100 protein-coding genes, 1 tRNA gene and 2 rRNA genes (2 of these 103 cut by a window edge) are annotated in these 115,343 nt (G+C 38.5%); 65 read left to right on the top strand and 38 right to left on the bottom strand.

Annotated elements, in window-relative coordinates:
• Positions 1-600, bottom strand: partial view of an esterase/lipase family protein gene (locus tag EHQ16_RS01645; protein WP_135636971.1) — the 5' portion only. Its footprint begins 330 nt before the window's first position; 600 of the gene's 930 nt are visible here — the first part of the coding sequence; the start codon lies at positions 598-600; its stop codon lies off the left edge, out of view.
• Positions 601-772: 172 nt separating this feature from the next.
• On the opposite strand from EHQ16_RS01645, the gene EHQ16_RS01640 reads away from it, so the two are divergent.
• Together EHQ16_RS01640 and EHQ16_RS01635 are read left to right on the top strand one after the other, a co-directional pair.
• Positions 773-1,486 carry a TetR/AcrR family transcriptional regulator gene (locus EHQ16_RS01640; protein ID WP_135636973.1) on the top strand — a complete coding sequence of 238 codons (714 nt, stop codon included), beginning with the start codon at positions 773-775 and terminating at the stop codon, positions 1,484-1,486.
• A 44-nt stretch (positions 1,487-1,530) separates the two neighbouring features.
• A complete protein-coding gene (locus EHQ16_RS01635) occupies positions 1,531-3,168 on the top strand; it encodes a TPM domain-containing protein (RefSeq protein ID WP_135636976.1) in 1,638 nt (545 codons plus the stop codon).
• Positions 3,169-3,175: 7 nt separating this feature from the next.
• Here EHQ16_RS01635 and EHQ16_RS01630 read toward each other — a convergent pair whose 3' ends face one another.
• Together EHQ16_RS01630 and EHQ16_RS01625 are read right to left on the bottom strand one after the other, a co-directional pair.
• Positions 3,176-3,643: a GNAT family N-acetyltransferase gene (locus tag EHQ16_RS01630; RefSeq protein WP_135636978.1), complete on the bottom strand. Its 468-nt coding sequence runs from the start codon at positions 3,641-3,643 to the stop codon at positions 3,176-3,178.
• Complete coding sequence (locus EHQ16_RS01625) at positions 3,644-5,044, bottom strand: glycine--tRNA ligase (RefSeq protein WP_167482621.1); 1,401 nt, start codon at positions 5,042-5,044, stop codon at positions 3,644-3,646.
• 63 nt (positions 5,045-5,107) lie between these two features.
• On the opposite strand from EHQ16_RS01625, the gene EHQ16_RS01620 reads away from it, so the two are divergent.
• From EHQ16_RS01620 to EHQ16_RS01610, 3 genes are read left to right on the top strand one after another with little or no spacing between them, the layout of a single operon-like run.
• A complete protein-coding gene (locus EHQ16_RS01620) occupies positions 5,108-6,916 on the top strand; it encodes an energy transducer TonB (protein WP_135636981.1) in 1,809 nt (602 codons plus the stop codon).
• Positions 6,913-7,671, top strand: coding sequence for a PrsW family glutamic-type intramembrane protease (locus EHQ16_RS01615; RefSeq protein ID WP_135636983.1), 759 nt, complete (start codon positions 6,913-6,915; stop codon positions 7,669-7,671). Before EHQ16_RS01620 ends, EHQ16_RS01615 begins: the two co-directional genes overlap by 4 nt.
• Positions 7,668-8,078: a hypothetical protein gene (locus EHQ16_RS01610; RefSeq protein WP_135636985.1), complete on the top strand. Its 411-nt coding sequence runs from the start codon at positions 7,668-7,670 to the stop codon at positions 8,076-8,078. Before EHQ16_RS01615 ends, EHQ16_RS01610 begins: the two co-directional genes overlap by 4 nt.
• Before the next feature lies 1 nt (position 8,079).
• Here the strand turns inward: EHQ16_RS01610 and EHQ16_RS01605 are convergent, their stop codons facing one another.
• A complete protein-coding gene (locus tag EHQ16_RS01605; RefSeq protein WP_135636987.1) occupies positions 8,080-8,544 on the bottom strand; it encodes a GyrI-like domain-containing protein in 465 nt (154 codons plus the stop codon).
• A 91-nt stretch (positions 8,545-8,635) separates the two neighbouring features.
• Here EHQ16_RS01605 and rrf (EHQ16_RS01600) point away from each other — a divergent pair.
• Positions 8,636-8,752, top strand: a 5S ribosomal RNA gene (gene rrf / locus EHQ16_RS01600).
• A 618-nt stretch (positions 8,753-9,370) separates the two neighbouring features.
• Positions 9,371-10,009: a hypothetical protein gene (locus EHQ16_RS01595; protein ID WP_244241874.1), complete on the top strand. Its 639-nt coding sequence runs from the start codon at positions 9,371-9,373 to the stop codon at positions 10,007-10,009.
• A 52-nt stretch (positions 10,010-10,061) separates the two neighbouring features.
• On the opposite strand, the gene EHQ16_RS01590 is transcribed toward EHQ16_RS01595, so the two are convergent.
• Positions 10,062-10,541 carry a VOC family protein gene (locus tag EHQ16_RS01590; protein ID WP_135638810.1) on the bottom strand — a complete coding sequence of 160 codons (480 nt, stop codon included), beginning with the start codon at positions 10,539-10,541 and terminating at the stop codon, positions 10,062-10,064.
• 246 nt (positions 10,542-10,787) lie between these two features.
• Between EHQ16_RS01590 and EHQ16_RS01585 the strand changes: the two genes are divergently transcribed.
• Positions 10,788-12,356, top strand: a complete 1,569-nt coding sequence (locus EHQ16_RS01585; RefSeq protein WP_135633339.1) for a hypothetical protein — start codon at positions 10,788-10,790, stop codon at positions 12,354-12,356.
• A 66-nt stretch (positions 12,357-12,422) separates the two neighbouring features.
• On the opposite strand, the gene EHQ16_RS01580 is transcribed toward EHQ16_RS01585, so the two are convergent.
• Complete coding sequence (locus EHQ16_RS01580) at positions 12,423-13,052, bottom strand: TetR/AcrR family transcriptional regulator (protein ID WP_135633337.1); 630 nt, start codon at positions 13,050-13,052, stop codon at positions 12,423-12,425.
• 189 nt (positions 13,053-13,241) lie between these two features.
• Here EHQ16_RS01580 and EHQ16_RS01575 point away from each other — a divergent pair, with 189 nt between their 5' ends.
• The 5 genes from EHQ16_RS01575 (at position 13,242) to rrf (EHQ16_RS01555) (ending at position 18,463) form a co-directional block, all read left to right on the top strand.
• Positions 13,242-14,762, top strand: coding sequence for a phytoene desaturase family protein (locus EHQ16_RS01575; protein ID WP_135633335.1), 1,521 nt, complete (start codon positions 13,242-13,244; stop codon positions 14,760-14,762).
• Between the two features lie 62 nt (positions 14,763-14,824).
• Complete coding sequence (locus EHQ16_RS01570; RefSeq protein WP_135633333.1) at positions 14,825-16,009, top strand: FAD-binding oxidoreductase; 1,185 nt, start codon at positions 14,825-14,827, stop codon at positions 16,007-16,009.
• Positions 16,010-16,156: 147 nt separating this feature from the next.
• Positions 16,157-17,194 (top strand): hypothetical protein, encoded by a 1,038-nt coding sequence (locus EHQ16_RS01565; RefSeq protein WP_208742220.1) that lies wholly within the window; start codon positions 16,157-16,159, stop codon positions 17,192-17,194.
• A 148-nt stretch (positions 17,195-17,342) separates the two neighbouring features.
• Positions 17,343-18,290, top strand: a complete 948-nt coding sequence (locus EHQ16_RS01560) for a hypothetical protein (protein WP_135633332.1) — start codon at positions 17,343-17,345, stop codon at positions 18,288-18,290.
• Positions 18,291-18,346: 56 nt separating this feature from the next.
• Positions 18,347-18,463, top strand: a 5S ribosomal RNA gene (gene rrf, locus EHQ16_RS01555).
• A gap of 469 nt (positions 18,464-18,932) precedes the next feature.
• Here rrf (EHQ16_RS01555) and EHQ16_RS01550 read toward each other — a convergent pair.
• Positions 18,933-19,289 (bottom strand): YnfA family protein, encoded by a 357-nt coding sequence (locus tag EHQ16_RS01550; RefSeq protein WP_135636989.1) that lies wholly within the window; start codon positions 19,287-19,289, stop codon positions 18,933-18,935.
• A 375-nt stretch (positions 19,290-19,664) separates the two neighbouring features.
• On the opposite strand from EHQ16_RS01550, the gene EHQ16_RS01545 reads away from it, so the two are divergent.
• From EHQ16_RS01545 to EHQ16_RS01510, 8 genes are all read left to right on the top strand, one after another.
• Positions 19,665-21,623 (top strand): PAS domain-containing hybrid sensor histidine kinase/response regulator, encoded by a 1,959-nt coding sequence (locus EHQ16_RS01545; RefSeq protein ID WP_135636990.1) that lies wholly within the window; start codon positions 19,665-19,667, stop codon positions 21,621-21,623.
• 50 nt (positions 21,624-21,673) lie between these two features.
• Entirely contained in the window at positions 21,674-22,921 is a 1,248-nt protein-coding gene (locus EHQ16_RS01540) for an Nramp family divalent metal transporter (protein WP_135636992.1), read from the top strand.
• A gap of 3 nt (positions 22,922-22,924) precedes the next feature.
• Positions 22,925-24,301, top strand: a complete 1,377-nt coding sequence (locus tag EHQ16_RS01535; protein WP_208742219.1) for a Na+/H+ antiporter NhaC family protein — start codon at positions 22,925-22,927, stop codon at positions 24,299-24,301.
• Positions 24,302-24,395: 94 nt separating this feature from the next.
• On the top strand, positions 24,396-25,214 hold the full coding sequence (locus tag EHQ16_RS01530) for an RNA polymerase subunit sigma-70 (RefSeq protein WP_135636994.1): 819 nt from the start codon (positions 24,396-24,398) through the stop codon (positions 25,212-25,214).
• 63 nt (positions 25,215-25,277) lie between these two features.
• Entirely contained in the window at positions 25,278-25,619 is a 342-nt protein-coding gene (locus tag EHQ16_RS01525) for an STAS domain-containing protein (RefSeq protein ID WP_002989181.1), read from the top strand.
• A gap of 21 nt (positions 25,620-25,640) precedes the next feature.
• On the top strand, positions 25,641-28,676 hold the full coding sequence (locus EHQ16_RS01520) for an LIC_11026 family protein (RefSeq protein ID WP_135636996.1): 3,036 nt from the start codon (positions 25,641-25,643) through the stop codon (positions 28,674-28,676).
• Between the two features lie 7 nt (positions 28,677-28,683).
• Positions 28,684-29,271 carry a DUF1318 domain-containing protein gene (locus EHQ16_RS01515; RefSeq protein ID WP_135636998.1) on the top strand — a complete coding sequence of 196 codons (588 nt, stop codon included), beginning with the start codon at positions 28,684-28,686 and terminating at the stop codon, positions 29,269-29,271.
• Positions 29,268-37,211, top strand: a complete 7,944-nt coding sequence (locus EHQ16_RS01510) for a biopolymer transporter TolR (RefSeq protein ID WP_425269924.1) — start codon at positions 29,268-29,270, stop codon at positions 37,209-37,211. Before EHQ16_RS01515 ends, EHQ16_RS01510 begins: the two co-directional genes overlap by 4 nt.
• On the opposite strand, the gene EHQ16_RS01505 is transcribed toward EHQ16_RS01510, so the two are convergent.
• Complete coding sequence (locus EHQ16_RS01505) at positions 37,208-38,293, bottom strand: aminopeptidase (protein ID WP_135637000.1); 1,086 nt, start codon at positions 38,291-38,293, stop codon at positions 37,208-37,210. The genes EHQ16_RS01510 and EHQ16_RS01505 overlap by 4 nt on opposite strands.
• Positions 38,294-38,296: 3 nt before the next feature.
• On the opposite strand from EHQ16_RS01505, the gene EHQ16_RS01500 reads away from it, so the two are divergent.
• The 4 genes from EHQ16_RS01500 to purM are packed head-to-tail and all read left to right on the top strand — an operon-like array spanning position 38,297 to position 42,559.
• Entirely contained in the window at positions 38,297-39,424 is a 1,128-nt protein-coding gene (locus EHQ16_RS01500; protein WP_135600079.1) for a S1C family serine protease, read from the top strand.
• A gap of 5 nt (positions 39,425-39,429) precedes the next feature.
• Positions 39,430-40,731 (top strand): pyridoxal phosphate-dependent aminotransferase, encoded by a 1,302-nt coding sequence (locus EHQ16_RS01495; RefSeq protein ID WP_135637003.1) that lies wholly within the window; start codon positions 39,430-39,432, stop codon positions 40,729-40,731.
• The gene (gene murI / locus EHQ16_RS01490) at positions 40,732-41,541 is read left to right on the top strand and encodes a glutamate racemase (RefSeq protein ID WP_135637005.1); all 810 of its coding nucleotides are present in this window, start codon (positions 40,732-40,734) and stop codon (positions 41,539-41,541) included. It abuts the gene before it with no gap.
• A complete protein-coding gene (purM, locus tag EHQ16_RS01485; protein WP_135637007.1) occupies positions 41,534-42,559 on the top strand; it encodes a phosphoribosylformylglycinamidine cyclo-ligase in 1,026 nt (341 codons plus the stop codon). Before murI ends, purM begins: the two co-directional genes overlap by 8 nt.
• On the opposite strand, the gene EHQ16_RS01480 is transcribed toward purM, so the two are convergent.
• The 10 genes from EHQ16_RS01480 to EHQ16_RS01435 all read right to left on the bottom strand — a co-directional run bounded on the left by EHQ16_RS01480 (position 42,560) and on the right by EHQ16_RS01435 (position 54,639).
• Positions 42,560-44,980, bottom strand: coding sequence for a PAS domain-containing protein (locus EHQ16_RS01480; protein WP_244241873.1), 2,421 nt, complete (start codon positions 44,978-44,980; stop codon positions 42,560-42,562).
• A 52-nt stretch (positions 44,981-45,032) separates the two neighbouring features.
• On the bottom strand, positions 45,033-45,413 hold the full coding sequence (locus EHQ16_RS01475) for a response regulator (protein ID WP_135637011.1): 381 nt from the start codon (positions 45,411-45,413) through the stop codon (positions 45,033-45,035).
• A 12-nt stretch (positions 45,414-45,425) separates the two neighbouring features.
• Positions 45,426-45,785 (bottom strand): response regulator, encoded by a 360-nt coding sequence (locus EHQ16_RS01470; protein WP_135637013.1) that lies wholly within the window; start codon positions 45,783-45,785, stop codon positions 45,426-45,428.
• Between the two features lie 2 nt (positions 45,786-45,787).
• Complete coding sequence (locus EHQ16_RS01465; protein ID WP_135637015.1) at positions 45,788-47,044, bottom strand: hybrid sensor histidine kinase/response regulator; 1,257 nt, start codon at positions 47,042-47,044, stop codon at positions 45,788-45,790.
• Positions 47,041-48,084 (bottom strand): protein-glutamate methylesterase/protein-glutamine glutaminase, encoded by a 1,044-nt coding sequence (locus tag EHQ16_RS01460; protein WP_135637017.1) that lies wholly within the window; start codon positions 48,082-48,084, stop codon positions 47,041-47,043. The genes EHQ16_RS01465 and EHQ16_RS01460 overlap by 4 nt, the downstream gene beginning before the upstream one ends.
• The gene (locus EHQ16_RS01455) at positions 48,081-49,961 is read right to left on the bottom strand and encodes a chemotaxis protein CheA (RefSeq protein WP_135637019.1); all 1,881 of its coding nucleotides are present in this window, start codon (positions 49,959-49,961) and stop codon (positions 48,081-48,083) included. The genes EHQ16_RS01460 and EHQ16_RS01455 overlap by 4 nt, the downstream gene beginning before the upstream one ends.
• 3 nt (positions 49,962-49,964) lie before the next feature.
• Entirely contained in the window at positions 49,965-50,468 is a 504-nt protein-coding gene (locus EHQ16_RS01450; protein ID WP_135637021.1) for a chemotaxis protein CheW, read from the bottom strand.
• A gap of 9 nt (positions 50,469-50,477) precedes the next feature.
• Complete coding sequence (locus tag EHQ16_RS01445) at positions 50,478-52,226, bottom strand: HAMP domain-containing methyl-accepting chemotaxis protein (RefSeq protein WP_135637023.1); 1,749 nt, start codon at positions 52,224-52,226, stop codon at positions 50,478-50,480.
• A 99-nt stretch (positions 52,227-52,325) separates the two neighbouring features.
• Positions 52,326-53,654, bottom strand: a complete 1,329-nt coding sequence (locus EHQ16_RS01440; protein WP_135637025.1) for a hypothetical protein — start codon at positions 53,652-53,654, stop codon at positions 52,326-52,328.
• On the bottom strand, positions 53,614-54,639 hold the full coding sequence (locus EHQ16_RS01435; RefSeq protein ID WP_135637027.1) for a hypothetical protein: 1,026 nt from the start codon (positions 54,637-54,639) through the stop codon (positions 53,614-53,616). Before EHQ16_RS01435 ends, EHQ16_RS01440 begins: the two co-directional genes overlap by 41 nt.
• 19 nt (positions 54,640-54,658) lie before the next feature.
• Here EHQ16_RS01435 and EHQ16_RS01430 point away from each other — a divergent pair, with 19 nt between their 5' ends.
• The 8 genes from EHQ16_RS01430 (at position 54,659) to EHQ16_RS01395 (ending at position 62,257) form a co-directional block, all read left to right on the top strand.
• Positions 54,659-55,000 (top strand): hypothetical protein, encoded by a 342-nt coding sequence (locus EHQ16_RS01430; RefSeq protein WP_135637029.1) that lies wholly within the window; start codon positions 54,659-54,661, stop codon positions 54,998-55,000.
• Positions 55,001-56,368 carry a PP2C family protein-serine/threonine phosphatase gene (locus EHQ16_RS01425; RefSeq protein ID WP_135637031.1) on the top strand — a complete coding sequence of 456 codons (1,368 nt, stop codon included), beginning with the start codon at positions 55,001-55,003 and terminating at the stop codon, positions 56,366-56,368. It begins immediately after the preceding gene.
• Between the two features lie 5 nt (positions 56,369-56,373).
• The gene (locus EHQ16_RS01420) at positions 56,374-57,150 is read left to right on the top strand and encodes an enoyl-CoA hydratase-related protein (protein WP_425269949.1); all 777 of its coding nucleotides are present in this window, start codon (positions 56,374-56,376) and stop codon (positions 57,148-57,150) included.
• A gap of 3 nt (positions 57,151-57,153) precedes the next feature.
• Complete coding sequence (locus EHQ16_RS01415) at positions 57,154-57,618, top strand: DUF192 domain-containing protein (protein ID WP_135637035.1); 465 nt, start codon at positions 57,154-57,156, stop codon at positions 57,616-57,618.
• A gap of 51 nt (positions 57,619-57,669) precedes the next feature.
• The gene (locus tag EHQ16_RS01410; RefSeq protein WP_135637037.1) at positions 57,670-60,183 is read left to right on the top strand and encodes a glycogen/starch/alpha-glucan phosphorylase; all 2,514 of its coding nucleotides are present in this window, start codon (positions 57,670-57,672) and stop codon (positions 60,181-60,183) included.
• Positions 60,184-60,232: 49 nt separating this feature from the next.
• Positions 60,233-60,703, top strand: a complete 471-nt coding sequence (locus EHQ16_RS01405) for a response regulator (protein ID WP_135637039.1) — start codon at positions 60,233-60,235, stop codon at positions 60,701-60,703.
• 112 nt (positions 60,704-60,815) lie between these two features.
• On the top strand, positions 60,816-61,763 hold the full coding sequence (locus EHQ16_RS01400; RefSeq protein ID WP_244241872.1) for a HEAT repeat domain-containing protein: 948 nt from the start codon (positions 60,816-60,818) through the stop codon (positions 61,761-61,763).
• The gene (locus EHQ16_RS01395; RefSeq protein ID WP_135637042.1) at positions 61,760-62,257 is read left to right on the top strand and encodes an LIC_11959 family protein; all 498 of its coding nucleotides are present in this window, start codon (positions 61,760-61,762) and stop codon (positions 62,255-62,257) included. The genes EHQ16_RS01400 and EHQ16_RS01395 overlap by 4 nt, the downstream gene beginning before the upstream one ends.
• Here the strand turns inward: EHQ16_RS01395 and EHQ16_RS01390 are convergent.
• On the bottom strand, positions 62,254-63,819 hold the full coding sequence (locus tag EHQ16_RS01390) for a hypothetical protein (protein ID WP_135637044.1): 1,566 nt from the start codon (positions 63,817-63,819) through the stop codon (positions 62,254-62,256). The genes EHQ16_RS01395 and EHQ16_RS01390 overlap by 4 nt on opposite strands.
• Positions 63,820-64,121: 302 nt before the next feature.
• On the opposite strand from EHQ16_RS01390, the gene EHQ16_RS01385 reads away from it, so the two are divergent.
• The 4 genes from EHQ16_RS01385 to EHQ16_RS01370 are packed head-to-tail and all read left to right on the top strand — an operon-like array spanning position 64,122 to position 67,698.
• A complete protein-coding gene (locus EHQ16_RS01385; protein WP_135637046.1) occupies positions 64,122-64,337 on the top strand; it encodes an LIC12298 family protein in 216 nt (71 codons plus the stop codon).
• 56 nt (positions 64,338-64,393) lie between these two features.
• Positions 64,394-65,143, top strand: a complete 750-nt coding sequence (locus EHQ16_RS01380; protein WP_135637048.1) for an ABC transporter permease — start codon at positions 64,394-64,396, stop codon at positions 65,141-65,143.
• Between the two features lie 5 nt (positions 65,144-65,148).
• Positions 65,149-66,348 carry an ABC transporter ATP-binding protein gene (locus EHQ16_RS01375; protein ID WP_135637050.1) on the top strand — a complete coding sequence of 400 codons (1,200 nt, stop codon included), beginning with the start codon at positions 65,149-65,151 and terminating at the stop codon, positions 66,346-66,348.
• Between the two features lie 45 nt (positions 66,349-66,393).
• Positions 66,394-67,698, top strand: coding sequence for a UDP-glucose dehydrogenase family protein (locus tag EHQ16_RS01370; protein WP_135637052.1), 1,305 nt, complete (start codon positions 66,394-66,396; stop codon positions 67,696-67,698).
• Between the two features lie 44 nt (positions 67,699-67,742).
• Here EHQ16_RS01370 and EHQ16_RS01365 read toward each other — a convergent pair whose 3' ends face one another.
• The gene (locus EHQ16_RS01365) at positions 67,743-68,564 is read right to left on the bottom strand and encodes a tetratricopeptide repeat protein (RefSeq protein ID WP_135637055.1); all 822 of its coding nucleotides are present in this window, start codon (positions 68,562-68,564) and stop codon (positions 67,743-67,745) included.
• A gap of 97 nt (positions 68,565-68,661) precedes the next feature.
• On the opposite strand from EHQ16_RS01365, the gene hisE reads away from it, so the two are divergent.
• Positions 68,662-68,940 (top strand): phosphoribosyl-ATP diphosphatase, encoded by a 279-nt coding sequence (gene hisE / locus EHQ16_RS01360; protein ID WP_135637057.1) that lies wholly within the window; start codon positions 68,662-68,664, stop codon positions 68,938-68,940.
• A gap of 27 nt (positions 68,941-68,967) precedes the next feature.
• Positions 68,968-70,056, top strand: coding sequence for a tetraacyldisaccharide 4'-kinase (lpxK, locus tag EHQ16_RS01355; RefSeq protein WP_135637059.1), 1,089 nt, complete (start codon positions 68,968-68,970; stop codon positions 70,054-70,056).
• Here lpxK and mnmC1 read toward each other — a convergent pair.
• Together mnmC1 and mnmC2 are read right to left on the bottom strand one after the other, a co-directional pair.
• Entirely contained in the window at positions 69,995-71,185 is a 1,191-nt protein-coding gene (mnmC1, locus tag EHQ16_RS01350) for an FAD-dependent 5-carboxymethylaminomethyl-2-thiouridine(34) oxidoreductase MnmC1 (RefSeq protein WP_135637061.1), read from the bottom strand. The two genes, lpxK and mnmC1, sit on opposite strands and share 62 nt — an antisense overlap.
• Positions 71,186-71,192: 7 nt before the next feature.
• Entirely contained in the window at positions 71,193-71,936 is a 744-nt protein-coding gene (gene mnmC2, locus EHQ16_RS01345) for a tRNA (5-methylaminomethyl-2-thiouridine)(34)-methyltransferase MnmC2 (protein WP_135637063.1), read from the bottom strand.
• 621 nt (positions 71,937-72,557) lie between these two features.
• Between mnmC2 and EHQ16_RS01340 the strand changes: the two genes are divergently transcribed.
• From EHQ16_RS01340 to EHQ16_RS01300, 9 genes are all read left to right on the top strand, one after another.
• Entirely contained in the window at positions 72,558-73,898 is a 1,341-nt protein-coding gene (locus EHQ16_RS01340) for an AAA family ATPase (RefSeq protein WP_135637065.1), read from the top strand.
• Positions 73,899-73,933: 35 nt separating this feature from the next.
• The gene (locus EHQ16_RS01335) at positions 73,934-74,857 is read left to right on the top strand and encodes a MinD/ParA family protein (protein ID WP_135600110.1); all 924 of its coding nucleotides are present in this window, start codon (positions 73,934-73,936) and stop codon (positions 74,855-74,857) included.
• The gene (locus EHQ16_RS01330; protein ID WP_135637067.1) at positions 74,858-75,331 is read left to right on the top strand and encodes a hypothetical protein; all 474 of its coding nucleotides are present in this window, start codon (positions 74,858-74,860) and stop codon (positions 75,329-75,331) included.
• A 101-nt stretch (positions 75,332-75,432) separates the two neighbouring features.
• A complete protein-coding gene (gene whiG / locus EHQ16_RS01325; protein ID WP_004785020.1) occupies positions 75,433-76,233 on the top strand; it encodes an RNA polymerase sigma factor WhiG in 801 nt (266 codons plus the stop codon).
• A gap of 6 nt (positions 76,234-76,239) precedes the next feature.
• Positions 76,240-78,231, top strand: a complete 1,992-nt coding sequence (locus tag EHQ16_RS01320; RefSeq protein WP_135637069.1) for a FapA family protein — start codon at positions 76,240-76,242, stop codon at positions 78,229-78,231.
• An 11-nt stretch (positions 78,232-78,242) separates the two neighbouring features.
• A complete protein-coding gene (locus EHQ16_RS01315; RefSeq protein ID WP_135637071.1) occupies positions 78,243-78,533 on the top strand; it encodes a hypothetical protein in 291 nt (96 codons plus the stop codon).
• Between the two features lie 47 nt (positions 78,534-78,580).
• Positions 78,581-79,456 carry a hypothetical protein gene (locus tag EHQ16_RS01310; protein ID WP_135637073.1) on the top strand — a complete coding sequence of 292 codons (876 nt, stop codon included), beginning with the start codon at positions 78,581-78,583 and terminating at the stop codon, positions 79,454-79,456.
• 12 nt (positions 79,457-79,468) lie between these two features.
• Entirely contained in the window at positions 79,469-79,753 is a 285-nt protein-coding gene (locus tag EHQ16_RS01305; RefSeq protein ID WP_135586983.1) for a DUF370 domain-containing protein, read from the top strand.
• Positions 79,750-80,313, top strand: a complete 564-nt coding sequence (locus EHQ16_RS01300) for a guanylate kinase (protein WP_135637075.1) — start codon at positions 79,750-79,752, stop codon at positions 80,311-80,313. Before EHQ16_RS01305 ends, EHQ16_RS01300 begins: the two co-directional genes overlap by 4 nt.
• Before the next feature lie 9 nt (positions 80,314-80,322).
• Here the strand turns inward: EHQ16_RS01300 and EHQ16_RS01295 are convergent, their stop codons facing one another.
• On the bottom strand, positions 80,323-80,973 hold the full coding sequence (locus EHQ16_RS01295; RefSeq protein WP_100791410.1) for a periplasmic-type flagellar collar protein FlbB: 651 nt from the start codon (positions 80,971-80,973) through the stop codon (positions 80,323-80,325).
• A complete protein-coding gene (gene fliJ, locus EHQ16_RS01290) occupies positions 80,973-81,572 on the bottom strand; it encodes a flagellar export protein FliJ (RefSeq protein WP_135637077.1) in 600 nt (199 codons plus the stop codon). Before fliJ ends, EHQ16_RS01295 begins: the two co-directional genes overlap by 1 nt.
• Before the next feature lie 82 nt (positions 81,573-81,654).
• Between fliJ and EHQ16_RS01285 the strand changes: the two genes are divergently transcribed.
• Entirely contained in the window at positions 81,655-84,801 is a 3,147-nt protein-coding gene (locus EHQ16_RS01285) for a SpoIIE family protein phosphatase (protein WP_135637079.1), read from the top strand.
• A 102-nt stretch (positions 84,802-84,903) separates the two neighbouring features.
• Here the strand turns inward: EHQ16_RS01285 and EHQ16_RS01280 are convergent, their stop codons facing one another.
• The 5 genes from EHQ16_RS01280 to murA form a co-directional block, all read right to left on the bottom strand.
• Positions 84,904-86,268, bottom strand: coding sequence for a FliI/YscN family ATPase (locus EHQ16_RS01280; protein WP_135637082.1), 1,365 nt, complete (start codon positions 86,266-86,268; stop codon positions 84,904-84,906).
• Positions 86,269-86,401: 133 nt separating this feature from the next.
• On the bottom strand, positions 86,402-87,181 hold the full coding sequence (locus EHQ16_RS01275; RefSeq protein ID WP_135637083.1) for a hypothetical protein: 780 nt from the start codon (positions 87,179-87,181) through the stop codon (positions 86,402-86,404).
• Between the two features lie 137 nt (positions 87,182-87,318).
• Positions 87,319-87,633 carry an LIC10235 family protein gene (locus EHQ16_RS01270; RefSeq protein WP_002973161.1) on the bottom strand — a complete coding sequence of 105 codons (315 nt, stop codon included), beginning with the start codon at positions 87,631-87,633 and terminating at the stop codon, positions 87,319-87,321.
• Positions 87,634-87,806: 173 nt separating this feature from the next.
• On the bottom strand, positions 87,807-88,484 hold the full coding sequence (locus EHQ16_RS01265) for a 4Fe-4S dicluster domain-containing protein (protein WP_135637362.1): 678 nt from the start codon (positions 88,482-88,484) through the stop codon (positions 87,807-87,809).
• A gap of 7 nt (positions 88,485-88,491) precedes the next feature.
• On the bottom strand, positions 88,492-89,796 hold the full coding sequence (gene murA / locus EHQ16_RS01260; protein ID WP_135637085.1) for a UDP-N-acetylglucosamine 1-carboxyvinyltransferase: 1,305 nt from the start codon (positions 89,794-89,796) through the stop codon (positions 88,492-88,494).
• 44 nt (positions 89,797-89,840) lie between these two features.
• On the opposite strand from murA, the gene EHQ16_RS01255 reads away from it, so the two are divergent.
• Positions 89,841-90,986: a hypothetical protein gene (locus EHQ16_RS01255; protein ID WP_135637087.1), complete on the top strand. Its 1,146-nt coding sequence runs from the start codon at positions 89,841-89,843 to the stop codon at positions 90,984-90,986.
• A gap of 6 nt (positions 90,987-90,992) precedes the next feature.
• On the opposite strand, the gene EHQ16_RS01250 is transcribed toward EHQ16_RS01255, so the two are convergent.
• Complete coding sequence (locus EHQ16_RS01250; protein ID WP_135637089.1) at positions 90,993-92,759, bottom strand: glycoside hydrolase family 3 protein; 1,767 nt, start codon at positions 92,757-92,759, stop codon at positions 90,993-90,995.
• Between the two features lie 89 nt (positions 92,760-92,848).
• Here EHQ16_RS01250 and EHQ16_RS01245 point away from each other — a divergent pair, with 89 nt between their 5' ends.
• The 3 genes from EHQ16_RS01245 to EHQ16_RS01235 all read left to right on the top strand — a co-directional run bounded on the left by EHQ16_RS01245 (position 92,849) and on the right by EHQ16_RS01235 (position 94,571).
• Positions 92,849-94,018: a DUF3095 domain-containing protein gene (locus EHQ16_RS01245; RefSeq protein WP_135637091.1), complete on the top strand. Its 1,170-nt coding sequence runs from the start codon at positions 92,849-92,851 to the stop codon at positions 94,016-94,018.
• A gap of 80 nt (positions 94,019-94,098) precedes the next feature.
• On the top strand, positions 94,099-94,350 hold the full coding sequence (locus EHQ16_RS01240) for a DUF6364 family protein (RefSeq protein ID WP_135637093.1): 252 nt from the start codon (positions 94,099-94,101) through the stop codon (positions 94,348-94,350).
• Entirely contained in the window at positions 94,347-94,571 is a 225-nt protein-coding gene (locus EHQ16_RS01235) for a PIN domain-containing protein (RefSeq protein ID WP_244241871.1), read from the top strand. Before EHQ16_RS01240 ends, EHQ16_RS01235 begins: the two co-directional genes overlap by 4 nt.
• Positions 94,572-94,621: 50 nt before the next feature.
• Here EHQ16_RS01235 and EHQ16_RS01230 read toward each other — a convergent pair whose 3' ends face one another.
• Positions 94,622-97,381, bottom strand: coding sequence for a hypothetical protein (locus EHQ16_RS01230; RefSeq protein ID WP_135637364.1), 2,760 nt, complete (start codon positions 97,379-97,381; stop codon positions 94,622-94,624).
• Positions 97,382-97,679: 298 nt separating this feature from the next.
• Here EHQ16_RS01230 and EHQ16_RS01225 point away from each other — a divergent pair, with 298 nt between their 5' ends.
• The 4 genes from EHQ16_RS01225 to EHQ16_RS01210 all read left to right on the top strand — a co-directional run bounded on the left by EHQ16_RS01225 (position 97,680) and on the right by EHQ16_RS01210 (position 101,089).
• Positions 97,680-98,384: an OmpA family protein gene (locus EHQ16_RS01225; protein WP_135637095.1), complete on the top strand. Its 705-nt coding sequence runs from the start codon at positions 97,680-97,682 to the stop codon at positions 98,382-98,384.
• A 73-nt stretch (positions 98,385-98,457) separates the two neighbouring features.
• Entirely contained in the window at positions 98,458-99,597 is a 1,140-nt protein-coding gene (locus EHQ16_RS01220; RefSeq protein ID WP_244241870.1) for a hypothetical protein, read from the top strand.
• A 120-nt stretch (positions 99,598-99,717) separates the two neighbouring features.
• The gene (locus EHQ16_RS01215; RefSeq protein ID WP_135637368.1) at positions 99,718-100,377 is read left to right on the top strand and encodes an arylesterase; all 660 of its coding nucleotides are present in this window, start codon (positions 99,718-99,720) and stop codon (positions 100,375-100,377) included.
• A gap of 16 nt (positions 100,378-100,393) precedes the next feature.
• Positions 100,394-101,089, top strand: coding sequence for a TenA family protein (locus EHQ16_RS01210; RefSeq protein WP_135637097.1), 696 nt, complete (start codon positions 100,394-100,396; stop codon positions 101,087-101,089).
• A gap of 129 nt (positions 101,090-101,218) precedes the next feature.
• Here the strand turns inward: EHQ16_RS01210 and lsa25.6 are convergent, their stop codons facing one another.
• Both lsa25.6 and EHQ16_RS01200 read right to left on the bottom strand, forming a co-directional pair.
• The gene (gene lsa25.6, locus EHQ16_RS01205; protein ID WP_135637099.1) at positions 101,219-101,860 is read right to left on the bottom strand and encodes an Lsa25.6 family adhesin; all 642 of its coding nucleotides are present in this window, start codon (positions 101,858-101,860) and stop codon (positions 101,219-101,221) included.
• 95 nt (positions 101,861-101,955) lie between these two features.
• Entirely contained in the window at positions 101,956-102,663 is a 708-nt protein-coding gene (locus EHQ16_RS01200; protein ID WP_135637101.1) for a hypothetical protein, read from the bottom strand.
• A 604-nt stretch (positions 102,664-103,267) separates the two neighbouring features.
• Here EHQ16_RS01200 and EHQ16_RS01195 point away from each other — a divergent pair.
• From EHQ16_RS01195 to bla, 5 genes are all read left to right on the top strand, one after another.
• Positions 103,268-103,339: transfer RNA gene (locus EHQ16_RS01195), tRNA-Gly, on the top strand.
• A 62-nt stretch (positions 103,340-103,401) separates the two neighbouring features.
• Positions 103,402-104,748, top strand: a complete 1,347-nt coding sequence (gene tig / locus EHQ16_RS01190) for a trigger factor (protein ID WP_135637103.1) — start codon at positions 103,402-103,404, stop codon at positions 104,746-104,748.
• A gap of 3 nt (positions 104,749-104,751) precedes the next feature.
• Entirely contained in the window at positions 104,752-105,354 is a 603-nt protein-coding gene (locus EHQ16_RS01185) for an ATP-dependent Clp protease proteolytic subunit (protein WP_135600131.1), read from the top strand.
• A gap of 17 nt (positions 105,355-105,371) precedes the next feature.
• The gene (gene clpX, locus EHQ16_RS01180; protein ID WP_135637105.1) at positions 105,372-106,652 is read left to right on the top strand and encodes an ATP-dependent Clp protease ATP-binding subunit ClpX; all 1,281 of its coding nucleotides are present in this window, start codon (positions 105,372-105,374) and stop codon (positions 106,650-106,652) included.
• Between the two features lie 104 nt (positions 106,653-106,756).
• Complete coding sequence (gene bla, locus EHQ16_RS01175) at positions 106,757-107,602, top strand: subclass B1 metallo-beta-lactamase (RefSeq protein WP_244241868.1); 846 nt, start codon at positions 106,757-106,759, stop codon at positions 107,600-107,602.
• On the opposite strand, the gene rktP is transcribed toward bla, so the two are convergent.
• The 3 genes from rktP to EHQ16_RS01160 all read right to left on the bottom strand — a co-directional run bounded on the left by rktP (position 107,579) and on the right by EHQ16_RS01160 (position 109,729).
• The gene (rktP, locus tag EHQ16_RS01170; RefSeq protein WP_135637107.1) at positions 107,579-108,673 is read right to left on the bottom strand and encodes an Arg-Lys translocation region protein phosphatase RktP; all 1,095 of its coding nucleotides are present in this window, start codon (positions 108,671-108,673) and stop codon (positions 107,579-107,581) included. The two genes, bla and rktP, sit on opposite strands and share 24 nt — an antisense overlap.
• Positions 108,670-109,386, bottom strand: a complete 717-nt coding sequence (tatC, locus tag EHQ16_RS01165) for a twin-arginine translocase subunit TatC (RefSeq protein WP_135637109.1) — start codon at positions 109,384-109,386, stop codon at positions 108,670-108,672. Before tatC ends, rktP begins: the two co-directional genes overlap by 4 nt.
• A 73-nt stretch (positions 109,387-109,459) precedes the next feature.
• A complete protein-coding gene (locus EHQ16_RS01160) occupies positions 109,460-109,729 on the bottom strand; it encodes a Sec-independent protein translocase subunit TatA/TatB (protein ID WP_135637111.1) in 270 nt (89 codons plus the stop codon).
• 23 nt (positions 109,730-109,752) lie between these two features.
• Here EHQ16_RS01160 and EHQ16_RS01155 point away from each other — a divergent pair, with 23 nt between their 5' ends.
• Positions 109,753-111,654, top strand: a complete 1,902-nt coding sequence (locus EHQ16_RS01155) for a PAS domain S-box protein (protein ID WP_135637113.1) — start codon at positions 109,753-109,755, stop codon at positions 111,652-111,654.
• Here the strand turns inward: EHQ16_RS01155 and EHQ16_RS01150 are convergent.
• Positions 111,634-112,659, bottom strand: coding sequence for an alpha/beta hydrolase (locus EHQ16_RS01150; RefSeq protein WP_135637115.1), 1,026 nt, complete (start codon positions 112,657-112,659; stop codon positions 111,634-111,636). The two genes, EHQ16_RS01155 and EHQ16_RS01150, sit on opposite strands and share 21 nt — an antisense overlap.
• 10 nt (positions 112,660-112,669) lie before the next feature.
• Here EHQ16_RS01150 and EHQ16_RS01145 point away from each other — a divergent pair, with 10 nt between their 5' ends.
• Entirely contained in the window at positions 112,670-113,107 is a 438-nt protein-coding gene (locus EHQ16_RS01145) for a copper chaperone PCu(A)C (RefSeq protein WP_244241867.1), read from the top strand.
• The gene (locus EHQ16_RS01140; protein WP_135637119.1) at positions 113,104-113,673 is read left to right on the top strand and encodes an SCO family protein; all 570 of its coding nucleotides are present in this window, start codon (positions 113,104-113,106) and stop codon (positions 113,671-113,673) included. The genes EHQ16_RS01145 and EHQ16_RS01140 overlap by 4 nt, the downstream gene beginning before the upstream one ends.
• Here EHQ16_RS01140 and EHQ16_RS01135 read toward each other — a convergent pair.
• A protein-coding gene (locus EHQ16_RS01135; protein ID WP_135637121.1) for a M3 family metallopeptidase crosses the window boundary here: on the bottom strand, positions 113,644-115,343 show its 3' portion. The gene runs 247 nt beyond the window's last position; 1,700 of the gene's 1,947 nt are visible here — the last part of the coding sequence; the start codon falls outside the window, past its right edge; the stop codon is at positions 113,644-113,646. The genes EHQ16_RS01140 and EHQ16_RS01135 overlap by 30 nt on opposite strands.

The raw sequence follows: 115,343 nt of genomic DNA, 5'->3' as shown, positions 1-115,343 counted from the left end.
GTTAAAAGAAGCGAGTCCTTCTTTTGATAAAGAGGAAAGTGCAGCCAGAGCATTTTGTTGGTTGGTTCCACCGTAAACAAGTTTCACAAGAGACTCAACAATACTTGCTACGAACGGTTGGATCCAACTAGGAAGAACGTTTTTTACGATGTCTGCAATGGGTGATCCATAGTGCGGAGTGTTAAGAGTTGTCAGAGTTGCTGTGCGACCAGAAAGTCCTAGGTTAGACACTGCGTAACGGCTATCGAGTCCACCTTGAGAGTGACCGAGAATGTGGAATTTTCCAGTGTAGTTTGTCGCAGCGGCGTAAGTAAGGATAGCTGCTTTTAGTTCCCCAGCACGCACTTCATTGGAGTTTGCTGCAGTTTTGCCAGGAGCAAATACAGTAGCCCCTTGGCTTCTGAGGTAATCGTCTGTTCCACCCCAATAGTTTACGATGCTAATGATTCCACCGGAGTTTTCGCCCCAACCAAAAAGACCATGAGAAAGGATGATGGGATAAGTACCTGCAAGCGGTTTGGAAGAAGAACCGGAGCTAGCGAGAATGGGAGTCGCGAGCGCAAATGTAAAAAGAATGGCTAAAAGACCTTTACGGATCATATATATTTCACCTCTGAATTTTCTAAGATAAAACTGTGTCAATTTGCCTTATTTAGGGCAAGGATATTTTTTCTGGGAGATTGAAAAAAAATCCTAAGTTTTGTAACAATTGAACGTGTTCAAAAATGGTTTGCTTTCATGCCATCAACTGTTTCCTTGTATACTGAAGGTTATGCCCCATTCCGTTCCCAAAAAAATCTCTCACAAAACATCGAGTAAACGAGAACTCACGAAAGAAAGAATTTATAATTCTGCCATCACATTATTTCAGAAAGAGGGGTATGAGTCTGCAACGATGCGTCGCATTGCTAAAGAAGCTAGAGTATCTTTAGGGCTTACGTATTATCATTTCAAAACAAAGGAAGAGATTGTTTTGCATTTTTATAGGGAATCACAAATTGAAGTCAAACAACTGACATCTCAATTCTTCAAGTCTACTAGGGATTTTAAAACAAGACTTAAATACATCATCTTAACTCAGTTAGAAAGTTTTTCTGAGTATAAAATGTTTTTACAGGTATTGGCAAGGCATGCAGGAGATCCAAGTCATTCTCTTTCCCCATTCAGTCCAGAGACAATTCTCATTCGAGAAGAAGCAGTGGGTATCATCCGCGAAGCACTAGAAACATCGAATTTAAAAATTAGAGATGATCTTGCAGAAATTTTACCAGAGTTACTTTGGTTGGAACAAATGGGTTTAATTTACTTTTGGCTTTCCGATTCTTCGAAGTTTTATAACAACACAAAACACTTAATGAATGATTCTTTAGAATTAACATTCAAACTGATCAAACTTTCTAATTTTCCTTTGTTCAAAAACGTGATGGGCCCTATCTTTCGGATGTATCGATTGGTAAAAACAAATCCATTGATCCAAAAACGATAAAACTATACTTGCCATCGTGCAGATCTCTATGTAAAATCTGTCGCATGAAACTATCCCGAAAGAATTGGTTCCGCTTTGGTTTGTTCATTAGTGTTTTGGTTCAAACCTGGGTACTTCCCCTTACGGCAAGAGAGGTGCGAATCCTCACAAGCCCCTTAACGGATGAAGTTGGAATTTTGCCTTTGGAGAAACAAAATCAAGTTACAAACATTCTTTCTGCCATTGAAACCAAAACATCGGCCCAAGTATACGTTTACATCATTCCAAGTTTGGAAGGGGAAAATATAAATTCTTATTCATTCGCTGTGGCAGAAAAATCGAAATTAGGACAAAAGGATAAGGACAACGGGGTTCTCGTCCTATTATCAACAGGGGATCGTAAGGTTCGAATTGAAGTAGGTTACGGTTTAGAAGAAACATTAACCGATGTTTTGTGTAATCGAATCATTCGTAATATCATGATTCCTGAATTTAAAAAAGGAGATATGGTTTTGGGTTTAGTGAGTGGAGTTCTTGCAATAGAATCCATTCTTTATGGAGATATTGATTCCAATCCGGCTCTGAATACGAATGATTCTGATGGGGTAGGTATGGCATTATCTAACGATTCTACACCTCGAAATTTTGCTTATACACTTGGGATTTTACTCCTAACTGGGATCATTTATTATGTTTTAAAAGAAAACGGAACCTTTAAAGGGAAGAAGTGGTTGGAAGTATTGTATGGATTTGTTGTTTTATTTGGTCTTGGTTATTTTTTTCCCGATGCCTTATTTTATCTTTTTTGCTTAGGAATTGTAGTCGGGAATTTGTATCTACTTTATGGATTATGGTCTCCGCTCTCGTACTTATATTCTATTCTTTCTATCGCATTTTGGATTCCCTTTTTATATTTTACCTTTAAGATAGATGGGGAAGCTCTGTCTTGGGTGGTTGGAACTCTCGGTTTGATTTTACTAGTATTTAAGATCACGTTAGATGATGTTATCAAAGAAAAGTTTAATCAAATCGCCAAAGGTTTTGGAATGAGTTCCAAAGGATTGTTTTTGCATATCCTTTCGTTTTTAACGTTTTCGTTTTCTATTTTCTCTTTTATGAATGGAGAAAATTTGGTTTATATCCTCTTTTACCAAGGCCTGATTCTATTGACCATTTATGGATTGGGGTTTAGATCCTTTAGTTTCAAACCAATTCACTTTTTTTTAACACTCATCCTTTGGTTGTCATTTCTTTGTGGACTTATCTTTTATTTACCAAGTTCAGAAGAAAGTTCACCCAGATACAATTTAGAAACTATGGTTCTCTGGTTCCAATGGTTCAATTGTTTGGTGAGTGGTTATATCTTAGCAAAAGCCATCGAAGTGGATTCGTGGAAATATAGATTACTCAAATATGTTTTGATTTCCTTGGTTTGGACTCTCGGATTTTCCATACATAACCTTCTAGGATTCTCTGAAAATAGATTTGTTTTTACTTTTTTATTCTCCTATGTATCCTTACTCATCCTTCATTTTCTTTATATCATTGCCAATGAATCTGGAAGTGGGTCTTATTCTTCGTATTCTTCTAGCAGTAGTTCGAGTTCCTATTCCTCATCCAGTTATAGTAGTTCCTCTAGTTCTAGTTCGTCAGGCGGCGGCGGTGGTAGTTTTGGGGGAGGGGGAAGTTCGGGAAGCTGGTGAAAAAATTTTATTCCACTCGTTTGCGGTAACGAATGTAAAATCTTTCGAATTTAGAATTGTCCCAGAACTTTACCGCTTCTTCGTTTTGTAAAATGGCCCGAAGTTCGATCGCAGGAATGGATTTTTCTTTGCACCATAGGTCTACATCTTTCAGAAGTTCGGACATATATCCTTTTTTCTTTTTTCCCAGTTTGGTAACGGCAAGATCGATAAATAGGCTTCTTTCTTCTTCGAGATGGGGTTTTTCTTCTACTCGACCAATGAGTAAGGAGACAAGTTCCTCTTCTACAAAATACCCACGCATATACACTTTTCCAGTTCCAATGAGTTTGAAATAGATGTCAGTGAATTTGGTTGCGGCGCGGGGTCGGATGCGAAACAAACCATCTAACTCGAGTTCGTTTACTTTTCGGTAAAACTGGTTTACGAGTTCGATGGTTTGGTTTCTGTCAGATTCTGTTAAATCCCGAATCACCTATACCATTCTGTTTATGAGGTAAGATTTGATTTCAGAGACGGCAATCCTTTCTTGTTTCATTGAATCTCTTTCACGAATGGTGACGGTTCCATCACTCATGGTATCATAATCTACAGTGATGCAGAAAGGAGTTCCGATTTCATCATGCCGGCGGTATCTTTTTCCAATGGCTCCACTTTCATCGTAGTCTACATACCAATGGTTGCGAAGGTCAGCATAAATTTCTTTGGCTTTGGCATCGAGCCCGTCTTTTTTCATCAGAGGGAAAATAGCCACTTTCATGGGGCTCACTCGTTTTCCAAATCGTAAGACAGTGCGAATGTCGTCTTTTTCTAATTTTTCTTCCTCATAAGCATCACAAAGCACAGCAAGGAAAAGTCGGTTCAGACCGAGTGCAGGTTCTACAACATAAGGAAGGTATTTTTTCTTATTTTCTAAATCATGGTATTTTAAGTCTTCTGAAGAAAACTTTTCATGTTGGGTGAGGTCATAATCTGTCCTTGAGGCCACACCCCAAAGTTCTCCCCAACCAAACGGATATTTGTATTCGATATCACTTGTGGAATCGCTATAAAAAGAAAGTTCTTCTTTTTCATGTTCTCTCACACGAAGGTTTTCTTTTTTTAGACCCACTACATTGACAAGCCAGTCCATACAGTAGTCCACCCAATACTTAAACCATTCTTTTTGAGTGCCTGGTTCGCAGAAAAACTCCATCTCCATCTGTTCGAACTCGCGCGTACGAAAGATAAACTGGCGGGCCATGATTTCGTTTCGAAAAGACTTTCCAATTTGTGCAATTCCGAAGGGAACTTTTTTTCGCGCAATTTGGGTTACGTTTTTGAAATTGATAAAGATCCCTTGAGCCGTTTCTGGGCGAAGGTAAATGTCTGTGGCACCTTCTTCGGACGCACCGTGAGAAGTTTTGAACATCAAATTGAATTGGCGGGCATCAGTAAAACTACCCACAGTTCCGCAAGTAGGGCAGGCATATCCTTTGTCTCGAATGGTGTTTGTTAGTTCCTCTAAACTTTTTCCAGTGGCAGCACCTTCGCCTTCCTTATCTTCCAAAAATTTATCCACTCGCACACGAGTTTTACATTTTTTGCAATCCATCAGGGGATCATTAAAGTTGGAAATATGGCCAGAAGCCTCCCAAACCCGTGGGTGGAGGAGGATGGAGGAATCAAGACCCAAAACATCGTCCCGTCTGTGAACAAAGTATTCCCACCAAAGTCGTTTTAGATTGTTTAATACTTCAATTCCATTCGGACCATAGTCAAAGGTATTGGAAAGGCCTCCGTAAATTTCGGAACCTGGGAAAACAAATCCCCTTCTTTTGGAGACTGCGACTATGGGTTTGAGCGACTGTTCTTCTTTCTCTTTCGGCTGTGCCATATCCGCCAAATTTTTTGTTTTCCATGAAAATTCAAAGTATTTTCCTTGAGATAAGACTAAAGAATGGATTCGGCAAATTCAAAACTACTCTCTCCCTGGGCTAAAAAATCCTTAACCTTCTTCCTTTGGATGTCCCCCATGTTTTCTCTCGGGCCTTTTTTGGCTTTGGGTGTCCTGTTTGCTTTCCCAAATGAGTTCCGACTCCGCCTTCGGGCCTTAGCGGTGGTCGCTGTTTATATCCTTTCATGGATTGTTTTTTATCCTATCGAACTTGTACACAGGTCGGGACTTGAATGGGAAGCTGTGATCAACGAATTCCTCGCGAAGGAATCTAGAAGTTTTCAGTTAAAGTTTGGATTTGTTGTGATTTGTTTTCTTTTACTTCTCGCAAACTACATTCATAGCCATAAGAGAAATAAAAAAAGGGAATCCATAAGAACTGCCAGGTTACAAACGGAACATCCTTATGGAAAGATCCGCACAGAGATGCGGATTCGTGATGCCAAATTTGATACCTTACTGCTCATTCTTTTTCTGGCCCTCCTTCTCAATTTTGGATTCCAATACATTTCAGAAAAATTACATCCAGCCAAATCAATGTCTCCGCTAGCACCACTTGCGGATGTGTATCAATTTGTATTTAATTATTCAATTTCTCTTTGTATCCTGTTATTTAGTTTCAATCGGAATAAAATTCCTTCTTTGATTGTAAAACCTTATTTGCGTTATATGGAAGGGATTCGCATCCGAGAAAGATGGAAAGCTGCAGTAGTTTCTAAGTCCCGATTTCCTTTTCGTTTAGAACTCATCGTTAAAGAAAAAGCAAAATTCCGAGATCATATCCTTCCTGGATTTGGACATATTTATGTTTATGAATACTGGCGTGGTTTCCCTATATTATTTTTGACATTACTTTTGTTTTTGTTTTCAGCCGTTTGGGTATTTTCTTATTTAAGCCCTATATTCGGGATTCAGTTTTTGGCCGGTTTTGGATTAAAACCTGGAGTTCCCGATAAAGATTTTTTTATCTCTTCGCAAAATATTGCTTATGCGGTATTTTCTGTTTCGGCTCTCATCGGAATTTATTTATATTCCTCATACCTTTTGGAAAAATCTTTTAGTTTGGAAAACTTAGGAGTTAAGGAAGACAAAGTAGGGGAGTCCGAACCATTTTTCAAACCAGGACTACGAAAAGGGTTCCGAAATGTATTACCACTTTCCTTACTCTTCCATTTGATTTTGATTTCTCTTGTTTTTCTGATCCCGATCACTCTGCAACGTGGCAAAAAAAAAGAACAATCAGCACAAAAGAATGATCACTTCCGTCCAGAAAAAATGGAATTCTATTTTATCGATCCCAATGTCCCTGATGACACCAAAGGTCTGAACGGTGGGGTTGTGACCGGGAATGAAACAGAAAACAAAGAAAAGGGCGAAAAAATCTCCAACGAAAAAGTCGCAGACAATGGCCCAGTCAAAGGTTATATCAAAAAGATCCGAGGGAAAAAAGTTCCACCAACTTACTCGAACTATATCTCCGCTAAAATGCGAATCCCTGAAAGTTATATGGATTACTGGGCCAAAGCTCCCCACCCTTATTCATCTGTAGTTGCTTATACCATCACCCAAGATGGGGATGTGATTGATGTGGAACTGGTAGAAGGATCAGACTACCCTGACCAAGATCTTCGCACCTTACAACTAGTTGAAAGTTTAGGACCACTCATGCCACCACCAGGCACAAAAAACGACATCCGTGTGACGGAACTATTTTGGAATGGACCAATTGATCCTGAATTTGTTCCAACCCCTCTTCAAAAAGAAATGATCAACTTATTCGACGGCCGTTATATGGAAGAGTTACCAGAATGAAAGAAATTGGATTTTTTGATTATTTTGTTGGGTCTTTAACAGTTCTTCCTTGGGCTATTGTGATTTGGAAGGCCTACCAACCCAAAAAAGGTTGGCAGGAAGTTTTAGGAATCTTACTCGCATTGTTTTTTGGTTGGTTGTCGACAGACCTCATCTTAAGACTTCACCCCATCCTTTGGCCAGAAGCGGACTTCACTCCAAAGAAAAAAGTAAGTATGCTCACCCAAACAGCGCATTTAGCTTTTATCCAAGCAGGAATCACGGAAGAAACATTCAAAATATTTTTTATTATGATTCTGTCTTTTGTGTTGGGTTATGATAAAAAAACAAAAACATTCTCGCCCAACGTGGTTTTGTTCGGATCTTTTGTGGCTATGGGTTTTTCTTTTATCGAAAACACTCACTACATCGCAAGGGAACCTGAGGAAAAAAAGTTAGATTTATTTTTTGCTCGAACCATTCATTCATCTAACATACATTTACTCATCAATCTTTGTTTTGCATTTTTCCTATTAAAGAGCAATCAACAATCAGAATTTGCAGGCAAACGATTATATATAATATTTGGATTTATACTTTCCGTTTTACAACATGGGGTTGTGGATTTTCTTTTAATCCCAGGTTCCACCATAGGTTTATGGATTGCTACATCGTTATTCGTTGGGATTTGGGTTTGGGTTGTGAATGACTGGAGGACTTTTGTGGTGGAAGAGAAAAATTTAGTGATAGCGGAAAGTGATTTTACAACAGAATGAAGTACATTTTATTTTTTTTATATAATTTTGGTTTTGTTTTATCAATATATGCAGCCAATCCAAATCAAACAAAATCGGAATCAACTCAGTGTTCCTATTTCCGTACTGGTATCTTTGAGAATGTATGTAAATCAGGTCATACATCAAAATTTAAACGGTATAGTAACTACCAGATCCAAGAATACAATTCGATGTTTTTGAAAGAAAAAATTGTTTGGACAGGTCCCTGTTCTTACAAGGTAACATTACTGGAAACTAACGATCCTGAAATGATCGATTACGTAGGAAATTCAATTAAAGTAAAAATGGTGAAAATCGAAAAATCAGGTTACCAAACGATAGAAGAAGGTAGCTCCGGAAATATTTCAACATGTAGGGAAACGAAAGTTGGCGAAATCCAGAAGTAACTTATTTCGTAGATAAGAATACTCGAATCCCTGCTTCTGAGTATTCTTCCCAATCCATTTGGTAAGTTCTAATTTTAGGAATTTCTGGATGGTTCCAAATCTCTGCCCAAAATTTAGGAACTACTTCTTCGGGAGCCCCTGGTTGGATATGAAAATAACGACCGTTTTGTGTTCCCACATGAACCATCTCCATACCGGGAAGTAGTTTTGTTTTTGAATCCACTGCATAACCTAACAAAAAATCATAAGCCCCTGTTTCATCTGAGGCATAATTAAAATATACCGCGAAGAGTGGATCGAACTTTCGTAACAACTCCATTTGTTTCGGAAAGTCTTCCTTGTAAAACCTAGAGTAGACTTTTGGAATGTGAATGTCAGCCTCTCCAGGGGCATTGGAAGTCCGGATACGAAGCCCCATTACCGAGAAACTAGCTGTTTTTACCAATGGTTCCGTCACTTCAGGCATAAAGAAAAAGTTTCAGTTTGTGAAAAAAACGCAACCTTTTCTTATAGAATGGTTTGACAAACCGGAGGTTCCCGTACATATGGTAAATACTCCTGGTGATTATGGAGAGAAGGTAATACCCGTTCCCATTCCGAACACGGAAGTCAAGCTTCTCATCGCCGATGGTACTATTGGGTTCGCTCAATGGGAGAGTAGGACATTGCCGGGTTAGCACTAATAACTCAATAAAAAAAGGCCAACCGAGAGGTTGGCTTTTTTTATGTAGAAAAAAAAATCCATTGAACGAACCCAATAGTACCGCTAGTAACCAGTCGTTCGCGAAATGACAGACTTGCGACCCATAGGGAGCAAGGCTCGGACGCTCGCCCGCGGAGCGGAAAAGCGAGTGGGGGGGAAGTAGGACATTGCCTTTGTTAGTCATTATTGTTTATTATGGCGTTCACGAAAGTGAACGCTTTTTTTATTTTTGGACGCGCGGTTTTTGCCGGCTGCCGTCCGCGACTATTCGCTAGGCAAACAAAGTTTGCTCCGCGAATGTCGCCTGCTCGCTCCCTATGGGTCACTGCGCAGCTTTGCCGGGTTAAACTTTTTCTCTTTTATCTACCTTCAGTTTCTAATAAAAATAATTCTACTCTGAGTAACGGATCGTTCGTGAAATGAGTGAGGCTTCGTAAGAAGCCGAAGCCTGCCAGGATTTTTCATTTGAAAAATAGGAAGTTTTTAGGAGGATTAAGTAAGGCTAATGATTTTTTACACGGTCGTAGGAATGGCAAATGGTATGAGCCATTTTTAGAACTTATTAATGAATCTATTAATAGTAATTTTTATGATTTTACCTTTGTTAAACTGTGCTTTAACTATTATATCTCCTGGCTTAAACTCAAATTTCAAACTGAACAAAACAACGGGCATAAGATTTCAAGAAGCGGCATTTTATGGATCGTCCTATTATGATCAATCAGCCTACTTTCTCGAATTTGAAAATTTGAAGGAAATCGTCAAAGATCCTAATAATGCAACTTTTAATAAAAATGATATGATTTATATAAATCAATTCAATCAAAATGATATAAACTTATTGTATGAGATTTGTTTTGATAAGGATAAAAATATAAATATTATGACTGATATAGAAAACTATAAATTTAAACTTAATGGCGATAATTCACAATCGATAGTCTCATACTTTTATCCATATTCTTATTTTAAACGAGATAATTATATCAAAAGACATAGGCCTTATTATATTAATGATGTTCATCCTAAGAAAGAAAATTTATTAAAAACAGGAAATGATTTCTATATGTGTATCAGAAACATAGTTTCCTTTAATACAAACGCCCAAAAGAAATCAAATTATTTCGAAATAACTACGCCTAGAAATCTACTCATTAATTTTACTTATGATTTTGATCATAAATTCATATACTATACAAATGAAGAAATGGAATTTTCGGCAAAATAGAATTATACTTTTATAAAAAAGGATAATTCTTGTGAAATGATAACAATCTTTCTCATTTGTTTTCTAAAATATCAGTCGCTGTTTGGGTGCCAATTTGTTCGGCGAGTCCGATAAGAAGTCCTTCCACTCCACGGATATAACAGAGTCGGTAGACATTTCCAAATTGAACCACTTCTCCGACGAGTTCTGCGCCAAATTTTGTTAGGCGAGATAACAATTCTTCAAGATTGTCCACTCTGAACATAATGCGGAGGTAACCAAGAGAGTTAACGGGGGCAGTTCTGTGGTCGGAGATTGTTTTAGGAGACAGGAATTGCGAGAGCTCTAGCCGGGTATGTCCGTCGGGAGTCACCATCATCGCAATCTCCACTTTTTGGTGTCCAAGTCCTGTGACCTTTCCTGCCCATTCCCCCGCGACGACCATTCTTCCTTCTAAACTAAGACCAACTTCTTCGAAAAATGAAATTACCTGATCTAGTGATTCAACGACAATTCCGACATTGTGCATTTCTAATAGTTTACTTTTGCCCATGACCTTCTTTTGGAATGAACTTAAAATAGATCAAGTTGATTTGTCATAGTTATGGTTTAAAAGAGATCTCTTGAGGAATTGTTTACTAAACAAAAAGTGGTTTTTTCTTGGTAACAAAAAAGATTTTATCGATGATCTCAATTAATTTATATAACTTCTTTTTTAAGTAGAAAGTAATCGACCTAAATTGACACTTTGACTAGTTTTTGTTCCCAAGAATAAACCTGATTTAAATACTGAGGAAATATGAAGTATCAGTTTTCGGATATAATTAATCCCAATTTATGGAAAAAGAAGTTTTTATTATTTATCTTATTGTTGGTGATTCTTCCTAGCATATTAAACAATAATCCTTCAAGAGATGTTTATTTATACGATGAGACTTTTTACTTAGAGAGTGGGGACACTTTATCTGGATTTCAAGATGCGGCATCTTATTCTTTTTATTATAAGATATTGTCCAAAATTTGGAAAAATCCTGTTGAGAGATATTTTTCCAATTATTTATTGTTAGTGTTTGGTTTGTGTTTTATATTAATTTCTATTGCAAAGAGTTCTCGGGAATTATTGATTCATACTTCTTTCTTATCTTTGGTAATAGTAAGTCAATTAATTGTTTCGGCAATGCCTTTCATTACAATTTTTTCATCAATATTAATTATCTTAGCAATTTATACGTATTATCAAAGAAATTTCACTGCGTTTATATTTGTTTCGTTTGTTTTGGCTTATGCAAGGGTTGAGTTCTTTTCGTTTTTTATATTAAGTATCATTTTTGTGTTTCTTTATTTTTTGAAAAAAAACAAGAAAAGACTTATTTTACCAACTTCCATCTACCTAATCGGTTTCTGCATTGCAATTTTAAGAAATCCATCTTCTCAAGAAAGAGCGTATATTGCTTTTTGCCAGCATTATGCTTTTTCAAAATTTCAAAGGGGTTTGTATTTTGATGATCCTTGGACAACTTGTGATGGTTTACTTCTGCAGGATTTTGGTCATTCGGGGACTTTGTCGAAAGTCTTATTTGGAAATATACCTGCTTTTCTGGAACATGCCTTCCTGAATATAGGTTTGTTGTTAGAGGTAATTGCAAAAAATATTAATCTCCCAATAGTCTTTGTATTAATAGTTCTAGTGATGATTTTTTTGGCGGAAATGTATCGACTTGCCGTTAGTATTCGGCGACGACGATTGAGTTTGTTTTTGGATTCCGTTTTCTTATGGGTACTTTTTGGTTTTTCTATTGTCGGATCTATTCTCTATTATCCGCGAGATCATTATATACTTCAAATCCTTGTTGTTTTACTGTTTAGTGCCAAAAGGGGAATGCATTTTTTAAAGGTTTCATTTGTTAGAAAGAAGATTCGGCAATATAAAATATACTTATTAACATTTGGATTTATCATCTTCATGATGCTAATTAGTTTGTACTTTAAAAATCAAAAGAAGATGACTATCTCTGGTCTTGAAAAGGAATGTAGTGTCCTTCGTTTGGTTGAAACAATCAAATATTTGAATCTCAATGAAAACAATATTCTTAGTCCCGACGGAAGTTTCTGTGTATATTTGGGGAAAAAGAATTGTGAGAATGTTTATTCTTATGAAAAAAATAAGAACTTTCAAGAATTCATAAAAGAACGAAAGGTAAATATTATCATATTGACTGAGTATTACGAAAAAAATACAATCTATCGTGATGACAGTGAATTCAGAAAGTTCATAGAAAGTAACTACAAATTAAACGAGAATATTTCTTTTGAAGAAGTATCATTATACACATGTAAAGCGAGAAAAATACTTCTTAAAAAGGAATGATGCAAAAATAGTTTTTAATTGTTGGAAAATAAGGCTGAGCAAATACCTTTTATGATTGTAACCCTCTCACCCCAACTCCACCGACGAACTAACAGTTGTTTTGAACAATTGAATGACATCCATTCCCTCTGGAAGGACTAAATGTCCTTCAATAGCGAGAGAGGCAATGCCATGTACAGTGGCCCAAGCACCAAGGGCTCTTGCATGGGCTAAATTTTTACTCACACGTTCGTTGGCAAAGGCAGCGTAAAGCAAACGAAACGGACGCTGTGAACTTACCCATATTTCACGATCTGGGCTTTCCAAACTTATTTTTTTTTCTAAATCAATTTGGTTCATCATCAAACGGTATAAGTTTGGATTTGCAATTGCAAACTGGATGTATTCCACGCCGTAGTTGTAGGCCAAAATTCGGCCTCGGGCTTTCGGCTGGATCTTTTGTACCTTTAACATGTTGGTTGCCAATTCATCATAACCAGAGGCGGCAACAGCCTGAAGTAATTCCTGTTTCCCCTTAAAATGAGCATAAGGAGCCATATGTGTGACACCGATTGCTGAAGCTATGGAGCGCAGTGAAAGGGCATCAGTGCCTTGGTTCTGTAATAGTCCACGGGCAGCCGCGATGAGTGCAGGACGGAGATCCCCATGGTGATAGGGGGTTTGTGGTTTGTTTTCTTTTTGTTTCTTTCCGGCCATTAACAACCGAATAGGCCTCGAAGCAAAACAGGTAAAGCCTTTTCGAAGCCTTTCAAAGAGATTGCGGTAGAGAACTTTTTTCTCTCAAAAACTAATTTTTTTTTCAAAAGGGAGGCGAAAAATCATTGCAATCTTTACACTGTAAAGATTGGGTATCTCTCAGAAGGATTACCTTGGGGGAAAAATAAAATGTCTCACTATGACACAGTCGTAATTGGTGCCGGTAACGCTGGTTTGATGGCAGCCACTCGTTTGCAACGTGAGGGTTCAAAAACCTTGTTGCTCGAGAGGCATAATGTCCCTGGAGGTTGTGCTACTTCTTTTGTCCGAGGTGATTTTGAATTTGAAGTCGCCCTCCACCAACTCAGTGGTGTCGGAACAGAATCCAATCCATTCATTATGCGCAGTGTTTTTGAAGAACTTGGTGTTTTAGATAAAATCGAACTTGTACAAGAACAAGAACTCTATCGGATTATCATTCCAGGAAAGTTGGATGTCACTTTACCGGCCGATTGGATTGAATTGCAGAATCATCTTAAAAGTTTGTTTCCCGAAGAAGGAGAATCCATTGAACGGTTCTTTAAACTTAGCGAAGCCGTAGTCAACGAGTATTATTTTGTTTTGCCGCGAGTTAGGTTGTCCAATGATGAAGAAAAAATTAGAACCAAATGTCCGAATTTTTCAGCTTACGGCCTTCGTTCTACCACTGATGTTTTGAATGAGTTTTTTTCTAATGAGGATTTAATTAATGTAATTACACCTTATTGGAGTTATGTTGGTATCCCCACAACAGATTTGGTATTTTCAGAATTTATCGGCATGTTATATTTTTACTGTGTGTATAAACCTTGGCATATCAAAGGTGGGTCTCAAATGCTTTCAAGTTCTCTTCTTTCCTCTTTCGAGGAAGCAGGTGGAGAAGTAAGATTTCATTGTGCGGCAGAAAAAATTCTCACTGAAAATGGTGCCGTACGTGGGGTTCTTCTCGAAACAGGAGAAACTGTAACTTGTGAAGCAGTTGTATCGAATGCAAGTCCTCTTATCACTTACCATGAGATGTTAGATCTAGAAACACCTCCTCCTTCAATCCTTAAAGATTTTAAGTCAAGACGGATGGGTGTTTCCGCTGTTTGTCTTTATTTAGGTTTGGATTGTTCTCCTGAAGAGTTAGGATTCACTACGGCCTCAACCTTCGTAATGACAACTTCAAATGCTGAAGTCACAGAAGATCGTATGTACACTTTGGATGCTCCCGATTGGGGGATGGTGACTTGTTATAATTTCATTGATGAAGAGTTAGCTCCTAAAGGAAAGGCGGTTGTCACACTTGTTGCATTACAATACGGAGAGGCCTGGAAAAATGTCCCCCCAGAAAAATATATATCCACAAAATATGAGTTTGGTGATAAATTAATAGATCTCGTTGAACGTGCTTATCCTAAAATCAGAAAACACATTGAAAAGGCCGAAGTTGCCACACCGATGACGATGATGCGTTATTTAAACACTCCCGGAGGTGCCATTTATGGATTCAAACAGACGTTACAAGATGGTTCCCTTATGCGAGAATCAATAGACGCCATTGATGGACTTTATTCTTCCAGTAGTTGGACAAGTATGGGTGGGTTCCAACCAACTTATTTGAATGGATATTTTACCGCACGGAAAATTATGAAACAACTACGTCGTAAAACCAAATCTACTGTTTAGGTTATGTGGTAATTTATTCATTAGTATAGAACAATGAATCTCTGATTTATAGGAAACAAGATATGTTAGACAATAATCAAAAATTAGAAACAAATATTTTAAACTCTGTTGTTGGCTTCCAGGAAGCAGTTTTAAAAAAAGAAGAACTAGAAAAAAATGGTTCTAATTTTATAGAAGGGAAAGGTTTGGTTCGCGAAACGATTCGTAGCCTCCACCCAAAACGAATTCGATTGCGTGTTGAAAATATTCGAATTGATACACCATCTACAAAAACCTTAGAAATGGTTTCAGTAGATGCTAGAAATTTACCTCCCTTTCAAGCGGGGCAGTATATCAATTTATTTGTTTCTCTTCAAGGAGTTTTGACAGCGAGACCTTACTCGATTTCTTCCTCACCAAAAGATTTAAAATCTTATGAGTTAACCATCAAACGCGCAGAAGGTGGATTTGTGAGTCCCTATTTGTTAGATGATGTAAAGGTCGGACAAGAATTTGAATCCACGGGACCTATGGGTTCCTTTCATCACAATCCCCTATTTCATGGTTTGGATTTGGTGTTTCTTGCTGGCGGATCAGGAATTGCTCCTGCCATAAGTATGTTGAAATCGTTTTTGGCATCAAAAGAACTGTTTCGTTTCCATATCATTTATTCTAATAGTTATGAGAACGATGTGATTTTTATTGATGAACTTCGAAACTTAGCAGCGGCTCATAAAAACTTTATTTTGACCGAGTTCCTTTCTCGTGAGGTAAGTTCTGAATACAAAGGTTATCGTGGTCGATTGGATTTTTCCACATTGCAAACTTTACTATCTGAACCATCATCTAAGATGTATTATGTTTGTGGACCCACTCCTTTCAACGAACATTGTGCTAAACTTCTATCCGAACTAGGTGTCAAATCTGGACGTATTTTAATCGAAAGTAATGGGCCACCACCAAAGCCGGAAAAAATGGATGGTTGGCCGAATTCACTCCTGCCTACAAAGGAAGTGAATGTCAAAGTTGGAAACCAAAAGCCTTTCAAAGTAAAAGTAGGGGAACCTCTTCTGAATAGTTTGGAACGAAATGGATATTTTACTGAGAACGCATGTCGCTCCGGCGAATGTAGTTTATGTCGTGTGAAACTAAAATCAGGAGAAGTATTCAGTCCCCCAGAAGCCAAAATTAGAAAGTCTGATAAAAAATTTGGCTGGATCCATTCCTGTGTGGCCTTCCCGATCACGGATGTCGAAATCCAATTATAAACTAAGACAGAAAAATTGGAGCGTTGATTGATCCAGAATTTTGTTTTCGTTTTTCACCGACTTTGATAAAAGAGAATAAAAAAATCTTTTATCAAAGTGCGAATGATCACAACCTGACGAAAATCTTAATTAGTATAGAAGTATTTCGTGATACGTTATTTTATTTTTTTTCTATTTTTGTTTTCGCTGGGTTCGTTGTCTGCACAGGAAACAAAGGAAGGGTCTAGTGACACAGATTCTAACGCTGATTCAAAGAAAGGCCCTTACAAGTATATTTCCATCAATCCTGGTGTGACCTTAGAAAGTGTATCCTTGTCCATCCAAGGTAGGAATCGGGACGCACAGATGGTTCAGGATGATCCTGGTCGTGTTTCTTGGTTATTAGATGTTAAATCCCCTGAAATTCAGTTCACAAAATATTTTGGAATGAATTTACTTTTACATAATTCAAGTTTTTATTTAAATCGACAATCGATACCTAAGGTATTTTCAAAAAATCAAACTCCTGAGGTTGCTTCTTCAGAGTCTGAGTCTGGATCTTCAGGTTCTAACAATAATTCTTTAAAACCAAATCGTACAAAGGTAACGGAAGATGTCGATACTAGTATCGAAGGAACCTATTCCATGTTAGTTCCTATATTTTATCTTGGAAACCCTGACACATTTCGTTTTGGTTTCGGTTTTGGCCCTGCTCATGTTAAGTTAAGAGGAAATGTCGATTTTAAGGATCCAGCTTCCAATATGTTAATCGCATATTCAGGATCCAGTCGGGATGCTTTTTTAAACAATTTACGTGGATACCAATTTGTTTCAGGAAATATCAATCCGGAAACAGATCCCACTCTTACTTATCTAATCGCAAATCTTTCAACAGGAAATAATTTAGAATTAGTAGGGTATTATTTAGCAAGCCAAGGATTACTTCGTCCTGATTTGACGGCTGCTACAGCCTATATGAGTGGGAGATTTAATGCGGTAGAAGCTCTCGCTGTTAGTAGTCTTATGAGAAACCAAGTGGGTGTCAATTCTGTAGCAAAGTTTGCCTTTATGATGTATTTGGAGTCACCGCCTTTTCTTGGTATGCGAGGGAGAGTATCCTTCGGTGGCCCCATCGTGAAAGAAAATGGATACACTTATGAATTAAGAACATTCCATTTTGCTTTATATATGCCCTTAGAATTCTAAGTTTCGACATATGTTTGTTCATGTGAATCCCATAATATTTTTCAGGGATTTGGATATAGATTCACTTTAAAAAAGAACATTACTAGTTAAATTTTTCTTGAGTCAGTCCTCTGTCAGTTGTTATTGACTGGTAGAGGTAATACAAATAATGAAACGGAATCTCGTTTTTTTTCTGGTGGTCATATCTTTATTTACCGGATCTGTTTATGCACAAGGTAAAGTAGAAGGGAATACAGTTCGATTTAAGGGTGCTTTGTTTTTTGGTGGCCTTCGTCCTGACTTAGAAAAGAGAAATTTTTATAGCGACATTGTTGGTTTGGAATACAACCAAGATTGGCAAAACAATCGTGGGATGTCACTCATCAACGATTTAGGTTTTGATTACTTCCATTCTCTAAATGCCGGTGTTTTAAGTAATGTATTTTTAGGATTACATCTAAACAGATTTGGTCGTGGTTATGAGTGGAATTCTTATTATGCCAGTGGTTTAGGAATCAAAGAAGCAGACTATCGTTTGTTATATTCTGATATCAATCTTGGAATCACACTCACTCCTGTTTCCAATTTTCGAATTTTACCTAAATACGTAATTCGAAGTATGAGCCAGTCTCTAGACGGAACTTATCTGGGATTAGGTGCACCAAGTTATTATGGACAAGATACAAAAACAACAACAGGAACCTCTGGTTTGATTGGTGTAGGATTTGAATTTGACTTAAACGATCGTGCCACTCTATTTGCTGACTTACTTCTTTTCGGACCCTTCCTATTCAATTCTTCTGGAACATATAATTCAGAACAGTTTAGAATTTATAATGGTGGCGCTATGTTAAATTATGCTAACGGCGGTTATACCTTCTATTCCGAAAAATTTAGTTTTGGGGCTAGTATCGTAGTTGTACCAAAACTTCGTTTATTTGCTACTTTTGAAAGTGAACGTATGACAGCAAAGTCTAGAAGTCCAATCGCGATTAGTGTCAGCGATAACGGCCTCGATCGAGTAGGAACATTGATGGAATTTGTTACCGCAACTGCGGAACACAATATCCTCGTTTCCGGTTTAAAATTTGGAGTCACATACGATTTAAATCTGTAAATTTTCTTTTAAATGTACTTGCAAAACCCGTGCACCTGGAAGTAATGGTAAATACTCCTGGTGATTATGGAGAGAAGGTAATACCCGTTCCCATTCCGAACACGGAAGTCAAGCTTCTCATCGCCGATGGTACTATTGGGTTCGCTCAATGGGAGAGTAGGACATTGCCGGGTTAGCACTAATAACTCAATAAAAAAAGGCCAACCGAGAGGTTGGCTTTTTTTATGTAGAAAAAAAAATCCATTGAACGAACCTAATAGTACCGCTAGTAACCAGTCGTTCGCGAAATGACAGACTTGCGACCCATAGGGAGCAAGGCTCGGACGCTCGCCCGCGGAGCGGAAAAGCGAGTGGGGGCGGAAGTAGGACATTGCCTTTGTTAGTCATTATTGTTGATTAAGGCGTTCATGAAAGTGAGCGCTTTTTTTATTTTTGGACGCGCGGTTTTTGCCGGCTGCCGTCCGCGACTATTCGCTAGGCAAACAAAGTTTGCTCCGCGAATGTCGCCTGCTCGCTCCCTATGGGTCACTGCGCAGCTTTGCCGGGTTAAACTTTTCCTATTTTTAAAATAATAAATAAAACCATTCGTTTACGAAAAATCAATCTACCGATAGTAACCAATCTATAGAGAAAAACAGAACTTTATCGTGGTGCGAAGAATATAATCATTACACCGATCAAGGCAATGCTTGCTCCGATAATGTCGAAGCGATTGGGAACGAACTGGTCAAATTTCCATGCCCACGCTAACGACATCACGATAAAGATCCCACCATATGTTGCATAAGTTCGAGCAAAATTTGTTGGTTGGTATGTTGCGACTACACCGTAAAAACCTAAAATTATGAATCCGAGAATTCCAATAAATATTGATTTGTTTTCGCGAATCCAAAGCCAAATGAGATAACCACCTCCAATTTCGCAAAGTCCAGCCAAAAAGAAGACTAGGGTAGGGTTTATGTATACGGAAAAAAAATCGGAATTTAGGAATTTAAACATAATGGTTTTTTAATAATAAAACTTCAAATTAGTATGCAAGTTGTTTCTATTTTCATTAATTCAGTTTTTATAACCCCTTGGAATGGTTTTGTATTTCTATAAGTTAGTATCATCTTTCTTTTGATTTAGCTAATCAGAAAGAAGTCACGATCCTGTTCTGTCGATTGTTCTGGTAAATTAGGATCTAAGGTAAAATTTGAACATTTTCACCTAACATCGTTTTGAAACCATCGATGAGCTTTCAAATTATGGGTAGAATTCCTAAAGGGTTGTCCTGAAAAGGAAATTCAGATTCAAAAATAGATGGTTTTGAATTTATATTTGCCCCAGTTATCGCTTGCAGTTTTTTCGAAATGACTCTGTCATTGAAGCCAGATGGAAAACCTGATTCCTAGTGAAGTTTACTCTTCTCTCATCCTGCAATACCTCTACGATGCGGTCATTGTTACGGATTTGGAATTTCGGATCACCAGTTGGAATTTGGCTGCGGAAAGAATTTACGGATTTACTGCCGAGGAAGTTATCGGTAAATCCACTCTCCAAATTTTAAAAACAGAACAAAATGACACTACAAGAGAGAGTCGTATTTCCGAATTACAAACAAAAGGAATATGGCAGGGCGAAATATTCCAATACGATAAAGGATCTAAAAAACTAAAAATCCGATCTGCTGCGAGTTTTCTCAAAGATAAATCTGGCCAAACCATTGGTGTGATCGCCATCAACCGAGACATTACCGACGAAAACAAAACGCAAGAAGAACTAGAAGATAGTGAAGAACGTTTTAAAATGAGTTTTGATAATGCCGGGATCGGAGTTTGTTTTTTAGATTTAAATGGAAAATTCATTAAGGTAAATAAAAAACTAGAATCCATGTTAGGTTATAGTGAGGCCGAACTCATTGGTAAAAAATCTAATGAGTTTTCCTATGAAGAAGACAAACCGCTATTTGATTCTTTTCGTGATGCTGCTTTAGGTGGTGCCAAAGAAAGTGTTATTTATGAAAAAAGATTTTTTTCAAAAGATAAAAATATCGTTTGGGTAGAAATTTCAAATACCCTTGTGAAAGATCGTAATGGGAATCCATCTTATTTTGTGGTTCATTTAAACAATATCACTGATAGGAAAAATGCAGAGTTTCATTTACTCAATGCTAAAAAAGATGCAGAGAGAGCCAACGAAGCAAAATCAGAATTTGTCGCCAATATGAGTCATGAAATCAGAACTCCTCTCAATGGAGTCATTGGTTTTAACGAATTATTACTCACTACAAACTTAGATCCTGATCAAAAGGAATATGTTAGAAACGCAATTAGTAGTGCTCACGGCCTTCTCGGTATCATCAATGATGTATTAGATATTTCCAAAATTGAGGCCGGAAAACTCGTGCTCAACGAAGCCACATCTAATTTAAAACAAATCATCAGTGATTCCTTAGGTGTTTTAAAATGGAAGGCTATCGAAAAAGGAATCTACTTGCGACTCGAAGCAGATTCAAATGTTCCTGAAATTATTTATATAGATGCGACAAGACTCCGACAAATTTTAATCAACTTACTAGGAAATGCAGTAAAATTCACAGAAGAAGGTGGAGTCGTACTTAAGGTAATCGCAACACCTGCTTCCGATCAAAAAACAAAATTAGAATTTAGCATTACCGATACGGGAATTGGAATCCCGGAGGAACATAAATCACATCTTTTCCAATCGTTTTGGCAAGGGGAGTCCAATTCCAAACGTCGTTATGGTGGGACTGGACTTGGTCTTAGGATCACAAAATCTTTGTTAGATTTGATGGGAGGTCAAATTGAAGTTCATTCTGAATCTGGGGTTGGAACCGAATTCCGATTTGTCATTGAATGTAATTCTGCCGATCAATCAACAAGCCAACTTTCCCAAGATTCAAACGATTACCAAAAGGAATTGGTAAACCATTTTGACCAATCGACTTTAAGTCACATTTCACCAAATATTTTGTTAGTGGAAGACAATGAAATGAATCGCAACCTCCTAAAGAGGATGATTCAAAAATACATACCAAACTCTAAGATCAAAGAAGCCGTGGATGGATTGGAAGCGGTTCGTTTTTTTCATGAATCCACTCCCGATTTAGTATTTATGGATGTTCAGATGCCCAATATGGATGGGTTGGAAGCGGCCACTGAAATTCGGAAACAACCTAGAGGGATTTCAGTTCCCATCATTGCCCTTACCGCAGGTGCTTTATATGAGGAACGTAAAAAATGTTTTGAAGTAGGGATGGATCAGTTTTTGACCAAACCGATCGATATTTTAGCTCTCAATCAAATTCTATTTCATTATTTGAACCATTAATCTTTCGAATAGAGTAGCAAAAACTTATCCAACCGGCCATTTTGTCCAAAATGAGACGATTTCCTTTTTTAGCTTATCTTGGTCCTGGCCTTCTTTATGCCGGAGCGGCCGTTGGTGTTTCCCATCTTGTACAATCGACTCGGGCTGGGGCCGTTTACGGATACGGTTTACTCTTTGTTGTACTTTTTGCCAATTTGATCAAATATCCTTTTTTTGTTGTGGGCACTAAGTATACAATCATTACCGGTAAATCTCTGTTAGATGGTTATGAGGCGCTGGGCCGATTGCCCATTTGGATATTTTTCTTCATTTCGGTTGGAACCATGTGTATCATTGTTGCTACGGTAACACTTGTCACTTCTGGGTTATTTTCCAATCTCCTTGGCATTTCCATGGAACCATGGTTACTTTGTGCGATCATTTTAATTTTTTGTTTCCTCTTACTTGCTATCGGTAAGTTTGCAGCCCTTGATGGACTGATGAAATGGATCGTGGTTTTACTTACTGTATCTACAATAGTAGCCATGGTTCTCTCCTTTTATGCAGGGATTCCCAAATTAGAAACTGCTGGAAAAACCTTTTCCATTGGAGATTTAGGGGATGTTGCTTTTCTCATTGCTCTTATGGGTTGGATGCCCATTCCGATCGAAGCTGCTGTATGGCAATCGGATTGGACACTCGCTAAAAAAACTCCAGATGGGAAACTTCCTCCCATGAAGTATGCGATGATTGACTTTAACATCGGTTATATTGGAACTACTTTGCTTGCTGTTTGTTTTTTGGCTTTAGGTGCCAATATGATGTACAACACCGGTGCCGAGTTCTCTTCTCAGGCAGTTAGTTTCGCCTCTGAACTTGTTAGGCTTTATACTTCTGCCATTGGCTCCTGGTCATATCCCATCATTCTCATTGCAGCATTTTTTACTATGTTTTCAACCACACTTACTTGTTTTGATGCCTACCCTCGCGTGGTATCCAATGCAAGTCGCCGGTTGTTCAAACCACTAGAAAAAATTCCTACTGAAAAACTATATTGGTACTGGATCATTCTTGTGGGAGTGGGATCCATTTTGATTTTATTATTTTTTAGGACGAATATGAAAAGCCTGGTGGATTTTGCGACTACAGTGTCGTTTTTGAATGCACCTGTACTTGCTCTCATCCATCATTTGATTTTATTTGGAAAAGAAATTCCGAGAGACCAAAGACCAAAACCTTGGATGAATTTACTTTCTTGGTTTGGTATTTTGTTCCTTTTTGGATTTTCTATCTATTATATCAATATTACCTTTTTCTAAAATATGGAGAGAGAAAAATCACACTCCATATTTTTCTCTCTTTCTCCACTTTTGTATCTAATCCTTACGATTCTTTTTTTTAGATTTGTTTGGGTAGTCACTTACCCGCATCCAATGGCTTTGTTTGTTTCTGGAGTGATTTCTTTTTTACAAAGAAGAAATAGAAAGTTTGTATTTCTAAAGTCTTCTTTTCGTAAAAATTTTGTTTCGGTTCTTCCTGCCATGGAGATTCTTTTTTTTGTAGGGATGCTCATTGCCTCTTGGGCTTATTCTGGAGTTCTCTCCACTATGATCCAAATTGGAATTTTATTTTTACAACCAGACTATTTTTTGCCTTCGCTTGCCATTGTGTCTGCTATCGCAGCAATGGTTTCTGGTTCTTCTTGGACCACTGCAGGTACGTTAGGTGTCGCTCTTATGGGTGTGGCAGAGGTAATTTCATTTCCACAAACCATGGCCGCCGGTGCCATTGTGAGTGGATGTTATTTTGGTGATAAACTTTCTCCACTTTCTGATACAACGAACCTTGCATCTAGTTTGACCCATGTTCCCATTTGGAAACATATCCGGCATATGTTAAAAACAACATGTATCAGTTTTGGGCTTGCGATTATAGGATTTTATTTTTTAAACCTTTGTGTTTGGGATTCTACGCAAACAACAAATATTACCTTACAGTCCGAATCCTTTGGTGATATCTCTTTGTCTGGTGTTTCTTGGGCCAAACTCATTCCTGTAGTTCTTGTTTTTGGTTCTTCCCTTTTTCGAATGCACATTCGCATTTCTTTGTTACTTGGGATAGTTTCTTCCATTGTATTGAACCTAAATGAATTTGGATTTCCCTGGGAAATTGTAAAAACCTTGGTATATGGATTTGAGTCTCATTCAGGAAACGAAGTTTTTGATCGGTTTTTAAGTGGTGGTGGAGTTGTTGCCATTTTGCCCACAGAAATTTTGATCCTCGCCGCTGTTTGGTTTGGCGCTGTTGTAGAAGGATATGGGTATTTAAACGAAATTTTGATTCAAATTAAAATTTGGGCAAAAGACCAGTGGGATATTTTACTTTCTACTATGGGAACTTCTTTTCTTTTGAATTTGGTCACAGCAGACCAGTATTTATCCTTGGTGATCCCTGCACGTGCTTTTAGAAGCCTTGCGGAAGAAAAAGGAATCCCTGAAAAAGACATCTCACGTTCTTTAGAAGATTCTGGAACCATCACATCCCCTCTCATTCCTTGGAATAGTTGTGGGGCGTTTATGTCTACTTCCCTTGGTGTTTCGGTGTTCTCTTTTTTTCCGTTTGTTTTCTTTAATCTAATTCATGTTTTGTTAGCCGTATCACTCTTGCTTGTTGCAAAAAATAAATCTAAAAGTTCATAGTTAAACAGAGCCGGTTCACATATAAGAAAAACGATTCTAACTATAACAAATATTACAGTATCTTTTGTTTCTGGATGATTTATACATTCCATCCATGTTACCAAAAATACTAGATGAAAAAATTCTCCCTCTCATTCAAGAAGCTAGAAATAGTAACGATCCGAACAGTTTGAAAGAAATGTTACCCATTTGGATGGTGGATCGGTTGGCTAAAAAAAGAAAAATCACTGATGATGAGAGTTCCGAGATGGTTCTAGTCATTTTAGAAGTTTTTCCTAAGATGTGGATCCTTAGTTTAAGTTACCATATAACAAATGTTCTTGGATTTTTTGTAACCTATGCCTTCAATCAATATAGAAATCGTTTCCGTCACGGACAAATTCCAGAATCAGGAGAACTCTATTTACAATTATGGAACTATGATTCACCTGCAAACGAGGAGATCCCAAAAGAACTTTTGGAAGAAACCAGTCCGCTCAAATCAGAATTAGAAAAATTACCAACAGTCACTGCACTAGTTTTGTCCTTACAGTTTGACCTACCGATGAAACAAAACCTAAAGCAACTCCTTCTCTGGAAGTTACGCGAAACAGGTCAAGATATTGACGACTTCTATCGGGAATGGGAAGAAAAACGATTTCGCCAACGCCAACTTTTATCCCGGCTTTCCGGTATGATTACTAGATATACTAGAAAGTTATACGAGACAACGGATCCGAATCGTAGGAAGTGGTATCTCAAACAAAAGAAACTCTGGATTTCTCGCAGGTCTCGGGCCATCGATCGAAGTTTTTTTTCGGAACGTGAAATCGCGAAAGCATTAGGCATTTCCAGAAAGGCCGTTCGCAATCATTTGTCACAGGGAAAACATGAACTTCGTAAGGTCGGCAAAGATTTATTGCACTATGCATAAAAATTTGCTTTACATTCAGCAAAATCGAAGGATGTTAATGGCAACACCACCTTCCGAAGGGTTATGAAAATCAAAGTTACTAGTAAAAACGACGTGCACATCATTAAAATTGAAGGTGCCATCAAAGCCGGAAATGAGTTCGAGCTATCTGAAAAGATTGAACAGTACATCAAAAAAGGCCAAGTCCCTAAATTCATCATTGATTTGAAAAAGGTTCCCTTCATCAACTCAGCTGGTTTAGGAACGTTTCTCAATATCTACAAACATATTGATGGCCTGAATGGTAGACTTGTATTTGCGAACTTAAATTCCGATATCGAGAACCTCATGGAAATCACAAAGCTTTCCAGCGTTTTCGAGATTTATAAAACTCTGGAAGAGGCTGAAGACTCCTTCGAATATTAATCGCACGAGGCGATTCTAAAAATGAATCCAATCCTGAAGGTAAGTTTAGGGATCGCCAAAACAAAAACCTTTCGTGGACTTCTTGTCCTTTTTCTCCTCTATAAATCTGTTTTTAATGCCTTCACCGCTGACTTAATTGTTCCTAAATTAGTTTCTCATTTTACGGCGGGAAGGATGGAGGGGAGTTTTGGAACTTTTTCTCTTTTTTTTGGGATCGAAATCAATGACTTTCGAATTTACCCAGGGGCTCCTTTTGACAAAACCCCGCTCGCAGAAGCAGAGCAGATTCGACTTCGTTACAACCTCCCTCTTCTCCTTTTAGGAAAAATCAAAATTTCAGAGATTGGACTTACGGGTGCAAAAATCCAAATTGAAGAAAGTTTAGGGAAGTGGAACTTTGTTGCCCTGACCAAACCTTCCTCGCAACCCAAAGAACCAGAACCTATCCCGGAAGAAAAACCACCACTCACGGAAATCAACACATATCTGCCGTTACAGGCGAGTGCATACATACATTTCAATTCTGTAGATTTCCAATTAAAAAGAGACACTGGGTCACTTCATTCTTTTTCCATCCAAGACTTATCTTTGGAAACGGAATTGGAAACCAACCGGTTTACATCCATCCCTCTGGATTTATCAGCGGTAAACCAAATAGATCATGTCCTACTTTCACTCAATTCAGCTCGTCCCATCCCTTTGGATTTAGATTCCAAAGACTTACGTTTGCAACAAACCATTCCTATGTCGTTACGATTTGAATGGGATAGAACCGTATCTCCCGAGATGTTTCTTTTTACCACTGACATAGGTAAAGATGATATCCTTTTGGAGGTAAAAGGGAAGCCAGTTCAATTGGGCTTACGCCTGTTATCTGACATCCACTATGACAACAAGTTGGACAAAATTGGCATCAACCAATTTGATTTAAGAGTCCTCGGGCAGTCTTGGTTGAATTTGACTGGTTCCATTCTTGAACTTTCTAGTGAGAAACCTAAAGTAAACATCGTGGTTGAAAAGTCAGAGATGCAGCTGACTTCACTCCAAAGATCACTAGACCAACTCCAAGGGATTGTTCCTGAAATGAAGTTGTCTGGAGACTTATCATTAGAAGGAACTGGCATTCATGGGAACTTTGAAAATGCAGAGGCCAAATTAAAAGTAAAAGCTTCGCAGTTGTATTTGAAGATGGGAAAATCAAAAGCACATTCCATTCCTTCGGCACTCATTGATCTTTCTTCTGAAATAAGTCTCAGTGATACAAAAATACTAACAGCAGAAAAACCAATTCCTTATCTTAAATCTTTAAAGGTTACACCATCACATTTGGAATATAATGGTGCTTCTTTGGCCTTTCAAGGGGAATATTTAGAAACCAAGGGATTGGACTTTCATGTAAACGTAGACAAGTTCCAGTTAGGTGACTATGTTTCTGGACTTGGTGGAAAGTTGCAGATGAATCTGGAAGTTATAGGGGAAACTTTTGCATCTTTAAGTATTCACTCTAATGCGAAAATTGATGGATTCCGTTATCAATTGGATAGGTCTAGGTCTCCATCCTCACTACTTGGGCTTTCTTTAGATTCTGTTTTATTCTTTGATCGTCCCTTTGGTCTTTCCGAAATCAAAATTTCTAATTTGAAGTTAGATCAAAAAACTATGACAGGGAATAAAGCATTGGAGTTGGACTTAAAGGGTGATTTACGACCAGGTGCCAATCTATCTGCCAACTTGCAACCATTAGGTTTGAATGTTTACACTCCAAACCTTCTCCTTGTATTACCCTTGGTTCTAAAAGAAAAGATTTCACCCATCCAGAATCTTTTAGGCAATCAACCCAAGTTGAAATTGAATGCTAAGTATCTAACATCTGGTAGTTCCAAACAATTCAAAGCAGACTTGGGTGCAGAACTTCCAGGATTGGAAATCAAAGACCTAAAATTATCAGCCGATTTATCTTTATCTGGTGCCAATACAGATGAAATCATAATTCGAACTTTGAAGATGAATGCTTTCGGGGGGATATTCCATTTGTCGACCAATGGTAAGTTGGCAAAAACGGGAAAACCAAAACCACCACTCGGCCCTTATTTTGGTAACTTAGATTTAGAATTTGGTCTCACTTCGGCCACCAAACAATACTTAGCAAAAGGTCTCAGTTTTCAAGGTGACCTGGGTCTAAACTTAAAGATTCGGGACTATGACATTGGTGGTGAGTTTCATTCCAAGGTTCCTTTGATATCGTATAACAATCAAAAATGTCCTGGGGAACAGTGCCAAGCTTACCTTTTAGAAGAGGTAATAGCAAAAATTCCGATCCAACACAATTTAGCCCGCAGTCATGAAGATAGTTTGATTGTCGGTGATAAGTCTATATTCATAAAAAATTACGGACGTAATCATCCTCCTAACCTAACAATTGGGCAGGTGCTCGGAACTCATCCAAGTATCCCTAATTTACCTTTTGAATATGTTAAAAAACAAAAAGATACACCAGGCCTAACTGCATTTATCGAGTATAAAGAGAATTATGCTAATATTGAATCCTTACGTTCTTATTCATTGGATGGGTTGGTTTTAGGAAAAAACTTAGTTTTTAATTTGGGAAATTTAGATCCAAAATCAATGGAGTTTCGCGGTAATTTTCTCATCCGAGATATTGATTTGAAACAACTTATGGCTCCAAAGGTTCGGGACAAAATTGACGATGGAAAATTGAAAGCAGATCTTAATATTTCTGTTAGAGATTTAAGTGAACCTGTTGCCAATTTGGATTTGTTCTTTTCTATCTTTCAGATCGGCCGCGATTTTGGGAAAAGTGCGTTAAACGTTATTTCTCCACAAAACTTTCTCATCGATCGTATTACAGATAGTTATTCGATTAATAAAATCGATGTATCCCTTTCTAAGGGACTTGTTTATGCAGATGTGTATTTTAACCGCTCTTTGTTATCTCTGTTAATCAATCTTGAAGATGGTAAAATTTCTCAACAAAGAATGCCACTTGCAAATTTTTTGAAACGAGCACAGAGCGAAATCCAAACATACCAAGAGTGAGGTATTTATGAAACGATTGATTCTTGTATTTTTGTTACTAGGATGTAAATCCTTCTTAAACTTAAAAGTTCCCCCGATTACCATCACCAATGCACAAACTGCTGCAGAAAAACAGATGGTCGGAGAAGATCGGGAACTTGAAAAAGAAGGATGGATGATTGCCTCGATCCAATCTTCTTCCAATGGTAAATCCAATCGTGAAAGGTTAAGTTCAGAAGATTCTGATCCCGAAATCAAAGCTCATAGGGTTCGATTGAATTATCTGATGCCTGAGTTAAAAAAGTACAAAATGCACGGAATGGTAGGAGAAACGCCTATTGGATTAGTTAAATTAAATCCACTTGCATCAGGATTACCCACTTATAATCAATATGAACTTCCTGCAAAACGGAAACGTGTAGAGGATGTCGTTGTTTTTCTAAATGAATCCAGAAAAATCATTTGGGAAAAGGAAGTTTCCAACCAGAAGAAAAAAGGTAAAAAAGAAGAGGAACTTGTAAAATACAAACAATCCTTAGTTGAAGAATACTATAAATCCGTTTCTGCTGGAGAATATTTTGAAACAAATGCTGGCAGATGGGAGAAATTCCAATGAAACCCATGATACGGTTTTCATTTTTTTTGGTTCTGTTTGTTCCCTTTTTTTTCTCTAATTGTGTTTTATTTCAAAAAAATGTTAAGATGACAAATGTCGACTTTGACTATTCGGCAATTTCTAAAAATTATTTTTCTCCTACACAATCAAAACCATTCCCTTTGACGGTCCAACGAGGGAATAATTTATACAGTTCCACAACAAAAGATGGTAGGTATTTATTTTACGCAACCGACCAAAAAGGAAATTTTGATATTTGGTTCCGTGATTTACAAAGTTCAGTTGTTGTTCCCGTAACCAATCACCCGTTTTCTGAAACTAAGCCTTCCATTTCACCTAACGGTAAGTATTTGGTTTTTGTTTCGGAAGAGTTTGATTCTGAAGGAGATCTGATCCTTTTGCCAATGGATACGGAGGAGTGGACTCGCGAATTATTGAAAGGGAATCGTTTTATTGATGATAGTTTCATTAACTTAACGAACAAACCAGACAAAAAAGGAGAATACACAAAAGGGATCATTGATACGGATCCAGTATGGTCTCCCGATGGCACCACAATCTATTTTATATCAGATCGATTCACACCTGGTTTACCAAATCTATGTGAAATGAAATTGGAGAATCCCAGCCAAATTACCGCAATCACTTCAAAAGGTGCTACTTCGCCTTTTGTTTCTTCAGATGGAAACTTTGTTTATTTTATTTCTTATTTTGAAGATCCAAAAGGTGAAGTTTATCATATTAACTTAAAAACTTCTGAGATCCAAAGGATTACAAAAAATGATTATTTGGATTTTTCTCCCACCGTTGATTCAAAATCAAAAAATTTATATTATGCCTCGATTCGGAAGGATACTAACAAAAACGGAAAGTTAGATGAGAGAGATCATAGTATCCTTGTGATGATGAACTTAACAACAGGTGAAGAACGAATTTTATCCTCTGGAGAAACTTCCAACTTCGATGTCCGTTATTCACATTTTAACGGAGGTTCTATCCTCTTTTCAGCTTCTTATTTTAACGCTATTAATATATATTTTATCCCTGAAAACGGCGCAATCCCCAAACAAACAAACATTCGGGAACAATATCAATATGCTAAAACTTTTTCGAGCGGTCAAAGTTTAGAATCATACTTTTTGGCATTAGATTCGGTAGAGTTATTTTATTCAGATGATCCGTTGTTTCCCGTTTATTCAGCAAGGGTTGCCGTACTAAAATATTTATCTCTCATCAGAGTGGGAAAACGTGAAGAGGCAAAGTTGTTTTTGGAAACTTACCGTCATAAGGCCGGGGTAGAGAGGAATTTATTTGCATTAACGCTAGTTCGATGGGAGGAAGCCAAACAAACTGGGAAAAAGTTTGATTTTGCTTCGGAGATACATTCCCATCCTTCTTCGAAGTGGACAAAGGATGCAGAGGCCATGTTGTATCATTTGTATGCAGATGAATTGGAATCTGAAAAAAAAATAACTCCTGCTTTTGAGTCTTTGAAATTCGTTTATGATAAATTTCCAGATTATCACCAAATTGATGAAGTCAAGCGACGATTAGGTGGATATGAATTTAAACCAAATTCCATGGTATTGTCCCAGTTGTACCAAGAAATGATTTTAGGATGGGAGAAGGAAAAAACACGGTATTTGTCTAGTCCTTCGATTCCTTTCTCGAATGATCAAAAAAGAGATCTTCGTTATCTTCTGGAAGATGTAGTTCAAAAAATCTCAGAAAATAGAAATAGTGAATCACTAACTTCGCATGTAAATACATTGTTGGCCGATGCAGAAGTGAACAAAATTCCGCAATATGTAATCACTTTAAAATATCTAAAAGCAAAAGCATTGTCTGACGTTCGTAAGTTTAATGAGTCAAATGAAGTTTTGGATTCGATCATTCCTATTCCAATTCAAATTGATTTGGAACCACCGGGAAAACCATCTGTTTTCGAAATACCAACTTATATTGCTGCGTATAAGAGTCCAATTTTGCTTCGAGCAAATTTGCTCAAATATTATAACCAAAAAGCAACAGGAAATACTTCGGATGCTCTACGTAACTTAAAAATATATTTAGAGTTTTATGATCCTATTTTAGGTGTCGATTTAGGTGCCGAAGACATCCAAAGTGCATTTTTTTATTTTGAAAACAAGGCTGTAGAGTTTGAGAGGATAGGTGATTTGCTTCAGTCTTCCTTTCATTATTTTTTCAATAATCAAAATATGTTTTTGGTAAAAACTAGAAATCTTTATTTGGATTCTTTATATAAAGAATATGCCATTTATTACCAAAGGAAGATGGTTGATACAATCTTTCTTTACGGAAAAAAAATCAGAGAGGAAGAAGAAAGAGCCTTATTAAGCCAACTTAATATTTTGAGTAAGGATAAGTTGAATGTCGTTGGAAATTTATCCGGTATCACCTCTCTTGTTACAGATAACGAACTCCTCCGTGGTGTTGTTGATATTAAAGATTTCGAAAAAATTGAAGTATTATCAGAAAAAGCTCTGAGTTGGACAGAGTTGTATTATAAACAAGCAGTCCCTCGTGCACGACCATATTTGGATCTTGCCACACTTTATGGATATTCGTATTATTTAATCAATAAATACGTAACTTTTGAATCTTATTATTATTCCACAGGTACAATGACAGATGTTCGTAAGGCTGAAATTTTAGAAAATTTCAAACGGGCCGAATTGGAACTTCGATGGATCATATATGCTGATCCCACACATTACGATGCTTATCAATTACTTGGTTGGTTGTATCAGTATGTTGATTTGATTAAAATGCAAAAGAACCCTAAATCGGGCGAGATCGATTCTGAAGTTTATGAAACACTTTATAAAAAATATTTCCCTGATAAAAATTTAGAAGCAAATATTGAACTTTATAACCAAATTCTTGTGTTTTTGGGAGAGGATTATGGAGATCGAAAAGTTGTCTCCGATTTGAATCTTAATTTAGGGAATAATTATTTTTTACTCAGTAATTTTCCTAAAGCAAATGAAAGTTATCGCAAAGTAGAAGATGTATCTTTATATCTTTCAGTAAAAAACCAATTTGAAGGTTATAAACAAGAAGCAATCTATCGTTTTAATTATGGAAAATCTTTAATTTATCAAGGTCAGTATAAAAAAGCATCAGAACAGTTTGCAAAATCCATTGATATCTATTTTAAAAATGAATATTACCAATCAGTAAACTCTTATGCATCGGAACCAAATTCAATGACTTTGGGACAGTTGAATGCAATACGATCCAAGTTGGCGTTGTTATTTTCCTTAAAAGGACTCTCTGAATTGGAGTTTGGAAATTTTGAAGAGGCTATCGCGTCCTTTCAAACGGGAATTGCTTACAACAAAGATGTAAAATTTATTAGTCCGGTTAATCTAGCAAATTATCTGGCAATCGCTTTTCAGAAAAGTGGGCGTTTTCGCGATTCCTATCAGATGTTGAATCTTGCGGAACAGGAATACAACTCCAATCGACCATCATTATTACAGAGATTCCGTAAATGGACTTTCTGGGATGTAGTTTTTGGAGATGATTTACGAGTGATTGGTGATGGTCGGTTTCCTGGAGAGTTCCCGAATGATTTTAAATATCTTCTAACACTTGGTATCCGAATTGAAAATCATATTGAACAGGAAGAGTATTCTGCTGCTTTATCTGAGATCAAAACAAGAAACGAACTCATTGCCTCTAAAGATCTAGATAATACAATTATCGGAAAAAATATTTTGGCTAAGTCTAGACAAGTGGAAGCACAGATTTACCAAAGAAGTCAGCTACAATTGGAAGCTGTCCAACATTACAATGAATTGGCGGAACTTCTTTTTGAGAATCCTTCAAATAAAGGTTTTGAGAAATTATTTCAGAACTATGCACATTCTGTTTTCTCCTTACAGGAATCTACAGAATTTAATTTGGATACAAAAGAGAATGTATTAAATCAGTTTTTAAAAAACCTGAATCTTTGGAAAGATAGGAACTTATCAAATTGTCCTGAAAAAAATGAAATTTGTGAAAACGAATTTAGAGTTAACAATCCAAAATTTGACATTGTTTACGGAACCAGTCTTTATTATTCTGCCTTACTTTTGGAAGAACAAGGAAAAGACTTTCAACAAACACTAGCTAAAGCGATCGAATTGTTAGAAAACCCAGGTCTTGTTGATCCACGCGCTGTTGGATTGTCAACGGATCCTATCTCAAGGCAAATGCGAGTGCGTATGGGTTTGAACTTATATTCTGTTTATATGAAGTTAGGTGACTTTCCGATGGCAGAAAAAAAATGGAAGGAAACCTCCGAACTTGCCTACGAATTCCGTTTGGATGAAGAAATGTTTTGGGCAAATGCACAAAGATTCAAATGGGAAAAATCTCGGTTTTCGTCCGAAAAAAACACAAACTATCTGAGTTATGGAAAAGAAGCCATTCAGACATACCAAAACAACTTAACAGTTCGACTTTTTTCACCCAAAAATCGTTTGATCAATTTTTTAGAATCTTATTCGGAAGCGGAGCTGAATTCCCTTGATTTAAAAGGACTTGTAAATCATTGGGAAAACTTTCGAAGTCTTGAGTTGTTTCGTGATTTGGTTTCTGCACAATTTGAATTCGAAGATTCTAAGTTAAATCTTTATTATCAAGATTTAGTGAAATGGGTGAAAGGTTATCGTAAACTGACTTTATCTATCTCTGACAAAACCTTAAAACGTGAGTCAGTCACGAGTATACTAAAACAACAAACAAATGAAATCCAAAATTTAGATGGGATTCTAAACAAACTAAAAGTAGTGTCCCCAGAAAGGTCTGCGTTTTTAGAACCGAAACGACAGGCTCTGGAACAATTTTCAAATGGTTGGATTGGTTTATATCCAACTAACCAATCGTTTTATTTTTTATATCTCTCTCAAGGAAAATTAAAAAAGGAAATTTGTGAATCAACTGCAGAGATCCATTTATGTTTACCCAAATTGACTGATCCAGCTACTACCTTACAGATCATTGGAACAAGAGCTAATGGAAATTTGGTGAACTCTATAATAAGTGGTTATAAAAATTCTGATATATTTCCTGCACTTATTTTTGATAGAACTCATAGCGGGTTATTCTCTGAACGAAATGAACGTAGGCTTAAATGGGTGACTGTTTATGGTGAGTCAGAAAAAAAAGAAAAAAATTCCAACCTTCGTCACTTACCTTCTGGTAACTTAGGTATCTATCTTTATGATACGGATTATTTAGTTACAAATCGTTCTATCGATAAACAAACTAGTTTATTTGGTGATGAGAAGTCTCAGATTTTACCACTCCGTGAAATTTTTCAAGGGAATGGATCGGAAATTTCAGTCATCGGTTTAAATGAATCTAATTTTAATACTAACAAACAATGGAACCTATTAAGCAAAGTATACGAAGTTTTGCGTTCTAAACGAATTCAAAATATAGTTTCCTATCCATTAAATACAAATATAGATATCTCTTCTTTGAAGTTGAGTTTGTTCGCAAAAGATAAAACTCGATTGTTGATTGGAAATTGGGAAGAATTTTCAATTTCTAAAGATGGGCTTGGTAAAAAAGCAAGTGAATTGATTGAGTCTGGTTTTCTTAAAGAAAAGTCCAAAGACTTTGTAGATGCTTATGAAAGTTATTATACAGCTTCCACTCTTTTAGAGGATGACGATTCTCGTTTACCTGGTTTAGAGTTAAAGTTAGCAAAGTTAAAGACAGAAATTTTTCCTAATGTGCCACGAAGGTCTATTTTTAAACCACTTTGGTCAAAATACGCCAATTCGAATTTTCAAAACCAAGTTCGTTATGAATACCTTGTTTCTTGTTTGTCTTCGAAGGATAAGGAAGAATGTAAATACAACTCTTCTGATTTTATTGGAGAAGAGAAAGATTCCTATTTGGGTGCCTTAGAGTTTTACATTCAGCTTCGGAGTGGTAAGGTTGGAAACCTAAACGCCAAAAATGAACTTAGATCTAAAACAGAAACGAAAGAAGATCCTTTTTTGCAAGCCTATCGTTTGGGAACTTTATACATCCAAAACTATATGTTTTATGAAGCAGAATCTGAAACGAGTAAACTCTCTAAACTTGCAAAAACGCCAAAAGAGAAAACTGTCGTTAAAAATCGATTTTTGGAATTGTACTTTCACAAAGGATTTTTGTTAGGTGATAAGGATATTTATTTAACACCTTTAACATCTACCTCTGCTTATAACTACGGATTCAAAAAAGACTGGAAAAACTTTGATGAAAAAGTTTTGTCTCGGGATTTTACAAAGTTTGGGTATGCAGATTCCATTTACGATTCTTACCGGTTACGATTGTATGCTGCTTGGAAAGAACAAATCCAGACAGGTTATTTTGAGCCAATGTCATTAACTCCGGAGTATTTAACCAGTGGTGACTCAGTAATTACAAAACTTTCCCATCTCAATAAAACTTTGTTATATCATTTGCTTTTGAGTTCGATTCCATTCCAAAAAAATCAGGAAGTTAATTCTTTGATTGAACTTTTGGTAGCAGAAGAACTCAAAGAAGGCAGAACTTACAGAGCTTTATTTTTCCGATTAGAATTGGCAAAGGCATTATTACTTCGCGGTGAATCAGAAATGGCAGATTCTTTGGTTTCTAAAATCCAAACGATGGATAAGGGCTTAGGTGGAGGGAATCGTTTTTGGCAAGAAAGATGGGATGATTTTAAGTGGAAACAGGAGTTTCTTAAAAACCAAACATTTCAGTCTTCGCATTCCAATCCCTTTTTGAAATTGTTTCAAGTAGCGAAATCCAAAAAACCTGAGGAGTATGTTTCTCTTTTAAATGAGTTTAACAAAAAAAATCGAGGGGAATATTTAAGCCCTGAACTAAAAGAGGAGTATGAATTTTTATTCCATTTCCTTTTGCAACAAAGTTTAGAAAAAAATAGTTCTGAAAGTTTTTTTGATTTAGCTGTGGCTCGGGAAATCTTTCGTTTTACATCGGAACGTTTCTCTAATACAGAAATGTATGTAAAACACCTCCCGAACTTCGAGGTTTATTCGGAAAAATTAAAAAAGAAAATGGTCGGTAAACAAGAGTTTCATGGCCTATTTGATCTTGGTAAAAAAACATACCTCTTGAGTTTTGCTTCTGGAAAATCTCTCGGTCGGGAGATGTTTGCAGATAATAAATCGATTTACAGAGAGTCGGTTCGTTATTTCCGCTCGGCAGAATCGGGTAACCAGGAAGTGATTTTAAGAGAATCCTTGGCCGATAAGTATCGAACCAGTTTGAGATTGAATAAATCCAATCGTCACTATATCTATAGTGCAGGCATCCATTCTGTTGTTCCTATGGTTTTGCCAGACACGGAACATTATGCAGTTTCTTCTGTATCTGATTTCCTCACCAATCCATCGATCAAGTTTAGTGCAATCACTCCAAAAAAACCAGATGTTTCCGTGGTTGGTTGGAAGTCTTCTTTAGAGAATGAAATTAATGCAGGTCTTCTTGTTTGGGAAACCACCGGTAAAAAAGAAGGGTATGCTCCATATAGCGTTAATTATGCGGAAATTGGTTGGTGCCAAAATGATTGTTTGTGTATTGGAGATAGACCTTTATTGGATGGATCTCTAAAAGTCGATACTACGGCTACTTTGTATGCAAACCAAAAGATCGGAACATCAGCCCAGTATACAAATGATTTTAGTGGAGTGGCATATTACCTAGGCCGAGAGAATTCCGGACTTTTTGTTTTACATTCGGGAATCCAACCGGGTGTTCACAATTTGTTCTTTTTGAAACAGTTTTTGTTAGGTAGTGATTTACCAAAACCATTACATGTTCGTTTGGTGGAAGGAAAAGAAGCTGCAAGAAACTCGGCCATTGATGACCGCTTTTGGATTGGTTATAAACTTTATACTTCCGCAATGATTGAGGACTAGGGTTTTTTATTTAAAAATTCTTCTCTCGATTCCGGTGGTAGATCAAAGAGGTTTTTTACTCGGTTATGAAATTCTGGGAAGTTGTTTCCCGATTGAATGAACAAAGATTCAAAACTAAATTCTCCCGAATGGTAACGAAGGGCTCCGAGAAAGTCTTCGTTATTCCATTCTCTAGTTAAAAACTCTTTGGACTTTTCTTCTGGGACTAATTTTTTTTGGATCACTTCTTCTTTGAAATTTTTAATGATGTTTTGTTTTTGGATTTGTTTGTTTTCTTTGTTCAAATTAGAAGCGTATAAGTGTTTTAATTCTTCCGCATATTTTTTCAAAAGGGTTAGGGTTACCTCTCTCCGATTTTTTTCTTTTTTAAACTTTTGTAGATGGGAACTGGTTTCTCCTTCTTTTTTTGTATAATAAATTTCGACACCTTTTTCTTCCACATAACTTGCGTAAGATTCATTGAGTGTGGAATCACCAGGTAAATAAACAGTGGCATGAGCCATTTCATGAAAGACCAGGCCTACAAGTCTATGGTCTGACCAATTCAATTGGGGTGACAAAACGGGATCTGAAAACCAACCAAGTGTCGAGTATCCGCCTATGGCGCGGATGCGTGTGTCATAACCTTCCGATTGTAATTCTTTTTCGAGGGCAAGGGCCAATTTATGATCAAAGAATCCTTTGTAGGGAACGGTGCCGGCAATGGGAAACCACCATGTATAGGATTTTAGTTCTAAGGCCTCGGAGGCACTGACATTCCATCCGATTTCTTCCCGATCTAATTTGGTATAGTATTCAAACCCACCTTTTTCATTTAATGCGAGTTCCCCGATGGCAAAATTTCTGGCCTCTCGAATTAAATTTAATTTTTGTTTTGTTTTTAAATCCAATCCTTGGAGATTTAGAATATCTTCGATTTTTTCGCGACCCAAGATAATGGAAGATTGTTCCTTACCTAAATGAAATAAATACGGTAAACAACCAGAAAGAAAAATGGGGAAGAGTAAAACCGTTAATATTCTTGGAATCTTTTTGGTTCGACAAGGATAGGGAATCGACAAAAGTGGAAGTGGTTTTGGCATTCTATGGAAAGAAAAACTTCGATTCCGCCAGTCGTCTACATTAACTTTGCATTAGTTTTTGTACTTTTGTTTGCCATCTTTTTTCCTGAGATTCGATCGGCAGTGACAAAACTGTTTGCTTCCCCAAAACCGATTTCTGCAAGCAAACAAACCCAGGCCATCCAAATCCAAACAAGTTTCCGCAACGTATATCGCGAAGCACAACAATTTGTAGTTTCTATCCGTACGAAAAAAACAGAGATGATTTTTCATCCTTACGCTTTCGGTGAAAGTAGAGAGGATCGAATTTCGTCGATTGGTAGTGGTTTTATCATCGATGAAAGAGGGTTTGTTGTTACCAACTACCATGTCATTAAAAATGCAGAAATCATAGAGATCATCATGTCGGATGGTCGTATTTTTCCGGCACGTTATGTGGGAAGCCATGAACGTGCTGATATAGCTCTTCTTAAAATCCCGAGTAACGATCGTTTTACTCCAGCCTTTTTGGGTAATTCCGATGAAATCGAAGTGGGCGACTGGGCCATTGCTGTTGGGTCTCCTTATGGTTTGGAAAAAACATTTACTGTGGGTGTTGTTTCTGCCAAATCACGTGAAGATTTGGATGAAACCGGTCAAACTCATATCCAAACGGACACTGCCATCAATCCAGGTTCCAGTGGAGGACCACTTCTCAATATTTACGGAGAGGTGGTCGGGATCAATCGGATGATTCGTTCTTCTTCGGGTGCGAGTGCGGGGATTGGGTTTGCCATTCCCATAAGCTACGCCAAAAGGGTTCTTCGCCAGATCGAACAGAACGTGGGCCAGAACATTCGACCCGCCACCTTAGGGGTGATGGCTACCGCACCTCTCCCTGACCACAGGCGTTCTCTAGGCATTCCTGGGGAAACCATTGGGGTTTTGGTCTATGATATCGAACCCAATTCCTCTGCAGAAAAAGGGGGGCTTCGGCGGTATGACTTTATTGAGGGCGCCAATGGCCTCCAAATTCGCCATATCAATGATTTACGAGAACAAGTAGGACTTGTTGGTCTCGGGGGCGTCTTACGGTTGAAGATATTACGGGATACCCAAGAGATGGAATTATCGATCCCTTTGGTCGAAGCCGCCTATAAAAAAGGCCAGTAAATTTTATGAGAAGAAATATAGTCCACTCGGGTGCTGACGCACTCATTTACGAAATCCGCCAGATTGTAGCCCTAGCCAAACAAATTGAGGTTATGGGAGTTAACATTACCTGGGAAAATATTGGAGACCCCATTCAAAAGGGAGAATCCGTTCCTAATTGGATGAAAGACATCGTCAGTGGGCTTGTCGCCCAAAACAAATCTTGGGCCTATACGGCAACGCAAGGGGATGAAGCCACTCGTAAATTTTTAGCAGCAAAGGTCAATGAAAGAGGTGGAGCTCAAATCACATCTGAGGATATTTTATTTTTTAATGGCCTCGGAGATGCGGTTGCAAAAATTTTTGGATTTATGAGAAGAGAAGCAAGGATTCTTGGTCCTTCTCCCGCATACTCGACGTTATCTTCTGCTGAAGCAGCGCATTCTGGATATGAACATTTAACTTACGAATTAAATCCTGATAACGATTGGATGCCCGACCTAGAGGACATCGAAAATAAAGTAAAATATAACGATTCAATCGCAGGAATTCTACTGATCAATCCTGACAATCCAACAGGTGCTGTTTACCCAAAAGAAGTCATGCGAGAGATTGTCAAAATTTGTGAGAAGTATGACATCATTTTGATCTGTGACGAAACATATGCCCATGTCAATTATTCAGAATGGGGAAGTATTCATTTATCAGAAGTGATTGGTGATAAAGTTTGTGGATTTGCACTTAGATCCATCTCGAAAGAATATCCATGGCCAGGTGCTCGTTGTGGTTGGCTTGAGGTGTTCAATCGCAAGAATGATCCAACCTTTGAGCGATACATAAAATCATTGTTAGATGCAAAAATGTTGGAAGTTTGTTCGACAACTCTTCCGCAACTTTCGATTCCACTTGTTTACTCGCATCCTGAATTTTTAAATCATTTAAAGTTTAGAAATCAGAAATTCAAAAAAAGAGCAGAAAAGGCAACTTCAATCCTTACTGGAATTCCAGGTGTGAAAGTCATCCAACCAAAGGGAGCTTTTTATTTAACAGTTCTTTTTGAGGATGGGGCATTAAAACCACATATGACCCTTCCTATAGCAAATACTAAGGTTGGTGATTTTGTGGCACCACTGATGGAGAAAGCAGCCCTTGATCGAAGGTTCGTATTGCATCTATTAGCTTCTGCTGGTATTTGTGTGGTTCCACTAAGTTCTTTTTGTTGTAATCGAAATGGATTTCGTGTCACCTTACTTGAGGAAGACGAAACAAAGTTTGAATGGATTTATACCACACTCGCGGAAAATATCAGGAAGTATCTAGCATCCTAAATGAATTCTCGCGGTAGATATAAAATTGGAATTTTTGATTCGGGGCTCGGTGGGCTTTCCGTACTCCGCACATTGTGGAAAGAAACTTCCAATATTGATTATATTTATTTTGGTGATTTGATTAATTCTCCCTATGGTCAAAAATCCAAATCGGAAGTGTTAGAACTTTCGAAAAATGCATTTGAGTATTTGATCGAAAAAGATTGTGAAGCTGTGTTATTTGCTTGTAACACGGCCACCTCAGCAGCAGCAGATTTTCTTAGGGCAAAACATTCAGTTCCCATTTTTGGAATGGAACCTGCTTTAAAACCAGCCGTGACCCAAAATCCTGGTGTTAAAATTGCTGTATTTGCAACAGACCTCACTTTAAAAGAAGATAAATTTAAAAACTTAGTATCTGGGTTTCCTTTAGGAACAGAAATACTTCCCGTCCCTTGTGAAGGTTTAGCAAAACTTATCGACAAAGATCTTTGGGAAGATGCATGGAATCTTTTTGATTCCAAAATCAAAACCGTAGTGAAGGATTGTGATATTTTTGTGTTAGGTTGTACTCACTATATTTTTTTAAAAGAACGTATTTTATACAATTACCCAAAAGTAAAAGTATATGATGGGAATTTGGGAACCACTCTTCATATGAAAAAAATTCTAAATCTCCCCGATTTCCAAGAGAATAAAAACCAATTAGATATCCTTCTGAATACGTCAGATTCTGATTATGTACATCTTGCTGGAAGGATTGCAAAAACAATCACACCCAACCATACTCTCTCCCTTATCAATACTACTACAGGAAAACTCCATGTCTGATCCAAACAAAGTTACATACAAAGATGCAGGTGTTGATACCGAAAAGGGACAGGAGTTTGTAAAAAGAATCAAAACAAATGTAGCTTCCACTCACAACAAAAATGTATTGGGTGGACTTGGTGGTTTTGCCGCATGTTATGATGTTAGTTTCTTAAAATCATATAACGAACCCATCCTTTTGTCCGGAACAGATGGTGTTGGAACAAAACTCCAGGTGGCACGTTTATTAGACATTCATGATTCCGTTGGAATTGATCTTGTGGCAATGTGTGTGAATGATATTCTTGTGAATGGAGGGAAACCTCTGTTTTTTCAAGATTACATTGCTTGTGGTAAACTTTTTTTACCAAGAATGGAAGCCATTGTATCAGGAATTGTAAAAGGTTGTCTTTTAGCTGATTGTGCTCTTGTGGGTGGAGAAACTGCAGAACACCCGGGTGTGATGCCTGACGACGAATACGATTTGGCAGGTTTTGTAGTTGGTGTAGTTGAAAAACAAAAGATGATTGATGGAAAATCCATCAAAGCGGGTGACTCTATCATCGGACTTGGTTCTTCTGGCCCACATAGCAACGGTTTTTCGCTCATTCGTAAGTTGTTACTAAAGGATGGCAAGTTACCTTCCTCCTCTTCTGAATTAGAATTCTTAAAAGATCATGTTTTTAAACCAACTAAGATCTATGTAAAAACGATTCTTTCTTTAATCGAAAAGATTTCAATTAAAGGGATGGTGCATATTACAGGTGGCGGTTTTTACGAAAATATCCCTCGGGTATTACCGGCTGGTATTGGTGCTGAAATCAATTTTCTTCCCGAAAGTTATGTTTTTTCTAAATTAGAAAAAGATCATAGTTTAGATCGTCATGATATGTTTGGAACTTTTAATATGGGGGTCGGTTATATTTTGGTTGTTGATTCAAAAATTGCAGACTCTGTTATGACCGAATTACAGATCTTAGGTGAGTCGGCATATATAATCGGAAAAACAGATAATACGGGTAAAATTTCGATTAAGTAATTAAGTAGTTAGAGGAAATCTAACTTTAAAAATAGTCCTTCCTGGCATTGATTCGAATTCAACATTTGCATTGTGTCTGTTTGCGATTTCTTTAACAAGATACAATCCAAGTCCAAGACCATCACCGGTAGTTTTTGTTGAGAAAAAAGGCATAAATATTTTTGAATGGTTTTCTTGTGGAATCCCAATTCCCGAGTCTTCAATTTCTATATATACAACTTCGGATCTTTTAAAACTTCGAATCTGTAATGTGCCTTTGGCTGCTACCGCTTGGATGGAGTTCCAAATGATTTGGCTCCAAAGTTGCACAAGATCCCCTTGGATACATCTAACATTACCACTGTATTCTAAGTTAAGTATTAGATTGATATCTCTTAAAAAATGTTCTTTATATAACGAAACTGCAGAATGAATGGTGTCTGATAATGAATAATCACTAAGTTCGAGATTTGATTGTAGTCCTGCAAAGTTTTTTAATGTATAAGTAATTTTAGAAAGTCTTTTGACTGAATATAAAATATGTTCTGATGATTGTTTTACTAACAAAAGTCTTCGTAGTATTTGGAAATCTTCGTGGTTACGAATGACTGCTTTTATTTTTGTTATGACTGCATTGGAAAGATTTCGGATTCCTGAATCAACAAATAGTTCCGCCAGTTCTCCTTCTAAAGGAACCGAGTGGATTTTGAAATTTTCTACCATGGATTTACGAGCCTGCCGATTCGATAACCCTGTTAGAATGCGAAGGCCACCTGGGTCGGTATCAAGGATGAATTGTATTAGTTCATTGATACGAATACTTGACTCATGGATTTTTTCTTCTTCCCATTCTGATATCAAGGTTTCCACAGATGATTTAATCATTCCAATTGGATTGTTGATTTCATGTGCGAGTCCAGAGACTAGTTGGCCAAGAGAAACCATCTTTTCGTTTTGAATTAACTTTTGTTGTGCCTCTCTTAATGCAAATAGAGCAGAATTGAGTTCAAAGTTGCTCGCTTGGAGTTCTTTGGTTCTTGCCTTTACTTTTTCTTCCAAAGATTTGTTAAGTTCTTTTAGTTCAATTTCTGCTGATCGTTTTGAAGTTTGGTCAATTCCAATCCAAATGATTTTTGATGGTTCATTGCGATTGTCGCGTATGATTCCAAGTCTCCATTCTAAATATAAAATGCGATTGGAAGTGGTTACACAACGTAAGATCAAACTTTCTGCAATTTTCTGGATTTCGTTTACATCATCCAAAACTGCTTTCAGATAATCGCGATCTTCCGGAAGTAAAATCACATCTTGAATGTAATTCCCGATGACTTCGTTTTTTCGAAGACCTAAGATTGATTCTGTAGCTGAATTGATACTTTCAATAAGTCCTTTTGCATCGGTTAAAAGGATTAAGTTTGCTGCATTGTCAAAAACAGTTGTATTTAAGTTTTTTTCCTGGAGTAAAGAAATTTCCGTTTTTTTTGATTTTGTGATATCAAGAGCAACCACATCAATGCGTTTTTCAATTCCTAAAATATCAAAAGAAACATTTACATAATGTTCCGTCCAAATAAGTGAACCATTGGCATGGATCATTCTTAAGATTATGGGTGAATTGCCAGCATAAAGTTCTGAAATTTTGTGTTGGTCTTCGGGAATGACAATGTCTTTAAAAAAATCTGTATTATCGTAAAAGTAACTTAATCCGTAACCGGTAATCTCCTCCATTTTCGGGCTGATGTATGAGGTTCGAGGTTCTGGTAAAAATTCAATATTATAGATAATGGCTGGAAGTTGGTTATACATAATGAGCAAACGAACGTTTACATCTTTGACAGTTTTTTGTAATAACTCTAACTCTCCTAATGATAGATTTAACTTATTCGTTTGGATATTGAAGTTAAATAAAATACAACCAACTCCAAATAAAAACATAAATAAGGTATTTATAATATAGCCAATTGGTCTATACCATTCTAAACTAAAAAGATAAGGAAAGGTGATTCTTTGTGCCGCAATGATGAGGCAGACTGTTAGGAAGAAGATTCGAAAAACTTTAGGGTATGTGTCTAGACTAAAAACAATGATTCCAAATAGAATCAGAGCACTTGCATTAAAAACGGAAGAAGGTAAGGCTTTCCAAAAAAAACTTAGATCTGTTAAAAGAAACGAAACAAATAATACATAAATAAATACGGATAAAAAGTAAATATTAGAAGGATGAATTCGTTTGCTGGCAATGGGAAAAACGGCAGCAATCAATAGGTAAGAACCAAAGATCGAACAACTTTCAGAAAAGAAAAAGAATATAATTTCGTTTCCGTCACCAAAAAGAAAAAGGGAAAAATTTCTAAAAACTAAAACTGCTAGAAAAATGGCTGTGTAACCAAGACGAACTTCTGATCTAGATTGTTTTGAAAGGAAATAAATGATAATTGCCATCGAGGTGTTGAATACCACCGAGATGACCGTCACGGCAAAAATTACATTTACTTCAAAAGGAAGCATCGTTCTCAAATAACTCCGCTACCTGTTTAATCAACTCTTCATTGTTAAATGGTTTTACCATCCAGGCATCGGCTCCATTAAACAAGGCATTGGAAATAATATCCGGTTTGTTTTCTCCGGATAAAACGATGATTTTAAAATCTTTGTTTTTGATTATTTTTTTGGATTCTTGGATTAGGTTCACTCCACTGAGTCCCGGCATATTAAAATCAAAAATTCCTAACCGAATGGAAGGGTCAGAATTTAGAATTTCAATAGCTTTTTCTCCCGTATTACAGGCTTGTACGGAATGTCCTTGGCTACTGAGAGCTAAACGGACAATGTTTAAAACCGTTGGAGAGTCGTCTACTACGAGGATCGATGCCATTTTGTTTTGTTGTTAAGTAAGTTGTGAAATTAATTTGAGTAAGGATTCGTTTGCAAATGGTTTTACAAGCCAGCCCACAGCTCCAGCAGCTTTGCCTTTGTTTTTCATTTCATCACTAGACTCAGTTGTTAACATAACAATTTTCATGGACTTCCCATTTTCAGTTTTTAGAGTTTTTTCAGTCAGCTCAATTCCTGTCATACCGGGCATGTTCACATCAAAAATTCCTATATCAAATCCTGTAGCTTCTATCTTTTGAAGTGCTTCCATTCCGTTGGATGCCGAAGTAACTTCGTGACCTTCCGTTGTTAACACCAAGTTCAAAATTTTTAACACCGCCGGTGCGTCATCTACTGTAAGTATTCTAGCCATTTTTATTTCTCCTCTTCTATTAATGGGAATCGAATCGTTAAACATATATCTTTTGTGTTTTCATTTCTAAAATTGTTTTCAATATTATAGATTTGAACGTTTGCTTGGTGTTGGTCCATGATTTTTTTTACTAATGGTAATCCTAAACCAAATCTGAATTGTTCGAATTTAGCATAACTATCATCTACAACTGATGAAATTCTAAAAAAGGGTTCAAATACAAAGGATTCAAACTTCTCAGGGATACCATTGGTTCCATCATTATTTTGATAAGCAGGATTGATTACCTTCAATTCCAAAAAATTTTCTTTATGAAAGAAAATTAAATAAATTACATCCTTATCTCTTGAATATTTGATTGCATTTAAGAAAATTTCTCGAACTACGTATGAAAGTTTTGTTTCATCGAAGTGGATTTTTTTTCCAGATACAGAAGAAGGAATTTGGCTTAGATTTATCTTTTGTGATTTGATATCCAATGCTTCGTTTAGAAACTCTGCTTCATTTTGGATGATCGAAAGTAGTTTTGCCGGTGATTCCATATTTTCCACAAGCATTTCATCATCAATTACTGATTGTGAAATCGACATACTATCAAACATACTTTTGGCAGCTTCATAATTTTCAGAAAGCAGATCCATTACCGGTTTGGGAATGGAATAATTTTTTCCCTCCAAGTCTAGTTTGCTTTTTGAAATCAGAATACTGACAACACTCATCAAAGTTCCAATCCCACTACCTTGGAATAAATTAATATTCATTTGGTGGATGATGTCGGCGGCAATGTTCTCGTTTTCTTTATGTGTAAGAGATTTTTTCCAATCAAAAATTTCCACCATCCTTTTGTAGAGGTGGTTTTCTGCTTCGTAGATCAATTGTGACTTTTGTTTTGTTAGTAAATATTGAAGCGAACGATCCAATGTAATTTGTAAGTGGCTAACATCAATTGGGGTTTGGATGAAATCATAAACTTTATGTTGTTTTAGTAGAGAAGCAGTAACGTCCCATTTTGTGCTATCGGTGACGAGGATGATGAGTGTGTAAGGATGGTTTTTTACAAACTCCGTAAGTTTTTCTTGAGCCTCAGGGTTTTCTACATCTGTGACATGAAAAATTAAAAAGTGAAATTTACCTTCATCCAGTGTTTTTGCCACTTCATCTAGTGAGTGTACCCTTTCGAAAGTATATCCAATTTCTTTTAATGTATCTGCTAGTGAATCAGTATGTTGAGATTCAAGAAACAAACTATGCGGAATCATAAGGATGCTACTTCCTTTATTTTATCAACAATATCACCGAGTGGGACTTGGTAGGAAACTGCTCCTAATTCATAAGCAACTTTTGGCATTCCATAAACTACACAAGTTTCTTTGTTTTGTCCAATGGTAAGGCAACCTTGTTCTTTGAGTTGCAACAAACCTTTGGCTCCATCACTTCCCATCCCAGTTAAGATGATTCCGATACTATTTCCTGCAATTTCTTGTTCGGCAGCGGATTCAAATAATACGTCAACAGAAGGTCTGTGCCCGTTTTTTTTATCTGTCTGAAAGATACGTGTATAATATTCGGAACCTAGTTTTTGAATTCCTAAATGGTAATTTCCTGGAGCAATATAAACATGACCTAGTTGTAAAAGTTCTTTATCTTTAGCTTCTCTGACTTGGATTTTAAGCTCTGCATTTAATCTCTGTGCAAATAGGGCTGTAAAGTTTTCTGGCATATGTTGGGCAATGAGAATTGGTGGGAATGATTCATCTACCTCATCAAGTAGTTTTCGTAATGCAGTTGTTCCCCCTGTAGAAGATCCAATTAAGATAAACTTTCGTTTGAAATTTGTTTTTAGTTTTTCTTTATTTGTTGGTGGAAATTTGGTTTTGAGAGCAATGCTGATGTTTGACTTGTTAAAGTTTAAACTTTCGTTAAGTTTCGAAAGTAAGTCTTCTTTTGCTTCGGCTAAACTTTCTGGGGTTCCAATTGGTTTTGTAACATAATCAAAAGCACCTGCTTCTAGTGCTTCTAATGTAATGGATGCTCCTTCTGTTGTGGAAGAGCTAAACATGATGACAGGCATTGGATGTTGCGGAAGTAATTTTTTCAAAAAAGCAATTCCATCCATCCCAGGCATATGTACATCTAAGGTCATCACTTCTGGTTGTTTTTCTACAATTAAGTCTCTGGCTTCAAAAGGATTGGCCGCTTCTCCGATGACTTCCCAGTTTGGATCAGACTCAATCCAACGTTTGATCATACTCCTAACAGATCTTTGGTCGTCTACAACGATGACTGTATGTTTTTTCATATAGTCACCGAAGTTAAATGGCTGCTGATTAACTTTCTAACATCCAGAATTAAACCTGCATGGCCATTACCAAGAATGGTGCAACCGGCAAGACCGTTGATATTTTTGAAAATGGGTGATATCGGTTTGATGACGATAGATTGACTTCCAAGAATTTCATCAAAAACAATACCCATTTGTTTTTCATGTGATTCTGTTACGATTACGTATTTTTCCTTTAATGACCTTTGATCGTTTAGATCCGAATCTTTTCCAAACAATAAATCAATATCTACTATGGAAATTTGATTGGTTCTGTATTGGATACTATGATTATTTTTATACAATTCGTTAATTGGTTCATTAGTAACGTATAAAGATTCTTTTACATCAACAGAAGGTAAAATAAAATAAGTGTCTGATTTGCGAACTACAAGCCCTTCAATGATTGCTAAAGTTAATGGTACACGAATGAGAAATGTTGTCCCTTGTCCATAAACTGAAAATACGTCCACAAATCCTTTGAGTGTGGTTACGTTTTTTCTTACTACATCGAGACCAACACCTCTACCGGAAAGGTCTGTCACTTCTTTTGCTGTGGAGAAGCCGGGATGAAATAAAAATTCCCAAACTTCTTGGTCCTGTAAAATTTCTGCCTCCGCGGGTGAGGTAAGTCCGAGAGACATGGCTTTGTTTAGAATTCTATCCCTGCTTAATCCTTTTCCATCATCCCGAACTTCAATCCAAACTTCTTTTCCCGATTGAGTGGCAGTGAGTTGGATGCTGCCCTGTATTTGTTTTCCCGCTTCTTTTCGTTCTTCGGGTGTTTCTAAACCATGATCAATGGCATTACGGATGATATGGACAAGAGGATCATACATTTCTTCAATAATCGATTTATCGATTTCTGTTTCTTCTCCAGAAATGATGAGTTCTACTTGTTTCCCTGTTTTTTTTGCTGTATCGCGGACTAATCTTTCCATCCTTGAAAAAACACCGGCAATGGGAACCATACGTAAACTAAGTGTGATGTCTTGAAGATTCCGAATTAATTTTTTTAACTGTAAGGCTGTTTTTTGAAAATTTTCTAACTTTAGTTTGGTGATGTCAGGATGATCTGTGACCATAGGTTCTGTGATGACAATTTCACCAACAATATCTAACAAAGAATCCAACTTGTCTGTATCGATGCGGATGTCTTTTTTTACAATAACCTTCTTCTCAGTTTTAGAACTATCTTCTTGTTTATAAACGGTTTCTTTGGGTAGAGTTTCTGTCGGTTTGTGGAAAAGACCAAATTCTTCGTTGGTAGATGGGTTTTCCTCCTTTGAAAATAAACCAAATTCTTCCACAATCTTTGGTTTTGGATCTTCTGTAAAAAGTCCAAATTCTTCTTTTGGAATTTCTTTTGCGGGTTCGTTTGTAAATAGTCCAAACTCTTGTGACGAAGGTCTTGTCGAAGGTTCTTCTTGTGTATGAGTCAGTGAAATTCGAATTGATTCATTTTTTTGATTGAGTTTGTTAAGAAACTGCGTTTGTCCTTCTGAAAAAAAATCTCCACCTGTTGGAGAAGATTCTTCATGTTCCACGAGTTCATTTAAGTAATCCAATGCTGTGATTAAAAATTCGAGAGTGTCTGCGTCTTGGGCTTCTGGATTCTTTCTCAAATAATCCAGAAGGTTTTCGGCAGCATGTGCCATTTTCACAATGGCAGTGAGTCCAAAAAAACCAGAACTACCTTTTACGGTATGGAAATGTCTAAACAGAGTATCGAGAAGTTCTCTATCTACCAAACTTCCATCTAACGTTGATTTCTCGAAATGGAGTAATTCCTTCTCGATATTTTCAAGTGTTTCTCTCGCTTCGAGTAGATATTCTAAAACATCATCTCTTTCCATGGACTAGGTTCCCGGAATATCCTTAATCAAATGAGCCTCTTCTTGTGTGAGTAATCTTTGTAAGTTGATTAAAATTTTGACACTGTCTCCCACACGGCCTGTGGCATAGATAAATCTAGATGATCTGGATTCGCCTATTTTCGGAGCCAAATCAATATTCTCTACGGGGATTCTCACTACATCGTTGACTTTATCAACAATGAGTCCTAGAGGTAATCCATCTAGTTCAATGAGTAATACACAAGTTCTATCGTGATATGCTTTGAATGCGATATCAAACCGTAATCTAACATCCATAACAGGAATGATTTTCCCTCGAATGTTGATGACTCCTCTTAAAAAAGGAGCTGTTCCCGGGATCGTTGTGATTGCAGGAAGGGCTAGAATCTCTGTTAGATGGCGCACTTCAAAAGCATAGTCTCTCTCTTCGAGACTGAAACAAAGATACAAATCTTTCATTGTATCTTCGTTTGCATTTAAATCCCATGACTTTAATGTCTGACTCATAATCTGGCCTTACAATACAATTCTAGGTTTTTCCACTCGGGCGAGGGCAGTTGATTTTGAGCTATCCTCTTTGAGTTTGAAACCCATGATGACGGAACGCATAATTTCCACTTGGCGTTTCAAAGTTTCACTGGAAGCTGCTACTTCTTCTGCAGAAGCTGCTGTAGTTGAAGTAACAGTTGTTACCTGATCTATCCCTTGTGTGATTTGTAAAACGGCTGACTTTTGTTCATGGATCGAAAGAGCTAAACCCTTTGTTAATTCACTTACGTTTTCAGCACTTTCTGAAATTTGCCCAAGAACTTCGGCAGTTTTTTCAGTGGCTTCATTTCCCAATTTTACTTTTTTCATGGAGGATTCAATGAGAAGGGTAGTTTCATCAGCGGCATTGGCACTTTTTTGTGCTAAATTTCGGACTTCTTCTGCCACCACTGCAAATCCTTTTCCATGTTGTCCGGCCCTTGCCGCTTCTACAGCAGCATTGAGCGCAAGAATATTTGTTTGGAAGGCAATGTCATTGATGACTTTGTTTATTTTTGAAATTTGGTCAAAAGAATTACTAATTTCTCCCATAGCAGAAACTAAATCTTTCATTTTCGAATTACCCTCAATTGCTTGTTTGGCGGTAGATTCAGAAAACTCTGTCATTTGTTCAGCATTTTCAGCATTTGCTAAGAAACTGTTGCTGATCTCAGTAAGTGTCGCGGAAATTTCTTCTACGGCACTAGCTTGTTCACTTGCTGCTTCAGAAAGAGATGTACTGGCATCTGCTAGTTGTTGTGCACCCAAATCAACTTCTTGTGAAGTGAAATACAATTTTTCCACAACGTCAGATAAGTTGACGAGCATTCGTTTGAGGCTTAAGCCCAATTGATCACGTTCTGATTTGAGAGACACATCGGCACTTAAATCAGAATTGGCAATCCGTTCTAAGTGTTCGGCACGTTCTTTGATAAACGAAACAAGTTCCATAAAGGCTTGGGAAAGCTGTTGGATTTCATTTCCGTCTAATTTTTTTCCGTTGGTAGATCTTTTATGTTTAGTATCCAAGTCGACATCCAAATCTCCAATGGAAACGGTTTGGGCTACTTCCACGATTTTTTTCATAGGGGCTGCAATCGAATCGGAAAAGAAGATAGCGATGACAAAAACTAGGATAAATGCGATGATCACAACGGATGAAACAATAACAAGAGAACTTTCAAATTGTTCTTCAGACTTATGATACTCTTCCTTTGCCACTTTGAGTTGAACTCGAATCAAATCATCTAAGTGATGTGTGAGTGGTTCAAAGATGGGATACATATCCACAGTTACAAACTTTTCCAGTTCCACTTCGTTTCTGGTTTCTAGTAACACTTTCAGTTGTTTGACACCGGCTTTGAGAGGAGGAAATTCCTTTTCCATCTGATCGATGATCGCTTTTTCTTCCGGAACTAAATAGGTTCCGAGATACACCTTCCAGATTTCATCTGCTTTCGTTTCCGATTCCCGAATGGATTCTAATGCTTCCTCAACAGTGATTTTTTTTGCTCGGACTTTGTTTGCCGAATCGACAATTCCAATCAAGTAAGCATCTGATACTTCTTTGATCTGGCTAATCGGCACCACGCGGTCTTCGAATACGGTGTGAAGAGAGGCCAAAATTTGACGAGCCGAGTAAAAACTCGCACTGGCAACAACAATCATTAATAATATGGTTACCATAAACGCCAAAAGTAGTTTGATCCGAATTTTTAAATCATGAATCCATTTCATAGTTTTTCCTAGAGGTGGACGGAAATATACTTCGTGTTTTATTTTAGTCAAGCTATTCCTAATATTAAAGGATAAAAATCTGATTAGTTTAGATTGAGTTTAAAATGTTTTTGAATATCCTAAACTAACATAGAATAAATGGGCAGGGATATTTTGTAAGGTATATGTTTCTCGTAGCCAAGTTTTGACATAAGCATCCCTTAGGGAATTCCCAGTGTCTATTTGTTCAATTGCGTTTAAAATTGAGGTATTGTACGCACCATAAACGCGAGAGGGATTCGTGACTTTTCCATCTTCAGAGCTACGATTCCAATGTGCTTTGTTGGGATCTCCACCTGCATACCCATAATAATTATTGGTATCCCAAAGGTATAAGTCAGGTCGGAAGATATGTGCGAATTTAATAAAAAAATCACCAAAGAAAAAGGAAGTTGATGTTGTGATGTCTTGGATTCCGTACCGATTGTCCACCGCATTATTGCCCATAGCATACCCAAGGTTGAAATGAGGCATAATTCGAAAAAATTTTTCTTCCCGAAAGGTATAAGATCCACTGAAAGAAAGATAATTTTTCCCGGCCATTAACCCTCCATTCTCAGTTGAGTATTGGGTGAAATACGAAATGGTTGGTTTGAATTTTTTTAAAAAAGGAAGTTGCCAATGTACAAAGTATTCATGCCACGTAAGCCTACTGATTGCGTTGGGATTATTCGCATTGAATGTGTTATTTGGTCCTCCTGAAACATTTGGATTTTGTTTTTGTGTGCCGGGTGAGAGTAGGGAGTTAGGAGTTTTTTGAAAGGTGTTATAAAACCAAATCCCAACGGCAAACTCCCCTAAGGAACTAGGATCAAAATGATAACTCATTGAAAAAAATAATCCATCGACCCGTTTGTTCCCATTGGGTTCTTTTTTGGGTCCATACCCTTGGTTCGGGCTGTATCCTAAACAGGGATCGGAACCTTCTGCACCGGTAGAAATTTTGTTATGAAGAGACTGGACACAAGGGTCTTGGTTGTAGGGATCATAAGATTTGGTTTCTTCTCCTAGGTATGAAGGGCCAACTCCACCGGGCCTAGATTGTAAAATTCTTTTGTCGGAATCAATATCGTCTCTATTGGTGAGTTGGAAATTTCCAAAGAGTGACCATTGGAATTTTTTTTCTGGAGACCATACGTTGATTGAAGGTTGGAGGGCAGGTGCATAAGTAAAACTTTGGTATGCTGCACCATTCCTACGATTTTGTGATTCTCCTACAAAGGAGTTACCTCGCCAAAGAAAGTCCGATACAATTTCCGTATTTGTTTCTACGATGAGAGACTTTGTTTCTTCCGGTTTGGGTTCTGATTGCACCGGGATTGAAAAAAGTAAAATTAAAAATAAGAAACTAAGGATTTGTGGACTTAAGAATGGTTTGGAATGTTTCACGGAACCTCCTTCCTCCTTCTCCTTTGATCGGATTTTGTAATAATATTTCCGAACCCGCCCCAGTGGAAAGAATGACCTTATAATCTTTTTTTAATATTAAAACATGAATGTATTCTGCAAATGCTTCCGCATAGGTATCATCTGCATTGGTTGCTGCATACAACGATACAAACCCCGTATTCTTAAGTTTTTTATAGAGAAATTTACCTTCTGGGAATAAGGATAGTGTCGGTGTTTTTTGATAGAATTTGATTTTGTTTCTTTCGGGAAAAAAAGTAGCTTCGTAAGGGGAATAGGTTTCCGACCACCAAATCCCATCAAAAAGAGGAAATTTACGAAAATCCCTTTGTGGTTCGGAAAAATCAGGTGCATGGCCTTGGGTAATTGATAAAATATGACCTAGCTCATGTAAGATGATGAATCGAATTGCGGATTCTTTGGAATTACTATCATCCAAATGAATTTGAATCGAATATTCATTGGAAGGAAGAAAAGCAGTAGATTCTTTTTTAGAGGCCCAGTCGTTTCCACCATCTCCAAGTAGATCGGAATCTAAAAAAATAATCCCACCAATTGCTTTGCCATGATCATCTCTTACAATTCCAGTAAGGCCTGTCGAACCCAAATCGGTAACAAAATAAATTCCATAAACAAGTGAGTCAAAAAGATCATTCACTTCTTTCGGAAATGATTTTTGGATATTTGTAAGTTCCAATTTCCAAGAAGATAAATCTTTTGTGGATTTCGGTATGTCTTCGATACCATCGATGGCGTTGATTGCGGTGAGTGTATCCAATCGTTTTGGATCCAAAGGATAAACTCTAGTGTTCCATGTTCCCTGTAAAGACGGTAGGGTTTTCCTTTGTAAACCAATATTGTTTTTGGCCCAATCGGCATAGGGATTGGGAGGAAGTGAGAAGGACTGGGGGGAACATGTCCAAAAAAGGAGAAGAAGTAAGGATATGATGTAAGGATTCGATCTCATTTGCCGATTGTATTTCTATATGAAAGGATTTCTCGGTCTATGCTTTTTTTTACCAGGGATTCTTTTCGCCGAAATCAATCCCTGGAATTTACGCCCCGATGTGCGTATATTAACTAGAAAAGAAGTGTCTCATATTGTTTTGGAATCTAGGCCTGACCACTTTCGCGTCACATTGATTGTTTCAGAACGATTCCCTTACAATTACAAAGCATTGTCCCACCCCTTTTTCTTTCGTATGGAAGATGAGAAAAAAGCCTTCGAACTTGCGAATCAAATGGACAAGTATTTGGATACTGGAAAAACTTTCACCATCACCTTGAATGGATCGGAGATCCAAACTTTGGTATGGGGAGAACCCTGATTGACACGTTCGTTTTATTTATACTTTAAAGAAATCTTCCGTAAACCTACTAAATCAGAATGGGAAATATTAAAATTAGTAGAAGCCCGTTATGATAAAGAATATACATTTTATATTTTTATCACACATGTCATCGTTTATTCGTTACTCATAGCCCCACCGTTCTCAGACATTCGAATGGAGGTTTTACCTTTTTTACTTGGTGTGTCGATTGCAAGACTCATTTTACTTTTACAGTTTTATACAAAGAACATTCCCATCCAAAGAGTCATTTACTTCAGTGGGTTTGTGGGTGATGGATTGGTATATGTTGTTTTTATGTTGGGAATCCATTCCTTCCCTTCACTTGGGAGTTTTTATTTATTAAATTCTTATCTCATGTCTTTTATTTTCCCCATTCTTTTGTATAGTACGAGACTAGATCCCAAGGCTTGTATTATTAGTGCTTCGTATTTTTCTATCTTACATATTATTTATATTTTTAACTTACCTTCCACTGTTGCAGATCAGTTTTCTTTTTTTAGTAAATACTTTTTAATTTTGGTATATTGGGGAAGTGCAGCCCTTGGCACCGTTTTTGTTTTAAATAAAAGAAAAGATACAACAGACATGTACAATCTTTCTGAAGAAAAAAGATTTATGTTACACGAGTTGGAACTGGCAAAAAAAGTACAAGATGCACTTTTTCCTGGGAATATCAAAATTCCAAACTTAGCATTTACTTATTATCGCAAAAGTCCCAATGTCATTGGCGGAGACTTTTTTGATTTTGTACAACTCCGGGAAGGAAACGTAGGAGTGTTTTTAACAGATGTTGCGGGGCATGGAATTTCTTCAGCGATGGTTGCTTCCATCATGAAGGTACTTGTTTCTACCATTCCTTATCGTTTCAAAACAGCACCTTCGAAACTGATGGATTATTTGGATGACCGTCTGGCTCACGACTTAAACAAATACCATGCTTCGGCAATTTATCTTTTCTTTGACTTCATCGAAAAAAAATTAACTTTGGGAAACGCAGGCCACCCTTATTTAATTTTAGCACATAAAGGTGAAGAATACCAAGAGTTAGAAACCCAAGGTGCGATCCTCGGATTTAATATCAAGATCCCGCCAATTGCAGAGAAAACTTTACCCATTGCTCCTGGAGATCGTTTTTTTATCTATACAGATGGACTCATTGAATCCACAGATCCCGAAGGGAAATGCCTTGAAACAGAAGGATTACTGGCCCTCCTGAACCGCCATAGACAGAGTACAAACATCAAAGAACTAGAAATCAATCTTTTACATGAGTTAAAATCCAACTATGGACTGGATAGTTTTTCTGATGACACCATGTTTCTCATATTGGAAGTAGAAGAATAAGGAGAATTCATTTGTCTTTTTTAGATATCCAAATTAAATCCAATTTTGCAGTAGTTACCATCAAAAGGCCAGAAGCCTTAAATGCACTGAACGATGTTGTCATCACAGAAATTGGTGCCATGGTTGACGAATTAGAATCCAACAATGCCGTTCGTGGATTCATTCTTACGGGCGAAGGAAAGGCCTTTGTTGCAGGAGCTGACATTGCAAAAATGAAAGAGTTTAATGTCAGAGAAGGACAGGCTTTTTCGGAACTAGGCCAAACTGTATTTCGAAAAATGGAACTATCAAATCTTATCTCCATTGCTGCCATTAACGGATTTTGTTTGGGTGGTGGGATGGAACTTGCTATGGCATGTGACATTCGTTATGCGATTACCTCTGCAAAGTTAGGTTTGCCCGAGGTAACTCTTGGTTTGCTTCCTGGATTTGGCGGATCCCAAAGACTTCCAAGACTCATTGGAGTGGGACGTGCGACAGAACTCATTTTATCTGGGGATATGATTTCTGCGGATGAAGGTTTCAGATTAGGTCTTATCAATAAAGTGACAGACCCTGCAGAACTTCTAAACGAATCAGAAAAAACACTATCGACAATTCTTTCTCGTGGACCTAATGCGATTAAGGCGGCAAAAACTGCCATTCGCCAAGGGTTGGAAACTAATATGGATGGTGGTTTGGAATGGGAAAAACAACTTTTCGGTGGTAGGTTTGCTGACGAAGAAACAAAAGAAGGTCTTTCTGCCTTCCTAGAAAAAAGAAAACCAAACTTCAAAGGTTAATTTATGAAATCACGGATTGGAATTCTAATTGTTCTCTTAACGGTTTCTTTTTGCAAACAGGCAGAATCCTTTCCGTCCCAAACAAACACTCCCGAGATTCTTTTCGGTAGTGTTGCCGATCGTGTTTTAAAATTAGAAGTTGCTAACACTCCCTCAACCAGGGCAACGGGACTGATGTACCGAACCAAACTTGGTGAGGACGAAGGAATGTTATTTGTTTTTCCTCGTCCCGATCATTTAAGTTTTTGGATGAAGAACACTCTCATCCCTCTATCGATTGGTTATTTTTCAGAAGATATGCGACTTTTAGAATCATTCGATATGAAACCCAACCAAATAGAAGAAGTATATAACTCAAGAAAACCAGCGATGTATGCTTTGGAAGTCAACCAAGGTTGGTTTGCAAAACACAAAATTGGAAAAGACGCTGTCCTCACATTGGAACGAAAGGTTTCTGCCCGAGATTAATTTTTCTCTTTTTACTTGAATCTCTGAAACCCATGGTTAGTATTTTTTACCATGGTTGTCAACAATCCTCGTTTAATTACCCTTTTATCAGAAGAACAAAAAGCCGACTTAGCTTCGATGGAAAAACAATTTGCCCATCATCTGGAATATACCATTGGTAAAAACAGATTCAATTTAAAAAACGAAGATATCTACAAAGCTCTTGGGCACACCATTCGTGATTTTTTAATCGATCGTTTGAATGTGACTCACGAACGTTATCGGAATGAAAATCCCAAACGAGTGTTTTATTTTTCATTAGAATTTCTCATGGGTCGTACTCTCATGAATGCCCTCATCAATCTCGGGTTATACGAAACAATCCAAACTATGCTCCGAGGGATTGGTTTTGAGCTAACAGATGTTTTAGAATTTGAGACGGATGCGGGACTTGGGAACGGTGGGCTCGGGCGACTGGCCGCTTGTTTTTTAGATTCTATGGCAACTCTCAATGTTCCTGGATTTGGGTATGGAATTCGTTATGATTATGGAATTTTTAATCAAATCATTGCGAATGGAAGCCAATTAGAAATGCCTGACCATTGGGATGCAGATGGGGTTCCTTATGAAGTCGTTCGTTCTGATATTTCCTTTTCTGTTGGTTTTTTTGGTCATACAGAAACTCGTGTTTCCGGCAAAGGAAAAATTCAACATGACTGGGTTCCCGATGAAACGGTTCTTGCATCTGCTCATGATTATCCTATTCCAGGATTTAACACGAGTACGGTGAACTATTTAAGGCTTTGGGCCGCCAAATCTTCTGAAGAATTCAATTTAGATTATTTTAACCACGGTGATTATATGAAAGCCGTACAAGATAAATCAATATCAGAGAATATTTCCAAAGTATTGTATCCGAACGACACCACCGAACAAGGAAAGGTGCTAAGGCTGAAACAACAATACTTTATGGTTTGTGCCTCACTTCAGGACATTCTAATCCAATACCGAGAAACAACTTCCAACTTAAAAGATTTATCCGATTATATTTCCATCCAATTGAATGATACCCATCCCAGTATCGGGATTGCGGAACTGATGCGAGTGTTTCTAGACATTGAAGAAATGGATTGGGAATCTGCTTGGGAGATTGTCACTAAGGTTTTTTCTTATACCAACCACACTGTTTTACCTGAAGCTTTGGAAACATGGAGGGTAGAACTTTTTGAAAAACTTTTACCAAGACATTTAGAAATCATTTATGAGATCAATCACCGGTTTTTAACTGAGGTTCGAAACAAAGGAGTATTGTCAGAAGAAGAAATTAGACAAGTTAGTATCATCGAAGAAGGAAACGAAAAACGAATTCGAATGGCAAACTTGGCTGTGATTGGTTCCTACCGCGTCAATGGAGTTGCCGAGTTACATTCCGAACTCATTAAAAAAACAATATTCCAAGCCTTTACCAAAGTATTCCCTGAAAAATTTAATAACAAAACAAATGGGATCACACCACGTCGTTGGTTACTCCAATCAAATCCAAGTTTGGCGAATCTCATTTCCAAACGAATAGGAAACGAGTTTACAACAGACCTTTACCAATTAAAAAAATTGGAATCTTTTGTGGATGATGCGGACTTTCAAAAGGATTGGCAGATAGTAAAACAAACGGCCAAAGATGATTTGGCAAAACTCATTAAAAGTGAAACAGGAATTTCTATTAATCCAAAATCACTCATTGATGTACAAATCAAACGATTCCATGAATACAAACGCCAACTTCTCAATATATTAAGGGTGATTGCTTTGTACAGAAGGATCAAAGAAAATCCGTCTCGTGAAGTGACACCACGTACAGTGATTTTTGGTGGAAAGGCGGCTCCTGGATATTATATGGCCAAACTCATCATCAAACTCATCAATAATGTGGCTTGGGTCATCAACCGTGATCCAGATGTGGCAGACAGATTAAAAGTAGTTTTTATCCCAAATTACCGAGTGAGTTTAGCAGAGAGAATCATTCCTGGTAGTAATTTATCCGAACAAATTTCGACTGCGGGAACAGAAGCATCCGGCACAAGTAACATGAAATTTATGTTAAACGGTGCTTTGACCATTGGAACTTTGGACGGTGCCAACGTAGAAATTTTGGAAGAGGTGGGGCCTGAAAATATCTATATCTTTGGGCTCCATACAGAAGAAGTGTTTCGTTTGAAAGAAGCCGGATACCAACCTGCCGATTATATTCGTAAAAATGACGAACTCCATAGAGTGCTCCTCATGATCCGCGAGAATTTATTTTCTATGGGAGAACCTGGGATCTTTGGCCCCATCTACGATAGTCTTTATTATACGGACAACTACCTTCTCATGGCCGATTTTGGTGCGTATGATGAGGCCCAAAACTTGGTCGCCAGAGATTATTTGGACGAAACTACTTGGACAAAAAAATCCATTCTGAATGTGGCGCGGTCTGGTAAATTTTCCTCCGACCGCACGATTCGGGAATATGCGAAGGATATCTGGAAGGTCCCCCTTCTTGACACAGTTCCACCCAAAACTATCTACAAATTGCCACAAAACTGAATCGACATAAAAGAACTCAGGTTATATTGTTCCAAGGAAAGGGTTCCAAATGAGTAAAGGTTATATTATATGTGTCGATGATGAAGTATCGGTATTGGAGACGCTTGCGGAACAACTTCTGGCTCGATTTGGCGAATCCCATATTGTCGAGACTGCCAGCAGTGCCGAAGAAGCGCTTTCCCTCATCGACGAAATCATCAGTAGCAATGACATCGTAGAATTGATTGTTTCTGACCAAGTGATGCCTGGTATGAAGGGAGATCGATTTTTGGAACAAGTGCACCACCGCGCTCCCGATGCGATCAAAATCCTTCTGACGGGTCAGGCGGGACTTGATTCTGCAATTTACGCCATTAATAACGGGGGACTCAGTCGGTATGTCGAAAAACCTTGGAACATTGAAGAACTCTCCAAAGACATCAAAGACCTACTCGATAAGTTCCGACAAAACTTGGAAAACCAACACCTCATCCAAGCCCTCAACCGTCGCATCCTCGAATTGGAATCTGGACAACAGTAAAATACAAATTCTCATCTTAGGACTCATTTTCCTTTCTCTTTCGCCAATTTTTGGGAAGGAGAAGGAACTCAGTCCTGAACAAATCGCCAAAAAAAAAGAAGTCCTTTCTAAAATGGTTCGTTATGGAACGAGCCAAGAAAGAAAACAAGCGTTATATGAACTAACTCGATTTCCCAAAGAAACCGCAGGCGAACTATATACATTAGTGGGTGAACAATTAAAAACGGAAAAAGATATGGGGATGAAAATAGTCCTCTTAAAAACCGTTGGTGATTTGGATTTAAAAGAAAATAAAGATACCATCATTTCTCTTTTTGAAGATTCCAATGAAGACGTAGCCAAACAAGCAGTCACTTCTGCAAAAAAAATGAAATTGGCAGAAGCAACAAATCCCTTACTTGAAAAAGTAAAAAAGGAAGATTTTACAAAAAACTCCAATTCACTCAGTCTTTATATCAGTGCTCTTGGTGAATTACCAGATGGTAAAGTGGCAGCTCCATTCCTTGAAACCAAATTTCGGGAAAAGTTTAACAATGCCGATATGCGTGGCCAAATTGCTTTGTACTTTGGTGCTGTGTTATATGCAGAGGCAGAGTCGGCGCTGATAGAAGTTGCTTTTGACGAAATCCAACCGACAACTTTACGTTGTTATTCGATGAATACACTTGGAAAGTTAAAATCTGAAACCGCTAAACCTAAGTTGTATGAACTATTGGATTCTTTAAAAAAAACTGCTGGAAAGTTGGATGCTAAAAAAGCCCAATCCTTAAAAATTTATGCCATCGGTGCTCTTGTTACCATGGGTGATAAAGAAGTATTCCAAGAACTAAATGAATTTGCTCGTGATGATGACAGTATGGTGCGACTGCGCGCCATTGAATTTATGGGAAGTTTGAAAGATCCCAAAGCATTAGAATTATTAGAATACAAACGAGACCGAGACCCAAGTCCGAAAGTACAAAAAGCAGCCAAAAAAGCCATCGACCAAATCAACGGAAAAGAAACGGCACAAGAAGAAGAAAAACCATCAGAGGATAAACCGGAAGAAGAACCCAAATGAATTGGAAAACATTCACTTCTCTTTTTATCTTTATTTTTGCTGTTTCCGATACAGTTCTTTTATCTGAAGATAATGGTCGTTATACGGGCCCAATTTCTCGTTCCGAAAAAAGAATTTTGGATGGGAAAACTGAGTTTCAAAAATCGGGAACTTTTCCCTTGGAATGGAAATTGTTTTTTAAGGGCAAACAAGGGGATTTTGTTGTTTTTTACGACTTAAATGGGGATGAAATCCACTATCGTTATCGGCGAAATAAATTTGATTTGGATGCAGAATTTTTTGTGAAGGATTTGTTTCCAGGAAACCCTTACCGTGTGAAGGGGGAATGGATTGGTTATTATTTTTATTCTGTGGATGAAAGGGGGAAACGTTCCTCTCTTCCTACCCCTAAAAAAATCCCAGCTGATCCTAAAGAATTTTCTGACAGACAATCGGTTCCCATTTTTAAGTTAATTGAATACATCGAAGTCCGTACCGATGACCTTCTCTATTAAAAATCAATTTTTTGTAATAATTGAAAATTAATAAATAAAATAGGATTTGGATCGTTTTCCTTTTCCGAATAACTTACGTTGAGTGATAGAAACGGACTCACCCATTTGAGTTTGATGATTTCCTGCCTGTCGGTTAAGTTGATATTAAAATCGGTGGCGTAGGTCCAGTTTTCAAACCAGGCCCTTGTTTTGGGTTGGCCTTCTCTGAATATACCACTTAATTCTAATAAGTTCCCTGTTCCAATGGGGATTGCCAATTTTCCTTCCCATTGCCCTCCGTTTTCTCTGGATTCAAACCCAATAGAGACAACTGCCTTTTCTTTTCTCCATTCATAAAATGCGGCCCTTCCCATTTCATTCCAATTATAATTTCCTGATTCATTGTATTCTCTATACCTATAAATTAAGTTTCCCCATTCACTGACGAAACAGGGAAAAAATCCAGACCTTCCGTTCTCATACCGATGGCCTTCCGTGGAACTTAAAAATTCAGATCCAACCAAGTGTTGGAAACTCATTCTAGTATAACCTAAGGTTTGTGGGATTTGTGGTCTCACTTCTTCCGGAGATATCATCCCATAGAGTAAAGGTGAATCTCGGTATACGGTAGCATCTAAAAAAAAGTTTTTTTCAGGGGATTCTGATTTTAAATAAACAAATCCAACTGATTCTTTTTTGTTGAATATGGATTCGGATTGGATTCTGTGTGAACCTAAGTTTTGCGGATTCCAAGAATCATTTACATAGAAACTGGATTTGTTATCTCCCCCCGACCAAACTCCCGAATAGGATTTGTTTGGTGATACAAAATAGACTCCCGGGTAATTAGAATATGAACCTGCATGGTAAACCCCAAATTCATATTCCTTACTATCATATAACAACCGGTAACCGAGGAAATTAGAAAACAAAATGGGTTGGGGTAGGGGAGAACCGATTCGTTCCAACTGTGAATAAAAATTTGGATCCTTGGCAAAATAAAAATGGGGAATGGGTTTGTACCTGTTCCCTGAAGTGAATCGGAATTGTTGGAAAGTTAGGTTTGTTCCATAGGAAAAATTTTCATCTCGTTTTTCTAAAATCCAAATCTGTCCTTTGTATCTTCCACCGAGGAAAACGGCAGAGTGGTTTTTTTCTTCTCTTGGTAGATACCGGACATCTAGGTTCTGGTAACTCATCCCAAAAAAAAGTTCCAATGACGGATCGTTTGTGTTTTTCGAGAACACTGAATTCCCTTTTGTATCCTTTGGTGGAGAATCCTTGGAATGGTTTTTATTTGTGTGGGAGCCAAACGGAAACTTGGAATTACTTTTTTCGGTTAACAAGTGTTTGTTTGGATAAAGAGAAATTTGTTTTTCTTTCCAAACTTTGGAAACAAGAGTCGCATCCTTTCCTTGGAGGGATTTTTTCCATTTTAAAAAATTTTCGGGTGGTTGTTTGGCTTTTTCCTTCCAAGCGGCGGCCAAATGGGGAGGAAACCCTGCCGCTAAAAGTTCTGAAATGGAAACTTGGTCAGGCTTTTTTTCTACAGCATACAAACTCTGTACGAAACAAATCCACAAAATAACCCCAATTTTCTGCCAATCCACCAGGATGGAGGTCTGAAATTTCGCTTTTTAGCCCTCATTCCTGTTGCTTTTTTTAGAAAAGGGACATATTCTAATCCTCCCAATGAAAAAAAACACCGGAGTGCGGATTTTGTCCCAGGGGAATGCTAAATTTATATATAGAAACCGATAAGAACGCGAAAAAAATATTGACTTAACTTCTCAAATGTTAAGTAGTGTAAACAAGCGTTTAGTATATTATTGGTATTATTTTTTAGTTTTATGTCGTCTAACATGATGACGGGGAGGAAAAACCTATGATCGTTCGATCCATCCAACAACCCGCTTACAACCGCCACAAGGACCAAGGCCTCACGGGGCAAGGTCCTAAAAAGGGATTTTCCCAGAACCAAACTGGGAAGACCTTTGAAGAGTATTTACTGGAAGCCTTCCAAGGGGAAGTGGTTCAAAAAGGAGAGTGGGTGTCCCCAAGTCTCTCTGATCTTGGCCAAAGGAACCTGAAGAGGATGTAGACCAAAATACTGGCTTCTGGTTCTAGAACGGGAAGCCACAGGCCGACAATCAAAGTATGGAGAAAATATCCATACTTTGGGCTCTGGTTCGGCGTGACTATGCACTGCAATATGCAGGATCCTTTTTAGGCATCTCCTGGATGTTTTTGCAGAACTTAGTGCTCATCAGTATGTACGCACTGGTTTTTCTAGTGCTCAATTTAAAAACTCCCTCCACACAAGAAGACTTCACTGCCTATCTTTTGACTGGACTTCTCTATTGGATTCCCATCCAAGAACTTTTGGTGCGAGGCACCGGAATCCTTACGGACAACCGAACTTTGTTAAAACGTTCCAGTCTTGGGATTGATTTATTTTTATGGATACCGTTTGTCCAATTCCTCATCCATAGCCTTGTCACATCCATCCCTGTTTTTTTATATTTAGCTTATTCAGGGAAGTTAAATCTCTCTGGGGTTGTTCTTGGGTATTTGGTTCTTATTTTGTCCGGATTGTATTTGATGTTACTCCTACATTATCTTTCACGGTTGAATATTTTATTAAAAGATATATCACCTTTGATTCGTTTGGTGAGCCAATTAATTTTTTGGGGAATCCCTGTTTTATATTATCCCTCCGGATATTTAAAAGAGTGGAACGGACTAAATCCATTTACCATACCTTTGGATGTTTTTCGGACTTCTGTCATTGCTGGTTTCACACCTCAGTTTGATTGGATTCAAATTTTACCATTTTTGTTTTCCTTTTTCCTGGTTTATTTACTTGCTAAACGTAAATTCCAATCAGTGATTTTGGATCATCTTTAAATTCCATGGCTTCTGTTGTTTTAGAAAATCTTTCTAAGGATTACCATGGATTTTCAAAACCTTGGAAAAGGATCTTAACAGGCCTAAGTTTTGGTTACTTTGGAATCGATTCTAAATTCACCGCATTACAAAGTCTAAATTTAAAAGTAGGTTCTGGCGAAATTTTAGGAATCATTGGTAGAAACGGTGCCGGCAAATCAACACTCCTGAAACTGATTACTGGAGTGATCAGAAAAGATAAAGGAAGTCTCTTTGTTAATGGATCGGTGCGGGCCCTTTTAGAACTCAGTGTTGGTTTTAATCCTGAACTTTCTGGCGAAGAAAATGTCTATTACAATGGACTGGTATGGGGATACAAACCATCGGAAATCCGAGAACTAACAGACTCAATTTTTGAATTTGCCGAGTTACATGAGTTTCGTCACACTCCTTTAAAAAACTATAGTTCGGGAATGGCAATGCGACTTGGCTTTAGTCTTGCCACTGCGAAACGACCTGAAATCTTAATTGTAGATGAAGCTTTGGCTGTTGGCGATGCAAGTTTCCAACAAAAATGCCTAAAACGAATCAAAGAATTTTCCAATCTTGGATCCTGTATTTTGGTTGTGAGTCATGATCTTGGCCTTATCTCCTATTTTTGCACAAGGGTCATTCTTTTGAACAAAGGAAATCTTTTGTTTGATGGGAATCCCAAAGAAGCTATCGAAGAATATATGCACGTGTTAGCTGGTAGTGCCGAACCTTCTTCCTTAGTTGGATCCGATTCCATTAAAGACATTCATATTTTTCTCAAAAATCCAAAAGGTTTAGAGACTCGTCATCATTTCCTCGGAGATACGGCGATACTCCGAATCGAATTCCAAACAACCAAACAGGTCACAGAAGGAACCATCGGTTTTCACATTGATAGTGAAAAAGGGATTCGGATTTTCGGAACCAACTCCCACCACCTTGGAAAATCTAACCTCGTTCTAAATGAGGGAGAACGTTCTGTGGTGGAATTCCAATTCCCCGTCCAGTTTGCTGAAGGGAAATACAGTTTGGGAGTTTCCATCCACAAAGGGGAATCCCACCTGGAAGGGAGTTATTTTTGGGGGGAATCCGTTTTGGATTTTGAAGTAGAACGGGGGAAAATCCAAAAATTTGTCGGCCTCTGTCATTTACCTACGGAATTTCTCATACAATCCGAACCTAAATCTGACTAGAAAAACAGTTTCCTTCAAAGCAAAAATCTAAATTCTGGAAATCCTATGAAAGTATGTGTGGTCGGAACCGGATATGTAGGCCTTGTTGCAGGGACTTGTTTTGCTGAATATGGAAATGAAGTCATTTGTATTGATAAAGATGAAAAAAAAATAAGCGATCTCAAACAAGGGATCATTCCTATCTATGAACCAGGACTTTCTGAACTTGTAGAAAGAAATCACAAAGAGGGAAGGCTCAAATTTACGACTTCCTTAAAAGAAGGTGTCGAAACTTCTGAATTTGTTTTTATCGCAGTGGGCACTCCGACCTCAGATAATGGCTCTGCTGATTTAAGATTTGTTTTTGCCGTCGCAGAAGAAGTTGGTAAAACGATGAACGGATATAAAATCATCGTCGATAAATCAACTGTTCCCGTTGGAACTGCTGATCAAGTAAAGGCCATTGTTGCAAAAAACACAAAACACCCGTTTGATGTTGTCTCTAATCCAGAGTTTTTGAAAGAAGGTGCGGCAATTGAAGATTTTATGCGACCAGAACGAGTAGTCATTGGTGCTGAATCAGAAATTGCAGCTAAAAAAATGAGCGAGTTGTATTCTCCATTTGTTTTAAATGGAAACCCGATCATCACGATGAGCATACGTTCTGCGGAACTAACGAAATATGCATGTAATGCCTTCCTCGCGACAAAAATTTCATTCGTAAATGAAATCGCAAATTTATGCGACGCAGTCGGTGCTAATTACGATGATGTTAGAAAGGGAATGGGAACCGACTCAAGAATTGGTCGCCAGTTTTTATACGCGGGGATTGGATATGGTGGGTCTTGTTTTCCAAAAGATGTAAGAGCACTCCTACGCACAGCAGAAGAAGTAAAAGCTCCAATGCATATCATTCAATCTGTTGAAGATGTAAACGAAAAACAAAAAACACGTTTGACTGACAAAATTTTTGAACACTTCAAATCCACAGATATGAAAGGAAAAACTTTTGGAATCTGGGGTCTGTCTTTCAAACCAGGAACAGATGATATGCGAGAAGCTCCATCAATTCCACTTATTTATGAATTACATAAAAATGGTGCTAAAATTCAAGTTTTTGATCCGGCTTCTATGGAAACTTCAAAGTATTATTTTGATGGAAAGGTGGAATACAAAAAGGACGCGTATTCTGCTCTACAAGGTGCCGATGCTATGTTACTTTTAACAGAGTGGCGAGAATTTAGGGAACCTGATTTTAACAAAATCAAAAGCCTTCTGAAAAGCCCTTTAGTTTTTGATGGAAGAAATCAATACAAACCAACTCTAATGAATGAGTTAGGTTTTACTTATTATTCTATCGGAAACAGATAATATTTTAATCCCAACCAGGTCACCAAACGTATATTTGGTTGGGATTAAAACCCTCTCTCAATTTCAGACAAAGCTTCGTTACACATCGCTTTATCCGAGTCAATTGTTAATTTTGGTTTAATTTCTAACAATACTGATTTTGCTAGTTTTGATTCACCTACATCTTTAAGAGTCAGTCCGTAATATAATTTAGCGGTTGTTTTACGGCTAGATGAAGGGTAAAGCTCTAAAAATTCTTTCCATGATTTTACGGCAGATTCTTTGGATCCGTGGATGGATTTTACTAAGTTTAAATTGAAATGTGCGTTTTCTTTAAGGACAGGTAAAGTTTTTGATTTTTGAACGGCTTCTGTAAATTGAAGTTCTGCCTTTTCAAATTCTTTGTTTTGGAAATACAATAAACCCAATCGGAAATGGATGTCTGGACTATTTACATTCCGTCTAAGTTCTGTTTTGAGGTAAGATTCGATATTTGGTTCTTGGAGCAGTCTTTTGGAGATACCTAAAATGTCTTCTTTGGTCGCGAGTCCCGAAATTTTTGTAACATAGTTTCCATCCCCATCAAGAAATAGAATCGTAGGATATCCTTCGATATTGTATTTTTTTCGCAAGTTGGGGAATTCTTCACCATCTAACCTAACTCTAACGAAGTTATCTAAAACCCGACTCAATTCTGGATCGGGAAAAATTTCTTTTTCTAGGACTAAACAGTAAGTGCACCAATCAGCATATACATCTACGATGATGAATTTTTTGTCCTGTTTTGCCGTTTCGAAACCTTTTTGGATAGAACCGCCCCAGGGAGATTCGGAAAATAAGGAAGTTGTGAAAAGAAGGAAAAAAACAGGAAGAATCTTACGAACCATCACTCAAATCTTAAAGTTTTTCCTTTGTTTTGAATAGTCAATTTTCGCTTTTTCGAAATGGATTGGCTGTTTTCTATGGTCGATAGAAGGTCAAATTATGGAATTTTTACTGAAATTGGAAGAGTTACTCCGCAAACGTAAGGAAGAATTGCCTGAAAAGTCTTATACTGCAGAACTCTTTCGTGACGGAGTTGACCGCATCCTTAAAAAAATTGGCGAAGAAGCAGGTGAGGTCATCATTGCTGCCAAAAATCCCAATGAAAAAGAACTGATCCACGAAATTGCGGATCTGGTATTCCACTTGGAAGTTCTAATGGTGGAAAAAGGGCTTAGCCTTTCTACCATCGCTAAAGAATTGGAAAAACGCCACAGTTGATCTAATGGTTTCCCATCGGAAACTTAAATGAAGATACTTCTTTATCTGTTTTACCCTCTGAGTTTGTTTTACCAGTTTTTATTCTGGTGGCAACAAAGAGAAACTTCCTCTTTTCAGTTACCAAATGTTCTAGTCATTAGTGTGGGAAATCTAACAGTAGGGGGTACTGGCAAAACTCCTTTTGTTCAATATCTGGTTCGGTTTTTCAGAAAAGTTTATCCTGGTTATGCGGTTACAATTTTATCTCGCGGTTATAAAGCGGAAAAAAGTAAGGATGGAGCAATTCTTGCCGATGGTCTGTCGCCGAATTTATTTGGAGATGAACCTAGCCAACATAAAGAAATGTTTCCTGACGTACAGGTGATCATCGGTAGAAACAGAAAAAAATCATTTCTTTCATACAATCAAATCCATTCGAAAAAACATATTGTGATTTTAGATGATGGATTCCAACACAAAGCACTATGCCGAGATTTTGATTTTGTTTTGTTAGATGCAAATTCCCCTTTTGGAAATGGATTTACCATTCCTTTGGGTTTTTTAAGAGAACCCATCCGTAATCTCAAAAGAGCCAATGCAATTCTTTTTACTAAGATAAATTCTAAAAACAAAAATGGATTGGAAAAGTATTATTCGAATCTAAAAAAAATAGATCCTTTTTTACCTATTTTTTCTTCTCAATTTGAGTCTTCTGTAGTAGAAGTTTTGATTCATAATGAATTGGCTCAAAAAACTTTTCTCCCCAAGCCAAATTCTAAATACTTTTTAGTAACAGGTGTTGGTAATCCAAAACATGTTTTCGAAACAGCAAAAACTACTTTGTTATCAGAATCCATTCGAACAAAATTTTTTCCTGACCATTTCGAGTTTAATGAAGCAGCATTATCCTCCTTATCTGAGGAAATTTTAATGGATGAGATTCTAGTGACTACTGAAAAAGATTGGATCAAAATGAGAGCCAATGTTGGTTTTTTAAGAGGACTTGAGAGAAAAAAAACTACCGTGTTACTTCTTTTGATCCAAGTATCTGTTTTGGAAGATGAAAAATTAAAGTCTATGTTAACTGGTCTCGTTTCCACATACGAAACAAAAAACGATCTGGCTGTAAATACTTAAAAATTCTTTCTGATACAATATCCGGTTCTTTGAATATAGAAGACACTAAAATCTCCGCAGCATATAGAGAGTGGGTGAGTCCTCTCGAACCAAGTCCGTTGAGTATTCCAACTTGTTCAAAGTAGGGGATTTTTATTTCTTTCCCATCTTTTTTCAGTCGATTTTGATATTTGATGGAAAGGTCGATTTTGGAAATATCTGGCAATTTCCCAACAATGGGTCCACGATCTTGTGATTGAGTTCTGTAACTGACTCTGGTCGGAAACAAACGGACGTTAGGTAAATTCCAACCAGAAACGAGTGTTGGTAATTTCTGAATCAAACCTTCCCACATAGATTCCGATTCTTCGAGTCTTGTTTCTTCTTCAAGTTTGAACTCGTCATACGTGGCGCCTAAAACTTGATACCCTTGGAGGGGCGCTGTGAGGTAATCACCATATAAAATACCGTGTGTATTTGTTGGATTTTGTTCAGGAATTTGTAAGATTTGTCCTCGAACTTTCTTTAATGGCAACCACTTCGATTTTGGATCATCTTCAAATTGGTATCCCTGGCTTAAAAAAAGATAATCACATGGGAGTTGTCCATCTGTCGTTTGGCAAAGGATTTCACCATTTTCTAACTCATTCCAACTAACTAACTTGCAATTGTATTTGGTTTTTGGGTTTGTAATGTTCAGAATTTGTTTAGTAAGATCTTTGGGAGATAAAGATTTTCCTTCTGGAAAGAAAATGGCTCTTATCCCAGAGATCGGTTCGTCGTTTTCCGATGCTATATGACTTAAGATTTGATGTGAACGTAATGCATGTGAATAACGATCAAAAGACTCTTCTTTGTCTATGAGGAAATAAATTCCATCTTTATGTGGAACCAGAGTTCCTAATTTTAAGTTTTTCCAAATAGATAAAAAATATATAAAAGCCTGTAGGGAAAATTCAGATTCAGCTGTTTTATGTTTTGTGAGAAAAGGATAAACAACTCCAATTGGGTTTCCGCTTGCATGTTCTGCAGGCCCAGAATCAGAATCAATCAAGATGGTTTGAATGCCCCTTTTTTTTAAGGCGAGGCAAATACTTGCACCAGCAATGCCTGCCCCTACGACGATAGCCGTTTTCTTGTGTTGATTCATTTGGATATCACTCTAAAAAACCAGAAACCATTTCTCGTTTACGTCCATATCCTTTTTTCTTTTCGACAACAAACCCTAGTTCTATGAGGTTTCTTCGCAAAAAACCTGCTGATGAAAAGGTAGCAAAACTAGTTCCTGAGATGGACTTGTCTCTTAATATACTTAAAATTTCAGGTGACCACATATCAGGATTTTTACTTGGCGAAAATCCATCTAAATACCAGGAGTTGATAGTGGGAAAACTTGGCAGGCAAATTTGGATGTCTCCGAAATATACGTTTAGAGTGAATTGGCTTTTATTTGTTTTGTGATCCCAAATATAAGTCCAGAGGTTTTTGTTTTTATCTTTTTCCCAAGTATCTTTTGCAATTTCGTACGAAGTGATCAGCTCTTCATACCACAATGTTTTGTCCGGATAACTTTTGTTTAGTGTCGGTAGGGTTTCTGCGTTTAGAGGATAACCTTCTAGGCTGACGAAAGTAATTGATTTAGGATTTTCTAAAGATTTCCAATTGTCTAAGGTAACAAATAAATTGAGACCAGAACCAAACCCGAGTTCTCCGATCCGATAAATCGATTGGGTGCCGTCTTTGATTTTTGTTCCAACTTCATTGCCATTGAAAAAAACATAAAGAGACTCTTCCCATCCACCTTCTTTCGAAAAATACACGTCATCAAATAACTTTGAAATAGGAACTCCCTCTTTAAATTCGATTGTATTCTTCGGTTGGTTGGAAGGAAAACTAGACATACTGTAAAACTATTTCCTATTCTTTCGGACTTGCTTACCCTGGAAACACAATCTTGAATTCCAGCAGTTGTAAAAAGTAAGTCACTTACCTTTTGCACTGGTATACTTTAGAAATTCACTTTCAAAAGTATGCTGATTGCCAAGTTTATTTAATTTCCAAATTTCTCCTTCCTTCTCCGAACTCACTGTCCCTCAATTAGTTACTTGCGTCCGACCAAACAACCCCAGAAGGAACCTTCGATCTTTCTTTACCAGTCACAAGGAAGTAAGCTCAACCTCGATGAATCACCTCTGTAACGAAACTTTGCGACAGCAAAAGGAAATTACATTTCCAAAGAAAGCCACCCACCATCGATAGCGACTTACCAAAGATACCGCCTTTCCAACGACACTGGCTTACCAAACTCACCCCCTCGCCTTCGAAACCAACTTTCCAAAGAAAGCCCCTCACCTTCGTAACCCGCTTACCAAAGTAACTCACTCACCTTTCCAATCTCCCATACCATCTCGATTTTCTTCGTGCATTCCCACCAATCAGTCTTGAAATTATTATGTCACATAAAAAAGACTTTCCAAATTGAGGGTACTCTTCATATTTTTCCCAGGTTCGGGGGATATTCTATGGATTTTGTGAAAATCCGGGGCAAAGACTTACAAGACTGCATCATGCAGATGAAGATGAAATACGGTCCAGAAGCCCATCTCTATGACCAACGAGTGATCACGGAAGGTGGCCTCTTTGGGACGGGTCTTATGGCCCAAAGAATGTATGAAATCGATGTTGGTGTCCCTGAAAAACAAAACTCCAAAGAGAGAATTGAACGTAAGTTAAAGGATCTCAAAGAACTCATCAAACAAAAACAAAGAACGGATTCACTTCCTGAGTCGAGCCTTGTGGGAATTGGATCTAACAATCTGGCTGCTATTGGAGGAGGGAACCCTCTCCTTCGTAAAAAAAATATCGATGCCGTGCGTCCTTTTTCCGAGCGTCGTCGTAGACAAAACCCCCCTGTTTACGAAATCGAATCTTTGGAAGAAAGAGCTGTTGGTTTGTCCATTTCGGAAGCGAAGGACTCTCCGATGGAGATTGCACCCCAAACAAAACCGCAAAGTCCCGAAAGACACCCTCATATTCAAAAAATCATAGATCGTTTGTTAAACGAAGGAATGTCTTCTGGATTTTTAGAAGAAATGGCCGTGGCACTCGAGCGCAGGTTGTCTGCCGTGGATCTCACTCGTTACGCCAATGTTACTGACAAAGCTGTTACTTATTTAGAAGAAAGAATTCAAATTGATTCAGACCTTTTTAGCGGAACTCCAAGGGGAAAACGGAAAATCATTTTCTTTGTGGGGCCTACTGGGGCTGGAAAAACCACATCCATTGCCAAACTTGCTGCAAAGTACAGTTTGCACATGGGTAAAAAAGTTTCCCTTTATACAACGGACAACTACCGCATTGCGGCCATCGACCAACTTAAGTTTTATGCGGATGCAATGGGTTTGCCATTTTATGCAGCCAAAGATTTGCGTAAATGGAAGGAAACCATTCTCCGCGATGGGTCCGAACTCATCCTCGTGGATACGGCAGGTTACTCTCATAGAAAGTCTGAAAACCTGGAAAAACTTCAGGAATTCTACCAAGTTTTTGGGGAAAAGGATTATATCGAAACGGTCTTAGTGCTTTCCTCCACTGTTTCCAAAGACAATGCAATGGCCGTTGCAAACGCGTATGAGTCGGTCGGTTATAAAAGAATTTTATTAACTAAGCTAGATGAAGCAGAATTTTTAGGTTCTGTAGTGGAATTGGCCGATACTATTCACAGGGAATTCGCATTTTTAAGTGTGGGGCAGGATGTTCCTTTTGATATCCTAAATGCCTCGAAAAAACTTCTTGCCGAATGTGTAATTTTTCCTGAAAAATTGAAAGGGATAGCGGGCGAGGTCTTCGAAAAGACCGTGTAACCAAGTTCGTTATCCTTTAGGCCGTAGGGGTAACGATGGACCAAGCTGCAAATCTTAGAAAGCTCACTGAAACTGGTACTGGTTTAAAACTTGTTCAACCCCAGGATGCAGTCAAAAAAACCAAAATCATCGCGGTAGCTTCCGGTAAGGGCGGTGTTGGAAAAAGTACTGTCTCCGTAAACCTTGCCATCTCCATTGCAAAGACGGGACTCAAAGTTTTAATCTTTGATGGTGACTTGGGGCTTGCCAACGTCAATGTTCTTCTTGGGATCATTCCGAAATACAATTTATACCATGTGGTGAAAGGCCACAAAACTTTGAAAGACATCGTCATCTCCACGCCAGAAGGTGTGGACATCATTGCTGGTGCATCTGGATACTCTCAGCTTGCTAACTTAAACGAAACACAAAGAAACAATCTCATCAAAGGATTTGCAGAACTCGATCGTTATGATGTAATGATCATCGATACCGGTGCTGGAATCTCTGCCAATGTCATTGGTCTTGTGATGCCTGCGGATGAAGTGGTTGTGGTCACAACACCAGAACCTACTTCCATTACCGATTCTTATGGCCTAATCAAATCCATTGTTTCTCAATCCAAAGACAAAAACCTCAAAATCATCGTCAACCGTGTGCGTTCTGCCATCGAAGGGAAAAAAGTTGCCGACCGGGTCATCGACATCTCCGGTCAATTTTTAGAAGTCCAAGTGGAAAACTTAGGATTTATTTTCCAAGATGAAGAAGTAGAAAAGTCAATTCGCGAACAAAAACCATTCATCATTGGGGCTCCTCGTTCAAAGGCAGCAGCTTGTCTGACTCGAGTCACTCACACCCTCTTACAAACCGAAGGTGGTTATGATGATGAAGAAGGTCTTACTGGTTTTTTCAAAAAATTCTTTAGCTTCGTAGACTTCAAAGAGAAGGAAATGGAAGAGAAGATGGAGGAAGACAACTAAGTGCTGATCGGATTTGTACTGGGATTTGCAGTCCTTGGAGCCATTATCAGTTCTGTATGTGGTTTTCTTGTTGGAAACCGACTTGGTTATATCTTCTTTGTCTCACTCATTTCTACTTTTGCTTTCGGTGGTTTGGGCTTTGGAGTCTTCTCTGTCTTACAAAAGAAAGTTCCTGAATTTTTAGAGTTCCTCAGTGTATTTTCCATTGGTGGATTTGGGGGCGAAAGCCATTCCGATGACTTTGACCATGAATCTGGTGGAATGGATTCGGCTCGGTCGGAATCGATGGGTTCTGATGACTTTGGTGTCCAACAGGTGGGTGATGCAGCTATGGATGCAAAACTTGCTATGGCTAAGTCAGGAAAATTTGGAGATCACATCATCGTGGATAAAATTGCGATCAAAAACGAGCCAAAACTCATGGCGGAGGCGATTCGCACCATGATGGCTAAGGATGATCCCCAAGAGAGCTGAAAAATTGCGGTTTTTAGAGGACATAAGAAAAAATCCTCTTGTAATTTCCTCTTCTTTACGATTTTTTCTATAAAGTAAGAGATTCCGTACTTCGGTTCCCTATGTCAAGATTGCTAGACAAATACAATCAGTTTGATGAGACAGATCTTTGGAAAAAATACCGCGTCACAAAGGATGCGGAGATCCGAAGTTACCTTGTTGAAAAATATTCACCTCTCGTCAAACACGTGGCTGGGCGGATTGCGATTGGTATGCCACAAAATGTCGAATTTGAAGACCTCGTCAGTTATGGCGTCTTTGGTCTGTTAGATGCCATTGAAAAATTCGATCCTTCTCGCGAAATTAAATTCAAAACTTATGCGATGACTCGTATCCGTGGGTCTATCTTTGACGAACTTAGAAGTGTGGATTGGATTCCGCGTTCCATCCGTCAAAAAGCAAAACAACTAGAAAACATCATTGCCATGCTTGAGAACAAAGAAGGCAAAAAAGTAGATGATGAAGAGATCGCAAAAGAACTCGGCGTCTCTATGGAAGAATACAATTCACTCCTAGCAAAACTTTCTGGAACCTCTCTTGTTTCTTTGAATGATATTTGGTTTCTCGGTGATGAGAACGATGAAGTTTCTTTTATGGAAACTCTCGAATCTCCGATGAATATGAATCCTGACAATATCATCGAAAAAGAAGAAATCAAAAATGTAATCGTAGAAGCCATCCAGTCGTTACCGGAAAAAGAAAAAAAGGTAATCGTACTTTATTATTATGAAGACCTCACTCTAAAAGAAATTGGTGAAGTTTTGGAAGTTACGGAATCAAGAATTTCCCAACTCCATACAAAAGCAGTCGCAAGACTCCGCAGCAAACTCTCTAAAGTAAAATCCGCGATCCAAAAAAGGTAATTAGAAATGTCTCTCTCTGAATTTCTTACAGAGGAACTGAAAGAGTTCGACCGTAAGGAAAAAGAACAAGTGGAGGTCATTGCCGATACTATCGAAGAGTGTCTGGCAATTGCTTCTGGGCACTTAGGCCGCAAAGTTCATGAAATCGATTATACTGTTTTAAAAAGAGGGAAGAAATCTTTATTCTTTTCGGAACCTTATCATATTCGCGCCTCCATCATTCCTGATGATTTGTTATTAGATGAATTGAGCCTTCTTGATGAACATCTAACAGGTGGTAGTGGGAAATTAGTATCTAAAGACTTAAAAGAACTAGTCACTCCCAAAAATAAAGATGGTCGAGTTTCTGTTAAAATTTACAGAACAGGTGTGTTTTTAACAGTTCATCCTCCTTCTGGGGAAGGAATGGAAATGTCCATGGCGGACGTTTCCAAAAAACTTTCCTTTCGTGGTGTGGCGGGGATTGACCAAAACCTCTTAAACAAAATCATCAAAGAAAAAAAAGGGGAACCCGTTCTTATCTCCAACCAAAAACCAAAAGCAGGAAATGATTCTAGTTGCAACGTAGAAATTGCACAAGAGAACATGCGCGCCTTTGTGACTGTATTTCCAGCAAGACCTGGTGGGCGTGATTTAGAAGTTTCCGACATTGTGGCCGCACTGAAAGGTATGGGTGTGGCCCATGGTCTCAAAGAAGATGAAATTCGTAAGAGTTTGGATGAAGACATTATCAACAAACCTTTCATTGGTGCGGAAGGTGATTTCCCTGTGAACGGGAAAAATGCAGAAATCAAATACTATGTCCGCACGGAAAAGAAAATCAACTTCAAAGAAGACCAATCAGGTCGAGTGGATTACAAAGATTTAGATATGATTGAAAACGTTGTCGTGGGACAACTGTTAGCTGAAAAACTTCCTGCAGAAAAAGGAAAGTTTGGGCGTAACTTGTTTGGAATGGTTTTACCTGCTAAAGATGGTTTGGATACAGAACTCAAACAAGGAAAAGGAACCATTCTTTCGGAAGACAAAATGCGTCTTACCGCCGAGGTCAACGGACAGGTGTTATATGCAGCCGGTAGACTTTCTGTAGAAACCGTTTACCGAATCAATGGTGACGTAGGTGTTCGTACGGGTAATGTTACCTTCCTTGGTTCCATCATCATAACAGGAAACGTAGAAGATAATTATTCTGTGAAAGCTGCCGGTAACATTGAAATTTATGGAACGGTTCAGAAAGCCATTGTCGAAGCAGATGGTGATATCATTGTCCGCCAAGGGGTAACGGGAAGGGAAGAGGCACGTGTAGAATCCACAGGTGGAAACATTGTCGCCAAGTTCATTCAGAATGCCACTTGTATCACTGAAAAAGACATCATTGTCCAAGAAGGTATTTTACATTCTCATTTGATGGCTGGGGGAAAAATTTCCTGTAAAGGAAAACGAGGCCAGATTGTGGGCGGAACCATCCAAGCCGCACAACTGATCTCTGCCAAAATCATCGGCTCCCAAGCCAACCCGCAAACCGATCTCATTGTGGGAAACAACCCAAAGATCCTTAAACAGATTCAGGAATACGAAGAGAAACGAAAAGAAAACCAGGACAAACTAGACCAACTGACTAAAACGATGCGCACCCTAAAAGCAAGGAAAGAGGCGGATCCTGCCAGCTTTACCGCCGAACAAGATGCCCATTTGCAGAAATTGGAAGCAGGAACCAAAAAACTCGAAAAACGAATCGCCGAGGCCGGTAAGGACATCCAAACCCTAACGGAATATATGGACGAACAGGCTGCCAATGGCCGTATTTCGGTCGAGAAGACCATTTTCCCGGGTGTTACCATCCGCATCCGCAATGCTGAGTTCAAACTCCGCCACGAGACCAAAGCTAAGACTTTCTACGAAGAAGAGGCCCAAATCCGCAGTGCACCTTACGAAGATCCAGACGAAGCGAAAAATGACTGGAGAAAAAAGAGAGGGCGTGGTAAGTCTAAGAATTAAGAGGGTTCCCGATGATTCTAAACGAAAACTTCGCGAGTATCGCCCACCACTACGATTTTGCACGTAGGGCCCAGGCAGAGAATCCTTTTACCCACCAAAACCAGGTGGTGGAATTGCAAAAGGTTGTGATCCAAACCCAAAACCGAGCCCAAACGGTTCCTGAAACAAAATCAGGTAACCATAGTTCGGCGGCGAAACCGAAACAAGACAAAGAAAATTCGGTTTATGCTTATACCAAAGAAGGAGTCGTTTATGACTCTCCTAGTTTGGTTCGGGGATCTCGTTTTGATTTAAAAGCTTAAAGTTCTCACTCCGGAATGTTGTTGGAAATGTTCTGTAGGAGAGCGACATGGAACTCTTTTCTCTCGTTTTAATCAATCTACTATTTTGTGGGATGATGTATGTTTTCATCTCTGCGAAAGTTCAAAAAGCAGTCGGGGAATATTACGATAAAAAACTAAACCGAGCCATTGATATGGCCACAGCGGAAACGATCAGAGAACTCGATGCAACCGTCGCAGTCATAGAGTCAAAGATGGTGGCACTTCGTTCGATGATGGAAAAAGGGGAGGTGTTAGTAAAAGAATTCAAACATTACCAATCCTCTGGTCTTTCCATGAAATCAGAGTTAGTTCCTGATTTAACTTCAGAAGAAGAACCGGCTCTTGATATCAAAGAACAAAGAACCGGAATCGGTAAAATTTACCAAGCAAACCAAATCCCCGTTCCAAGTGATGAAGTAGAAACAACCGAAGGGGCTGTGAACCAAGCCTTTGGGAAACTAGGCAAAGCGGTGAAAGGAATTTTTGGAATGGAACCGATGAGTTCCCCTTCGGCAGAGGCATTGGACAATTTAGAAGTTCCCACTTTTCAACCTAAGATGAATTATACGGTTGGTGGAAATCCATTTGCGGAAGAAAAACCATCTGATTTGATTCGTAACGAAATCATAGATGGCCTCAAAAAAAGAGAATTTTTAAACGAAGTATCAAAAGCAAATGATCCAGCCTTTGCTTCCTACCAAAAAATGAGTTTGGATAAAGTGGATCTTTCGATTGAATCGGCATTGGAAGAATTACCCGTTTCGGCAACAAAGATTGATAAAGTGGTTCATCTGATCAAAAAGGGATACAAACATGATGAAATTTCAGAAGCCATGAATATTGGCATTCATGAAATTCATTTAATTGAAACGATTCGACTTGATCGATCTAGAAGAATCTAAAATTATGTTTCCATGTCTTCGTTTCCGGTACTCAATGTTGGATTTTCTAATGTAGTATTTGTATCGAAAATCCTTACCATCCTGCAAGCAGACTCTGCTGGTGCCAAAAGACTTCGTTCTGAGGCAAAATCTGCAAGTCGATTGATTGATGCCACTAGTGGACGTAAAACAAGATCAGTTCTTGTTTTAGATTCAGGTCATATCCTTCTCTCAGCCATCCGCCCTGAAAGTTTATCCAAACGATTGGAAACAGGCGACAACCACATCGGTGAGGGTGAGGAGGAATCAGAAGATTGAAAGTAAATCCTAATTTATATATTATTTCTTCTGTAGCGGGTGGTGGTAAATCTACCATCATCGCTGCACTGCTTGCCGAATACCCTGAGTTTTATTTTTCCATTTCTTGTACCACGCGCGAGCCAAGACCAGGAGATAAGGACGGAAAAACCTATCATTTCCTTTCGGTTCCAGAGTTCCAAAAACGAATTGCCGCTGGTGAGTTTTATGAATGGGCAGAAGTCCATGGAAACTATTATGGAACTCCCAAAGCTCCCATCTTGGATGCCATTCGTGACCATCGAGTGGCGCTTCTCGATTTGGATGTCCAAGGGGCGAAATCTGTAAAAAAACTGCGGCCAGAGTCCGTAACGATTTTTATTGAACCACCGAGTCGGGAAATTTGGATCGAAAGACTAATCCGTCGAGGTACAGATTCTAAAACCAGTATCGAAAGACGGATTGAAAATGGAATTCGGGAACTCGACGAGGCACCAAGCTTTGATTATGTGGTTGTGAATGATCGGTTGGAAGACGCCATCCAAGCAGTGAAATCTATTTTGTTTGGAACCAATAAATAAATTCTAAAACTAAGGTTCGTCATTGTCCTCATCAATGCTTTTGCCATAGTTTGGAACATTTTTGGCTCCCGCATCCAACCACTTGTTGGAAATCACAGACCTTCTTTCTGCAGGAAATAAAGTGAGTAGGTATGTGGTAATGGTTTGCCTTCCCTCTTCTTCTGCATCTCTATCCATTTGTTCAAAAACTTCAATGATATCGTAGTCTGGCCAATTGATTAACATATCTCTTGCGGACTCTGGTGGCATATTGGCAACTTTGTTTGCGAGGACTTTTACTTTTTCAGCGCGGGCATTGTCTTTTTTTAATTTATCCGCCATCTCTTTTTCTTTTCTTTGGATTCCTTCTCTTAATTCCTCCAAACGTTCTTTGTCTGCATGTAAAGAAGATGATTTTTCTTCTAACTCCCGTTTCATTTGTTCTAATTCTTCACGGTCAGCAATCAGTCTTTCTTTTGCTTTTTCCATTTCCAACTTTTCAAGTTCTGTTGGAGAAAGAAGGTCTTGGTTTACGAGTCCTGCCTGTTTTTTTAAAAATGGTAAGTAATCTTCTGCATTGATGACTTGGAAGTAATCAAATACAAAAAAACCGATGGCGATTAGGAAAAAAATGAGTACGATTAAAAAGAAGGATCTTGTGCTATCGGTTACACTTGCCATTATGATTTGCCTTGTCCTAGATAATATTTTTCATAAAAATCACGAAGAGATTTGAAGTCAGAAGTGAGTTCATCACCACCATCCTCACGGTTCAGAATTTTGAAAGTTCTTGGAATTTTCTTAGATTTTGAAGGTCCATAACTTTCTGTCGAATCGAATAATGATTGTTTGCTTAGTTGAAGATTAAATTCTTCTACTTCTCTTCGTTCTGCTCGATTTCGTTTTTTCTTCCATTCAGCAAATCTTTTGTCTTTTAAAACTTCGATTACTTTTTTGTTCATACGAGCAACCATTACATCTTTACGAACCAAATTCACTTCTTCGTTTTGTCTTGCAATCCGTTCGTCAAGTTCCTCATTGCGTCGCATAAGACCTTGGATGTATTGTTCGATCGAAAGATAATCGGAAAGACTTGTCCCCACTTTTGAGGAAGAGAGGATGGTTTCGTAGGACGATTCAATTTCTCGTTCATTGGTATCTTTTTCACCAATGAGGGAATTCAGTTTGGAGACAACTAGGGAAAGTCTGCGGATTTCTTCTTCTTCTCGCCAACCTCTCAATTTGAGAACTGTCTCTAAACTAAAACGAAATCGTTTCACAGCTGTCTATTTCTTCGGTTCTAAATAATTTTTGTACTCTTTTTTACTCGTATTTTTAAAAAAATGAGTAAAACTTGCAATATTGTCCAATAAACACTTACATCTGATTGGTTTTGCAATTATTCTTTTTTGCCTTTCGGCATCATCCGTAATCGCCACACCACCTGCCGAAATTGTGCGTAAAAGCCAGGGAAATCCAGTCCACTTGGAGGGAGAATGGGAGTTCTATCCCCATACCTTCCTATCTGAAATGGCAGAACTTCCAGAAACCAAACTCCAAGTTTTGGTTCCCGGAATTTGGAATTCGGAATTTGGTACAGGGAATGGATTTGGAACCTACCGTTTGGTTTTGGAACGGCCAGAGGGAACAAGTCTGGATACAGTGTACGGAATCAAACTTGTGGATTTGGCTACGGCATCTCGCGTCTATTGGAATGGAAAACTCCTTGGTTCTTCGGGTGTGGTTTCCAAAATCCCTGAAGAATCTATACCTTCCTATGAATTTCAATTTTACCCACTTCCCTGGAAGGAAGGACCTAACGAGCTATTGGTGGAAATGTCCAATTTTCATCATGACAAAGGAGGGATGTGGGAGCCGCCTTATGTAGGTGAATGGAACAAACTCCTCGAAGAAAATGAAAAAGACTTAGCCTCGTCCCTATTTTTGACCGGCGCAGTATTTATTATCGCTTTGTATCACTTTGGACTATTTTACTTTAGGCGTTCGGATAAAGGGAATTTATTGTTTGGGTTTGCCGCTCTGATTCTATCTCTTCGGACTTTGTTCACCGGTGAAAGGTTTGGATTTAATGAGGTCGCCCCTTATCTCGGTTGGAATCTTTGCCTTCGGATTGAATTTCTAACCTTTTATTTATCTCCTTACCTTTTCTTTGCTTTTTTTCGTGAATTTTATCCTAACTTTTATCCTCGTTGGATGCATAGAATTCTACTTGTTCCCACACTTGTTTTTGTCAGTTTCATTCTAGTTTTACCTACACCCATTTATACAAAGTTAAACGGATACTTTCACATCGTTTTACTTTCTGGTATCTTTTTGATATTTCAAGGTGTGTTCCGAGCTGTTTTTGCTAGAAAAGAAAGTAGTTTGTTATTTGCGATTGGGATCATCTCGGTAGCCATTGCAGCTTTTGTTGATTTACTGAACGCATACCAGCTTGTTTATACTGTCGAAGCCATCCCCATTGGAATTTTTGTATTTATTTTAGTTCAGTCTCTAACTTTGTCTAGGCGGTTTAGTAAGGCCTTTTCGGATGTGGAGTCTCTCTCGAAAAGGTTACTGGCATTAGACAAACTAAAAGATGAATTTTTAGCAAATACTTCTCACGAACTCAAAACTCCTCTCAATGGAATTATCGGTATCGCCGAATCAATGTTTGATGGAATTGGCGGTAAACTCAGCCAAGAACAAAGGCAAAATTTGGGGATGATTGTGAGTTCAGGGAAACGTTTGTCCTCTCTTGTGGATGATATTTTGGATTTTTCCAAAATGAAAAATCGAGATTTGGATTTGGATCTTAAAGCCATCGATCTCCATCAAATTTGTGATTTGGTATTAGTGATTTCAAGGCCACTCTATGTGACCAAAAATCTAACGGTTCGGAATCATGTTCCCATGGATTTTCCTCCCATTTTAGGAGATGAAGCAAGGCTCCAACAAATTTTATTCAATCTCATTGGGAATGCGATTAAGTTTACGGAGAAAGGTCGGATTGATGTTTCTGCGGAAATTATGGAAAGAATGTTGATCCTTTCTATCAAAGACACGGGGATTGGAATTCCCAAAGAAAAGTTTGGTGATATTTTTAGGTCTTTCGAACAAGTAGACGCATCCACCACACGTAAGTTTGGTGGAACGGGGCTTGGCCTTGCTATCTCTAAACGTTTGGTGGAATTACATGGCGGAACGATCTGGGTGGAATCTACCGAAGGAGAAGGATCTATCTTTCGATTCACTTTGCCACTTGCTCGTGAAGGGGAAATCCCCATGGAAAAACCATCCATCAAAAAAACAGATTTATGGTTTGGTGGAGAATCTCCCGAATTTGAACCTATTGAAGAAACAAACGAAGAATACGATGGAGAAAAAATCAAAGTCCTGGTTGTAGATGATGAACCGATCAACCGCCAAGTTTTAAAAAACCATTTAACTCTGATTGGTTGTGATGTATATGAGGCTTCAAATGGTGGGGATGCCATCCGTATGGTTCGCGATGACGGCCCATTCGAACTTATGTTACTTGATATCATGATGCCTGGGATGAGTGGTTATGATGTTTGTACAGTTTTACGTGAGTCTTATTCTTTATACCAACTGCCGATTTTGTTTTTGACCGCAAAAAATCAAATCACGGATATCATTGCTTCACTAGAAGCTGGTGGAAACGATTACTTAGCAAAACCTTTCGACAAACGTGAGCTAATTTCTAGGGCTAAAAATTTAATCACTTTAAAGAAGGCAGTGGAAGAACAAAACAAATTCATTGCATTTCAGAATGAGTTGGGTCTTGCTCGGAAACTCCAAAGTTCCATCCTTCCTGAAGAAGCCCCAAATATTTTCGGTGTTAAATCAGAGTTTTATTACGAACCCATGGACAGTGTGGGTGGGGATTTTTTTGACTTCCATGCCATTTCAGAAACAGAACTTGGTGTGATGATCGCAGACGTTTCCGGTCATGGGATTCCGGCGGCCCTCATTTCTGCCATGTTAAAGATTGCATTTTCTACACAAGTTAGGTTGTCCCGAGAACCAGCCCAACTCATGACCCAAATCAATTCCACCTTACTTGGAAAAATGAAAGGTGCTTTTGTGACTGCATCTTATATTTATATTAATCTCGAAACCAAAGAAATGATCCATGCACGCTGCGGCCATCCACCTCTCATCATCAATCGAGTGGGAGAGACCAAACCTATACTCAGTTTGCCACAAGGAAAATTAATTGGTTGGATTCCGGAGTTAGACATTCAGGAAGATTTGATTTCTCTTCGTTCGGGAGATCGGATTGTATTGTATACAGATGGGATCACAGAAGCTACCAATGCTGAGAAAGAAATGATTGGCCAAGAAAACTGGGAGTCGATCGTACAAAGGTATAGCGGGTATCCGATTTCAGAATCCAAACGCTTGTTACTCGAAAGAATCAAAGAATTTACGGGAAACAGATCTCCCGACGACGATGTGACCTTGGTTGTTTTAGAGATTGAATGATTTTTCTAACGGATCCGTCTATTTGGGAAGGTTTTGAAATCTGAGAGATTTGTAAAAAAAAAAGATAAAATTAAATAGAGAAGTCAGACCGGAACGATTCAATTAAAAATCGTCATCGTTACGAATTGAAGATTGTAGGATTTTTTCCAATCGTTTGATTGCATCGTTATAACTCGACTTTTCTTCAATCCTTTGCCTTAAATAATCATCAATTTGCGATTTTTTATCAATTGCCATATCTACTTTTTCATCTGCACCGCGAACATAGGCATTCAGTAAAATGATATCTTCTGAGTTTTTGTATTTGGAGATAAGTTCCCGAACAATGGAGGATCGCATATAATGGTCTTCATTCACAATCTTTTGCATGAGTCGTGATAAAGAAGCCGGAACATCGATGGCTGGGTAGTGGCTCTGTTCAGCCAATTTTCTTGTGAGTACAATATGTCCGTCAATAAACCCTCGGACTTTATCGGCAACGATATCATCCATATCATCTTCGGCATCGGTTAGAACGGTATAAAATCCTGTAATGGAACCACCGTTATGTGAAGTTCCTGCCCTCTCTACAAGTTTTGCCATTTTTGTAAACACACTGGATGCATACCCTTTGGTCACAACTGGTTCGCCAATGGAAAGTTCTCTAAGTGCTTCTGCATAACGAGTGAGAGAGTCCATATACAAATTGACAGACATTCCTTTTTCACGAAAGTATTCGGCTGCCGAACAAGCTAAGTTCGCACAACTCACTTGTTCCATTTTGGATGAGTCAGAAGTTGCCACAAAAACAACTGATTTTGCGAGCGCTTCCTTTCCAAGTTCTACATGCAAAAATTCATTCACCTCGCGACCCCTTTCTCCAATTAGAGCCACCACGTTCACATCAGCGTTCGTATAACGAGCGATCATTCCGAGTAAACTTGATTTACCGACACCCGAACCAGAAAAAATTCCAATCCTTTGTCCACGGCCCACAGTGAGCATACCATCAATGGCACGAACACCTGTTTCTAATATTTCTGAGATGGGAGGACGATCCAGTGGATTTAAAAATCTAGGTTCTGAAGCCCTTTCTTCTTTGGTAATGAGAATTCCTTTGCTATCGATGGGTTTGCCAAGACCGTTTAACACGCGTCCTAAAAGTTCAGGTCCTGCGTTGAGGGTGACTTGTCTTCCGGAAGAAAAAACAAAGGCATGGGGAAATATCTCTTGAGTGTCACCTAGCGGCATTAAGGTGTAAAGATGGTCTTTGAAACCAACAAGGACACAAGCCAAGTATCCTTTGTCCGAACCACGTTCGACTTCTAAAATTTCACCCACCTTGGAATCCGGTGGACCTTGGGAATAAATGACATTGCCCACCACGGATACAACGACCCCACTTTTACGAATGGGTTCAATTTTTTCGACGACATTCAGATATTTCGAAATGGCATCAATATGTTCCGTAAATTTCTTTTCGATCATGGGGGCTTTTCACTCATCCAATCATGTGACATAATTAAATCAAGCGAATTGAGGATGGGAAATAGGTAAGAAAGGCACCCCATTCCTAACCAATAGAAATGGGAGCCAAACGAGGAAGAGAAAAACTATGAGTTTAGCGACAGAGTTTGATTTGATCGATATTGGAGATTTGTCGCGGGGCTGGTAATTTTTTACCGAGAACCACATTTCCACCTTCGCCGAGGCTTGCCGATTCGTAGGCCCATTTCCCAAAGTTTGTGGAAACGGTAAAACAATCAGGAAAGGACTTGGTTTCTTGGATTTCTGCTCCAGCCCAAACTAAAATTCTGTCTGGGGTTCTGAGATAGAGTTTTTTCCCATCTTCGGCCCAGCGAATTCCATAAAGGGGGAGAGCCGTCCAAAAATTGATGGGAAAACTTTGGATTTTTTTATCAGAAATTTGGATGAGGTTGAGTTCAAATTCAGAAAATTCACCTTCTGCTGTTGGGTTTGCGGTGATGAGTGCCACCAAGTTACCGTTAGGGGAAGGAGCCATCTGGAAAATGATTCTTTTTTCAGGAGTGGCCGGATAAGAAAAAGCTCCTCCTGTTTCTGGATATAAGGATAATGTTTGGTTCAGAGTTCCATACTCATCATCTTTCCCATATAACACAAATAAAGTGGATGAACCTGTGTGATAAAAAATTCCATCACCCAGTGACCAAGAAGGGAGATCCCATTCTTTGATGGATTTGCCACCTGTTGGCGCATTTTTGATGAGTTTGATTTTACTTTGATAATTACGTTTGTCTGTAGTTCCGTTTAAGGGATTCCAAGAATCTTTTTCTTCATATCCTACAGTGAGAACCAAGTTGAAATTGGGATCATTTGTAGGAGAAACTTCTTCTGGCAATTGTGTTTGGCGCCAAATCATTTGAGAACATCCGATTAGGGTTAAAGCTAAAACAGCGAGGAGGGACTTCATGACAAAGAGGATAGAAGGGAGGAAGGGTCTGTAAACAAAAAAGGGGACCAAAGTCCCCTCTTAGTTAGAAAAATGCAGATAAAGGTTTATTTTCCTTTTTTAGCTTTTGCTTTTTCTTTGTTTTTTTGGTCAATTTCTGCTCTGTGTGTGTCACAAAGTCTGTAAAGGATTCCTGTAACAGGATTTTTACGAGTGACTTTTGTTCCGCAAACGATGCAAAGACCTTGTGCTCTTCTTCTTTTGTAGAGTTGTTGTACTCTTTCTGCACCAGAAGCCTTGTATTTAGAGATTTGAATTCTGAATCCTTTGAAAAGGTAATTTCCAATGGATTTTTCAGGGTCTTTTTTCAAATCCTCTGCAATTTTGTCGATTTGTCCTGGGCCTACTTTTTGTGGTTCCATAGCTTTCTTTTTCCTTTAAATCTAGATTTTATCTTTTTTTGACGAGGGAAATTCCCTTGCTCTAACAAGGGTATCTCTCTCCTCACTGAAAAATTCAAGATATTTTTTCACCGAATAACAATTTTTTGATGTTTTGCGGTGTTTTTTTTTCTAAAACGATTGATAGGTGATTGTTATTGTTTTTTGAATTTGATTTGAATTGCTTTTGGAAAACTTGGGCAAGATTCTACACAAAGCCCACATCCAGTACAAGAGGATGTATTAAAAATCGGCAAATTTCCTTTAAATTTGACTGTTTTTTCTATGGGGCAAGTAACTAAACATACATTACAAGTGGATTCACCGGTTTTTTCGTTGATACAATGTTCTGTGATGGCTTTCGCCTTACCGAAATTTGGTTTTTCACCGGACAATTCGTACGGTAAGAGAGCCTCCTCAGGACAAACACTAATACACGGCCAATCAGTGCACATATGGCAGGCTTTTGCATTGGGATCAAAATGAGGAAAGTTTTTTCCCGATTCTTGTACTGTAACAGGGAATAAGACGGCATAAGGACAAGCAAAAATACACTCATTACATCCTGTACAAAGAGAAAAAAAATTAGGGGAGGCACCAGGAGGAAGTGATAAGGTTTGAAACATCCTGGTTTTACGTTTCCGGACAGATGTTGGATTTAATACCGACTTTTCTTTGTCAGATGGTCTTTTTTCTTTCTTTTTAGATTTTGGTTTTGGTTTTTTTTCCTCTTCCCATACTTCTTTTATGGCTTCGGTAAGTTCATCCGCCTTGTTAAAGGTAAATTGAAAGACGGATTTGAAACCCTCTCGGAAAAGATCCTTTCGTTTCATCGAATCACTAATCAGAGACTCTTTCGATTTGAGCTCCCAAGGAACGGAGACGGGTATCAATCGATTCAAAACCTCTATCAATCTGAACAATGTTATGAATTTCGCTTTGTCCTTCCGCACAAAGAGCGGCGATGATCATGGCCATCCCAGCGCGAATGTCGGGGCTTGCCACCCTTTGTCCATACAATCGATTGGCACCAATCACAATGGCTCTATGCGGATCACAGAGAATGATTTGAGCACCCATCGCGATGATGTTATCCACAAAGAATAACCTGGATTCGAATAGTTTTTCGTGGATGAGGACTGTTCCTTTGCACTGCGTTGCTGTGACAAGGGCGACAGAAGTCATATCGGCCGGAAATCCAGGCCAAGGGGCATCGTCAATTTTTGGTGTGGCACCATGGTAATCGGGGATGATTTCCATCTTTTGGTCGGATGGAACAAGGATTCCATTTTCTGTGGGTCTGACTTCAATCCCTAAACGAGAATAGACCATTCGGATCATACGAATGTCTTCTGGATTGACATCGGTGATGTGGATTTCTCCACCTGTAACCGCGGCAAGGCTGATAAAAGACCCAATTTCTAAATAATCAGAACCAATTCGATGTTTGAGACCTTCGGGTGGAGAGGAAAGTTTACTCACACCTGTAATGGTTAGGTGGTTTGTTCCCACTCCTTCAATTTTAGCTCCCGCAGCGATTAAAAAACGACAAAGTCCTTGGACATGGGGTTCGGAGGCAGCGTTACGAATCGTTGTTAGGCCCTCTGCGTAAACCGCAGCCATCACAGCATTTTCTGTAGCAGTGACAGATGCCTCATCCAGTAAAATGTCTTTTCCCACCAAACGATCAGCTGTGATCATATATCCATCTGGGAAAACTTCAATTTTGGCACCAAGTGCCTCTAAGGCAAGTAAGTGGGTGTCCATACGACGGCGCCCAATTTTGTCCCCACCTGGTTTGGGTAGGAAAACTCTCCCTGTGCGCGCAAGGATGGGACCTGCTAGTGTCACAGCACCACGGAGCTGAGAACAAAGTTCATAGGGAAGATCCGATTTCACTGGATTTTTTTTCTGAAAGAGGTATGATCCTTTTGTGTCTGTGGCAGTGATTTCCACGCCAATATGGCGTAGAACTTCCATCAGTTTGAGGACGTCAGCAATTTCCGGAAGGTTTTCCAGAATGACATCTCCTTCCCAAAGGAGGAGGGCACCAAGAAGGGGAAGTGCTTCGTTTTTATTTCCTTGGGGAACTACAGTCCCGTGGAGAGGATTTTTGCCGATAATTTTGAAGTAGGAGGAGCTCACCTTGCTTCCATTCACCACGATACGGATATGAGGAAAAGTAAATTATGAATTTTATAGCACAAGTCGTTTGGATTTTTCCAAAATTTGATCCGATCTACCTCTTTTACATCTTTCTTATGGGTGTTGCTGCCTTTGTTTACGTGAAGGTGATGAACTACTTGCAGAATAAACAAACCAGTGTGGTGAACCATTGGGTTGAGTTTCAGAGATATGCCTCTGCTAGGAAATGCAACCAACTCGAACTCAACATCCTCCACTCGTTTTATGATCATCTAAACGATGATGAACGCGAAATTTATCTTTTGCCTGAAAACAGAAACAAACTAAAAAACGCACTCTATCGGTATTTTTTAAAATCCAACGCCAACACAACGGAAAGAGAAGTGGATCTTTTTGATAAACTTTTCCGTTCGGGAGTTGAGTTCAAAAAAGAAATCCTCTCTTTGAATGATCTGACTGTGGGTGAGGTTGCGGCTCTCGAAGCAGATGGCAGAGAAGAGTTAACTTATGTGATGCAAAAAACAACAGATGAACTCCTTTTATCCATCAAAGGACTTTCCAAGGATTTACTGGTTCCCGGCAAAGAAGCAAAACTCTATGTGTTTCGACCCAGTAGCGGCGGTTATTTGTTAGAGGGTAGTATGACTCGCACCAATGAAAGTGGTGTGATCTTTCATTTTAATGGAAAAATTGAAAGGAAGGGTGAGTCCCATTTGATGTTAACCGAAAAGTTATCCATCACTGTAGCACCTTGGCCTCCACCCGATGAAAAAAAACAAGTTTTGGAATTGGATAAAAACAAACTCCTTCTCACAGAAGAAAACATTGATAAACAATTGGAAGTTTTGAAACGGATTGCCAAGGACCAAAAAGAACATAACGAAAAACGGTTTGAAATCAAAGACAATCCAAAACCTTTTATCACTCTTTCGGAAAGATTGTCGGATCGAGGGATTTTGTTTACTTTTCCTGTAGAAATTTCACCTGAAATTTGGAAACAACAAGACCTTTGGGAAGTGAGTTTTGGATTTGAAAATGGCCCTAATTTTAATATTAGGGCAAAGATGATGCCCACCAAACAAAAGTCAGATTTGTATCTCCTTCGTTATGTGGATGCGGATGAAACTGTGCGGAAAACTTTGTATGAAGAAATCCGCAAACGTGGTGGTATCAGAGAAGTTTTAACGTAAAAAAAACTATAACCTTTCAGGGAAGGCACCTTTGGAAGGTGTCTTTGACCCTTTGGGTAATAAAATTAAATCTACTTTTGGAATTTCTTTCCCTGAAGTGAGTTTTTCACCAAATGCTTCCCAAGATCCTTGGGTTAAAGAAAAAGATAACAAATACTGTAAGTTAGGAAGTTCCGGAAGTTTCACAAACGGAGTTCCGCCGTGTAAGATGATAAACTTTTTTGTCGGATTTTTTTTGGCGAGGGCAGCTATGGAAAGAATTTCGTTTTCGGAAGTAGAATCAAAAAGATAAGTTGTGATGGTTTTGTCTTTTGTTTGGGACTGGAAGGATTTGAAAGCTAGCGAGTTAATCTTTTTTGTTTTCAGAGTTTCTTTCAAACGATTGTTTTTCACAAAGGATATAGTTTCGGACGGTAGAATCCCTGAAGTTTGCACGGATTTTGGATAGGCGCGAATGGAGTCTTCGTTGATTTCTTTTACAAAGTTTTTGGATTCGTTTAACTTAGCATATCTTTGGTTTCTTTCCAAATTCCAATTGGTGAGGAATTCTTTTTGTTTTTGGTTTTCCTCATATACTTTGGGAAGGATGGAGTTTTCATCATAAAGCCCAAGTTCTAGTTTTTTACGAATTTGTTTTTGTACGGCTTCTTTGAGTTTGTCATGTTCGTTCCCTTCTTTGTCTACATAACGAAACTCTCCGCTTTTATAAGCTTCACTCAGTTGGGCTTTGAACTTTCTTGCTGTTTCTCCCCAACTTGTCAGAAGGACAATGTTGGCTCCAGCAAGGATAGTAAGAACACCAGGTCGGTCTTTTTCATAATTTTTAGAAATGGCATGCATTTCCATCGCATCTGTGATGATGATACCATCAAAATTTAGCCCTTTTCGTAAAACATCCGTTAGTATGGTTTTGGAAAGTGTGGCTGGAAACTGGGGATCAATTTTGGGATACATGATGTGGGCTGACATCACTGCCTCGGCGCCACCGGCAATGGAACGTTTGAAAGGAACCAGTTCCAATGTTTCTAACTCCTCCAAACTTTTGTTAATGATGGGAAGTCCGAGGTGGCTATCCACTGTGGTATCCCCATGTCCTGGAAAATGTTTGATGACAGGAAGGCATCCGCCGACACGAGCTCCTTTTTCATAAGCCACAGCTACATCAGAAACTCGTTTGGAATCAGAACCAAACGAACGTGTGTTGATGACGGGATTTAAAGGATTGTTATTGATATCAAGAACGGGCGCAAAAAGAAAATTGAGACCAAGGCTACGAAGTTCATAGGATGTGACAAATCCAACAGTTTCTCCCCATTCCGTATTTCCTGTTTGGCCGACTGCCATAGCACCTGGATAGTGCGTGATTCCGTCTTGGACTCGGAAAACTCGGCCTCCTTCTTGGTCTGTGGAAATAAAAAATGGTGCGAGGCCCTTATCTTTTGCGGCAATCTGTAAGTCACGAGTGAGAGAAAGAATCTCTTCTTTTTTGCCTAGATTCTTTCCAAAGAGAATGATTCCCCCTGGTTTTGTGGCTGCGATTTCTTCCAAAGCGATGGGATCCACTGTCTTTTGTGGGATGGCAATGTGGATGGTTTGGCCTACAAGTTCTTCTTCTGACATTGTGTTTGTGATGGCCCAGGCTTTTGTTTCCAACCAAGTTTTGCGTTCGTTGGCAGCAAGTTCTGTCAGATAAAATCCAAAACAATATGAGGAGCCAAAAAATCCGAAAAGAAGGAAGAGGGAAAAGGATGTGCGAAGTAGAACTTTGTTCATAAGCTATGATGGTACGTTCTACGGACGGCTTTTCCGAGACAACCAAGAAAAATATCTGCATTCTATGAGAATCCAACGTCTGAGTTTCTGTGGATGATTTTTATAAAAACCTAAAACCAAGTTCTAATTTTAAAAATCTCTTTGATGGTGTGATGCCAACAAAAGTTCCCGATGATTGGTTCATTCTGATTACGGACATAGTTGGATCCACAAAAGCAATTGAAGAAGGTAGATACAAAGATGTGAATACAGCCGGTGGACTGACCGCCATTGCCGTTGCCAATGTGTATGGGCATATGGATTTTCCATTTGTGTTTGGCGGAGATGGGGTTACTTTTTTACTTCCTGTCAATTTATTGTTTCCCATTCGTTCCGCAATTGCTGATACCATCTCACAAGTTAAGGTTGCCTTTGGATTGGAAATGCGTGCAGGCATTGTTCCTGTCCAAGAGTTGTACCGCGCGGGAACGGAATTATTCTTAAGTAAGTTTCGAGCTTCGGAACACTATGTCCAATGTTCACTCTTTGGGGAAGCATTGCCATTGGCTGAATCATGGATCAAAGAAGGAAAAGATGAATCTTACTTAGTTCGAGAAAATGAAAAGATCTTACCTGCGGATTTTACTGGATTTACTTGCCGGTGGCAAGACGTTCCGAGTGAAAGAGGTGAGATTGTTTCTCTCATTGTAAAACCCATTCACAAAGATTTTGAAGTTTGTAAAAAAACGATCACACGTGTGCTTAATTTCATTCGTTCCGAATATGGCGAAGAGGGCGATTACCATCCGTTACGTGTGAACAACATTGAACTTGATTCGGGTCCTTATTTACGCAATGAAGCCCTGGCTCGTGTCGGTAAATCGAGTGGTTTTAAATACTATTTAACTCTTGCTCAAATTTGGATCGAAAGAACGACCATGGCTTTTGCTATGCGGTTTGGAATTCCTCTTAAGTCCGGTCACTACTCACTGGACAAACTGAAAGATTACCAAGTTCTTTCTGCTGACTTTCGTAAGTATGATGGAACACTAAAGATGGTGATTGACGGATCGCAGGAACATAGAGAAGGACTTGTTTCTTTTTTGAACCAATTGGAAACGGAGGATCTGATCCGTTATGGGATTTTTGTTTCTAACAGGTCGCTTATGACCTGTGTCTTAAAAGTAGCATCGTCCGAAGAAGTGCATTTTGTCGATGGAGCTGATGGCGGTTTTGCGATGGCCGCCAAGTTACTTAAGGAAAAGTTAAAGTTGCTTTAGTTTTTGTAGAAAGAGTGAAAAAGAGTCGTTAACTTATACGTATAAATTGAGTAGATATATACTTATGCAAAGGTTTGTAAATGAATACGAAACTAACACTTTCCATTGATGACAAAATCATCAAACATGCAAAGGAGTTTGCAAAACAAAGAAATAAAAGCCTTTCTAGGTTAGTTGAAGATTATTTGGATGGACTTTCAAGTAACAACGATCCGCTGAAAGCCAAGGATATTCCTCCTATTACTCGAAAGCTTGCTGGTGTTTTGAAAGGGAACCCGGATGTGGATATCCGAAAGGAAATTGCATCCCACCTTGAAAATAAATACAAATGAAAACGCATGTGTGTTTAGATTCTGACGTAATCATTGATATTATTTCTGTCGATGAAAAGATTATTGATTTAGCATTGAACTCTTCAGTGAAAGATTTTGAAGACTCGGTTCAGTTTTTTGCTGCTAAATCAAAGAAAGTAAAATACATCATCACCCAAAATAAAAAAGATTACCCTTCCTCTGAAATCATAGTCATCAGCCCAAAGGAATTTCTTAATTGAATCAAAACCCTGAAGTCGTGAAGTTTTGATTCAATTGGTAATTTCGATTTCTACTGCTCAACACAGATTAATTTTTTTGATCCTGTACATACAGCTTCTTGACTTGTGATTGCATTAGCCGTTGCCATAGTCCATGTTTGCCCATAAAGATAACTAGTCGGGTTAGACGGACAGTTTTGATAAGTAAATCCATGGCAGTTGTGTCGGTAAGTTAAGCCATCGCCACCGCAAGCTGGAGTACTCGCTTGAGTCGCCGGTGCGAGAGTATTAGTCATCCCTGTCCAATACTGATCTCCAATAGTAGAAAGTTCTCTAGGAAGATTTGTTGGGTCAAATCCTGCTGATACGTCCGCAACAAATAAAGAAGAATGCTCATCACTGCAGTTCGTATAACCAGAACTATTGCAACGATAGTAATGATATCCTGCAGTTAATACCCAATTGGTTCCATTGGTGATACGATTATTTACCTCTGAAGGTGAACCAGCACTATTACTTACGATTAAAGCTTTGAAGGTTCCCCCAGTCACACCACCTGGCCTATTATTATTGCAAGTTTGATCTGCTCCAAACACCCCTTGAGCGGTCATTTCACCAGGAGTAGTCACTGTACTTACGAAGATCCTTTTCCCTAAAGGTTCATCGTCTCGATTCGTAATTGTTTGGTTGGATAAAGTTGCCGCTCCACTCGAATACACTCCGTCCGTATTGGCATTTTTAGTAAGGTTGACTGTATAATCTTGGGAACCATCTGAAAAACTATCATCAGCCCCAAGGATGGTGACAGTTTGTTTCTTTGATGAATTCTTACATTTGGTATCTCCAGCATCGTTATCATCCACGCGGCTCAATGGTGGAAAGGTAAGTGTGTTGGTAGAGAGTGTACCGCATTCTCCAAAAGCAGCGGTTCCTGCCCCATAGGTTGCGCAGGCAACGCTGACAGTAATGGTCTCTGTATTTTGAGCTCCCAAACAAACGTCTATGGTTGCAGTGTCAGCACCAGTGGAAGAACCTTCTTTAGTCGAACCTGATTTAGTTACATAGAAATAGGCTTCATTGTCCGTAGTTGTGGCATAGATATCGATTGGATTGTATGCAACTGCACCAGTAGACAAAGCAGTGGTTACATCCCAATTAATAGAACCATCTACTTCGTTGTCATCAATATGAGTCAGAAGGATCCGGTTCGTTCCCCCTGATTCCATAAAATTATAATTTGCGCTACTGACTGTTACGTTAACAGGAACTGTTCCTTCACTCGTATCCGTACTTGTAAGACCAACCGTCACATCGGAACCTGGATTGGATTGTGTAACCATCCAAATATGGGTGGTAGCACCTTCGACGGCTGTTAAACGACCGCCCGAAGTTCCTAAAGGAGAGCCGGAAAAATTACAAGGTTGTAATAAATGAGTCCCATCGTTATCGCAAGAACGTACTGTAAAAGTGGGTTCTGTCACTGTTGTGTTATAAGTGGAGTCAGAAGAAGATGCTACGAAGGAAATCGTATAATCCGCATTACCAGAGTTTGCTGAATCGGACTTACCTTCTACTTGGAAAGTTTGGTAATTATTCCAATTTGTTGAAGTGAAGGTGAGTGTTGGGGTAAGGATGGTACATTTATTTCCACAATTGGAAGAAAATGTAAGGGTTACATTGTTCGTAGGCTTGGTTCTTAGTTTTAACTGGAAGTTTGAATATTTCGTTCCAAACTGATTACTTTCATCAGTTGCAAACTGGCTGACTGAGCCTCCGGATGTCCCAGTACTTCCCGTTGTAGAATCGAACCTCATATAAGCATATCCAGGTACACTTTGGTCTCGATTGTAAACCACGACGTTTCTTGGTTTGATTCCATTGTATTCGGAGTCAGAACTCGAAGTTCTCCCAACTTCAACCGTATAAACTTTGACTCCATCAATTTCTAAATCATCCACCGCATCCACTCTTACCAATTGCGGAGTGGCAAAGTTAGTGGTAGTGAATGTTAAAGTTTTTGGGCTAGCACTTCCTTCTCGGTTGTTTGCGTTCACTGAATCATATGTATCATTGATCGGAATGGTTACATTTGAAGTTGGAGCAGTGCGTAATCTAATTTGAAAAGTTCCATAAGTCACAGAAGCAGATGGACTTGGCTCTTCCATCACATCAGAAATATTGGATACACGAACTCCCGGTGCTTCATCATCATCCAATGATACAGAAATATCGCAAGCATCCTTGCCGGAATAGGTTCCCGATGATTCTTTGCCTGTTCCGTCTTTTTGAACCATTGTTCCTAACGCGACAGTCATGGGGTTTACAAGTGGACTTCTCACCGCATCTTGTACGACAGTGAACTTAAAACACTGTCTTTCTGTTACCCCATTCCCAGTGAATGTAAGTTTAGTCGGAATCGCAACTTCTGCCCCTGGAAAGGATTTTACGGAAGTGATCCGCGAACCATAGTTAGATGTGACAGCAACCGGAATTTCGACAGACCCGCTAAATGGTGAGTTAGGATAGATACAAGTTTCGAAAGTACTGTAACCCCATAGTTGAGCTCCACCCAAATTCAGCCCAGAATCGTTAGATGCATTGAAAGTCGCAGTTGTATCTCCGTCTTCTTCCAAATACACCGCCTTCGTTGTGATCGTCACATCCGAGGAACAAGCAACAGTCGCTTCGTTTCCAAACAAACGATCAAACCTTTCGCTGACACCAAAAAGGAAAGTATCCCCTGCGGAAACCTGACCGCTACAATTGGAGACAAAAAATAGAGATAAGATTAGAACCAAAAGAAAGGATTTGATGTGTTGGGAATAGTTCATAAATAATTTCATACTTCCAATGGTAGGATGATCCAATTGTTTCGGGTTATCGGATGGGGGCAACGAAAAACCAATATATACAAGGTTTTGAATGGTTCTTAATGTATGTGTTAGATGGTGGTGAAAAATAAGGCAATTTGTAGCGGAATCCAAGAAGGGCTTTTAGTGGGAAGTCCCAATGTTTGTGTCAATAATATGAAATCGTAAGTAGGGACATTATAAATGGTGTTAAATTCAAATTCTGTAATTTATCAATTGATTTTAGCAGTTGATTCTCAAGATAAGGACTGTTGGCCTTATGCGTAAAAGAATATACTCATCATTACTGATCCATTCCACCTTCCTTCTGTTAACTTTAACAAATTGTAACACTATTGTTAAACCAGAATGGAAAGAGTCCGTTGCCTTCCAAAAGTTTTGTGGCTGTGTTACTCCTAAAGAGGAGAAATCCGGCGACTATTTGGGGAGTTTACCAGAAGGTTCTTTGGATAAACTGGGAACTTCTGAATATTTGGAGAAATTGTATAAAGGTCTTCGCAGTGATTTTGAACACTCCGGAACTCCATTTGAAGAAGTAGGAGGAAGTCTTGTTGGAAAAGGCGTCGAACTCAAACGTATTGAAGATGATGAAAAAAGGTTACGAGAACTTTTAATTGTGATCGATGGGGACGTAGCTTTCCCATCTGGAAAATCAACTCTCACTCCAAAAGCAAAAGAACTCATCGCCAAAGTTGGGGACGCTATGGAAGCATACCCTGAAACCAATTGTCGAATTGGTGGACACACGGATAGCGTGGGTGCATTCTCAATGAACCTTAAGTTAAGTAAGGAACGTTCTCAATCCGTAAAACTAGAATTAAAACTAATTCATAGAATTGTTGAAGAACGTTTTAAGGAAGTGGATGGTTTCGCTGATTTACACAAAATAGTAGATACAATGCTTGCGGAAAAGAAAAACCGTAGAACAGAAGTTTACGTCGGGACGGTTCGCATTGTATATTAATTTCTGGAACCGTTTTTTTACCGGCTTACACTCAATTGTATTTTTGTTTTTCCTTTTGGGAATATTATTCCCTTTGTTTGCAGAAGTACCTCCCAAAGTAGGGAACACACCTGATACCAAACAAGACGGAGGAGAAGTGGGGAACAAAACCTCTGTTCCTTTGGAAGATCGTGAAGATAATAAAACTCGGATGGATATCTTCAACCAAGTGTATGAACACAGGTTGATGTTACGCGGTGGATGGGGGATTGGAAAATTATCTCCTGCCATCTTAAATGAAACAGGCCCTGCTTGGTTCCAAAACTCAGTTTTTCGTCAAATCACAGAACCTGGTGCCCCACTTTCTGTCCCTTACAAACCAGCCAAAGACCTCGGACTCAATTCACAATTTTGGGACATTCGGTACGGTTATAAAAATAAATTTGAAGTTCAGTTTGCAGAAGACACTTCGCTCGGTGTCTATAGCCGCGATCTACCGGCTTCCAATAACTTCATTTCTCCAAGAACGGATACTTACTGGGCCAGTTCCTTTGAAGGAAACCGACTTCTCCGATTCGAAGGTGTGAGCCAACATTTACGTTTTTCTTATACCCATCCTTTTTCCAAAATTTTAATGGTAGGCCCTTCGATCAACTTCCACCGTTATACGGAAAGAAATAATATTTCTTATGGTTCCTATTCTACAAGTAGACCGGAAGCCCCCATTCCCAACAAAGCCACTTGGTCGATCGGTGGTGATGCAAACGCTGAATATTCGATGAAAGGAATTTTACCTGGAATTTTTGCCAAGTTCAAACTTCGTGATTGGTGGGAACTTCGGGCTCGTTTGGAACTTTTAGATAGAAAAGGAAACTTTTCGGTGTTAGGTTCTCAAATCATCCAAGAATCATTTACCGACGGAAGTTCCCAATTCAATGCCGTGGCTCCAGCTTATGGCGGAAAGGTAAGAGATAAGGGAACCATTTTTAATCTCGAAACTTCATTTCAATATTGTCGGTTTAGTTTGGACATTGGGATGATCCGCCAAGACGTCAGAAGAACCTATGATAGTTATCTTGGTGATACCATTGGAAATGTTCCTAGGAGTGATTATTCGGCAAGAAGTGTTTATATTGGATTTTCAGAAATGTCCAGTTCTATCAAACATACGGTTACGGAATTTTATATTATGCCGGGTGTTTCTTTCTACTACGACGCCGATAAAATTTACTAACCTCTAGTTCCCTTATGGATTTGTAGAGCCATCCTTCAGAAATCCATAAGAAAGGAGAGACCAAGGTCTCTCTATTTAAAAATGTTTGATTTTTCTTTCCATCCAGACAATCTAAAAGATGTGCCGTATTTAATCTTTATCAGTTTTTTCCTTATGATCGCTTGTGGAAATTCGTCCGACCAGACAGACAAAAACCAAGTGGAATCAAAAAGTTCTCATGATACCAAAAGAATCATTTATTTTGGAGATTCACTCACAGCAGGGTATGGGCTTCCCGATTTTGAAGATGCTTGGCCCCATGTCCTTACCAAAAAAATAAGTGCAGAGGGATACTCCTACCAAATGACGAATGCAGGAGTTTCCGGGGATACAACGAGCGGAGGCCTTGGACGTTTGGAATGGGTTTTAGCAGAAAAACCAACCATCTTTGTACTCGAGTTAGGTGCCAACGATATGTTGCGTGGGATTAATCCTTCAGTAACAAAAGAAAATTTACGTTCTATGATTCGCCAAATCAAATCTCAATACCCAAACACCAAGATATTGTTAGTTGGAATGTACGCCACTCCCAATATGGGGAAAAAATTTGCGAAAGAGTTTAATTCGATTTATCCGGATCTTTCCAAGGAAGAAGATGTTCCGCTAGTTCCGTTTATTTTAGAAAAAGTGGCATCCATTCGTAAACTCAACCAAAAGGATGGAATTCATCCAACAGAAGCGGGTCACAAGCTCGTTGCGGACACAGTGTACCCGTATCTCAAACCATTACTTGTAAAATAAGATCCTGGAGTTAAGAATGACAAGTCCATTCCCCATCCCGAGTTTTGCTGAAAGATGCAAAGTATCGGCAAAACAATCATTTGGTGCTTCCTTTTCCCATCCCTTTGTTCTTGCCCTTGCCGATGGATCGTTAGATCCAAAGATCTTTCGCTTTTACCAAATCCAAGATGCTAAGTATTTAGAATCTTTTTCGGATGCTTGTGCCATCCTTTCTACAAAGGTCACAGATCCTGAAGATAAACTTTGGCTGATTGATGCGGCAAGGATGGCCCTCGTTGTGGAAAGCCAACTTCACATGGGATATGGAAAGACACTGGGTTATGATGCAAAATCCATTGCCGAAACAGAACCAACGCCCAACAATTTAGCGTACCAAAACCATATGATTGCCTCCGTTGTCAAAGGGTCGGTAGTAGAAGGATTTGCGGCCATTGCTCCTTGTCCTTGGCTTTATATTGATCTTGGCCAACATCTACTCAAAGAAAAAGGAAAGATTCCAGAAGACCATCCTTACGCCTCTTGGTTACTTATGTATTCCGATCCAGGGTTCAATGAATATATGACTGGTCTTTTGTCTCGTTTGCAAAAATATGCAGACCTTGCGGATGAAGATTCTAAAAAACGGGCAGTGGCCGCTTTCCAACAAAGTTGTAATTACGAATGGATGTTTTGGGAACAAGCCTGGACGGAACAAAGTTGGCCTTCTCGTTAAATAGCGGTTAGTTGGATTTGAGGTCTGTCTGTAAAATCAATCGGGAGGCCTCCGATTTCCCTTTGGTCTCAGATTTTCCCATGTAATTTCCGACTTTTTTCCTTGCCGATTTTCCGTTTTTTAATCAACTTACGGTTGATATACGGCCCTGTATTTACTTTGTGATACTTTTTCTGGGTGAATCGCCCAAGATTCCGAAATGGGAATTTGACGACTTGGGCCTAGGTCGGTTAAATTTTTCGTTCGAATGAAAACATCGACCTTTTCAAGATTGCCATTTCCTTCTGCCCAGATACGAATTTTCCCATTTTCTTGGATTAATTCTTCGACTCTTGTACCTAAATAAATTCGGACATTCATAAATCCATTTTCGTCTGTGTCGAAGTCGGAATAGGCAATATGTCCAGATAAAATTCCTGTTTTGGCAGATTGGTTAAAATACGTTTTTGTTTCCCAAATCCCATTTTGATTTTCATCAGTCCATTCCACTAACTTTTGTGTTTCAGGTCCAAACCACAGTCTACGTACTGGCCGTTTTGTTTTAGGGTCTCTCCATTCGTTAAACAGAGGAAAGGTTTTTGATTGATCTTTTAAATCACCATAAATCCAAGCAAGATCGTGATAGAGACCTTCCTCTTCTTTGGTAGCTAGGAAAAATCCAAGTCCTAAGTCTTTCCATTGGATGATGGCTTGGTTTTTTACTTCTGTCAATTGTATAGGAGAACAAGAGATGGAAAGACAGGATAAAATGAAGGTTATAACATTTTTCATATAGATGGAGATTTAGAACAAAATGGTTTAGGTAAAATTAAAAAACCGGCCACGAAGGTGACCGGTTTCCTTAAACTTAAACTATCAAAGATTCTTTAGAACTCAGAATTAAGAGTTGCACACTTTGAAGTTGCAGGTTGCGCAGAACCGTAAGTACAAGATGATAAAGCTACTTTAGTTGGTGGAGTGGAAGTTAAAGCGTCAGCAGCTGCTTGGTTTAAAGCTTTTAAAGCAGTTACACAAGCAGCAACACCTGCGTTACCAGCCGTTGAAATTGCTGTAACAAAAAACATCTCATCTAAACTTGCAGGAGAGGTCGCAGCAATTTGTGCATCAGTTCTTCCAGCAGCTTTTAGTGTGTTAGTAGATTCAGTCACAAGGTTTCCTATAGAGAATGCTCTTTGTTTCTCAACACTTGCTGCAAAAGTAGCATCATCAGTGTTGTTAGTGTTTGTGATGAGTGTGTTAACGCTGTTGTTAAAAGCAGTTGTTACTGCATCACAAGAAGAACCGGCTTTTGTAAAAAAAGCAACAACGTTTGTTTTTTGCGTATTGTAGCTTGCTTCTACTTCTGCTTTTGTTGAGTTAATTTTACAACCACCTTTTGGAACTGAATTTAGGGATGCTGAGTAAGAAGTTGTACTGTTTCTAGTAACAATCGCACAGTTACCACTTAATTGGTCATTTGCATAAAGTAAAAGTGCAAGTACAGGAGTGTTGTCTTTTTCTTCTTTTGGAGTGCAATTTGCAAAAACCGTAGCTACGAAAAGTAGAGGGAGTAGGATGGATGTTGTTTTTTTCATTCGTGTTCTCTTATGGATTTTTATCACTGGTTACCAGCGGATACCAGTTAGTTGCAGATTTGAAGACCGCGTCAAGCGAATTTGTTTTGAATTGTTAAATTTTTTTAGAAAATTAATATATTTTAATGTTATTTCGTATATACAGGTATTATGCGGTACAGTAGAATTAATCTAAGATTTTTAAAACTACTCAACTGACTTTTGTGGGAAATAACCTTACGAAATGTCTTGTTGGTGATGAATTTAGTTGTGTAGATGTGAAATAACGGGTATTTGATGGGGGTAAAAAGAGAAAAGTAGCGATTTTTATTGTACAGAAATTTCTAATATAAAGAATTGCTAATGAGTCAAAGAATCTTTCTAAGAAGTTAGTCTTTTTCTTTCAGGTGGATTGAAGTTCCTCAACCTTCCTTTGGAAATTCCCCAAAACCTATTTTTAAGAAGAAAAATGAAGTCTGTTTGATGGTGAATTGTTAGACCAAATTCTTTTTTCGAAATTTCGGGAACCCGATTTTGGCTCTTCCCCTAGGTTTTCCTCTATCATTTCCGACTTTTTTCCTTGCCGATTTGCTTAGATTCCAAATGATGGTTTCACAAACCTTCTGCGGGAATAGCTCAGCGGTAGAGCATCTCCTTGCCAAGGAGAGGGTCGCGGGTTCAAGTCCCGTTTCCCGCTAATGAAGGTACGCTTCTTTTTCTTTCCACTACACTCTCTTTATTTACACTGGATATAATACGATGGAATTTACGGCAAAAAAAAATAACAACGCAACTTGTGACCTCAGCATTCAATTTAGCGCTGAAGAAGTCCGCACTGCCTACTCTAAGGCTTACAAAAATGCATCCGAAAAAGTAAAAATCCCCGGTTTTCGCCCCGGTAAAGCACCTCTGAATATGGTCGAAAAAGTTCTTGGTGATTCCGTTATGGATGATGCTGCCAACATTATGCTGAACCAAGCAATGGCAGACCTATTTGATAAATTGGAACACAAACCAATCCGCCTGCCTCAATTCCAAATGGAAACATTTGATAAAAATACTGGTGCCAAAGCCAAAGCTACTTACGACACCAAACCAGAAGTCACCTTACCAAAGTTAAAGAAGATCAAAATCCAACCGAAAGAAATTAAAATTTCTGACGCGGACATCCAAAAAGAATTGGAAGGGATCCAAAAAAACATGGCTCGCAATACTCTTAAAGAAGAGGGAGAACCTGTTGAATCCGCTGACCTTCTAGAAATCAATTATAAGTTCAAAGAAACCGACAAAGAATATCCTGAACAAGGCCAAGTCGGAAAATTCCAAATGGGTGCTCCCCAAAACCCTCCCGGTTTTGAAACCAACCTGCTTGGGATGAAGTTGAATGAAACAAAAGAGTTTTCTTTCACTTACCCAGACTCTTACCCACAATCGCCAGAGTCTGCTGGTAAAACCATTGTTTACACTGTGACAGTTTCTGCTGTTTACAAAGTGACATATCCAGAAATCAACGATGACTTTGCATCCGAGGTGGATGGTTCTGCCAACTTACAAGAGTTAAAAGAAAAAACCAAAAAACAATTACTCGATATTTTTGGAAACGCACTCACAAAACGTGCAACAGATGATGCTTATAACGAAATCATCAAAGAATCCAAATTCATCATTCCTGAGTCTTTAATTTACGAAGAAACAGAAACCGTTTTCCAAAACTTTATGCGTGAATTTGGCCTTCCCGTTTCTTCCCTTGCAGACTACGCAAAACGTTTGAACAAGGAAGAAAATGAAGTTCGCGAATCTTTCTCAAAAGCGGCTGAAAAACGCATCCAAACCTACATTTTGAAGCAGAAAATCGCGGAAGACCACAAAATCCAGATTTCTGACGAAGAAGTGGAGGCCGGATACGAAAAAGAGGCAACTCAGCAAGGAATTACTGCCGAAACTCTGAAAAAAGAAGTCCAAAAACAAAAGGCGGAAACCTTCTACCGTGACAAATTCCTGTTTGATAAAATCGACGAGTTTGTATACGCTGAGGTAGAAAAGAAGTCGCCTAAGACTATTTCAACGGAAGAAGCTGAGAAAATTCTCAGCGGGAAAGAAGAGTAAACTATGTCAACATTTATTCCAAACGTTTCAGAACAAACAAGTCGCGGCATAATCACCAGTGATGTGTATTCCAGACTGCTTCGGGATCGTATTATATTTTTAGGTGCTGGTATTGACGACACCTATGCAAATGCTGTTTCTGCTCAACTTTTGTTTTTAGAAGCGGAAAATCCGGACCGAGACATCTATCTCTACATCAATAGCCCTGGTGGTTATGTGAGTTCTGGTCTTGCCATTTATGATACAATGCAGCTTGTTAAACCTGAGGTAAGAACTCTTTGTATTGGACAGGCGTCCTCTATGGCGGCACTTCTCCTTGCGGGTGGGGCAAAAGGAAAACGTTCTGCACTTCCGAATTCTCGAATTATGTTACACCAACCTTATGGCGGAGCAGGCGGACAAGCTTCCGATATTGAAATTTCTGCCAAAGAAATTATCAAGACTAAGGACAAATTGATCGAACTTTATGGTAAACACATCGGAAAACCTGCCGACCAAATCCGAAAAGACACCGAAAGAAATTTCTTTATGAGTGCTGAGGAAGCCAAAGAGTATGGCATCATCGACAACGTGATCTTAGAACGCAAACAGATGTTACAAACTTAAAAAAGGGGACTTTCGCCATGACCAAACGTCCAAGCCAAACGGGTAATTCCAGAGAAAAATTACATTGTTCTTTCTGCGGAAAGGCCCAAGACGAAGTAAGAAGGCTTGTCGCTGGTCCTGGTGTTTATATCTGTGATGAGTGTATTTCATTATGTAATGAAATCATCGCAGAAGAACCGCAAGGTGGTGAAAAAACTGCCATTGTTGGTGACATCCCAAAACCAACCGAAATCAAAAAAATCTTAGACCAGTATGTAATTGGACAAGAACAAGCAAAAAAAGCTTTGGCTGTTGCTGTTTACAATCACTACAAAAGAATCTTCCATAACGAACGTAAGGCGGGAGATGTGGAATTGGAAAAATCCAATATCATGCTCATTGGCCCTACTGGATCTGGAAAAACACTCCTCGCACAAACACTCGCTCGCATTTTAAAAGTTCCTTTTGCCATCGTTGATGCAACGGCACTGACAGAAGCCGGGTATGTGGGAGAAGATGTCGAAAACATCATCCTCAAACTCATCCAAAATGCAGACAACGATGTCAAACGTGCCGAGATGGGAATCATCTATATCGACGAAATCGATAAAATTTCCCGTAAGTCGGATTCTGCCTCCATCACTCGTGATGTGAGTGGAGAAGGTGTACAACAAGCCCTCTTAAAAATCATTGAAGGGACTGTTGCCAATGTGCCACCACAAGGTGGGCGCAAACACCCACACCAAGAATACATTCCTGTAGAAACCAAAAACATCCTCTTTATTTGTGGGGGAGCGTTTGTGGGCCTCAGTGACATCATCAAACAACGAGTTGGTGTTAAATCAATTGGTTTCCATTCCAATGAAATCGTAAACGACAAGGGTCGCAAAATTGAAGAAGGGGAATCGATGGTTCACCATGTGATCCCTGATGACCTAATGAAATTTGGACTCATCCCAGAGTTTATTGGACGACTTCCGATCATTGCCACTCTCGATGAATTAACAATCGATAGTTTGAAATCTATTTTTACAGAACCAAAAAATTCCCTTCTCAAACAATACCAAAAGATGTTTGATATTGAGAACGTAAAACTCAAGTTCACAGAAGCTGCCATCGAAGCCATTGCCCAAACGGCAATTAAACGGGAAAGTGGAGCTCGTGGACTTCGGGCCATCGTCGAAGAGATTATGATGGAACTCATGTTCCAAATTCCTTCTCGTAAGGATGTTTTGGAAGTGGTAGTGACGGATGAAACAGTTCTGAAAAAAGATGCTCCCATCACGATCTTAAAAGGTGATATCGAAAAAATCGCCTAGGGTTTAAAAATACAATTTCTGGATTTTAAATCTTAAATTTTGGATTTAGAGAAACGATAAAAAACCTATCTTATCGATAGGTTTTTCTTTTTTAGGAGTAACTTGTGATAGATTTCAAGTCACCAAAAACCAGATTCCAGAAAGTCTCTCTACTTTCAAAGATTCGATTCCAAGTATTGTTTGTTTCATTTGCCGTTGGGTTTTCTTTTTCCCATTGCCAAATAGGAAAAGTTACGGAGTCTACTACCGCTCCCACTAACCAAACGCAGACTCCATTACCTCTTACATCATCCAGGCATTTAGAGTGGATTAAAATCAAAGAAACTGTTTGGATCCATCGCAGTTTTGGAGAATTTGGTGGCCAAGTGTATTCTGCCAATGGCCTTGTGATCCTCACAAACAAAGGAGCTGTGGTGATTGACACTCCTTGGACGGAATCCCAAACAGAAGAATTATTTTCTGAAGTCAAGGCTACGTTCCAAAAAGATATTTTGTTTCTCGTTGTGACACATGCACATGACGACCGTATGGCGGGAGTTTCCCTTTTCCAAAATAAAAACATCCCAGTTTATAGTACATCCTTAACGGCAAAACTTGCAAAGGAAAGAGGATTGGGAAAAACAAATCCGGTCCTAGACATCCAAACAAGGTTACCTGCCGGAAATCAGTCGATAGAAGTATTTTTCCCAGGCCATGGGCATTCGGCAGACAATATTGTAGTTTGGCTTCCTGAAACTCATATCCTCTTTGGGGGATGTTTAGTTAAGGCACTGGATGCAAAGGACCTCGGGAATGTAAAGGAAGCCGATATGAATCAATGGCCAAATTCTGTGAAAAGGGTTTTGTCTCGTTATCCAGATGCAGAGGTAGTGGTTCCAGGGCACGGTGACTGGGGGAAGTTGGATCTACTCCGCCATACGATTCGTTTACTTGTTTCGCCGAACAACTAAAATAGAAAGTTTTTCCATGGGGTTTGTAAGGTTTCTTTCTGCCCCGAGAGCACTCATCTTTTTGGCAATGGCAAGTAACATCTGCCTAGAAGAGCTTGGTTTTAAGTCCAAAAGATAATCTACAAATTCTTCCATAATTTCAAAGGATGTGAGTCCGAACTGGGTGAGAGTTCTATCGCTGGCCCAAACCAAATAATCTCCAATTTCGATTCCATCAGCTATGGAGAGTGGGTGTTTGTGGTTGGGATACCAATGGTCATCTCCACTCCCTTCAATCACTTGGATTCCATGATCAGAAAATTGAAAGATGGGCATGTCCATATAATGTAAAAAAGACATTTTATCTTCTTTGTTTTGGATCCCAAAAGCAGAGATTTTTAATTTTAAAAAAGTAAATTGGTGAAGAGCAGATTCTAATTTTTCTAAAATTTCTTCAGTAGTAAAAAGCCCATCTCCAAAAGAAGAAATCGTTCCATGAATGAATACTTTTTCCGAAGATTCTAAAATTCCAGGTTCCATATGTCCGGCAAGGATTCCAAAAATTCCATCTTTTGCTCTGACAATTCGTATGTAGTCCGCTCCCGCATAACGCATAACAGATGGGAAAACGGCAACATCAAATCCGGGAATTTTTGGAATATGGATATCTGGGATTTGTTTGTTAACGGATGCAGCTTGGTTGGTTTTCCAATCAAATTTGTTTTCGAATTGTTCTTCTCCAAGACTTTCATCTCCTTGGAGGAGGGTAAAACGAACAGATTTATAAATTTTATATTCTTCTGTATCTTTTTTTAAATTTCGAATGTCTTTTGGTAGTTCATCATCTTGGATATGAGCAATGACATGAAGAATGTATTGATATAGAAAACCTAAAAAATAATAGGTCAAAAATCCCATCAGTAAGGAAAATACGAACGAAGAGTAAATCCCCACCAAGCTGAAGTTAAGTGCATTTTCTCCCTTTGGATTTTGCCAATGAGTGAAGGCAAATTCTGCGAGTAAAAAATGAATAAAAAAGAAAAGAAAACTAATGATACCTAGTAGTACAGGAAGTTTAACTCGAAAACTCATTTGCGGTCTGTTGTTTCCAATACTTTCATGATGATGGCAGAAAGAAAGAATAGAAAACTAAGAGGAACAAGTAACATTAACATAGAAAATACATCTGGGCCTGGAGATAAAACGGCTGAAACAACGGCGATGATGAGAACTGCCTCTCTCCATCTAGAAATCAAAAACCTGGAAGATAGAATTCCAATCCTACCAAGTAAGATGAGGACAATGGGCAATTGAAATGAAGCACCAAACACTAGGTGCAAATTAAAAAACAAATCATAATATTCGTCAATCGGTAAATAAGGATCCACTCCGTCTGGTCGAAGGATCACAAGGAAAACCCTTAAGAAGTTTTCAAAGACGGTGAACCAACAAAGGGCCAGTCCCGACCAAAAGAGTAGGGTGGAAAATAGGATGATGAACTTTCCCCATTTTTCTGTCCTCGTATCCACTGCCGGAGCAATGAACCCCCAAAGGATGTATAAAAGAAATGGCAAAGAAACAAGAACCGATAAGATAAAAGACGTTTTGAGATAGATGAGAAACGGCGCCATCAGTTGGATCTGAAAAAAATGCGCGTCGGGGCCTAGGACTGATTTGTAAGGTTGGATGAGGAAGGTATGGATCTCACTCCCAAAATACAAAGTACCCGTCATAAAGACAGAGACCACTAAAATGGAATAAATCAGTCTTTGGCGGAGTTCTTCTAAATGATCCCCCAGGGACATGAATTTTTCCCTGGTTTCGGAATCCTCCGGTAATGGAAGTGCGGTTCTTTTTTTCCCGGCCAAGGTTTAAGTCTTATGCTTTTTTCTTTTTTCCAGATTTGGAAGCGTTTGAAGAAGCGGACTTTGGTTCTTCTTGTGGGAAACTCGTTTGGGATGGTTCGTCTTCTTGTCCAGTTAAGGACTTACGAAATTCTTTGATTCCAGAACCCAAATCTTTGGCAAGGCTTGGAAGGCGTTTTCCGCCAAAAAAAAGTAACGCTAAGAAGACGATGAGTGCAATCTCCCACGGTCCCAAATTAAAAAAAGCAATAGGTGCTTGAAAAGAAAACGGATTGGATGGCATATTTCCCTCTTAAGGCAAGAGTTATGCAAACGAATCTAGAAGCAAGCGGAATGATAGAATTCTTTAAGGTCTTGCCCAATCTATTTTCCGGTGGAGTGTATTTAACAGATCCAAAAACCGGCCAAATTTTATTTTCGAACGATTTTTTTAAAAACAATTTGGGATGTCATAAAACCACTGGGGAGTGTTTGGAGTCCGAACTTTTGACATGGGTTGCCGAAGAAGACAAAATTAATTTTCGAGAACAGTTTCTTTCCCCAAACAAACATTCTGATCGGGATACCATCACTGGTGATTACCGATTCCTGATGCCGAATGAAGTTCTTGTTCGTTGGTTTCAATTCGAAAAGAAAAAAGTAAACATTCCTAATATAGATTCAGATTTACAAATTGTTTTTGTTCGGGATGTAACGAATGAAAAAACAAATGAAATCAATATTGTGGAACAAATCCAATTTTTTCTCGGGCTTTTTGAGAATGCATCTGTTGGGATGGCATTACAAGATTGGGAAGGTGGATACTTTCGCATCAATCCTCGGTTTACAGAAATCACTGGATATAGTTTTCAAAACTTAACTGATCTCAATATCAAACGAATTAAAGGGGAACCAATCTCAGAAGAAGAGATGGAATACTTTGGTTTTTTTAAAGAAGGGGCCGAAGAGTCAAGGCTGACAAGAAAGGATGGCAGACGGATCAATGTGTATCGAAGGATTAGTGCATTTCGTAACTCACAAGGAAAACCAGATTTTTATTATGTATTTTTGGATGATGTCACTGAGAAAAAACAATTAGAATCTTATCAGTTGCATTCACAGAAAATGGAAACTATTGGAAGTTTAGCTACCAATATTGCCCACGACTTAAACAATTATCTACAACCCATTCACGTATTTTCTCAGTTAGGTGAAGAACAGATTCAGTCGGGAGAGTTCAATACAAATCGTATTTTAGAATATTTGGGTAAAATCCGGATGGGAGCAGATAATGCTCGTTCCATGATCCATAGGATCATTAAATATTCTAAGGTAAAAGATGAAAATTCTGCCGCCAAGGTGGAAATTTCATCTGTGATTGAATCTGCCATACCACTCGTGAATGCGGGTTTACCAAAGAATGTAGAAGCACAATTTGATTTTTATAAATCACCTTTATTTACAAAACTCGATGCTGTTCGGTTTTCGAAAATCCTTTGTGAGTTAACTTCGGGTGGACTTCTGGTTTGGGATGACCGCAAACGTGGGATGGTTCGAATCCAAACTTCCCCAGCAGATGAATTTAAATTTTTGGTTTCTATGGAGTTTACTGGCCTTTCCTTACCTAGTCTTTCTGGACTGAATACACTTGATTTTGTAAACTTTGGTGATGAAGAATTCCAATGGGCAGGAATGCACCTAATCAATCGTTATGTGAAAAACTGGGGTGGTGAGTTTTTTATTGAAAAACCGGAACCAATGACAGTGGTCATCCATATTTTTCTTCCTTTGGAAGAAGGACAGATGGTTTCTGGAGTAACAAAACCTCATTCGGGCAATGATCCTAAAGATGTTTGGTATGAAATTTCTAAAAAAGAAATCTGGGTTGTGGAAGATGATGATGCCGCAAGTGAGGCTATAAGTTTTGTATTATCACAGAAAAATGTGATCCCAAAGGTGTTTCGAAGTGCTTCCATTGCTTTGGAAACATTAAAAACCGAGGTTCCTGATTTTATTTTGTCAGACTATCGGATGCGAGAAATGAATGGGTTAAACCTCATTCGTAAAATCAAAAAGATCAATCCGAATCTTTCGGCAGTTTTATATACGGGGAATATGGATGGGTTGGATTCTGAAGAGTTAGACAACGAAGGGATACTAGTTCGATCCAAACCAATATCCATCGATGAACTTTATGAAACGATTTTGTTATCGTTTGGGTTTCTTTGATTTCGATTTAGGGGCTTCTTCTGCTCCCGTACTATCTTTGACAAACTGAATGATTTCTTTTTCAATGAGTTCTTTGTCAGTTTTTACATACTTCGAAAGTAAGACATGGGAACCATTTTCAATTTTTAAAAGTTTGTTTTTAGGATTTGGATTGGATCCCGATTGGATCAAATCGTAAACCTTTAACATAGCAGGAACAGATGCCACAAAGTCATGTTCTCTTTCTGATTTATAGTAATACATAAGTAAGGTGGGAGCCACAATATTTGGATAAGGATTTGTTTTATCTACAAATCGTTTTAGATCTAAAATATTTTTGATGGCCCCGTAATACTGATCAAAATACCAATATTTGGAAGATTCATCTTTAGGATCTGTTTTAGAAATTCGCATCTCACCTTTGATTGCATTGATAAACGAATTTCCCCAATGGAAACGAAAGATATGAGCACTCGGGTCATCAAAATCATAAAATGGAGAAGCAAGAACAAGTGCATCCACAAGGTCGGGATGTTTGGCGGCTAAATAGGATGCAATGTTTCCACCCATACTGGTTCCAATAAGAACTGTTTTTTCGCCCAGTTCTCTTGCATAAATCAAACTATCTTCTGCATCTTGTAGATAGTTTTGGAATCCTGTATTTAGGTGATCTTCTGGATTGGTTCCATGTCCTGGCAATCGTAAGTAATAAGTGTTGGCACCGAAGTATTCGGAAAGTTTGTTTGTGACTTCTTCTCCTTCGCCACGGCTTGCACCAAATCCATGAATGTAAACAATGACAATGGGAGTTTTTTCTTCCGAAACTCGGACGAGTAATTCTTCGTTATTGGGTTTAACATTTTCTTTGGTGCTGATACTCAATTCGTTTTGGTAGAAGGCGTCAAAATTTTCGAATTTACGAGAGGAATCATAATTGTATTCACCGGTAGACCAGTTGTAAGTGGATACTAGGAATGAAGAAAGAATGAGAGTGATGGCAATCACCCATTTGATTATTATTCTCATCGAGGTTCTCTTGTTACGAAAGATAAATATAACAAATGCAGGAATTCTGTTACTAATTCAAGTCAATTTGTTTGTTTTCTGTCACAAACCGCCGGGTGCCATCCAACTTTGGACGACACCTGTCCCGGAAGTAGCAAAAACTGCCGCGGTCTATGGTGAAATCAGGAATCCTTTTGCCAGTTCTGTAGAGATTCAAACCATAGTCAGTGAGAATTACCAATCAGTTGAGTTTCATGAAACAACTATTGATGAAACAAGTCAAATTGCACGTATGCGTAAGGTGGAATATCCCATTCCCTTACAAGCTACCGAAACCATCCTACTCACGAGGTCAGGAAAACATTTGATGTTATACGATAAATTAAAACAATCGGGAGATTTAAAATTGGAAATCCATTTTTCTAACGGTGAAAAACGAACTGTTGTTGTGGAGAAAAAAACATTATGATTCAAAAATTAATCTTAAACGTAGTTGTATTGTCCTTTTTATTTGGCTGTGGTTCTAGTTTTGAGTTCACCGAACTTCCGATTGGTGGGAATATCGAAGCGATCGACAAAGCAGGAAATCCCGTTTCTTTCAAATCGATGCAAGAGCCGGTATTACTTGTATTTTTTGGTTATACTTATTGCCCAGATTTTTGTCCCAATACACTCGCAAAAATCAAAACTGCTATTGAGCCGTTAACCAACGAAGAAAAAACAAAATTCAAAGTGGTTTTTATCTCAGTAGATCCTGTTCGTGATTCCCCAGAAACAACTACTAAATATGTAAGATTTTATTTAGAACAATCCATTGGGCTTTCATTTTCGCAAAGCACAACCAATCAAATTCTAAAACAATATGCTGCTTATGTTGAAAAAACGGAAGATGGCCAAAGTTTTGACCATTCCACTTATATTTATGTTTTGGACAGGAATCGGAAAACTCGAAAACTTATCAAGTCTACCGATTCCAAAGAAGTGATTACGAAGTCCATACAGTTGTTAAGCGGCAATTCCGTTGAGTCTAAGTAAAGCATCAATATCAGGATCTTTTCCATAAAAATCTCGGAAAAGATCCATCGCATTTCCAGATCCACCTTTTTCTAAAACAGTTTTTCTAAAATGCGCTGCATGATCTAAGTCAAAGACCCCTCGATCCACAAACGAATAATAGGCGTTTGCTGAAAGTAGTTCAGCCCATTTATAAGAATAATATCCTGCGGCATACCCGCCTGCAAAAATATGGGTGAAGGAATTTTGAAATTTGTTATAGTTTGGTGGAGTAAAAACAGATATTTCTTTTCTCACTTGATCCAAAATTTCCTGCACTCTTGTTTCGTTTGGTTTTTCCTTGTGGATCAACATATCAAATTTTGCAAATTCTAATTGTCTAACCACTCCCATGGCTGACATAAAGTTTTTGGCTTTGACCATAGTTTCGATATAAGAATTGGGAATTGGTTCTTTGGTTTCATAGTGTTTTGCGAAAAGTTCTAGAACTTTTGGTTCGTAAGCAAAGTTTTCTAAAAACTGAGAAGGGAATTCGACGGCATCCCATTCCACACCGTTCACACCACTCACAAAGGCTTCATTCACACGAGAGAGTAGGTGGTGGAGGGCATGACCCAGTTCATGGAATAGAGTGACCACATCGCTTGGTCGGAGTAACGAAGGTTGTGATTTTGTGGCTTTTGGAAAACTAGCAACAACGAAGGCAACAGGAAGTTCCGTTTTCCCTGTTTCGTCTTGGAAGTGTGGTTTCCAATTGTGCATCCAAGCACCGCCTTTTTTTTCAGTTCGCATTTCTAAATCTAAATACAAACGAGATCTGGTTTCCCCTTCTACCACTAGGTCATAACAAAGAACAGAGGGTTCCCAAACGGGAGTGTTTACTTGTTTGAATTCCACACCTAATAGTTTTTGAAGGAATACAAACGTTCCGTTGATCACAGTTTCTTTTTCTAAATAAGGGCGATAGATTTCTTCATCATAAGAAAAAGATTCTTTTTTTAATTTTTCCGAATAGAAGGTGAGATCCCAAGGTTCGAGATCTGTTTGCCCTAATTTTTTAGCAAAACTTTTGATTTCGTTTAGTTCTTGTTTGGCGATTGGTTTCGCTTTCACCGCAAGATGGTCTAAAAATTCGATGACTTGTTCGGGGCTGTTTGCTACTTTTGTAGCCAAACTTAAATGCGAAAAAGTAGGAAACCCAAGAAGTTTTGCTTCCTTATCACGGATTTCTAAAATTTCTTCCATCAGTTTCCCATTTTCAGGAGCCCTTGTGCAGTACCCGTCATAGAGTTTTTTTCGAATATCTCTATTTTCACCATAAGTCATATAAGCGATGTAAGATGGAAAATGTAATGTGAATTTATAAGTGCCATCTTCTTGTTTTGCCGATATTTTTTCACTTTCAGGAAGGCCTTTTACTTCTTCTTCGGAAAGGTAAATGGCAAAAGCATTGGTTGCATTCAAAACATTTTGAGAGAATTGATTGGAGAGGTCTGATAAACGAATGCGAAGTTGTTTGAGTGCTTCTTTTGTTTCTTTATCGAGTCCCACTCCGGACAAACGGAAATCACGGATTTCGTTTTCTAATACTTTCGATGCTTCGTGGTTTAAGTTTTTCTCTGAGTTTTGGATTTTTAAAAAGGCAGAAAATATTTCTTCGTTTTGTCCAAGGTCGGTGTAATACTCGCTAA

It is taken from the genome of Leptospira kanakyensis, assembly GCF_004769235.1.
Classification (GTDB): domain Bacteria; phylum Spirochaetota; class Leptospiria; order Leptospirales; family Leptospiraceae; genus Leptospira_A; species Leptospira_A kanakyensis.
This window is presented reverse-complemented; position numbering and strand designations above follow the sequence as displayed.

What these genes read in the sequence shown, in the direction of transcription:
- EHQ16_RS01640 (WP_135636973.1), top strand. Translation starts at nt 773, where the DNA reads ATGCCCCATTCCGTTCCCAAAAAAATCTCTCACAAAACATCGAGTAAA.
- EHQ16_RS01635 (WP_135636976.1), top strand. Translation starts at nt 1,531, where the DNA reads ATGAAACTATCCCGAAAGAATTGGTTCCGCTTTGGTTTGTTCATTAGT.
- EHQ16_RS01625 (WP_167482621.1), bottom strand. Translation starts at nt 5,044, where the DNA reads ATGGCACAGCCGAAAGAGAAAGAAGAACAGTCGCTCAAACCCATAGTC.
- EHQ16_RS01620 (WP_135636981.1), top strand. Translation starts at nt 5,108, where the DNA reads ATGGATTCGGCAAATTCAAAACTACTCTCTCCCTGGGCTAAAAAATCC.
- EHQ16_RS01615 (WP_135636983.1), top strand. Translation starts at nt 6,913, where the DNA reads ATGAAAGAAATTGGATTTTTTGATTATTTTGTTGGGTCTTTAACAGTT.
- EHQ16_RS01610 (WP_135636985.1), top strand. Translation starts at nt 7,668, where the DNA reads ATGAAGTACATTTTATTTTTTTTATATAATTTTGGTTTTGTTTTATCA.
- EHQ16_RS01605 (WP_135636987.1), bottom strand. Translation starts at nt 8,544, where the DNA reads ATGCCTGAAGTGACGGAACCATTGGTAAAAACAGCTAGTTTCTCGGTA.
- EHQ16_RS01595 (WP_244241874.1), top strand. Translation starts at nt 9,371, where the DNA reads ATGATTTTACCTTTGTTAAACTGTGCTTTAACTATTATATCTCCTGGC.
- EHQ16_RS01590 (WP_135638810.1), bottom strand. Translation starts at nt 10,541, where the DNA reads ATGGGCAAAAGTAAACTATTAGAAATGCACAATGTCGGAATTGTCGTT.
- EHQ16_RS01585 (WP_135633339.1), top strand. Translation starts at nt 10,788, where the DNA reads ATGAAGTATCAGTTTTCGGATATAATTAATCCCAATTTATGGAAAAAG.
- EHQ16_RS01580 (WP_135633337.1), bottom strand. Translation starts at nt 13,052, where the DNA reads ATGGCCGGAAAGAAACAAAAAGAAAACAAACCACAAACCCCCTATCAC.
- EHQ16_RS01575 (WP_135633335.1), top strand. Translation starts at nt 13,242, where the DNA reads ATGTCTCACTATGACACAGTCGTAATTGGTGCCGGTAACGCTGGTTTG.
- EHQ16_RS01570 (WP_135633333.1), top strand. Translation starts at nt 14,825, where the DNA reads ATGTTAGACAATAATCAAAAATTAGAAACAAATATTTTAAACTCTGTT.
- EHQ16_RS01560 (WP_135633332.1), top strand. Translation starts at nt 17,343, where the DNA reads ATGAAACGGAATCTCGTTTTTTTTCTGGTGGTCATATCTTTATTTACC.
- EHQ16_RS01550 (WP_135636989.1), bottom strand. Translation starts at nt 19,289, where the DNA reads ATGTTTAAATTCCTAAATTCCGATTTTTTTTCCGTATACATAAACCCT.
- EHQ16_RS01545 (WP_135636990.1), top strand. Translation starts at nt 19,665, where the DNA reads ATGGAAAACCTGATTCCTAGTGAAGTTTACTCTTCTCTCATCCTGCAA.
- EHQ16_RS01540 (WP_135636992.1), top strand. Translation starts at nt 21,674, where the DNA reads ATGAGACGATTTCCTTTTTTAGCTTATCTTGGTCCTGGCCTTCTTTAT.
- EHQ16_RS01535 (WP_208742219.1), top strand. Translation starts at nt 22,925, where the DNA reads ATGGAGAGAGAAAAATCACACTCCATATTTTTCTCTCTTTCTCCACTT.
- EHQ16_RS01530 (WP_135636994.1), top strand. Translation starts at nt 24,396, where the DNA reads ATGTTACCAAAAATACTAGATGAAAAAATTCTCCCTCTCATTCAAGAA.
- EHQ16_RS01525 (WP_002989181.1), top strand. Translation starts at nt 25,278, where the DNA reads ATGAAAATCAAAGTTACTAGTAAAAACGACGTGCACATCATTAAAATT.
- EHQ16_RS01520 (WP_135636996.1), top strand. Translation starts at nt 25,641, where the DNA reads ATGAATCCAATCCTGAAGGTAAGTTTAGGGATCGCCAAAACAAAAACC.
- EHQ16_RS01515 (WP_135636998.1), top strand. Translation starts at nt 28,684, where the DNA reads ATGAAACGATTGATTCTTGTATTTTTGTTACTAGGATGTAAATCCTTC.
- EHQ16_RS01510 (WP_425269924.1), top strand. Translation starts at nt 29,268, where the DNA reads ATGAAACCCATGATACGGTTTTCATTTTTTTTGGTTCTGTTTGTTCCC.
- EHQ16_RS01505 (WP_135637000.1), bottom strand. Translation starts at nt 38,293, where the DNA reads ATGCCAAAACCACTTCCACTTTTGTCGATTCCCTATCCTTGTCGAACC.
- EHQ16_RS01500 (WP_135600079.1), top strand. Translation starts at nt 38,297, where the DNA reads ATGGAAAGAAAAACTTCGATTCCGCCAGTCGTCTACATTAACTTTGCA.
- EHQ16_RS01495 (WP_135637003.1), top strand. Translation starts at nt 39,430, where the DNA reads ATGAGAAGAAATATAGTCCACTCGGGTGCTGACGCACTCATTTACGAA.
- murI (WP_135637005.1), top strand. Translation starts at nt 40,732, where the DNA reads ATGAATTCTCGCGGTAGATATAAAATTGGAATTTTTGATTCGGGGCTC.
- purM (WP_135637007.1), top strand. Translation starts at nt 41,534, where the DNA reads ATGTCTGATCCAAACAAAGTTACATACAAAGATGCAGGTGTTGATACC.
- EHQ16_RS01480 (WP_244241873.1), bottom strand. Translation starts at nt 44,980, where the DNA reads ATGGCAATTATCATTTATTTCCTTTCAAAACAATCTAGATCAGAAGTT.
- EHQ16_RS01475 (WP_135637011.1), bottom strand. Translation starts at nt 45,413, where the DNA reads ATGGCATCGATCCTCGTAGTAGACGACTCTCCAACGGTTTTAAACATT.
- EHQ16_RS01470 (WP_135637013.1), bottom strand. Translation starts at nt 45,785, where the DNA reads ATGGCTAGAATACTTACAGTAGATGACGCACCGGCGGTGTTAAAAATT.
- EHQ16_RS01465 (WP_135637015.1), bottom strand. Translation starts at nt 47,044, where the DNA reads ATGATTCCGCATAGTTTGTTTCTTGAATCTCAACATACTGATTCACTA.
- EHQ16_RS01460 (WP_135637017.1), bottom strand. Translation starts at nt 48,084, where the DNA reads ATGAAAAAACATACAGTCATCGTTGTAGACGACCAAAGATCTGTTAGG.
- EHQ16_RS01455 (WP_135637019.1), bottom strand. Translation starts at nt 49,961, where the DNA reads ATGGAAAGAGATGATGTTTTAGAATATCTACTCGAAGCGAGAGAAACA.
- EHQ16_RS01450 (WP_135637021.1), bottom strand. Translation starts at nt 50,468, where the DNA reads ATGAGTCAGACATTAAAGTCATGGGATTTAAATGCAAACGAAGATACA.
- EHQ16_RS01445 (WP_135637023.1), bottom strand. Translation starts at nt 52,226, where the DNA reads ATGAAATGGATTCATGATTTAAAAATTCGGATCAAACTACTTTTGGCG.
- EHQ16_RS01435 (WP_135637027.1), bottom strand. Translation starts at nt 54,639, where the DNA reads ATGAGATCGAATCCTTACATCATATCCTTACTTCTTCTCCTTTTTTGG.
- EHQ16_RS01430 (WP_135637029.1), top strand. Translation starts at nt 54,659, where the DNA reads ATGAAAGGATTTCTCGGTCTATGCTTTTTTTTACCAGGGATTCTTTTC.
- EHQ16_RS01415 (WP_135637035.1), top strand. Translation starts at nt 57,154, where the DNA reads ATGAAATCACGGATTGGAATTCTAATTGTTCTCTTAACGGTTTCTTTT.
- EHQ16_RS01410 (WP_135637037.1), top strand. Translation starts at nt 57,670, where the DNA reads ATGGTTGTCAACAATCCTCGTTTAATTACCCTTTTATCAGAAGAACAA.
- EHQ16_RS01405 (WP_135637039.1), top strand. Translation starts at nt 60,233, where the DNA reads ATGAGTAAAGGTTATATTATATGTGTCGATGATGAAGTATCGGTATTG.
- EHQ16_RS01400 (WP_244241872.1), top strand. Translation starts at nt 60,816, where the DNA reads ATGGTTCGTTATGGAACGAGCCAAGAAAGAAAACAAGCGTTATATGAA.
- EHQ16_RS01395 (WP_135637042.1), top strand. Translation starts at nt 61,760, where the DNA reads ATGAATTGGAAAACATTCACTTCTCTTTTTATCTTTATTTTTGCTGTT.
- EHQ16_RS01385 (WP_135637046.1), top strand. Translation starts at nt 64,122, where the DNA reads ATGATCGTTCGATCCATCCAACAACCCGCTTACAACCGCCACAAGGAC.
- EHQ16_RS01380 (WP_135637048.1), top strand. Translation starts at nt 64,394, where the DNA reads ATGGAGAAAATATCCATACTTTGGGCTCTGGTTCGGCGTGACTATGCA.
- EHQ16_RS01375 (WP_135637050.1), top strand. Translation starts at nt 65,149, where the DNA reads ATGGCTTCTGTTGTTTTAGAAAATCTTTCTAAGGATTACCATGGATTT.
- EHQ16_RS01370 (WP_135637052.1), top strand. Translation starts at nt 66,394, where the DNA reads ATGAAAGTATGTGTGGTCGGAACCGGATATGTAGGCCTTGTTGCAGGG.
- EHQ16_RS01365 (WP_135637055.1), bottom strand. Translation starts at nt 68,564, where the DNA reads ATGGTTCGTAAGATTCTTCCTGTTTTTTTCCTTCTTTTCACAACTTCC.
- hisE (WP_135637057.1), top strand. Translation starts at nt 68,662, where the DNA reads ATGGAATTTTTACTGAAATTGGAAGAGTTACTCCGCAAACGTAAGGAA.
- lpxK (WP_135637059.1), top strand. Translation starts at nt 68,968, where the DNA reads ATGAAGATACTTCTTTATCTGTTTTACCCTCTGAGTTTGTTTTACCAG.
- mnmC1 (WP_135637061.1), bottom strand. Translation starts at nt 71,185, where the DNA reads ATGAATCAACACAAGAAAACGGCTATCGTCGTAGGGGCAGGCATTGCT.
- mnmC2 (WP_135637063.1), bottom strand. Translation starts at nt 71,936, where the DNA reads ATGTCTAGTTTTCCTTCCAACCAACCGAAGAATACAATCGAATTTAAA.
- EHQ16_RS01340 (WP_135637065.1), top strand. Translation starts at nt 72,558, where the DNA reads ATGGATTTTGTGAAAATCCGGGGCAAAGACTTACAAGACTGCATCATG.
- EHQ16_RS01335 (WP_135600110.1), top strand. Translation starts at nt 73,934, where the DNA reads ATGGACCAAGCTGCAAATCTTAGAAAGCTCACTGAAACTGGTACTGGT.
- whiG (WP_004785020.1), top strand. Translation starts at nt 75,433, where the DNA reads ATGTCAAGATTGCTAGACAAATACAATCAGTTTGATGAGACAGATCTT.
- EHQ16_RS01320 (WP_135637069.1), top strand. Translation starts at nt 76,240, where the DNA reads ATGTCTCTCTCTGAATTTCTTACAGAGGAACTGAAAGAGTTCGACCGT.
- EHQ16_RS01315 (WP_135637071.1), top strand. Translation starts at nt 78,243, where the DNA reads ATGATTCTAAACGAAAACTTCGCGAGTATCGCCCACCACTACGATTTT.
- EHQ16_RS01310 (WP_135637073.1), top strand. Translation starts at nt 78,581, where the DNA reads ATGGAACTCTTTTCTCTCGTTTTAATCAATCTACTATTTTGTGGGATG.
- EHQ16_RS01305 (WP_135586983.1), top strand. Translation starts at nt 79,469, where the DNA reads ATGTCTTCGTTTCCGGTACTCAATGTTGGATTTTCTAATGTAGTATTT.
- EHQ16_RS01295 (WP_100791410.1), bottom strand. Translation starts at nt 80,973, where the DNA reads ATGGCAAGTGTAACCGATAGCACAAGATCCTTCTTTTTAATCGTACTC.
- EHQ16_RS01280 (WP_135637082.1), bottom strand. Translation starts at nt 86,268, where the DNA reads ATGATCGAAAAGAAATTTACGGAACATATTGATGCCATTTCGAAATAT.
- EHQ16_RS01275 (WP_135637083.1), bottom strand. Translation starts at nt 87,181, where the DNA reads ATGATTTGGCGCCAAACACAATTGCCAGAAGAAGTTTCTCCTACAAAT.
- EHQ16_RS01270 (WP_002973161.1), bottom strand. Translation starts at nt 87,633, where the DNA reads ATGGAACCACAAAAAGTAGGCCCAGGACAAATCGACAAAATTGCAGAG.
- EHQ16_RS01265 (WP_135637362.1), bottom strand. Translation starts at nt 88,484, where the DNA reads ATGAAACGAAAGGATCTTTTCCGAGAGGGTTTCAAATCCGTCTTTCAA.
- EHQ16_RS01255 (WP_135637087.1), top strand. Translation starts at nt 89,841, where the DNA reads ATGAATTTTATAGCACAAGTCGTTTGGATTTTTCCAAAATTTGATCCG.
- EHQ16_RS01250 (WP_135637089.1), bottom strand. Translation starts at nt 92,759, where the DNA reads ATGAACAAAGTTCTACTTCGCACATCCTTTTCCCTCTTCCTTCTTTTC.
- EHQ16_RS01240 (WP_135637093.1), top strand. Translation starts at nt 94,099, where the DNA reads ATGAATACGAAACTAACACTTTCCATTGATGACAAAATCATCAAACAT.
- EHQ16_RS01235 (WP_244241871.1), top strand. Translation starts at nt 94,347, where the DNA reads ATGAAAACGCATGTGTGTTTAGATTCTGACGTAATCATTGATATTATT.
- EHQ16_RS01230 (WP_135637364.1), bottom strand. Translation starts at nt 97,381, where the DNA reads ATGAACTATTCCCAACACATCAAATCCTTTCTTTTGGTTCTAATCTTA.
- EHQ16_RS01225 (WP_135637095.1), top strand. Translation starts at nt 97,680, where the DNA reads ATGCGTAAAAGAATATACTCATCATTACTGATCCATTCCACCTTCCTT.
- EHQ16_RS01210 (WP_135637097.1), top strand. Translation starts at nt 100,394, where the DNA reads ATGACAAGTCCATTCCCCATCCCGAGTTTTGCTGAAAGATGCAAAGTA.
- lsa25.6 (WP_135637099.1), bottom strand. Translation starts at nt 101,860, where the DNA reads ATGAAAAATGTTATAACCTTCATTTTATCCTGTCTTTCCATCTCTTGT.
- EHQ16_RS01200 (WP_135637101.1), bottom strand. Translation starts at nt 102,663, where the DNA reads ATGAAAAAAACAACATCCATCCTACTCCCTCTACTTTTCGTAGCTACG.
- tig (WP_135637103.1), top strand. Translation starts at nt 103,402, where the DNA reads ATGGAATTTACGGCAAAAAAAAATAACAACGCAACTTGTGACCTCAGC.
- EHQ16_RS01185 (WP_135600131.1), top strand. Translation starts at nt 104,752, where the DNA reads ATGTCAACATTTATTCCAAACGTTTCAGAACAAACAAGTCGCGGCATA.
- clpX (WP_135637105.1), top strand. Translation starts at nt 105,372, where the DNA reads ATGACCAAACGTCCAAGCCAAACGGGTAATTCCAGAGAAAAATTACAT.
- rktP (WP_135637107.1), bottom strand. Translation starts at nt 108,673, where the DNA reads ATGAGTTTTCGAGTTAAACTTCCTGTACTACTAGGTATCATTAGTTTT.
- tatC (WP_135637109.1), bottom strand. Translation starts at nt 109,386, where the DNA reads ATGTCCCTGGGGGATCATTTAGAAGAACTCCGCCAAAGACTGATTTAT.
- EHQ16_RS01160 (WP_135637111.1), bottom strand. Translation starts at nt 109,729, where the DNA reads ATGCCATCCAATCCGTTTTCTTTTCAAGCACCTATTGCTTTTTTTAAT.
- EHQ16_RS01155 (WP_135637113.1), top strand. Translation starts at nt 109,753, where the DNA reads ATGCAAACGAATCTAGAAGCAAGCGGAATGATAGAATTCTTTAAGGTC.
- EHQ16_RS01150 (WP_135637115.1), bottom strand. Translation starts at nt 112,659, where the DNA reads ATGAGAATAATAATCAAATGGGTGATTGCCATCACTCTCATTCTTTCT.
- EHQ16_RS01140 (WP_135637119.1), top strand. Translation starts at nt 113,104, where the DNA reads ATGATTCAAAAATTAATCTTAAACGTAGTTGTATTGTCCTTTTTATTT.